This is a genomic window from Vibrio crassostreae (assembly GCF_024347415.1).
Lineage (GTDB): Bacteria > Pseudomonadota > Gammaproteobacteria > Enterobacterales > Vibrionaceae > Vibrio > Vibrio crassostreae.
Window position 1 is genome coordinate 1441786 of the sequence record NZ_AP025477.1, and the last position, 115343, is coordinate 1557128.

General features: G+C 45.1%; 94 protein-coding genes and 2 pseudogenes (1 of these 96 running past the window's edge). 40 read left to right on the top strand and 56 right to left on the bottom strand.

The genetic code is table 11. The features are described 5' to 3' along the window. The 3 genes from OC193_RS22160 to OC193_RS22170 all read right to left on the bottom strand — a co-directional run. Window positions 1-1127: the 5' portion of a dicarboxylate/amino acid:cation symporter gene (locus tag OC193_RS22160; protein WP_048662490.1), read on the bottom strand. Its footprint begins 154 nt before the window's first position; the window shows 1127 of its 1281 coding nt (coding positions 1-1127); the start codon lies at window positions 1125-1127; its stop codon lies beyond the left edge, outside the window. A 164-nt stretch (window positions 1128-1291) separates the two neighbouring features. Further along, window positions 1292-2440 carry an S-(hydroxymethyl)glutathione dehydrogenase/class III alcohol dehydrogenase gene (locus tag OC193_RS22165; RefSeq protein ID WP_048660922.1) on the bottom strand — a complete coding sequence of 383 codons (1149 nt, stop codon included), beginning with the start codon at window positions 2438-2440 and terminating at the stop codon, window positions 1292-1294. Window positions 2441-2611: 171 nt separating this feature from the next. Then, the gene (locus tag OC193_RS22170; protein WP_048660921.1) at window positions 2612-3493 is read right to left on the bottom strand and encodes a LysR family transcriptional regulator; all 882 of its coding nucleotides are present in this window, start codon (window positions 3491-3493) and stop codon (window positions 2612-2614) included. A 164-nt stretch (window positions 3494-3657) separates the two neighbouring features. Here OC193_RS22170 and OC193_RS22175 point away from each other — a divergent pair, with 164 nt between their 5' ends. After that, the gene (locus OC193_RS22175; protein ID WP_048660920.1) at window positions 3658-4845 is read left to right on the top strand and encodes an MFS transporter; all 1188 of its coding nucleotides are present in this window, start codon (window positions 3658-3660) and stop codon (window positions 4843-4845) included. Window positions 4846-4905: 60 nt separating this feature from the next. Here OC193_RS22175 and OC193_RS22180 read toward each other — a convergent pair whose 3' ends face one another. The 5 genes from OC193_RS22180 to OC193_RS22200 form a co-directional block, all read right to left on the bottom strand. Next, a complete protein-coding gene (locus OC193_RS22180) occupies window positions 4906-5466 on the bottom strand; it encodes a sugar O-acetyltransferase (RefSeq protein WP_048660919.1) in 561 nt (186 codons plus the stop codon). A gap of 249 nt (window positions 5467-5715) precedes the next feature. Further along, window positions 5716-6714: a LacI family DNA-binding transcriptional regulator gene (locus OC193_RS22185; RefSeq protein WP_048660918.1), complete on the bottom strand. Its 999-nt coding sequence runs from the start codon at window positions 6712-6714 to the stop codon at window positions 5716-5718. A 110-nt stretch (window positions 6715-6824) separates the two neighbouring features. Continuing rightward, the gene (locus OC193_RS22190) at window positions 6825-8264 is read right to left on the bottom strand and encodes a 6-phospho-beta-glucosidase (protein ID WP_048660917.1); all 1440 of its coding nucleotides are present in this window, start codon (window positions 8262-8264) and stop codon (window positions 6825-6827) included. A gap of 169 nt (window positions 8265-8433) precedes the next feature. Then, window positions 8434-8958 carry a hypothetical protein gene (locus OC193_RS22195; protein WP_048660916.1) on the bottom strand — a complete coding sequence of 175 codons (525 nt, stop codon included), beginning with the start codon at window positions 8956-8958 and terminating at the stop codon, window positions 8434-8436. A 51-nt stretch (window positions 8959-9009) separates the two neighbouring features. Beyond that, window positions 9010-9399, bottom strand: a complete 390-nt coding sequence (locus OC193_RS22200; RefSeq protein ID WP_048660915.1) for a VOC family protein — start codon at window positions 9397-9399, stop codon at window positions 9010-9012. 230 nt (window positions 9400-9629) lie between these two features. On the opposite strand from OC193_RS22200, the gene OC193_RS22205 reads away from it, so the two are divergent. After that, window positions 9630-10508 carry a DMT family transporter gene (locus tag OC193_RS22205; protein ID WP_080967429.1) on the top strand — a complete coding sequence of 293 codons (879 nt, stop codon included), beginning with the start codon at window positions 9630-9632 and terminating at the stop codon, window positions 10506-10508. Here the strand turns inward: OC193_RS22205 and OC193_RS22210 are convergent. After that, a complete protein-coding gene (locus OC193_RS22210; protein WP_048660913.1) occupies window positions 10505-11407 on the bottom strand; it encodes a LysR family transcriptional regulator in 903 nt (300 codons plus the stop codon). The two genes, OC193_RS22205 and OC193_RS22210, sit on opposite strands and share 4 nt — an antisense overlap. 188 nt (window positions 11408-11595) lie before the next feature. On the opposite strand from OC193_RS22210, the gene OC193_RS22215 reads away from it, so the two are divergent. Then, window positions 11596-13668 (top strand): alkyl/aryl-sulfatase, encoded by a 2073-nt coding sequence (locus OC193_RS22215; protein WP_048662491.1) that lies wholly within the window; start codon window positions 11596-11598, stop codon window positions 13666-13668. Window positions 13669-14283: 615 nt separating this feature from the next. After that, entirely contained in the window at window positions 14284-15108 is an 825-nt protein-coding gene (locus OC193_RS22220; RefSeq protein WP_048662492.1) for an SDR family NAD(P)-dependent oxidoreductase, read from the top strand. Window positions 15109-15127: 19 nt separating this feature from the next. Here the strand turns inward: OC193_RS22220 and OC193_RS22225 are convergent, their stop codons facing one another. After that, on the bottom strand, window positions 15128-15829 hold the full coding sequence (locus tag OC193_RS22225; RefSeq protein ID WP_048662493.1) for a lipoate--protein ligase family protein: 702 nt from the start codon (window positions 15827-15829) through the stop codon (window positions 15128-15130). Between the two features lie 241 nt (window positions 15830-16070). Here OC193_RS22225 and OC193_RS22230 point away from each other — a divergent pair, with 241 nt between their 5' ends. The 3 genes from OC193_RS22230 to OC193_RS22240 all read left to right on the top strand — a co-directional run bounded on the left by OC193_RS22230 (window position 16071) and on the right by OC193_RS22240 (window position 19611). Further along, window positions 16071-16970 carry a homocysteine S-methyltransferase family protein gene (locus OC193_RS22230; protein WP_048662494.1) on the top strand — a complete coding sequence of 300 codons (900 nt, stop codon included), beginning with the start codon at window positions 16071-16073 and terminating at the stop codon, window positions 16968-16970. Window positions 16971-17084: 114 nt separating this feature from the next. Continuing rightward, a complete protein-coding gene (locus OC193_RS22235; RefSeq protein WP_048662495.1) occupies window positions 17085-18095 on the top strand; it encodes a Gfo/Idh/MocA family protein in 1011 nt (336 codons plus the stop codon). Window positions 18096-18105: 10 nt separating this feature from the next. After that, entirely contained in the window at window positions 18106-19611 is a 1506-nt protein-coding gene (locus OC193_RS22240; RefSeq protein WP_048662496.1) for an SgrR family transcriptional regulator, read from the top strand. A 97-nt stretch (window positions 19612-19708) separates the two neighbouring features. On the opposite strand, the gene OC193_RS22245 is transcribed toward OC193_RS22240, so the two are convergent. Both OC193_RS22245 and OC193_RS22250 read right to left on the bottom strand, forming a co-directional pair. After that, window positions 19709-20803 (bottom strand): HDOD domain-containing protein, encoded by a 1095-nt coding sequence (locus OC193_RS22245; protein WP_048662497.1) that lies wholly within the window; start codon window positions 20801-20803, stop codon window positions 19709-19711. Window positions 20804-21223: 420 nt separating this feature from the next. Beyond that, the gene (locus OC193_RS22250) at window positions 21224-22345 is read right to left on the bottom strand and encodes a multidrug effflux MFS transporter (protein WP_048662498.1); all 1122 of its coding nucleotides are present in this window, start codon (window positions 22343-22345) and stop codon (window positions 21224-21226) included. Window positions 22346-22442: 97 nt separating this feature from the next. Here OC193_RS22250 and OC193_RS22255 point away from each other — a divergent pair, with 97 nt between their 5' ends. After that, window positions 22443-23216, top strand: coding sequence for an AraC family transcriptional regulator (locus OC193_RS22255; protein ID WP_048662499.1), 774 nt, complete (start codon window positions 22443-22445; stop codon window positions 23214-23216). A 101-nt stretch (window positions 23217-23317) separates the two neighbouring features. Here the strand turns inward: OC193_RS22255 and uxuA are convergent, their stop codons facing one another. From uxuA to OC193_RS22270, 3 genes are all read right to left on the bottom strand, one after another. Further along, window positions 23318-24505 (bottom strand): mannonate dehydratase, encoded by a 1188-nt coding sequence (gene uxuA / locus OC193_RS22260; protein ID WP_048662500.1) that lies wholly within the window; start codon window positions 24503-24505, stop codon window positions 23318-23320. 207 nt (window positions 24506-24712) lie between these two features. Then, window positions 24713-25495, bottom strand: coding sequence for an FCD domain-containing protein (locus OC193_RS22265; RefSeq protein ID WP_048660902.1), 783 nt, complete (start codon window positions 25493-25495; stop codon window positions 24713-24715). 107 nt (window positions 25496-25602) lie between these two features. Then, window positions 25603-26586, bottom strand: a complete 984-nt coding sequence (locus OC193_RS22270) for a TRAP transporter substrate-binding protein (RefSeq protein WP_048610341.1) — start codon at window positions 26584-26586, stop codon at window positions 25603-25605. A 299-nt stretch (window positions 26587-26885) separates the two neighbouring features. On the opposite strand from OC193_RS22270, the gene OC193_RS22275 reads away from it, so the two are divergent. The 7 genes from OC193_RS22275 to OC193_RS22305 all read left to right on the top strand — a co-directional run bounded on the left by OC193_RS22275 (window position 26886) and on the right by OC193_RS22305 (window position 33964). Further along, window positions 26886-27398 carry a TRAP transporter small permease gene (locus OC193_RS22275; protein WP_048609952.1) on the top strand — a complete coding sequence of 171 codons (513 nt, stop codon included), beginning with the start codon at window positions 26886-26888 and terminating at the stop codon, window positions 27396-27398. A gap of 15 nt (window positions 27399-27413) precedes the next feature. Beyond that, complete coding sequence (locus tag OC193_RS22280) at window positions 27414-28721, top strand: TRAP transporter large permease (RefSeq protein ID WP_048660901.1); 1308 nt, start codon at window positions 27414-27416, stop codon at window positions 28719-28721. A gap of 96 nt (window positions 28722-28817) precedes the next feature. Then, on the top strand, window positions 28818-30281 hold the full coding sequence (locus OC193_RS22285; protein ID WP_048660900.1) for a fructuronate reductase: 1464 nt from the start codon (window positions 28818-28820) through the stop codon (window positions 30279-30281). Window positions 30282-30293: 12 nt separating this feature from the next. Next, complete coding sequence (uxaC, locus tag OC193_RS22290) at window positions 30294-31706, top strand: glucuronate isomerase (protein ID WP_048662501.1); 1413 nt, start codon at window positions 30294-30296, stop codon at window positions 31704-31706. 3 nt (window positions 31707-31709) lie between these two features. Then, complete coding sequence (locus OC193_RS22295) at window positions 31710-32702, top strand: sugar kinase (protein WP_048662502.1); 993 nt, start codon at window positions 31710-31712, stop codon at window positions 32700-32702. Between the two features lie 9 nt (window positions 32703-32711). Further along, complete coding sequence (locus OC193_RS22300; protein WP_048660897.1) at window positions 32712-33341, top strand: bifunctional 4-hydroxy-2-oxoglutarate aldolase/2-dehydro-3-deoxy-phosphogluconate aldolase; 630 nt, start codon at window positions 32712-32714, stop codon at window positions 33339-33341. Window positions 33342-33454: 113 nt separating this feature from the next. Next, window positions 33455-33964, top strand: coding sequence for a YgjV family protein (locus tag OC193_RS22305; RefSeq protein ID WP_048662503.1), 510 nt, complete (start codon window positions 33455-33457; stop codon window positions 33962-33964). 121 nt (window positions 33965-34085) lie between these two features. On the opposite strand, the gene OC193_RS22310 is transcribed toward OC193_RS22305, so the two are convergent. Both OC193_RS22310 and OC193_RS22315 read right to left on the bottom strand, forming a co-directional pair. Further along, the gene (locus tag OC193_RS22310) at window positions 34086-35540 is read right to left on the bottom strand and encodes a glutathione synthase (RefSeq protein ID WP_048662504.1); all 1455 of its coding nucleotides are present in this window, start codon (window positions 35538-35540) and stop codon (window positions 34086-34088) included. A gap of 118 nt (window positions 35541-35658) precedes the next feature. Next, entirely contained in the window at window positions 35659-36606 is a 948-nt protein-coding gene (locus tag OC193_RS22315; protein ID WP_048662505.1) for a LysR family transcriptional regulator, read from the bottom strand. 126 nt (window positions 36607-36732) lie between these two features. Here OC193_RS22315 and add point away from each other — a divergent pair, with 126 nt between their 5' ends. Together add and OC193_RS22325 are read left to right on the top strand one after the other, a co-directional pair. After that, window positions 36733-37731 carry an adenosine deaminase gene (add, locus tag OC193_RS22320; RefSeq protein ID WP_048662506.1) on the top strand — a complete coding sequence of 333 codons (999 nt, stop codon included), beginning with the start codon at window positions 36733-36735 and terminating at the stop codon, window positions 37729-37731. A gap of 171 nt (window positions 37732-37902) precedes the next feature. Continuing rightward, the gene (locus OC193_RS22325; RefSeq protein WP_048609964.1) at window positions 37903-38496 is read left to right on the top strand and encodes a sugar O-acetyltransferase; all 594 of its coding nucleotides are present in this window, start codon (window positions 37903-37905) and stop codon (window positions 38494-38496) included. Window positions 38497-38560: 64 nt separating this feature from the next. Here the strand turns inward: OC193_RS22325 and OC193_RS22330 are convergent, their stop codons facing one another. From OC193_RS22330 to OC193_RS22340, 3 genes and pseudogenes are all read right to left on the bottom strand, one after another. Beyond that, the gene (locus tag OC193_RS22330; RefSeq protein ID WP_048662507.1) at window positions 38561-39400 is read right to left on the bottom strand and encodes a hypothetical protein; all 840 of its coding nucleotides are present in this window, start codon (window positions 39398-39400) and stop codon (window positions 38561-38563) included. A 37-nt stretch (window positions 39401-39437) separates the two neighbouring features. Next, window positions 39438-40061: an HAD family hydrolase gene (locus OC193_RS22335; RefSeq protein ID WP_048662508.1), complete on the bottom strand. Its 624-nt coding sequence runs from the start codon at window positions 40059-40061 to the stop codon at window positions 39438-39440. Window positions 40062-40284: 223 nt separating this feature from the next. Beyond that, window positions 40285-40455 (bottom strand): annotated as a pseudogene (locus OC193_RS22340) (helix-turn-helix domain-containing protein); the annotation flags it as partial. A gap of 678 nt (window positions 40456-41133) precedes the next feature. On the opposite strand from OC193_RS22340, the gene OC193_RS22345 reads away from it, so the two are divergent. The 3 genes from OC193_RS22345 to OC193_RS22355 all read left to right on the top strand — a co-directional run bounded on the left by OC193_RS22345 (window position 41134) and on the right by OC193_RS22355 (window position 45892). Further along, complete coding sequence (locus OC193_RS22345) at window positions 41134-41898, top strand: transcriptional regulator (RefSeq protein WP_048660889.1); 765 nt, start codon at window positions 41134-41136, stop codon at window positions 41896-41898. Window positions 41899-42159: 261 nt separating this feature from the next. Then, entirely contained in the window at window positions 42160-44850 is a 2691-nt protein-coding gene (gene ygjK / locus OC193_RS22350) for an alpha-glucosidase (protein WP_048662509.1), read from the top strand. Window positions 44851-45184: 334 nt separating this feature from the next. After that, the gene (locus OC193_RS22355) at window positions 45185-45892 is read left to right on the top strand and encodes a GntR family transcriptional regulator (protein WP_048662510.1); all 708 of its coding nucleotides are present in this window, start codon (window positions 45185-45187) and stop codon (window positions 45890-45892) included. A 201-nt stretch (window positions 45893-46093) separates the two neighbouring features. On the opposite strand, the gene OC193_RS22360 is transcribed toward OC193_RS22355, so the two are convergent. Next, window positions 46094-47293, bottom strand: a complete 1200-nt coding sequence (locus tag OC193_RS22360) for an enolase C-terminal domain-like protein (RefSeq protein ID WP_048662511.1) — start codon at window positions 47291-47293, stop codon at window positions 46094-46096. 261 nt (window positions 47294-47554) lie between these two features. On the opposite strand from OC193_RS22360, the gene OC193_RS22365 reads away from it, so the two are divergent. The 3 genes from OC193_RS22365 (at window position 47555) to OC193_RS22375 (ending at window position 50696) form a co-directional block, all read left to right on the top strand. After that, a complete protein-coding gene (locus OC193_RS22365; protein ID WP_048662512.1) occupies window positions 47555-48988 on the top strand; it encodes a PTS transporter subunit EIIC in 1434 nt (477 codons plus the stop codon). 106 nt (window positions 48989-49094) lie between these two features. Continuing rightward, entirely contained in the window at window positions 49095-50051 is a 957-nt protein-coding gene (locus OC193_RS22370) for a sugar kinase (protein ID WP_048662513.1), read from the top strand. Window positions 50052-50066: 15 nt separating this feature from the next. After that, window positions 50067-50696, top strand: coding sequence for a bifunctional 4-hydroxy-2-oxoglutarate aldolase/2-dehydro-3-deoxy-phosphogluconate aldolase (locus tag OC193_RS22375; RefSeq protein ID WP_048662514.1), 630 nt, complete (start codon window positions 50067-50069; stop codon window positions 50694-50696). Window positions 50697-50794: 98 nt separating this feature from the next. Here OC193_RS22375 and OC193_RS22380 read toward each other — a convergent pair whose 3' ends face one another. The 6 genes from OC193_RS22380 to OC193_RS22405 all read right to left on the bottom strand — a co-directional run bounded on the left by OC193_RS22380 (window position 50795) and on the right by OC193_RS22405 (window position 57031). Continuing rightward, window positions 50795-51946, bottom strand: a complete 1152-nt coding sequence (locus OC193_RS22380) for a M20 aminoacylase family protein (RefSeq protein ID WP_048662515.1) — start codon at window positions 51944-51946, stop codon at window positions 50795-50797. Between the two features lie 24 nt (window positions 51947-51970). Beyond that, a complete protein-coding gene (locus tag OC193_RS22385; protein ID WP_048662516.1) occupies window positions 51971-52933 on the bottom strand; it encodes a DMT family transporter in 963 nt (320 codons plus the stop codon). 3 nt (window positions 52934-52936) lie between these two features. Then, window positions 52937-53932 (bottom strand): DMT family transporter, encoded by a 996-nt coding sequence (locus OC193_RS22390; protein WP_048662517.1) that lies wholly within the window; start codon window positions 53930-53932, stop codon window positions 52937-52939. Window positions 53933-54012: 80 nt separating this feature from the next. Further along, a complete protein-coding gene (locus tag OC193_RS22395) occupies window positions 54013-54975 on the bottom strand; it encodes a DMT family transporter (protein ID WP_048662518.1) in 963 nt (320 codons plus the stop codon). Window positions 54976-55001: 26 nt separating this feature from the next. Further along, window positions 55002-55772 carry a maleate cis-trans isomerase family protein gene (locus tag OC193_RS22400; RefSeq protein ID WP_017068125.1) on the bottom strand — a complete coding sequence of 257 codons (771 nt, stop codon included), beginning with the start codon at window positions 55770-55772 and terminating at the stop codon, window positions 55002-55004. 95 nt (window positions 55773-55867) lie between these two features. Next, entirely contained in the window at window positions 55868-57031 is a 1164-nt protein-coding gene (locus OC193_RS22405) for a M24 family metallopeptidase (RefSeq protein ID WP_048662519.1), read from the bottom strand. A gap of 342 nt (window positions 57032-57373) precedes the next feature. Here OC193_RS22405 and OC193_RS22410 point away from each other — a divergent pair, with 342 nt between their 5' ends. The 3 genes from OC193_RS22410 (at window position 57374) to dpaL (ending at window position 59760) form a co-directional block, all read left to right on the top strand. Beyond that, entirely contained in the window at window positions 57374-58051 is a 678-nt protein-coding gene (locus tag OC193_RS22410) for a helix-turn-helix transcriptional regulator (RefSeq protein ID WP_017095787.1), read from the top strand. A gap of 22 nt (window positions 58052-58073) precedes the next feature. Further along, window positions 58074-58457: a RidA family protein gene (locus tag OC193_RS22415; RefSeq protein ID WP_048662520.1), complete on the top strand. Its 384-nt coding sequence runs from the start codon at window positions 58074-58076 to the stop codon at window positions 58455-58457. A gap of 124 nt (window positions 58458-58581) precedes the next feature. Further along, on the top strand, window positions 58582-59760 hold the full coding sequence (gene dpaL / locus OC193_RS22420; RefSeq protein WP_048662521.1) for a diaminopropionate ammonia-lyase: 1179 nt from the start codon (window positions 58582-58584) through the stop codon (window positions 59758-59760). Between the two features lie 79 nt (window positions 59761-59839). Here dpaL and melR read toward each other — a convergent pair whose 3' ends face one another. Beyond that, window positions 59840-60844: a transcriptional regulator MelR gene (gene melR / locus OC193_RS22425; RefSeq protein ID WP_048662523.1), complete on the bottom strand. Its 1005-nt coding sequence runs from the start codon at window positions 60842-60844 to the stop codon at window positions 59840-59842. Between the two features lie 327 nt (window positions 60845-61171). Between melR and melA the strand changes: the two genes are divergently transcribed. Both melA and melB read left to right on the top strand, forming a co-directional pair. Then, complete coding sequence (gene melA, locus OC193_RS22430) at window positions 61172-62524, top strand: alpha-glucosidase/alpha-galactosidase (RefSeq protein WP_048662524.1); 1353 nt, start codon at window positions 61172-61174, stop codon at window positions 62522-62524. Window positions 62525-62595: 71 nt separating this feature from the next. After that, window positions 62596-64023, top strand: coding sequence for a melibiose:sodium transporter MelB (melB, locus tag OC193_RS22435; RefSeq protein ID WP_048662526.1), 1428 nt, complete (start codon window positions 62596-62598; stop codon window positions 64021-64023). An 85-nt stretch (window positions 64024-64108) separates the two neighbouring features. Here melB and OC193_RS22440 read toward each other — a convergent pair whose 3' ends face one another. From OC193_RS22440 to OC193_RS22450, 3 genes are all read right to left on the bottom strand, one after another. Then, window positions 64109-64951 (bottom strand): IS3 family transposase, encoded by an 843-nt coding sequence (locus OC193_RS22440; protein WP_123961588.1) that lies wholly within the window; start codon window positions 64949-64951, stop codon window positions 64109-64111. Then, window positions 64948-65457 (bottom strand): helix-turn-helix domain-containing protein, encoded by a 510-nt coding sequence (locus OC193_RS22445; RefSeq protein ID WP_048661653.1) that lies wholly within the window; start codon window positions 65455-65457, stop codon window positions 64948-64950. The genes OC193_RS22440 and OC193_RS22445 overlap by 4 nt, the downstream gene beginning before the upstream one ends. Window positions 65458-65598: 141 nt before the next feature. After that, on the bottom strand, window positions 65599-65859 hold the full coding sequence (locus tag OC193_RS22450) for a DUF5062 family protein (RefSeq protein ID WP_048660454.1): 261 nt from the start codon (window positions 65857-65859) through the stop codon (window positions 65599-65601). 447 nt (window positions 65860-66306) lie between these two features. On the opposite strand from OC193_RS22450, the gene OC193_RS22455 reads away from it, so the two are divergent. Next, on the top strand, window positions 66307-66522 hold the full coding sequence (locus OC193_RS22455; protein WP_048660456.1) for a hypothetical protein: 216 nt from the start codon (window positions 66307-66309) through the stop codon (window positions 66520-66522). A 139-nt stretch (window positions 66523-66661) separates the two neighbouring features. On the opposite strand, the gene OC193_RS22460 is transcribed toward OC193_RS22455, so the two are convergent. Next, a complete protein-coding gene (locus tag OC193_RS22460) occupies window positions 66662-67318 on the bottom strand; it encodes a Qnr family pentapeptide repeat protein (protein WP_048664479.1) in 657 nt (218 codons plus the stop codon). Window positions 67319-67639: 321 nt separating this feature from the next. Between OC193_RS22460 and OC193_RS22465 the strand changes: the two genes are divergently transcribed. Further along, window positions 67640-68218: a TetR/AcrR family transcriptional regulator gene (locus OC193_RS22465; protein ID WP_048664478.1), complete on the top strand. Its 579-nt coding sequence runs from the start codon at window positions 67640-67642 to the stop codon at window positions 68216-68218. 110 nt (window positions 68219-68328) lie between these two features. Here OC193_RS22465 and OC193_RS22470 read toward each other — a convergent pair whose 3' ends face one another. From OC193_RS22470 to OC193_RS22545, 16 genes and pseudogenes are all read right to left on the bottom strand, one after another. After that, a complete protein-coding gene (locus OC193_RS22470; protein ID WP_048664477.1) occupies window positions 68329-69576 on the bottom strand; it encodes an anaerobic sulfatase maturase in 1248 nt (415 codons plus the stop codon). A gap of 119 nt (window positions 69577-69695) precedes the next feature. After that, on the bottom strand, window positions 69696-71441 hold the full coding sequence (locus OC193_RS22475) for an arylsulfatase (protein WP_048664476.1): 1746 nt from the start codon (window positions 71439-71441) through the stop codon (window positions 69696-69698). A 106-nt stretch (window positions 71442-71547) separates the two neighbouring features. Further along, window positions 71548-71964, bottom strand: coding sequence for a tetratricopeptide repeat protein (locus OC193_RS22480; RefSeq protein WP_048664475.1), 417 nt, complete (start codon window positions 71962-71964; stop codon window positions 71548-71550). Between the two features lie 160 nt (window positions 71965-72124). Continuing rightward, on the bottom strand, window positions 72125-73330 hold the full coding sequence (locus tag OC193_RS22485) for an iron-containing alcohol dehydrogenase (protein WP_048664474.1): 1206 nt from the start codon (window positions 73328-73330) through the stop codon (window positions 72125-72127). Window positions 73331-73508: 178 nt separating this feature from the next. Continuing rightward, window positions 73509-73952: a hypothetical protein gene (locus OC193_RS22490; protein ID WP_048664473.1), complete on the bottom strand. Its 444-nt coding sequence runs from the start codon at window positions 73950-73952 to the stop codon at window positions 73509-73511. 52 nt (window positions 73953-74004) lie between these two features. Further along, window positions 74005-75420, bottom strand: coding sequence for a coniferyl aldehyde dehydrogenase (locus tag OC193_RS22495; protein WP_048664472.1), 1416 nt, complete (start codon window positions 75418-75420; stop codon window positions 74005-74007). 292 nt (window positions 75421-75712) lie between these two features. Next, on the bottom strand, window positions 75713-76195 hold the full coding sequence (locus OC193_RS22500; RefSeq protein ID WP_017632044.1) for a MarR family winged helix-turn-helix transcriptional regulator: 483 nt from the start codon (window positions 76193-76195) through the stop codon (window positions 75713-75715). A gap of 361 nt (window positions 76196-76556) precedes the next feature. Further along, complete coding sequence (gene choV / locus OC193_RS22505; protein ID WP_048664471.1) at window positions 76557-77768, bottom strand: choline ABC transporter ATP-binding protein; 1212 nt, start codon at window positions 77766-77768, stop codon at window positions 76557-76559. 2 nt (window positions 77769-77770) lie between these two features. Continuing rightward, a complete protein-coding gene (choW, locus tag OC193_RS22510; protein WP_048610272.1) occupies window positions 77771-78613 on the bottom strand; it encodes a choline ABC transporter permease subunit in 843 nt (280 codons plus the stop codon). Window positions 78614-78720: 107 nt separating this feature from the next. Further along, complete coding sequence (locus OC193_RS22515) at window positions 78721-79692, bottom strand: choline ABC transporter substrate-binding protein (protein WP_048664470.1); 972 nt, start codon at window positions 79690-79692, stop codon at window positions 78721-78723. Between the two features lie 157 nt (window positions 79693-79849). Then, the gene (betA, locus tag OC193_RS22520) at window positions 79850-81562 is read right to left on the bottom strand and encodes a choline dehydrogenase (RefSeq protein WP_048664469.1); all 1713 of its coding nucleotides are present in this window, start codon (window positions 81560-81562) and stop codon (window positions 79850-79852) included. Between the two features lie 72 nt (window positions 81563-81634). Continuing rightward, complete coding sequence (gene betB, locus OC193_RS22525; RefSeq protein WP_048660470.1) at window positions 81635-83095, bottom strand: betaine-aldehyde dehydrogenase; 1461 nt, start codon at window positions 83093-83095, stop codon at window positions 81635-81637. Between the two features lie 101 nt (window positions 83096-83196). Continuing rightward, on the bottom strand, window positions 83197-83799 hold the full coding sequence (gene betI, locus OC193_RS22530) for a transcriptional regulator BetI (protein ID WP_004732441.1): 603 nt from the start codon (window positions 83797-83799) through the stop codon (window positions 83197-83199). Window positions 83800-84229: 430 nt separating this feature from the next. Continuing rightward, on the bottom strand, window positions 84230-84736 hold the full coding sequence (locus OC193_RS22535) for a hypothetical protein (RefSeq protein WP_048664468.1): 507 nt from the start codon (window positions 84734-84736) through the stop codon (window positions 84230-84232). A 9-nt stretch (window positions 84737-84745) separates the two neighbouring features. Then, window positions 84746-86427 (bottom strand): annotated as a pseudogene (locus OC193_RS22540) (LruC domain-containing protein). Between the two features lie 224 nt (window positions 86428-86651). Then, window positions 86652-87761, bottom strand: coding sequence for a hypothetical protein (locus OC193_RS22545; RefSeq protein ID WP_048664467.1), 1110 nt, complete (start codon window positions 87759-87761; stop codon window positions 86652-86654). A gap of 278 nt (window positions 87762-88039) precedes the next feature. On the opposite strand from OC193_RS22545, the gene OC193_RS22550 reads away from it, so the two are divergent. The 9 genes from OC193_RS22550 (at window position 88040) to OC193_RS22590 (ending at window position 100709) form a co-directional block, all read left to right on the top strand. After that, window positions 88040-88744 carry a response regulator transcription factor gene (locus tag OC193_RS22550; RefSeq protein WP_048664466.1) on the top strand — a complete coding sequence of 235 codons (705 nt, stop codon included), beginning with the start codon at window positions 88040-88042 and terminating at the stop codon, window positions 88742-88744. Between the two features lie 36 nt (window positions 88745-88780). Continuing rightward, window positions 88781-90100 carry a sensor histidine kinase gene (locus OC193_RS22555; protein ID WP_048664465.1) on the top strand — a complete coding sequence of 440 codons (1320 nt, stop codon included), beginning with the start codon at window positions 88781-88783 and terminating at the stop codon, window positions 90098-90100. Window positions 90101-90199: 99 nt separating this feature from the next. After that, on the top strand, window positions 90200-90475 hold the full coding sequence (locus tag OC193_RS22560) for a hypothetical protein (RefSeq protein WP_048664464.1): 276 nt from the start codon (window positions 90200-90202) through the stop codon (window positions 90473-90475). Window positions 90476-91039: 564 nt separating this feature from the next. Next, window positions 91040-93394, top strand: coding sequence for a M4 family metallopeptidase (locus OC193_RS22565; protein WP_048664463.1), 2355 nt, complete (start codon window positions 91040-91042; stop codon window positions 93392-93394). 143 nt (window positions 93395-93537) lie between these two features. Beyond that, window positions 93538-95094: a M28 family metallopeptidase gene (locus OC193_RS22570; RefSeq protein ID WP_048664462.1), complete on the top strand. Its 1557-nt coding sequence runs from the start codon at window positions 93538-93540 to the stop codon at window positions 95092-95094. A 705-nt stretch (window positions 95095-95799) separates the two neighbouring features. Beyond that, complete coding sequence (locus OC193_RS22575) at window positions 95800-96357, top strand: cache domain-containing protein (RefSeq protein WP_048664461.1); 558 nt, start codon at window positions 95800-95802, stop codon at window positions 96355-96357. A 203-nt stretch (window positions 96358-96560) separates the two neighbouring features. Then, window positions 96561-99158, top strand: a complete 2598-nt coding sequence (locus OC193_RS22580) for a hypothetical protein (protein WP_048664460.1) — start codon at window positions 96561-96563, stop codon at window positions 99156-99158. Window positions 99159-99170: 12 nt separating this feature from the next. Continuing rightward, the gene (locus OC193_RS22585; protein ID WP_048664459.1) at window positions 99171-99920 is read left to right on the top strand and encodes an ADP-ribosyltransferase; all 750 of its coding nucleotides are present in this window, start codon (window positions 99171-99173) and stop codon (window positions 99918-99920) included. Window positions 99921-99935: 15 nt separating this feature from the next. Further along, on the top strand, window positions 99936-100709 hold the full coding sequence (locus OC193_RS22590) for an ADP-ribosyltransferase (protein WP_048664458.1): 774 nt from the start codon (window positions 99936-99938) through the stop codon (window positions 100707-100709). A gap of 84 nt (window positions 100710-100793) precedes the next feature. Here OC193_RS22590 and lhgO read toward each other — a convergent pair whose 3' ends face one another. The 4 genes from lhgO to OC193_RS22610 form a co-directional block, all read right to left on the bottom strand. Next, complete coding sequence (gene lhgO / locus OC193_RS22595; protein WP_048664457.1) at window positions 100794-102011, bottom strand: L-2-hydroxyglutarate oxidase; 1218 nt, start codon at window positions 102009-102011, stop codon at window positions 100794-100796. Window positions 102012-102037: 26 nt separating this feature from the next. Next, window positions 102038-104215 (bottom strand): TRAP transporter permease, encoded by a 2178-nt coding sequence (locus OC193_RS22600; protein WP_048664456.1) that lies wholly within the window; start codon window positions 104213-104215, stop codon window positions 102038-102040. 143 nt (window positions 104216-104358) lie between these two features. Next, window positions 104359-105372 (bottom strand): TAXI family TRAP transporter solute-binding subunit, encoded by a 1014-nt coding sequence (locus OC193_RS22605; protein WP_048660487.1) that lies wholly within the window; start codon window positions 105370-105372, stop codon window positions 104359-104361. A gap of 321 nt (window positions 105373-105693) precedes the next feature. Beyond that, on the bottom strand, window positions 105694-107034 hold the full coding sequence (locus OC193_RS22610; RefSeq protein ID WP_048664455.1) for a sigma-54-dependent transcriptional regulator: 1341 nt from the start codon (window positions 107032-107034) through the stop codon (window positions 105694-105696). A gap of 208 nt (window positions 107035-107242) precedes the next feature. Here OC193_RS22610 and OC193_RS22615 point away from each other — a divergent pair, with 208 nt between their 5' ends. Then, complete coding sequence (locus OC193_RS22615) at window positions 107243-109306, top strand: ATP-binding protein (protein WP_048664454.1); 2064 nt, start codon at window positions 107243-107245, stop codon at window positions 109304-109306. A gap of 120 nt (window positions 109307-109426) precedes the next feature. On the opposite strand, the gene OC193_RS22620 is transcribed toward OC193_RS22615, so the two are convergent. From OC193_RS22620 to OC193_RS22635, 4 genes are all read right to left on the bottom strand, one after another. Further along, window positions 109427-111877: a family 20 glycosylhydrolase gene (locus tag OC193_RS22620; RefSeq protein WP_048664453.1), complete on the bottom strand. Its 2451-nt coding sequence runs from the start codon at window positions 111875-111877 to the stop codon at window positions 109427-109429. 141 nt (window positions 111878-112018) lie between these two features. Then, complete coding sequence (locus OC193_RS22625; RefSeq protein ID WP_048660493.1) at window positions 112019-112648, bottom strand: bifunctional 4-hydroxy-2-oxoglutarate aldolase/2-dehydro-3-deoxy-phosphogluconate aldolase; 630 nt, start codon at window positions 112646-112648, stop codon at window positions 112019-112021. A 20-nt stretch (window positions 112649-112668) separates the two neighbouring features. Continuing rightward, window positions 112669-113616, bottom strand: coding sequence for a sugar kinase (locus OC193_RS22630; RefSeq protein ID WP_048664452.1), 948 nt, complete (start codon window positions 113614-113616; stop codon window positions 112669-112671). A 91-nt stretch (window positions 113617-113707) separates the two neighbouring features. After that, window positions 113708-115222: a sodium:solute symporter family protein gene (locus OC193_RS22635; RefSeq protein ID WP_048664451.1), complete on the bottom strand. Its 1515-nt coding sequence runs from the start codon at window positions 115220-115222 to the stop codon at window positions 113708-113710. Between the last annotated feature and the right edge of the window lie 121 nt (window positions 115223-115343).

Here is a 115343-nt window from a genome sequence, read left to right on the forward strand (position 1 = left end):
GCTTCCAGTGGTATACCAGCAGCCAATAACACCAGCTGCATGCCAGACATAGACCCAGATGGCATGCCCGGAGCTCCCACAGAAGAGACCATCGCCATAATGAAGATCATCACCAAGCCAGAAGTAGTGAGATCCACACCAAACAGTTGAGCCAAGAAGATCGCAGCAACCCCTTCGAAGAGTGCCGTACCATCCATGTTCATCACTGCACCAAGTGGCAACACCATGCTACTTGTACTTTGCGATACGCCGAGCTTTTCTTCTGCGCTCTGCATCGCTAGTGGCAAAGTAGCAGAGCTTGATGACGTCGCGAACGCCATCGCCATTGGCGCGGAGATTCCTTTAAATAATGTGCTAAAGCGAATCCCAGTCATCACCTTCGCAATGGTCGGCAGTACAATCGCTCCGTGGATCAGAGTCAGCACAAACACGAGCAAAGCAAATAGTGCCAATTGCTCAAACAGTGACTCACCACCACGAACGGTAAAATCGAGAACAATGGCGAAAACCGCGAGCGGAGCTAAACGAATGATCCAACCAACAATGGTATTGATGCTCTTGTTCAAGCCATTAAGCACCTCAAAAATCGGGTGTTTTTCTGGCAATGAAGAAAGTAAAGCAATACCCAACATGAATGAGAACACGACAATCGCGAGCAAGTTACCATTGGCTAACGCCGCTACTGGGTTCACGAGCGCCATGCTAAACAACTTGCTGGCAATCGCAGCTCCTCCCGCCGCATCTTCACTTATAAGCTGAACATCGTCTCCAATCGTAGCAACGCTGGTTAAAGGCTCCCAAGCAGGCAACAGCAATGAAGCACCCAAGCCCAAAGAGATGGCTATCAGCGTCGTGAAGCTATAGAAAAGTACTGTATTACGGCCAATTTGCTTCAATCGAGTGATCGAGCCAATGCTTGTTATACCTTGCAACAACGAGAATAAAACCACTAAACCAACGACCATTTTTAGCAAGCCGATATAAGTAGTTTTACCAAGCATTAAGAACTGATACCACCCCGTTTGGGTAATGCCAAAGGTTGAAGCAATAAGTTGTGCAAAAAGCCATGCAAGCAAAGCAGCTAACATTAACTGAAGAGGTAAAGAGTGGCGAAGTTTAGTCAACATAAGGACAATTCCAGTAACCCTGTAGGACAATTCAGATACCTTTATTAAAGGGAACAACCTTTAATAAAAATATTCCTTGGTAAAGTGTGCCTAGGAAAAAATAAAGTCCGTTAGATTCAATCTAACGGACTTTATGAAAACCAGATGAGGTTTAAGATTTAAGGCTATTTATCCATGTGTAGAACAGTACGGATAGACTCGCCTTTGTGCATTAGTTCGAATGCTTCGTTTACGTCATCTAGACCCATAGTGTGAGTGATGAATTCTTGCAGTCCGAACTCACCCGCCATATAACGGTTTACGATTTCTGGAAGCTCAGAGCGGCCTTTAACACCACCGAAAGCAGAACCACGCCATACACGACCTGTTACTAGTTGGAACGGACGAGTTGAGATCTCTTGGCCTGCACCTGCAACACCAATTACAACTGATTCACCCCAACCTTTGTGACAACACTCAAGAGCTTGACGCATCACGTTTACGTTACCGATACACTCGAATGAGTAATCAACACCACCGTCTGTCATCTCAACGATAACGTCTTGGATTGGCTTGTCGTAGTTCATTGGGTTGATGCAGTCAGTCGCGCCAAGTTGTTTTGCTAGCTCGAATTTGCTCTCGTTAATATCAACACCGATGATTTTGCTTGCACCCGCCATACGAGCACCGATGATTGCAGAAAGACCGATACCGCCTAGGCCGAATACAGCAACTGTGTCGCCTTTTTCAACTTTAGCTGTGTTCAGTACCGCCCCCATACCAGTGGTTACGCCACAACCTAGAAGACAAACTTCCTCAAGAGGTGCTTCTTTGTTTACTTTCGCTAGTGAGATTTCTGGAAGTACAGTGTACTCAGAGAAAGTAGAACAACCCATGTAGTGGAAGATTGGCTCACCGTTGATAGAGAAACGGCTTGTGCCATCTGGCATTAGGCCTTTACCTTGAGTTTCACGAACCGCTTGGCAAAGGTTAGTTTTACCAGACTTACAGAATTTACATTCGCCACACTCAGCTGTGTAAAGTGGGATAACGTGGTCGCCAACTTCAACGCTTGTTACGCCTTCGCCAACCATTTCAACGATACCGCCACCTTCGTGACCAAGGATAGAAGGGAAGATGCCTTCTGGATCGTCACCTGAAAGAGTGAATGCGTCAGTGTGACAAACACCAGTAGCAACGATACGAACAAGTACTTCGCCAGCTTTTGGCAGTTCAACGTCAACCGTTTCACGCTTTAGCGGCTCGCCCGCTTTCCAAGCAACCATAGCTTTAGATTGGATATGAGTTTGACCAGGTTTGATTTCGATAGTCATGTGATATTTCCTATATTAGTCAGTCAACGTTGAGCTTGTTTGTTATCGCTCTCTCGTTTTGTTGGAGCTAGTATAGGTGTGACCATCCAATTTGATAATCCCATTTTTTTGAGAATGATTATTACATATTGGTAATAATAAATAGTGAGATTAACTTCGTCTAACGATCAATCAAAGGCTTAGCCTAGGCTGAATAAAATCGATAAACGCGGAGATACGTTTAGAGACGGAGGACGACTTGTAATAAACCGCATTGACTCGCTCTCGATCTGTGTCATTCAGTTTCAAATGTTCCAATAAAGGAATCAATCGCCCTTCAGCAATATCTTGCTGTACCATAAAGCCAGATAAACAAGCGATACCATTGCCTGCTAATACCAATTGGCGCACAGTCTCACCGTTGCTTGCTGTCATGGTTGGTTCTACGAAGTTTTGGTTTGGCAGTGGCCAGTGATTCAACACCTTCGCGCCAGTAAAGCCCACTGTCTGATGCATTGATAACTCATCTGCATTTTGTGGTATGCCGCGTTTAGCCAGATAATCAGGTGACGCCACCATATAGAGGAGGCTCTTACCTAATGGGCGGGCGTGGAGTGTGGAGTCCGTTAATTTTCCTATTCGTATGGCGACATCGGTTCGTTTCTCTATTAAATCCACAAACCCTTCATTTGAGGTCAGTTCAAGCTCAATATCAGGGTAAGCCTCATTAAACTCACCGACTATCGGCACTAACTGGTGGAACACAAATGGGCTAGCAGCATCGACTCGCAAACGTCCTTTTGGTAATTCACCGCGCGATACAATTTCCTCTTCAGCGCTTTGGATCATTTGCAGACCCAACCTAACAGAATCAACAAACTGTCGTCCCTCTTCCGTCAGTTCAACTCGACGAGTGGTCCTATTAAAGAGAGAAACGCCTAGCTGATTCTCAATTCGGCTGACGCTTCGTGATACACGAGCCACTTGAATATCGAGCGTCTGCGCCGCAGCAGAAAATCCACCGCTATCAACGACAGTAAGCATAATTTCTAAATCATCCGATCGCGTTAACACGGGAATCTCCTAAGCCAAGAACAACACAACTATTGCATTTATAACAAAAGTAATTTGTTAATCACACTATTTTTGGCAAAGGATATTTCTCTCATAATCCTCGCCAACAAAACGAGCCAAGAAATAAGCTCCACTTTTAAGAATCACCTTTGAGAGAAATAATTATGCCTCTAGCTTTACTTGCACTGACGCTCAGCGCCTTTGCCATAGGAACCACAGAATTTGTCATCGTCGGTTTAATTCCGACCATGGCAACCGACTTAAATGTATCACTGCCATCAGCAGGCCTGTTAGTTAGCCTTTACGCACTAGGTGTTGCTGTCGGTGCACCTGTCCTTACTGCGCTCACCGGTAAATGGAACCGCAAACTGGTACTGCTCAGCGTGATGTCTCTGTTTGTTGTCGGTAACTTACTGGCATGGCAGGCTCCGGGATACAACACTCTTATTGCTGCGCGTATATTAACGGGTTTGGCTCATGGTGTGTTCTTCTCGATCGGCTCAACCATCGCGACTGGATTGGTGGCCAAAGAGAAAGCCGCGAGTGCGATTGCGATTATGTTTACAGGACTTACAGTAGCGCTCGTGACTGGCGTACCACTAGGTACTTACATAGGTCAAACTTTTGGCTGGCAAGCGACCTTCTTGATCGTTGCTCTACTAGGCTTAATCGCTTTGATTGGTAGTGCACTGTTAGTACCTAACAACCTAAAACAACCACCAGCGGCTAAGTTATCAGCTCAACTAAAAGTTCTGACTCAACCAAGACTGTTATTGGTTTATGCAATCACAGCACTGGGATATGGCGGCACATTTACCGCGTTTACGTTCCTTGCTCCGATCCTAGAAAATGTGTCTGGTTTCGACTCAAGCGCAATCAGCCTAATCATGTTGGTCTACGGTGTTTCAGTCGCGGTAGGTAACATCTGGGGTGGTAAGATGGCCGACAAAATGGGGCCAATCAAAGCGCTGACGGTCATCTTCTCTGGTCTAGCCGCTATATTGGTAGTCTTCAACTTTACCGCAGTTAACCCATACGCATCAGTGGCTACCATTTTGGTGTGGGGTGCTTTTGCCTTCGGTAACGTTCCAGGCTTGCAAGTCTACGTGGTTAAGCTGGCAGAGAAATACACGCCAGATGCAGTCGACGTAGCATCAGGCTTAAACATTGCAGCCTTCAACGTAGGCATCGCACTTGGCTCTTGGGGCGGCGGTATTATTGTTGCAGAGTCAGGCTTAATGAACACACCTTGGATTGGCGCTGTGATCGTCTTAGTCGCACTAGCACTGACTCGATTCAGTGGTCTGCTAGACAAGAAACAGACTCCGCAAGTCGCTGCATCTAACGTCTAATATTTTAGAAGAGTTAGAAACAACAAAGCCCGAATCTAGGTTCAGGCTTTGTCTATTTCATTATTCGTTATCAATCGGCTTTAATACTCGACATGGGTTACCCACCGCAACCACATTGTCTGGAACATCTTTGGTCACAACACTACCCGCACCGATAACACTGTTCTTACCAATGTTCACACCTGGGCAAATGATCACGCCCGCACCAATCCAAGCATTGTCACCAATGGTAATTGGGGTACCGAACTCAACGCCTTCGTCGACACGACTCTTCACATCCAATGGGTGACCTGCCGTGAGCACTTGTACATTCGGAGCGAACAGCACATTGTCACCAATAGTTACTTCCGCGACATCCAAAATCACACAGTTAAAGTTGGCGTAAAAGTTCTTACCCGGTTTGATGTTTGAGCCGTAGTCACAACGAAATGGCGGCTCTAAATACGTGCCTTCAGAATCAGGGATCAAGGTGTCAATTGCAGAACGCCATTCGTCACTGTCTGGAATACTGTTGTTAAGCTTTTGAAGAACCTTACGACACTCGATTCGCTCCGCGTACAGTTCTTCATCCCAAGCAAGGTAAGGCTCACCTGCCAACATCTTCTGTTTTTCTGTTTTCACGTTATTTACCTATTTCCACACTACTTACCCAGTAATGGTCAATACATCGACCAAAAACGCAATATCGCATATCTTTCCCTCTCACAATAAGAGCGGTTTTAAGAGTCTTACGGAGATGCGCTTCCTGTCACGATTTGTAGTGAACGACCCATTAAAATTGATGTACAACAAACGAAACACATATATGACACCAATAAAAAAGCTTTTGTTATTTAGCAAAGGCCAGTATGAAATTGATGTGTTTTTCGTTTAGGTACGCTGAGCAACTGAATCCCGAATTACAAGGCTGCCGGTGGTGTTGATGGCACCTGCTTGTTCCCAGTCTCCAACGATTTGCAGAATCGCTTTTTGCGTCATCTGCTCCAGCGGTACGCTGACAGAGGTTAAGCTTGGTGTTAAAAACTCACCCACTTTGCTGTTATCAAAACCGACGATAGAGATATCTTGAGGTAATGAATACCCTAGCTCCGTTAACGCCTTAATCGCGCCAATCGCCATGTCATCGTTTTCCGACAGAATCGCAGTGAAGCTTGCCTTGCTTTCCACTAAAGCTTGCGCGGCACGGTAACCACTCTCCATCGTCCAATCGCCTTGAACCACACTAGACTCGTTCAGCTCAATGCCATGCTTAGTGAGCACATCTTGATAGGCTTGATAACGTTGCTCATCGGTCGACGACCCTGCTTTACCACGGATCACCGCAATCTCTGTATGTCCCTGCTCGATGATGTGTTCAACCATCAAACAAGCACTTTGATAATGATCGGTAGTGATAGCATGCTCAGGCTTCGAAGGCATTTTCCGGTTGAGTACCAAAATCGATGTATCCGTGCTTTCGATGATCTGAGCGATCTCGCTTTCCGTTAAACATTGCGGATAAATGATGATGCCGGCGCATTTCATATCGAGCAGGAAATTGATCGCCTTTCTTTCGTCTTCAGCACTGTGTTTGCCATCGGTGATCACCAATTGGTGATTCGATTTTTCACTGTAAGAAGCCGCGTGGTACATCAAAGAAGAGAAGTAAGGACCGTTGAACAGCTCATTGGTGATCACAAAGCCGATAAAGTTGGTCTTCTTGGTCGCCAATTGCTGAGCTAACAAGTTTGGTCGATAACCCGTTTCTTGAATCGCATCAAATACCTTTTTCACCACATCTGGGCGCACAATATTCTTGCCGTTTAAGACACGAGAAACCGTCGACTTAGATACCCCTGCGCGGTTCGCGACATCAAGCATTGTGACCATTTGCTTCTTTTCCTTATATAAAAAATTAGCCGACATAAGCCGACTAATTTAATGCTAGTTCATATTGCGCGTATCTTTATATTACGTAGAACGACGCAGTAAGAGGCATTCTAAATAGTGGCACCGTTAGATGCAATCACGCCTTTGTACCACTCAAAAGACTTCTTGCGCTTACGCTCAAGTGTGCCTGATTGGTCGTTGTGTTTGTCTACGTAAATAAAACCGTAACGCTTTTTCATCTCACCTGTGGTGAACGACACCAAATCGATACAGCCCCAAGGGGTATAACCCATGAGGTCAACGCCATCGACCACTACGGCTTTTTTCATCTCTTTGATATGGTCGCCAAGGTAAGCAATACGGTAGTCATCATTGATACTGCCATCTTCTTCGATGGTATCAACCGCGCCAAAACCATTCTCAACGATAAACAGTGGCACTTCATAGCGCTCATAAAGAGACGCCAAACAGTAACGCAAACCTGTTGGATCAATCGGCCAGCCCCAATCGCTCGACTTGATGAACGGGTTTTCTACCGAGTTTTCATGACCGCCGTCCATCGCTTCTTCAGTCGACTGATGCGAAGAAGAATCCAAGGTATTTGACATGTAATAGCTAAAGCCAAGGTAATCCGCTTTACCCTCTTTCAAGATTCGTTCATCTTCAGGCTGCATTTCGATATTGAAGCCTTTAATAGCCCAATCCCGTTTTGCGTAGCTTGGGTAATGACCGCGAACCATCACATCTGAGAAGAAGTAACGATCGCGCATCGCTTGCTGCGCCACCATGATATCTTCTGGCTTTGAAGAACGAGGATAGAAAGGCACCATCGCACACATTGCACCAATCTGAAGATCTGGGTTGATCTCGTGACCTTTCTTAACCACCAAGGCACTCGCAACAAACTGATGGTGAACCGCTTGATACATAGCCTCTTGTGGCTTTTCGCATTGTGGGAACTTCACGCCAGAGCATAACCAACCGAAGATGTCTGCCGAGGTGTTCATCTGGTTATTAATCTCGTTAAACGTCATCCAGTACTTCACTTTGTGCTGATAACGCTCCATCACTGTGGTTGAGTACTTAACAAAGAAATCGATCACTTTACGGTTCATCCAGCCACCATATTCTTTGGCTAGATGGTAAGGCATTTCAAAGTGGCTCAGTGTCACAACTGGCTGAATATCGTATTTCAGAAGCTCATCAAATAGGTCATCGTAAAACGCCAAACCCGCTTCACACGGTTCAGCTTCATCGCCGTTCGGGAAGATTCGTGTCCACGCAATGCTGGTGCGGAAGCACTTAAAGCCCATCTCAGCAAATAACTTAATGTCTTCTTTGTAGCGATGGTAGAAATCCACAGCAACTTGGTTTGGGTAGTTTTCGCCGTCGATCACGCCATCGGTGATTCGACGTTGTACACCATGAGCGCCCGCTGTTAATACATCAACAACACTGACACCTTTACCATTCGCATCCCAGCCGCCTTCTAACTGATGCGCTGCTACTGCACCGCCCCATAAAAAATCGTTCGGAAATTCGTTGTTCATACCATTACTCGCTACAAGTTATTCGTGAAAAAGATCGGAACTAGAACGCCAATCGCAGCTCTGAAACCGATTTCAATAAAAGAAATGATACAGATTGAAACCGGTTTCAGCAATGCCTTTTAGAGCTTTTTTGATCGAACTACAGACTAATCAAAAGTCAGCGTTACGATCAATGCTGCTCAAAATACTGGTCGTGTTGTGATTTAGCCGATTGGTCTTGAGTGCCAGGATAGAACTGTACGAGCGTTTGATCGGCTAAAGTGAGGTGAATCCAACCCTCTTTGACTTTCAGCCAATTAGTGCCGCTTGTCTCATAGACGATAGGAAAGCTACCCCAACCTGATTCTGATACCTGCAACTCTTGAAAACGGTCAATTGGAGTGAGTTTATTGCTGTTGAAATCAGCATTAGAGTAAACCAGCAGAGGCTCGATAGCATCGGTTGGCTTAAACGTATAACAACTGATAGAGGCTGAAGTGCGATCAAACCATTGGTAAGGCTGCGCGCCGGTTAAATCATAAACGGTGCAGTCATTGAACTTAATGGCCCACTCTTGGTGAGCTTTAAAGCCGAGATAGCCTATTGGCTGTAATGGTTCAGGCTGAAAGTCAGTCTCTGGCTCATAGACCGGTTCTGAGGTAGTACATCCCATAAGCCCAAGACTAAAAAGGAAAGTCACAGTACGCTTCATCATTGTAATACCTCAGTTCCGTTAATAGATAAGTAACCCAATTAAGTCTCTATATTAAACGGTAAGTTCTAAGCGATTACCATCAGGATCGAGCACACAACTCTCATAATAGCCATCACCTGTTCTTCTTGGGCCGTCTAAGCGCTCATAACCGTTTTCAACCAAACGCTGAGTCAGTTCATCAACCGCTTGTTCCGAGCCTAATGAAATCGCCATATGAATGAAGCCTGTGAACTGGTCATAAATGTCATCTTTCGATTCAGGCACAGAATCCATTTCCATGATCTCTAAACGACTTCCAGTTTCGAAAGACAGGAAGTATGAAGAGAAACCTTTGGTTGGGTTGTGATATTTTGAGTTTGATGTTGCGCCGAAATAGTCTTCATAAAATCGTTTCAGCACTTCGAGTTGTTTGGTCCAAATCGCGATATGTTCGATCTTCATTTTTATCACCTAATGTTTACGTATGACACTAGATTACTCGCCAAATAAGGAAGGATAAACAGAACAGAATTCATCAAAGATGTTCCTATTTAAGGATCGGTTGAATTATCAAAATAACAACAATTAGCTGCACAGTATTAACATCTAAGTTTGTGTAATACATAGCTTTGATCCATAGTCGGGTTTTTACACATTCTGAGATTTACACTGTGAGCTTTTTAAAACTGATCATGCTAGCTGCAATATGGGGAGGCTCGTTCCTTTTCATGAGAATTGCCGCGAATCCATTGGGCCCAGCGGTGTTGATTGAAGCTCGAGTGCTGTGCGCTGCCGTCACTCTACTCTTGGTTTCTTTTTACCTGAAAAGGAAGCTTTCTTTTAATGCCCATGCGAAGCACTTTTTCATTCTTGGCTTGTTCAATACAGCGCTTCCTTTTTTGTTTTTCGCTTATGCCGCACAGACACTGAACGCCTCGACACTTGCTATCTTGAACTCAACCGCGCCAATATGGGCGGCAATCATTGGTGCGATATGGACAAAAACAACACTCGAGGCGAGAGTTCTACTAGGACTTGGGATTGGAGTAACAGGAGTTGGCGTGTTAGTCGGCTGGGATGCGATGAATATTGGCCAAGAAGCTATACTTCCTATTTTTGCTGCGGTGATGGCGGCCTTTAGTTACGGAATAGCGTCAAACTATACCAAACAAGCACCTAAAGTTGAGGCATTCAATAATGCTCATGGCAGCATGTGGGCGGCTGTATTAATCGTATTACCATTTGTGTTCTTCATGCCAATGCAAGAAGCACCCAATCTCACCATTACCATGTCGGTCATCTTGTTGGGCGCTGTTTGTACTGGATTAGCGTACCTACTTTATTTCAACCTCATCAATGAACTTGGTGCGCCTTCGGCTCTATCCGTCACCTTCTTGATTCCTGTTTTTGGCATCTTATGGGGCAACCTTTTCTTAGATGAAGCGATTGGTATCAACACAGTGGTTGGTTCAATTCTTGTTATCACCGGCACTATGTTAGTAACCGGAATGACGCCGTCTAAGATGATAGAGGGCGCCAAACAGAAACGAGCAGCAAGAGCGGCTCGTTAGTCGGCCATGTATTGTTGAATCCTGTTTCTCAACCACTGATGAGCAGGATTCAAATCGGTTCTCTTATGCCAAATCATATACTGCTTCATGGGCAAGACCTCGAAAGGCTGGTCGAGCACTTGCAGTTGGAATCGCTCCGCAAACTGATTAGCAAAATCACGAGACGTGCTACCAACACAGTCGGAACCAGAGACCAACACACACATCGTCATCAATGAATCACATTCGGAACTGACTTTTCGTTGCTGTATCGGGCTTTTTGTAAAGTAATCCGCGGTATAAAGGCGAGAGCGACGCATTCTGAAGGTGATGTGCTTCTCATGATAGTACTGCTCTTCCGTTACCGAACCATCAATCCTTGGGTGCCCTTTCTTGGCGATCAATACGAGCTCATCTTCGATCACTTGCTGGTTCATATAACCATTCACTTGTGGGTAGTGGATATCGATCGCCAAGTCGGCTTGTTGCATGCTCAAACTCTGCAGAAGATCTTCTTCATTACTTGGCACCATATTGAATTCGATTGAGATATTTCCCAGCGTTTCATCTTGCTCGACAAGGGGCTGAAGCTTGGTTAAACCGATCTCATTCACTAGAAGTCTGAATACATGATGCTGCTGGTTATCGAATTGCTTTAAAGTACTGACTGCGCTGGTTATCCCCTCGAGTGCGGGTTCGACTCGGCTTGCCAGTTGCACCGCAGCGTTAGTCGGAATGATCCCTCGACCTTCACGAATAAACAGGTCAGTATCAAGCTGAGATTGGAGTCGCTTCAATGCACCACTCACTCCTGGCTGAGTCATACCCAGTGATTCCGATGCTAAGGTAATCGACTTTAATCGGTATACTTCCAAAAACACGCTCAGTAAATTCAGGTCTAACTTTTCAACATCACTCACAATCACTCTCCATGTTAGGTGTGGTCGCATCGAGCCTACGACGAGCTTTTGACTTCAAAATGTCACTCTTAAGCATACAACACATAACCATTCGTGATGTGTTAAATAAAGCTTACTTTATTTTTTGCTATATGTCTTATTCCTATAATCGCCTCAACGAAACAAAATTCTGAAATGAAGAGGCTCTTATGAAAACTTCTCGCACGTTCAAAAATGCATCATTGTTCCTAGCTATTTCTCTCGCATTCCCTGCGGTTGCAGCCAATCATGAGCATGCACACTTCAGCGAAATTGGCGACCAAGGTGGCAAAAGCGCAACCGAGATGACCACTAAAGCAAACCAAGAGTTCGCAAAAACACTTAACTTTGCCGACACTCGTGCTTTTGAGAATAACAACAAGGGACTGATTGCTAGCTTTGATCAAGAGACGGGCGACATCATCCGTAACAGCTTTAACTTCATCGATCCAAGTGTTAATAACGCAGACCAAGCACCTGATTCGGTAAACCCTTCACTTTGGCGCCAAGCGGTATTAAACCAAGCGGCTGAAGGTTTATATGAAGTTGTTCCGGGTAAAGTATACCAAGTTCGTGGTGCGGATTTAGCGTCTATCTCTTTCATTCGTAGTGACAGTGGTTGGATTGCTTACGACGTTCTTCTTACCAAAGAAGCAGCAGCTAAAGCTCTTAAATTTTTCCAGAAAAACGTACCTGATGGCGGTGAACTGCCAGTCGTTGCAATGGTTTACTCTCACTCTCACGCTGACCACTTTGGTGGCGCGAGAGCAATCAAAGATGCATACCCAGATGTAAAAGTGTACGGTTCGAAAAACATCACTAAAGAAATCGTAGATGAGAACGTATTGGCGGGTAATGCAATGTCTCGTCGTACCGCTTATCAGTACGGTGCAACGTTGAACCGACACAAGCACGGTATTGTAGATGCGGCGCTGTCTAAAGGTCTATCAACAGGTAGCATTACTTACGTACTGCCAGACTACGAGCTAAACCATAACGAAGAGATTGAAACTCTGGTTATTGATGGCCTAGAAATGCAATTCATGGATGCATCTGGGACGGAAGCAGCCTCTGAGATGGTGACTTATATCCCGAGTATGAAAGCACTTTGGACTGGTGAACTGACTTACCAAGGCATGCACAACCTGTACACACTGCGTGGTGCAAAAGTACGTGATGGCTTGAAGTGGTCGAAGAAGATCAACGAAATGTTGGTGACATGGGGCGAAGAAACTGAGGTGTTATTCGCCTCCCACTCAGCTCCAGTTTGGGGTGAAGAAGAGATTTCTGACTACTTAAAAATGCAACGTGATGCTTACGGTTTTACTCATAACCAAACGCTTCGCTTAGCGAATAACGGTGTGGTTCTGCAAGACATCGGTGATGCGATTTACGAAGTAATGCCAGACAGCATTCAGCAGACTTGGCACACAAACGGCTACCACGGTACTTATTCTCACAACGCTCGCGCTGTGTACAACATGTATCTTGGTTACTTCGATATGAACCCGGCGAACCTAAACCCATTACCAATCGAGCCAGAATCGGTGAAGTTTGTTGAGTACATGGGCGGCAGCGATGCTGTGATTGAAAAAGCGCAACAAGATTTCCAAGAAGGTGAATACCGCTTCGTTGCAACCGCATTGAATAAGGTGATTCAAGCAGAACCAGATAACAAAGTTGCACGTGGCCTATTGGCAGATACTTACGAGCAATTGGGTTATCAATCAGAAGGTGCAGGTTGGAGAAACATCTACCTAACGGGCGCTCAAGAGCTTCGCATTGGCACTCAGCCGGGCGCACCAAAAACGGCATCTCCGGACGTGTTAGCGAACATGACGATTGAAAACCTACTCGATTACTTAGCAGTAAAAGTGGATTCTCTAAAAGCACAAGAAACACCATTTACATTGAATATTCAGCTACCAGATGTGCAAGAGTTCTACTACGTTGAGATGTCTAACGGTAACCTGAATAACATTCAAGTAAGCGAGCTACAAGACGCTGAAACGACACTGATCATCAATAAGTCTGACGTGTCTGATATCGTGCTTAAGAAAACAAGCCTTGGAAAACTGTTAGAAGACGGACAAGCAGGCGTGAAAGGTGACAAATCATCTCTGAACAAACTGTTGTCTTCCCTGACTGAAGCTGACACCTCATTTGAGATTGTGCCGCGTCCAAACAAAGGTGAAGAAGTTGATGCAGAGCTATACCAAGATTCAGCGGTACACGCTCATTAAGCGATAAAAACTATAACAACGTCAAACAAAGCCTAAAAAGGCAAGATGGCTATTAACGATAAAGCCTCAACCGATTCGATTGGTTGAGGCTTATTTCGTTATTCAAAGTGAACAAGGTACGCCTAGAAAAGAAAAGCCGCTAAGTAGCGGCTTTAATAAGGAATGAAATACTTATCTGTAGACATGCTTGCAAATTGGCGCAACCAATCATTTACTTACTCTCAAGTATCGACACGCACAAATTGGTTTATAAGTATTTCTTCAGCTTCGCTTCACAGCGGTCTATCGCAGACAAACCAAGTCACCAAATCCTCTTTTATCCTCTAACAACCAATTAAATTTCCCCGCAAGGGAAACTTTCTACAGCTCAAGGTAACTCATTTGTAGGGTCATAGTTAATTCCCCCCTCAATCGTTAAGCCATAAATTAGTGGATAAGTGGCTAATTTAACACAATTAAGTGTATCTACGTTACATAATCCGACTACATAACCTGTTTATTTCAAATTTATCAATTATGAGTACACTTCTTGCGTTGATCCTGTGAACTACTAGAAACTTTGCGCAGTTAAACTTTGTTATAAAAGTGGCTAGGATTCTGTTTTAAGGAAGGGATATGCAAAAAATAATTCTGATCACAGGAGCCACAGATGGCATTGGTTTTGAGACAGCAAAGGCGCTGACTCAACAAGGACACCACCTTCTAATTCATGGCCGAAACCCAGCCAAGGTGAGTAAAGTCGTGACCGCTTTGTCTCGCCTGTCTAAGAGTGCAGTCATAGAAAGCTACATAGCAGATCTATCAACGCTCTCTGAAGTCGATGTGCTTGCGACCCAAATCAAAAACAATCACAAGCGGCTCGATATACTGATCAACAATGCTGGCGTATACAAAGTTTCAGAAGTCACCACCTCAGACAACCTTGATGTACGTTTTGTTGTAAATACCATTGCGCCTTATCTACTGACACAGGAGCTGCTCCCTCTTTTTGATGCGACAGGTCGTATCGTCAACCTATCTTCAGCAGCCCAATCAACCGTAGATTTAGAAGCGCTTACCAGTCCGAACGCAGGCAAATTAGATGGCCCAGTTTACGCGCAAAGTAAGCTCGCGCTGACAATGTGGTCTATCGAATTGGCCAACACTCTATTAGATAATGGACCTGCGGTGATCCCGGTGAACCCTGCTTCTTTCCTTGGCAGCAAATTGGTCAAAGAGGCTTATGGCGTGGACGGGAATGATCTGGCGATAGGAGCCGATATCCTTTGTCGCGCGGCACTCAGTGACGAGTTTGCCAGCGCTTCCGGTCAATATTTTGATAATGATTCTGGGTTATTCAAAGATCCCCATGCCGATGCATTGAATCCCGCTAAAAACCGTAAATTAGTGGAAACGCTTGACCGGTTGCTAAAAGAGAAATTGTGCATGGCACCCAGTTGATTCTGGTAGACACATAGCATCACGCATGCTTGATAAAGGCTTGGCTTAACTGCTGAAAGAGTGAGTCTATGTTGGGCAGGGGCGTCACATGCTCAGACAACGGAGTATGAACGTGCGGATCTACAACGGTCAGATTGTCGCAAATTTGATTATAAAAATTTACGGGTGCAACGATGTTCTCTAAGTCGACATCTAACAAGATACAGGCTTGTGAAAGTACTATTTGACCGCCCCCTCGTTTAAGTAAAACGCGCTGAGCAGTGCCCACTATTTTCTGTTTGTTGATATTGAGGTTGTAGTCGCCATCACAGTAAGAACCGGGAGTTGCATGCACATCCACATCGACACCTAGTTCTTTAAAAAACAGGGTTAAGACATTGCACAGATGTAGATACGCTTTTTGAATATTGTACGCTTCGTCACGAGGCCAATGATAAATGTGCGATAGGTTAATGATCCCCGGCAGTTGAGGAACGGGAGCACCACCTGTTTTACGCGAGGTGAGCTGCCAGCCTTGTGCCTCAAGTTGCTTTCTAGATTCTACCGTCACTCGCCACTTTTTACCTGCGGGCAAAACGAGTGTTGGCGTTTTTGCTTGCCATAGCATTAAGGCTTGTCCAATCTCTCCAGCCTGTATTTGCTGCAATAATTCAGCTTCTTTTTCAAACGCACGATCAACATCAATGTGCGGGTAACGTACGAGTTTATTCGTTAACTTCAATGCACTTTTCCTCAACAGATTGTGGTGACTTAGTATTTAACGTTCTGGGATGGTTGATGAGATAAACATATATCTTAAACCCAATGCAGCATAGCACCGATTACCTCTCCATCCTTTTTTCCTTTCGCTATTGAGATGCATTGATTTAGCTAAACCACTTCCACTTTGATGGCTTCAGTCTTACAAGGTTGTCTGATATGGTGGCGGCAGAACTTCAGCAATTGTTTAGATAGTATTGAATATGAAAACACTAACCATACTTGATGGCGGCATGGGCCGAGAACTCAAAGAAATTGGCGCGCCATTTTCTCAACCACTTTGGAGTGCTCAAGCGCTGATTGAAGCACCCGATTTTGTTAGCCAAGCGCATCAAAACTTTGTCGATGCAGGTGCTGAAATCCTGATCACTAATAGTTACGCCTGTGTGCCTTTTCATTTGGGTCAAGAGCTCTTTGAACAACGAGGCTTTGAACTAGCCGCACTTTCTGGCGAACTGGCTAAAGCAGTTGCTGACAATACTTCTCACACCGTGAAAGTTGCTGGTGCGATTCCGCCACCGTTTGGCAGCTACCGACCGGACTTGTTCAAAGTCGAAGAAGCGGCGCCAATCATTCAAACCCTTTACGATGCACAAGATCCCAACATCGACCTTTGGATCGCGGAAACTATCTGCAGCCTGCAAGAGTTCACCTCCATTCATGCGGTACTTAAGCAATCAGATAAGCCGTGCTACTACGCTTTTAGCTTGGAAGACACCAAGGGCGACTCTGCCAACATTCGTTCTGGTGAGAGCGTAACAGATGCCATCAAACTGGCCTGCCAATCTAACGCGACAGGCATTATGTTTAACTGCTCAGTGCCTGAAGTGATGGATCAAGCCATTATCGATGCTAAGAAAGTGATCGACGAGTTAGGCAGTGATTTGGAAATTGGTGTCTACGCCAATAACTTTGCACCTATCAGCAGTGAACATGAAGCCAATGACATGTTTCAGGAGATGCGAGAGCTGGATGGCCAAGGTTACTTAGCTTACGCAAAACGTTGGCACGCATTGGGTGCCAATATTGTCGGTGGTTGCTGTGGTATTGGGCCAAAACACATTCAAGCCTTAGCCGAGTGGAAACGCTCCATACAGAGCTGATACGGAGCTTCAACTAGAATAGAATTAAATAGAGAACAGGTTGAGAAATCTGTTCTCTATTTGTATGTGGCGTCTCTGATTACACTGATACAAAACAACGATTTGGAGCAACTGATGAGCGACACGCAACGCAAAATTAAATGGGGCATCGCAGGGCTAGGCAATATCGCTAATCGATTTGCAACCGCTGTAACAGAGCACTGTCTACATGGTGAATTGTATGCCGTTGCTGCGAGAGACCAGACACGCGCAGCCACGTTTGCCAACACGTTTGGTTACGACAAGGCTTATGGATCTTATGAAGCCATGGCGCAAGATCCAGATGTTGAAGCGGTATACATCGCCACGGTTCATCCTTATCACAAGCCTTTAGCTGAACTGTTTCTAAGTCATAAAAAACACGTACTGGTAGAAAAGCCCGCTTTCACCAACCTCAGTGATTGGCTAGAGATGAAAACTCTTGCCGAACAAAACGGTGTGATGTTGCTAGAAGCGATGAAGACCGTGGTGTTCCCTGCTTATCGTGAGCTCACGTCATTCTTAGCCAACAACAAGATTAAGATTGATTCGATAGAAGCCAGCTTTGGTAACCATCACGATTATGATCCTGATTTGTTTATCTTCAACCCGGACTTAGCAGGCGGGGCAACGCTCGATGTTGGCGTCTACGGACTGTGGTTTTTCTACGATTTGTGCCGCACGCTCGGAGTTACACCTTCCAGCCCTCAAGTAGAGATGTCGAGCCTTTATGAGGGTTCAAATGTCGATACCGATTCATGCTTTCAGTTTTCTGGCGAGATCAACGCCACCATATCAGCATCGACAGTGCACAACCTGCCCCGCTCAGCTCGATTAACTGGACCAGATATCACCATCACGATTCAAGAAAAATGGTGGAACCCGGCCTCCATTGAAGTCGAATATCAGAATGAAACCTTCACCATCGAGCACCCAATTCAAGGCAATGGGTTCGAATATCAAATCGAACACTTCTCACAGCTGGTGCTAGAGGGAAAAACGTACTCTGATATCCTAAGCTCAAATGTAAGTGCTCAGGTACTGGATACCATGGAACAAGCACTCATTGACTCTGGCTATCCACATTTAACTCAACCTCGTCGTTAGGAAAAGCATATTGGGCAACCTTAAGCGCAAGCTTGAACTGTATGAAAAGATATTTCAGGCTTTTGGGCCTGGAGTATCGCATTGTCAGGTCAATCAACTGGCCACACTGCTGCACGTGAGTGAACGTCACGTTCAGACCTTACTCAAAGCGATGACAGCGCAAGGTTGGATTGAGTGGCAAGCTAGTTCAGGCCGCAGCAAGAAGGCACAACTCACATGTATGGTTGAACCGATGGAAGCGTGCTACCAATATGCGCAAACCCAAGCAGATTCAGGCAATATTGAGCAGGTGTTTAACACCTTAAGCTTCAATGGCCGAAACGCTGGCGCTGAGTTACAAGCCTTTCTAAACCGCAACCATCGTTCAACGCAGAGTGTCGCCTATATCCCCTTTCACCGTGAGCTCGAAGCGCTTCACCCTCAGCGTGTACTAAGGCGTACTGAACGTTTCTTGGTGATGCAGGTTTGCCAACGCCTTACTGCAATTCAACAAGGCAAGCTGAGCGGTGACTTGGCTTATCAGTGGCAACCTAATGAAGATGCCACGGTTTGGCATTTCCAAGTTCGTAATAGTATTCAGTTCCATAACGGTCGATCGCTTGAAATCCAAGACATAGTGCGCTGTCTCTCCTCACTCTCTAGGAGCAAATTCTGGCGTCGTTGCTATCAACATATTGTTGACGTGTCGGCTGTCACTGGCGATGTGATCAAAGTGACTCTGAGTGAGCCTGATTGGCATTTGCCTCGATTACTGGCTAGACCTGAGGCTTCGATATTTGAGCACACACCAGACGATAAGCTAATTGGCTCAGGCGCTTTCGCGTTGGAGATTTTCTCAAGCAAGATGCTGAGGTTAAACCGCAATAATGCCTATTCACACAGCACACCGATTCTCAATCGAGTTGAGCTTTGGGTTTACCCTGACTGGTCGCAAACTAAGGCATGTGCGCAAAACCAAGTGTGCGTCAAAATGCCAGAGAAAACGGTCACAGTGAATGGAGCGAGCGATTCAGCTCTACAGAATTTCGGTTCAACCTTCTTCAAGGTTCAAAACCCGAAGTTGTCGAAAACCGCTCGTGAGTTCACCGTTGAAGACACCTCAGAATGCCAAGCGCTTTTCGAGCAATTATCAGTATCTGCCGATCAAAAAACCAATATCGAATATGGACACTACACAGCGACCAAAGACATCGCGCTGTGCAGCATTATTGATGAAAACGATACCTTCTCCTCATGGTTAAGTTTCTTGACTCGTTTCCCTTTTGAAGACTTATCGCTAGCCGCAAAGATGCTAAATAGGATTGAGCAAGGGATAGCCTCAATTCGACGCGAGCCAAACCTCGACCTGGCAATGAATAAGCTGTTAGAACTTAGACATTGGCTCGATGAAACTGGGATTGTGGTTGAGCTCAAGCAGGAAGCGTTCAACTTAGAGGTTTCTGAAAAGATACACGGCGCGCAAGTGAATGGCTTCGGTTGGTGTGAGCTCGACAAGCTATGGATTAGCCATTTGTAAGCGAATTTCGTAGCTGAACTGTATTTCACAACCTAGCCCAACCAAGCTGCAACCAATCATAATGTTCAGTCACAGCGTAGGTCGAATAGGCTAAGGGTTAGCTCACTAGCGATAACTCAGATTCTTTATAGATACGGTTAGCCACTTTGAATGCCGCTGGAGATAAGAGTGTCTCTTTACATCGAGTCTTAAACTGCTCTGCTTCAATCACCTGCTCTTCCAATAAGTATTTCAGCTCACTTAGGTAGTTAGCTTCAAACACAGCTTGACCAAGTGGTGTGCATTCGTATCGACTAGACTCTTGGTAACCAAGTGCAGTCAACACAGATTCTGGCAGTTCCCAGAACTTAGCAATGGTGTAAGTCAGGCGAATAGAGTAACTGTTCATCAGGCGCTTCAATGCTAACGAGTTTGGCGGAACAGAGGGATCTACATGCTTGAAGGCTTCTACCATCATTTGGAAAATAATCATCTTGCCTAAGTTGCGAATCAACCCAACAAAGTACGCCGCTGCCTGATCTTCTTGGGATGAAGAGTCTTTCATCAACTCCTTAGAAAAAGACGCGGTTTGAACACTGTGATTCCAAATTTTCTCACCGAAGTGACGCCAGTAAATATTGTTCCCCGGCGTGAAGTTCTTCATGTAGCTATTCACTACTCCTTCAACAAGCCCTTGAGAACCCATATTTAAGAATGCTGTTTTTAGGTCAGTAACCTGTTTTTCACCACGCTTGTAAAAAGCACTGTTAGCCAGTTTAATCACATCGGCAGCCATACTCGGCTCACGCTCAATCACTCTTAACAATGCATCGATATCAAACTCGTCGCTCTGCAATTCAGCCATTAACGTGGTCACAGAGGCTGGCATCACTGGCAGTTCATTAAGCAAAGCTTTTGGAGAGCGAATCAAACGTTCTATCTGACAAGCGACAAAATCGCTAAATGGATCTGACTCCGTTCGAAGGCGAGATTCTCCAAACAAATAATCAAGGAATTCACCATCGTGCAGGCTAAGTGTCTTATCGACGATTAATGATGATGGCTGAGCGGGCGACGGCGGAACAAAGATTGAAGGCTGAACAGAATCAGTAGCCACGGTTTGTTGTTGCTCCTGTTGGACAGGCTCTGCAGAGGGTTTGTTTTTTGAATCAACAAAAGGTGAGAATAGTGCCTGCAATACCCTTTTAAACATCAATACGGCTCCTAGATGAATACAACATAGATAGGGATATATAACGGCGGTGATTATCGCACAGGCAACTCATAAACCATACAGTGATAAATGAATCATTAATTTTTCTGCTGTACAGGATATGTTACTTAACCGTTTACTAGGCCAAGCCTCCGGTATTCGCCAGAAACAAAAAAGCGAGCAAATAACACTTGCTCGCTCTTCCATCAATCTGAATCCTGAAGCTGACTAAATTAGCGCTCTGCTACTTCTAACACAATCTTGCCCATAAACCTCAGTCAAACAAGGCTCAATCAGAACACGTTCGCCAATACGCTCAGCCGATACTTCGTTACCAACGGTTACGAATCAATAAAATGAAAAATTCCGCACCCAATAGAATGCGGAATTTATATATAGATGAGAGACTTACCGTTAAATCTAGAGTCGGCTGCGTATCGTCACCAACACAGATAACGCACCACAAAGCACCAACACCACACCTAAATCTTGAATCATTCCCGCTAAAGCTAGCCCAGAACCAATCAAGGTGTAATACATCAAACCAAACAGTGCACCTGCACTTCCTGCTTGAGATTGGTAGCGCACCAATGCTCGACTCAAAACATTAGGAATCGCAATACCGAATGCCATAACCACCAACATCATCGGAAGCAAGAACCAGATCGTGTGTTGTGAAAGGTACACACCCACTGCGCCTACCGTTTGAAGCCCTGCCGCCAAGCTAATCAAAGAGATAGATGACACTTGTCGCTTCAATAACGCTTTATTAACCAAGCTTCCCAACAAGGTTCCGAACCCAAGCACAATGCCGCTGTAGCCAAACTGCTCGACGCTAAATCCAAGTTGAATGAAGGCAAATGAACCCAATTGATAATAAGAAAACAGCGCAATATTGAACGACGCGACAAGCAACGCAGACATCCATATATCGCTATCTTTGACCATGTGAATACTGAGTGACTTTAACTGCAATGGCTGCTTAGACTGTTGCGTTTCAGGCAATGACAATAGGCTATGTGCCAACAGTGCTAACACCATAATAAACAAAGCAATAAACACATATTGATGCCCGCCTGCTTGGCTTAATTGACCACCAAGTAGCAACCCGATGATTGGGCTAATCGACAATCCCATCCCCATGTAACCAAATACCTTAGCTAGCTCAGTACCGCTAAAGGCATCTCGAAGCATGGTTTGAGTGACGACAGAGCCAACAGCAAGTCCGAAAGCCCCCATCGCTCTTGCAATCATCAACCACGTAAAACTGTCGGTTTGCATGGCAATAAGTGAAGAACAGGCGAATAACCCCATCCCCAATAACATGGTGGGGCGACGTCCCCATTTATCCGCTAACACGCCCCATATCACCACACCCACCGCAAATGCAGAGAAGTAAATCGATAGGGTTTGAGCGGCTTGTGTGTAACTGACATCAAAGGATTTCGATATTGAATCCAGAGTCGGGCTATAGATGGTTTCTGCGATTTGAGGGAACATCAGCAGCAGTACCATTTGCCATAAAGAAGGTTTTGTTTTCATCATTTTTCCAAGACCAGTGAACTTGACGCGAAGTCTAGAGGAAACTAACCTTGGCTCGTTAACAACATTAAAACCAAAAACAACAAGATTGGGACAAATGGCATTAATTAGTGAGACCATCGAGTTTGATGCAGACAGCTTACCCGCGCCTGTCATTGGCATTGCCGCAGAGCTAGGCAAACATGACTCGGGCATACATCACCACGTTAAGGGGCAACTTCTGTATGCTCCGCAAGGCTGCATCACCTTGACCTTAGAGAACGCCCTTTGCATTTTACCGCCGACCAAAGCCGTGTGGATCCCACCCTATACCAAGCATCGAGCGCAAATGACCAATGTGGTTGCCTATCGCTCGCTCTATTTCGATAGCAGTATTTACTCCTGCCCGGAGGCCATTGAGATAGTAGAAGTGAATGAGCTTCTGAAGGCGCTGATCAATAAGATGGCTTTCTGGGATTGGAACATTGCAAAAGAACAAACCACCAACACCGCCAACCTATTCTGGGAAGAATTTTACAACGCCAATCAGCATTCGTTTATCTTGCCGCTACCCACAGATCGCCGCTTTAAAAGCTTTTGTAAGCAAGTTCGAACCACCTCTTTTCTCGCCCCCGCCCTCTCGACATTAGCGAACTCAGTTGGCGCAAGCACCAAAACGATTACCCGATTATTCAAAGCAGAAACAGGCATGACCTATCAAGAATGGCGACAACAGTGGCGCTTGTTTAAAGCGATTGAACTGCTATCAGAGAACCGACAAGTCGGCGATGTGGCGCACCAATTAGAGTTTTCATCCAACAGCGCGTTTATTGCTTTTTTCAAACAACAAACCGGACAAACGCCACTGGCTTTTACCAAGTTGGGGGCGTGATTGTTGTTTAAGATTTACCGACATTTGGGCTGTTCACTGAGACAAAAAAACCAGAACATATGTTCTGGTTTTTAAAAGTATTTTAAAGCGAGATGCCGTTGTTACTTAGTGTAGAAAGCGCGTTTCAATGCCATCTCTAAACCACGAACTTCAGCCAAGCCTTTCAGTCGACCAATCGCTGAATAACCTGGATTAGTGGTTTTCTTCAAGTCATCCAACATTTGATGACCGTGGTCTGGACGCATTGGAATTAAACGGTGATCGCCCACTTCTGCACGACGATTCTCTTCATCCAAGATAGCCATTACAACGTTATACATATCCACATCACCATCTAGGTGCGCCGCTTCGTGGAATGTCATTGGGTTGCTCTCTTCACGCTTAGTAGAACGCAGGTGCGTAAAGTAGATTCGGTCACCGTGCTTTTTGATCATGTTAACCAAGTCATTGTCGCCACGCACACCGTATGACCCTGTACACATCGTCAAACCGTTCATTTTACTCGGCACATGTTCGGTCAACCAATCGATATCTTCGATCGTTGAAACGATACGAGGCAAGCCTAGAATTGGACGCGGTGGATCGTCTGGGTGAACCGCCATCTTCAAACCGCTCGCATCACAGATAGGCATCAGCTCCGCAAGGAAGTAAGACATGTGCTCACGTAATTTATCTTTGTCGATGCCCGCATAGCGATCTAGCTGTGCTTGAAAGGCTTCAAGCGTATAGCCTTCTTCTGCACCCGGCAGACCCGCGATGATGTTGTTGGTCAGCTGTTGGATTTGTTCTGGAGTCATATTGTTGAAGTAATCCAACGCCTGTACCTGCTCTGACTCTGAATAGTCCGATTCTGCACCCGGACGCTTCAAAATATGCAGCTCAAATGCCGCAAACGCTATTTGGTCAAAACGCAGTGCGCGAGAGCCATCTGGCATTTCAAATTCTAAATCAGTACGTGTCCAGTCCAGCACTGGCATGAAGTTATAACAAACCGTATCAATGCCACACTCTGCAAGGTTAGCCAGAGTTTGCTTATAGTTATCAATCCACTGCTGGTAGTTACCAGTTTGAGTTTTGATCTCTTCGTGCACCGGCACACTTTCTACTACCGACCACGTTAAGCCTTTCTCTTCGATAATGGCTTTGCGCTTCAGGATTTCTTCTTTTGTCCAAACTTCACCATTTGGAATATGGTGCAGTGCATTCACAATACCAGTTGCGCCCGCTTGACGAATGTCATCTAGCGAAACTTGATCATTAGGGCCGTACCAACGCCACGTTTGTTCCATGAGACTTACCTTTCTTTAAGACGCACTTAGCCGGCTCGAATTAATCAAGCTAAATGCAATAACGACTTCTTAATGGCTGCAATGAAAATTACTGCCCGAGATAGCACCGGTCTACGCCGGTCTAAAGACGATGACTTATTTACAACCTAGTGAATGAATCAGCTTCCCAAAGAGTCTTGAAGCTGAATTCAACGTTAGCTTTCAGAACTAACTTTCAGTGCTCAGCAGCACCACTGGGTTTGAGCTAAATAAGTAACCATCAAAGTTTGGGTCATCAATGTCTGACAGCGCTAATAAACGCTGTTTAACATTCTCAAGGTGTTGCCACATTGCATTCTTAGCAGCGACAGGGTCTTTGCGCTGTAAGGCGGCGAGGATACGAGCGTGATCATCTAACCATTCTTCACGGTAATCTTGACCACTGATGTGAGAGTGGAGTTTATTCCACATTGGACTCTTTTCGCGTCGATCCCAGGATTGTTTCAACATATCTACCAATACAGAGTTTTGAGTGGCCTCTGCAATACACATGTGAAATCTTTCATCTCCGCTGCAATCGGTAGTGCCGCTTGCAAGCTCTTCGCGCTCGAGTTCGAGTGCAGAGCGCATCTTAATAATGTCGCCCGGAGTGACCTGAGTTGCCGCAAACTCCGCGATATTACTTTCCAGTAATTGGCGGGCCTGCAGCATCTCGAATGGACCAGCGTCATCGCTGACCACATTCTCGCGAGAATGAGTTGGAATGTTCAGGACATAAACACCCGACCCTTTTTTCACCTCAACCAAGTTTTCAAGCTCCAGCATGATGATTGCTTCACGCACTACCGTGCGACTGACGTCTAAACGTTCAGCAATATCGCGTTCTGGTGGCAACCTATCTCCGACCTTATACAGACCTTCAATCAGTTCTCTTCTTAGTACTAACCCTATCTCCTGATAAGGTCTTTTCGGCTCGAAAGGCATCATGATGATATTGTCACTTCTTTCCATTGTATTTCTCTCGCCATCATAATGACCAAATATAATTGGTCAACCTCTATATCCTAAAATGCAGTAACACCTTGTTTTTGTATTACTATTTTTTCTATATTTGCTAGTTATTCAACAGCCTGAATGCGGTCAATCAATGCGCTCAATTCTGGGTCCGCTTTATCTAGCGCGTCATACATAGGTTGAACCGCTAGTGCGAACGCAGCCTTGTCTGGTTCCACAAAAGTCACGCCCATTTTCTCGGCTTTAGCACGCTCTTTTGCTTCCGATTCAGCCCACAATTTTTTCATCAATTCAGATGAATCACTTGCCGCTTTCATTAGCGCATCTTGTTGTTCTGTAGTCAGTTTATCGTATGCTTTGGTTGAGATAACCAACACATCCGGAACCATCGTGTGCTCATCTAAGCTGAAGTATTTAGACACTTCACTGTGACGGCTCAAGCTGAATGAAGGAATGTTATTTTCAGCCGCATCCACCACACCTTGCTGCAGTGCTGTGTACAACTCACCGTAAGCTAGTGGCGTTGGGTTACCGCCTAACGCTTTCACCATCGCAATTGCTGATGGGCTTGGTTGAACACGAACTTTCAAACCTTTCAGATCTTCTGGCGTGTTAATTGGCTTATTGGTATAGAAGCTACGCGCACCAGCGTCGTAGTAAGTAACACCAATAAAGCCGCTATCACGAGAAGAGTTAAGAATGTCACGGCCTACTTCACCATCAGTCACACTGTAGTAGTGTGCTTGATCGCGGAATAAGTAAGGCATGTTGAATGATGAATAAGCAGGAGAAAAAGCTTCTAGCTCAGCAGCATTACTTTTCACCATATCTAAAGCGCCGTTCTGCATGAGCTCCATAGATTCACGCTGTGTACCCAATTGAGCATCAGGGTAAATACGAATACGCACCTCACCGTCAGTCAATTCACGTACTTCTTTCGCCATAAACGTCATCGCTTCATGTACTGCATGGTCACGAGGGTGGTTATGGCTCAGTTTCAGTGTTGTCGCTGCATAAGCAGAAGCTGTTGCTCCAAAAGTGAAAGCAGCACCGACAACCGCACTAATCAAAGTTTTACGCGTCATCATCATTCTTATTCTCCGTGGATTGGTTATCCAAAATGTAGGGTGTTTTTTGTTATGGGCTCATATTGGGGTTCAAAAAAGGAACCGTCAAAGCTGAAATTAAAATTGATTGACCAATATCACAATAAAAACCCATAAATTGGTCAACCAAAATCATTTGTGAAGTTGCTCACGCCAACCAAAAAATGAATAGCTTATGATTCAGCCAGATTTTTGAACATCCCATCCCTACATAGAAACAGTTTCTTACATTGGTAAACCAATTGTTATGAGATACGCAATTTTGTTGAAAGGAAATAAACATGAATAAATTGGTCAGTTACATAAATAGAGGGTTGGCCGCCTTTACAGTGTCTCTATCGTCTTTCTTAGTACTGTGTGTGATATGGCAGGTTTTATCCCGCTATGTTATTGGCAAGCCAAGTACTGTTACCGACGAGCTCGCGCGTTATCTCTTTATGTGGGTAGCCTTAATTGGTGCTGCTTACACTACGGGTCTGAAACGCCACCTTGCCATCGACCTGCTTACGATGAAGCTGACTGGCAAACGCAAATTAATCAACGAAATCGTTATCCAAATAGCCATCGCCTCTTTCTCTTATATCGTTCTGGTACACGGTGGAAGCCAACTTGCAGCTAAAACACTTGCGATGGGACAACTGACTCCCGCTCTAGGTTTAGAAATGGGCTACATCTACTTCTGCTTACCGATTAGTGGCGCTTTGATGATTTTTTACTCCGTCGTATTTACCTACGAACGCGTTAAACAATTAATGTCAGGTGACGATTTGATCACCGACTCACAACTTGATTGATAGAAGGATTTCACAATGGAATGGCAAGTAATACTGACCTTATTCGGTAGTTTCGCTGTACTGCTTACAATCGGTGTACCGGTCTCTTTTGCGATTGGTTTATCGTCACTAGCAACCATCTTAATGAGCTTACCGCTTGAGCCTGCAATCGCTGTAGTTGCTCAACGTATGGCCGCTGGCCTTGATAACTTTGCACTATTGGCAATCCCGTTCTTCATTTTGGCGGGCAACATCATGAACCAAGGCGGCATCGCGCTGCGTCTGATCAACTTCGCGAAAGTGTTAGGTGGTCGTCTACCGGGTTCATTGGCACACGTAAACGTGATGGCAAACATGATGTTTGGTTCTATCTCAGGCTCAGCGGTTGCATCGGCGGCTGCAGTTGGTGGCACCATGTCTCCTCTGCAAAAGAAAGATGGCTACGACGAAAACTTCTCTGCTGCAGTAAACATTACTTCGTGTCCTACTGGTCTATTGATTCCGCCAAGTAATACGCTGATCGTTTTCTCATTGGTTTCGGGTGGTACTTCAATTGCGGCGCTGTTCTTAGCGGGCTACATCCCAGGTATTTTGATGGGGTTAAGTATCATGATTGTGGCGGGTATCATTGCGAAACGTCGCGGTTACCCAGTGGCAGCGCGTCCTTCATTATCAATGGTTTGGGATACCTTCTTAAAAGCGGCACCTTCTTTAGCACTGATCGGCATCATCATGGGCGGCATCATTGGCGGTATCTTTACTGCAACTGAGGCTTCTGCAATTGCTGTGGTATACACCTTCGTTCTCGCGGTACTTGTCTACCGTGAAGTGAAATGGGGTGATATTCCAAAGATCATCCTTGAGTCTGCAGTAACAACATCTATCGTTCTATTACTTGTTGGCGCATCAATGGGGATGTCTTGGGCAATGGCGAACGCCGATGTGCCTTACATGATTGCTGATGCATTATTGGCGGTTTCTGATAACCCGCTAATGATTCTACTGATTATCAACGTGATTCTGCTGATTGTGGGTATCTTCATGGATATGACACCAGCGGTACTGATCTTCACACCAATCTTCCTACCAATCGCGCTAGACCTAGGCATCGACCCTGTGCACTTCGGCATCATGATGACCTTCAACCTAGCTATCGGTATCTGTACGCCGCCAGTGGGTAGTGCTCTATTCATCGGTTGCTCGGTTGCCAACATTGCCATCGACAAAGTCATCAAACCTTTGTTGCCATTCTATGCTGCGCTGATTGCAGCCCTAATGGCCGTTACTTTTATCCCAGAGCTGAGCTTGTTCCTACCTGAATTAGTACTGGGCTACGGTTCGTAATTAGGTCGCAGATACATTCTAAGACTGCTAAACACTCAAACGCTTTATCAAATAATAAAATCCCGCTGGTTCGCTGGCGGGAAAAGGAACTGAATAATGAAGACTGTTGCTAACTCTACGCTGCCAAACACTGTATTACGACCTGACTACGACCGTTCAACACTCCAGAGCCGTATCGTGCACCTTGGTTTTGGTGCCTTTCATCGTGCGCACCAAGCGCTGTTCACCAATGAAATGCTCAGCAAGAGCAACACTGATTGGGGCATTTGTGAAATAAACCTATTCGGCGGCGAAGACTTGATTGAATCACTTCGCGCGCAAGACCACCTTTACACCGTTGCTGAAAAAGGCGCTGAGTCCACAGACGTGAAAGTGATCGGTTCAGTGACCGAATCTCTTCATCCAAGCTTAGACGGCATCGAAACCGTATTAGAAAAAATGGCTGAGCCTCAAGTGGCTATCGTTTCTATGACCATCACAGAGAAAGGCTACTGCGCTGATCCAGCGACAGGAAAGCTCGACAAAAATAACCCATTAGTCATCGCTGACCTAGCTAACCCAAGCGAACCTAAATCAGCATTAGGTTACATTGTCCAAGCCCTCAAAATTCGACGAGAACGTGGCTTAACACCATTCACGGTCATGTCTTGCGATAACGTGCAAGAAAACGGTCATGTAGCAAAAGCAGCGATCATTGAGTTTGCTCAACTGCTTGACCCAGAATTACGTGATTGGATTGAAACCAATGTCACTTTCCCATGCACCATGGTTGACCGCATCGTACCTGCAGCAACAGAAGAAACACTAACAGAAATTGCAGAACTGCTAGGTTGTGAAGACCCATGTGGCATCGCCTGTGAACCCTTCCGCCAATGGGTAATTGAAGATAATTTTGTTGCGGGTCGTCCAGACTGGAATGTTGCTGGTGCAGAGTTCGTAGAAGATGTAGTGCCTTACGAAGAAATGAAACTGCGCATGCTCAATGGCAGTCACTCTTTCCTTGCTTACCTTGGATATCTTGGTGGCTACGACCATATTTCCGACACCATGACAGATGCAGGCTACCGAAAAGCCGCTTTTGACATGATGATGAAATCACAAGCACCTTCGCTAACGATGCCTGAAGGGACTGATTTGGAAGGTTACGCGACCTTGCTGATCAACCGCTTCACCAACCCAAGCTTGAAACATAAAACCTGGCAAATCGCGATGGATGGCAGCCAGAAGATCCCTCAACGTATGGGTGGCAGCTTACGATTCCATTTAGAGCAAGGCTCAGATTTCTCGTGGCTTGCAACCGCCATCGCTGGCTGGATGCGTTATGTATCTGGCATTGATGAGCAAGGCAATGAGATCGATGTGCGCGACCCAATGGTAGATACACTTCGCCAGATCTGCGACCAGCATGGGCTCAATGTTTCCGTAGTTCCGGCATTGCTTGCTGTTGAAGCGATTTTCCCTGCCGAGCTAGGCCAAAACCCGCAAGTCATAGATACGGTAAGTTCAGCGTACCAATCATTAATTGAACACGGTGCCGTTGCTACCGTGGCTGCGTTATAAGGAGTACAAACAATGAAGAATTTCTTATGTGAAGACTTTTTACTGTCGAATGAGACTGCACGCCGTTTGTACCATAAACACGCAAGCCACCAGCCGATTTATGACTATCACTGCCACCTAAACCCGGCAGAAGTGGCTCAAGATCGTCAGTTCGAAAACATGTCTAAGATTTGGCTTGAAGGTGACCACTATAAGTGGCGTGGCATGCGTTCAGCGGGGATTGATGAACGTCTGATTACTGGAGGTGCTAGCGATTATGATAAGTTCATGGCATGGGCTAGAACCGTCCCTCAAACCTTAGGTAACCCACTCTACCACTGGACTCATTTAGAACTACGCCGCCCATTTGGTATTACTGGCACTCTATTTGGCCCAGAGACAGCCGACCAAATTTGGCATGAAGGCAACGAGCTATTAGCGACACCTGAATTTAGTGCTCGTGGCATCATGAAGCAAATGAATGTGGTGATGGCAGGTACGACAGACGATCCGGTTGATTCTCTTGAACACCATAAAACGATCGCTCAAGACAGTTCATTTGATGTGAAGGTTCTACCAAGCTGGCGCCCAGATAAAGCGTTCAAAATTGAACTTGATGGCTTTGCTGATTACCTACAAAAATTAAGCATGGTTGCTGACGTTGAAATCACTCGCTTCCATCATCTATTGAGTGCCTTAGACAGCCGCCTAGCGCATTTCAACGACCATGGTTGCCGTGCAGCAGACCATGGTATCGAAGTGGTTCGCTACGCGCCGATTCCATCAGAATCCGATTTAGATGATCTGTTAGCTCGACGCCTCAATGGCGAAACGCTCACCGATTTAGAATGTGCACAGTTCTCAACAGCGGTTCAAGTGTGGTTAGGCAAGCGTTACGCTGCAATGGGTTGGGTAATGCAGCTTCATATTGGTGCTCAGCGCAATAACAACACGCGTATGTTCCAACTGTTAGGCGCTGATGCAGGGTTTGACTCGATTAGCGACAAGACGTTTGCATTCGAATTAGCTCACCTATTAGACGAGATGGATCAAAGCAATGAGTTACCTCGCACCATCCTTTACTGCTTAAACCCTCGCGATAACGAGATGATGGCAACCATGATTGGTAACTTCCAAGGTGGCGGCATCGCGGGCAAAGTTCAGTTTGGTTCTGGTTGGTGGTTCAACGATCAGAAAGACGGCATGCAACGCCAAATGGAGCAACTTTCTCAGCTTGGTCTGCTTAGCCAGTTTGTCGGAATGCTGACTGACTCTCGCAGCTTCTTGTCTTACACACGCCACGAATACTTCCGCAGAATTCTGTGTGACATGCTTGGTCGTTGGGCTGAAAACGGCGAGGTGCCAAACGACATGTCACTGCTTGGCCCTATGGTCGAAGACATCTGCTTTGGTAACGCAAAACGCTACTTCGAAGAGAGGGCGTAACCCATGAAACATATCGCCATCATTGGTGAGTGCATGATCGAGCTTAACGGCAAACCGTTCGGCTCAATGCATCAAACGTTTGGCGGAGACACTCTCAATGCTGCGGTTTATTTAAGCCGCGGCTGTGAAGCCAACCTAAATCAAGATGACATCAAAGTGTCCTACGTCACGGCTTTAGGCGCAGACCCGATTAGCAAGGGAATGTTAGAGCGCTGGCAACAAGAAGGGGTATCGACGGACCTAGTTCTACAAGACAACCAACGTACGCCAGGCCTATACCTAATTCAGCTTGATGACGCAGGTGAACGTACCTTCCTGTATTGGAGAAATCAGTCGGCTGCACGCTACCTACTGCAGCACCCAGATTTCAATCAGATAAAGCAGGCACTGCGCAATGTCGATATGGTCTTTCTCAGCGGTATCACATTAGCGATTCTGCCTGAACAAGATCGTATCGAGCTATTAAACATCTTGGTTGAGTTGAAAACACAAGGTGTTGAGATCGCCTTCGATAGTAACTTCCGCCCTGCACTTTGGCCACAAGACGAAAACCAAACCGTCAAAAATAGCTACCAAGCCATGTATACATTGACAGATTTAGCCTTGGTTACATTCGATGATGAACAGTTAATTTGGGGAGATACTTCACCTGAACAAACCATTGAACGTCTAACTTCACTGGGTGTTAAACGATGCATCGTCAAATTGGGTGCAGATGGTTGTCTCATTCAAGATGCCACAATTCAAAGTGACATAAATTCAGATTCTGGTACCGCTTCGGCTCCACGGGCGGTGCCGACCCTACCTGTTGAACACGTCGTTGATACGACCTCAGCAGGAGACTCATTCAATGGCGGATTTTTATCTGCTTACCTAGCAGGCGAAGACTTAATTACGTCATGCCAGCGCGGTAACACCATGGCAGGCGTCGTTATCCAACATCGTGGTGCCATTATTGCAAAAGAACTAACTCAAGCGGCCATCACAGCCATTTAAGGAATACCAATGTCTAACATCAAACAACAACTGAAAACACTGAAAGTTATCCCTGTGATCGCTATCGACAACGCTGAAGACATCATCCCTCTGGGAAAAGTGTTAGCTGAAAATGGTTTACCTGCAGCAGAGATTACGTTCCGCTCTGAGGCTGCAGTGGAAGCTATTCGTCTACTTCGTGAATCACAACCTGAGATGTTGATCGGCGCCGGCACTGTGCTCAATCGTGAGCAAGCTATCGCGGCTAAAGAAGCGGGCGCAACGTTTGTGGTCTCTCCAGGCTTTAATCCAAATACTGTCCGAGCTTGTCAGGAGGTTGGTATTGATATCATTCCTGGGGTCAACAACCCAAGCACAGTAGAGGCTGCTCTAGAAATGGGACTAACCACATTGAAGTTTTTCCCAGCTGAAGCATCGGGTGGCATCAACATGGTTAAGTCACTTCTTGCGCCTTACACGGATATTGAGATCATGCCGACAGGTGGCATTAACCCAAATAACATTAAAGACTACCTAGCGATACCTCGAGTACTCGCATGTGGTGGTACTTGGATGGTGGATAAGAAGCTGATTGAAGAAGGTAATTGGGAAGAGCTGGCTCATTTAACTCGTGAAGCTGTTGCTATAGTGAATCGATAATCACATTCATCTAACAATAATAAGCTTTACGTAGTCAATTAAAGCAATAACCAGCCCTCTAATTAGAGGGCTGAATTTTTGTTCATAAACTTAAATTGACTGATGGAACGAGTATGGAAAACGTCATAGCACAAGGTATTGGTGGAATTGCATTCCTAGTTGGCGTGATGGCCTTTTGGCAAAAAGACGACATGCGATTTCGTTATCAGATGATGATGTTCTGTCTGATCATGGGAATTCACTTCACCTTAATGGGAGCTACAGTTGCTGCCATTGGCGTGATGATAAACGCACTTCGTAGTTATGCTTCCATCAAAACTCAATCACGCAAAGTGATGTGGTTTTTCATTGGTTTAATGTGGGTAATGACATTACCTAACATCACACACTTCTTTGAATTCATAACCGTTTTAGGTTCTTCAGTTGCCACTTGGGCCTTGTTTACCAAACAAGGTGTAACACTGAGATCCTTTATTCTGTTCAACTCACTGTGTTGGATTAGTCACAATATTTGGCTTGGTTCTATCGGCGGATCTTTGGTCGAAGGCGCATTTATTGCCACCAATCTATTCACAATCTACCGTTTACACCAACGCAGGTTGTTAATTGAAAATAGGACATAATCACTGGAATAAAATCTATGATTTAAACCTAGAACTAATTAATTCATTGCAGTTTAAAGACCAAGAAGGCCAACGTTCTCACGTTGGCCTTCTTTTATCTGCTATTTGTCGTAATCAGGAGTTAATCAATCAACACCAATGAATCTAAAATCCCTTTGCCGCTGTGGATCCCGCCTTCGTTTTCGCTGGCTGGCTTACTGCGGATTAAGTAGCCAGCATAACCGTCCAGTTCGGTTACTGGTTCACCTTTGAAGTAAGCGGTGAATAGGCCGACCTCGCTGACTAGATCTGTTACAAGTGTTTGCTGGGTGTCACGCACTGCAATAGTCGGTACGTCACGTTCATGAGGGTACAAGCGCTGCATCAGTGCCCACGCGTCGTACTCTTCTGGCTCAAGTTGGCTCAGCTGTTCACTGATATCGTCACCAAAGACGCAGTGGCCACCGCCCTCTCCTTGGTTTTTCAGCACCCATTCTTGCTTATCAGCTTGTGTATTAAACCATTCAATTGCTTCACTGCCGATGGGCTTCATGTCAGCTAATACACTCTTGACCAGTTCGGCTTCTTGTAACGTTAAACCCCAACGTGCGTATTCTGATGCAGGCATCATGGTCAGCAACATTTGCATGGTTTTACTGGTCGCTAATTGCTGGCTGATGGTCGCGTTCATTGCGACATGGTGTTGCTCCATAAACAAGCGAGTCTGACTTAGCGTGTGGCAACAAACCGATTCGTTGAGTTCTGGAGCCCAGTAATCTGAATACTGATAGCCAGCTCTTAGGTACACCACATCGACAACGCCGACATCTTTCAATAACAAGCGTTGATTATCGCCCGATGAAAGCTGGCAGCTCAATTGTTCAAAGGTACGACGAACCGTGCGAATGCCCTGTTTTTGCAGCTCAACTTCAAGCAAATGTTGGTCATATACGTTGTCTTCGTTCTTCTGCACCACCATCAAGAAAACCGGTTTATCTTGCTCGTTGAAGTCGGCTTTTACTTGCCTTGCAGCATTAGCGATACCATAAGCCAACTGGGTTAAACCTTGGTTTTCAGCCGGTGTTGCTGACGGGTCTTCCAACCAATTGTTATAAACGTTTGCCCATTGGTTTTGCATGAACGAGTGGAACTCTGTAGCGCGTTGACCAAACGGGGCCATCCCTGCCGCAATGCCATTAAACTCAATCACTTTTGCACCGTGTCGGCGATCGTCCATAAAATCAGTACGCATCAACAACAAAGGTTGTCGAGCTGGATTCAAGCGCTCATCGGCACTGCCATGAGCCTGTTGATGAAGCTCCATCAAGCGACCAAAAAACGGATCGGCTTTCGCCATATCGCTCAATGATGACTGTAAAAAGTCATGGTCTTCCGAAACATTGTTGATGAGCTTGGTGATAAGCGGTGTCACCCTCAACAGGTGTTCAAATACCTTACGCTCAATACTCATTGGAGCAAGGCTAAAAGGGCAATGTCTCGCGGTATTGTCAGACTGACGAAAAGCGACACCGTGCATAATGGCCCACTCACAAGCATCTTCAATGACTTGTTGCGGAATCGATGGCATTGGATTCATTTAGATATCTCATTCTTGGCGGGCATTTGGCACCCGTAGTAAGACGATGCTCATTCGAAAAAGACGAAATAAATTTTAAAAAAGTTATTTCGCCGTTTTGATCATCGTAGCTCGCAGTTTACAGCTGAGGTTCTTGGGTCTTATTGACGATTAGGTCGCGAAGCCATTTGTGACTTGGTTCAGAGTCAAAATAACGATGCCAAAGCAAAAACAAACCACCGGGAACCAACTCAATGGGAATCGGTTTCATCACCAGTTCGCCACTCTCAATATAGTCACAAACCGAGTTGTACGGATAACACATTAACAAATCGCTTTGCTTGCACAGCTTTACTGCGCTGGTGATGTCCGACACGTTGGCGGCTTTGTTAATTTGAAGCTGTTTGGCTTGCAAGATCTCCAGAAGCAACCAGTCGCCAACGCCACCAGTGACTAACTGAATATGACGGTATTTAAGGAAGGCTTGCAGGTTCCAATCTTCCTGAAGCACCGGGTGATCATTACGCATCAAACACACAGAGTAATCTTGCAGCAATTCGACATGGTTTAACTCAGCAGGGATATTTTGAATGTGAGTACTCGCTCTTTCATCGAGCTCAAAAATTCCAATCCCAAAATCGACCTCACGCTTTAGTAGGCGCTTAAAGGTTTCGCTACTCCAAGTAGTACTGTTTACCGTAATGTTCGGCGCATCTGCCAACGCGTTAGGCATAAATTTAGGGTAGATCGCGGTATAAGCGGTTTCAACAAGATCGATATTAAAAGTGCGCTCGCTGTCTTTCGGCTCAAAAATGTCCGGCACGGTTAGCTGTTCAACTTGCAAAAGGATCTGATGAATCTTAGGCGCTAAAGAAGTAGCTTTCGGGGTTGGAAACAGACCTTTAGATTCGCGCTCAAATAGCGGGTCATCAAACAAAGTTCGCAGCTTGGTGAGTTGCTTACTCACCGCGGACTGACTAAGGAATAATCGCTCTGCTGTTTTGCTCACACTGCGCTCTTCAAGCAAAACGTGTAAACACAGCAGTAAATTCATATCACATTTGAGTAAACTCTTAACATCTACCATGATATTCCTTAGATTCAGATTAATGATGACTTTATGTCACTTTAAATCATATCACAAACTTGTTAATTTAAGCCCATGTAACCTATGAGTTAATAACTCAAAAAATAATAGACCTAAGGAATACTCATGAATTTTCTAGCACTCCCTAAGATTGATCTGCACTGCCACCTTGACGGAAGTGTTCGTCCAGACACCATTATTGATTTGGCGAAACAGTACGGAATCGAACTGCCTGAAGATCGCGATGCGGTTGTTCAATCTCTAACTGTGCCAGAAGATTGTAAAAACCTAGATGAGTATTTGGCTTGTTTCAGCCTGCCGCTACAAGTGATGCAGACTGAGGAAGCAATTGAGCGTATCTCTTTTGAGCTTTACGAAGACGCTGCACTAGAAAACGTTAAGTACCTAGAAGTTCGTTTTGCACCGATTCTTCACGTAAACAAGGGCTTGTCTCTTGATGCGATCATCGCAAGTGCGGTGAAAGGCATGAAACGTGCGGAAGAGAAGTACGACATCAAAGGCAACTACATCATGTCTGTACTGCGTATGTTCCCGAAAGATTCAATCAAAGATGTTATCGACGCTGGTAAACCATACCTTGGTAAAGGTGTAGTTGCGTTTGATATCGCAGGTGGTGAAAAGCCGGGCTTCTGTGCTGAGTTCCCTGAATACACGCAATACGCGATCGAGCAAGGTTACCGTGTGACGGTTCATGCTGGTGAGCAATGGCATGGTCAGAACGTTTACGATGCAGTAACACTGCTTGACGCTGAACGTATCGGCCACGGTGTTCACATCCAAGGTAACGAAGACGCATACAACATCGTTAAAGAGAAGCAAGTTGCGCTTGAAACTTGCCCAACAAGTAACGTTCAAACTAAGTGTATTCACAAATTCGGCGACCACCCAATTGCTGAATTCAAAAAAGACGGCATCGTTGTAACGATCAACACAGATAACCGCACTGTGTCGAACACAACCATGACCAACGAAGTGAAACGTGTGTGTGAAACGTTCGGTCTAACAAAAGAAGATTACGCAGAGATCTACAAGTACTCTGTCGAAAGCGCTTTTGCTTCAGACGAGGTAAAACAGCACCTAATGGGTTTCGTGGAGCAAATCTAATTTGCCACCAAAGTAAGTCTTTTGCTGAATAGCTGGGCTCACTTAACGTCAGAGCTTAACGGTACAAAATAGGAAGAGAAAGGCTGAGGCTTTTCTCTTTTTTTATGTCCAAAAATCGCTAATCTTGCAGTATTCGTCATTTAGACCGAGACTCTCGGAAAGTAGGCAAGCATGAGTAATACAAACGATAAAACTGAACTAGAAAAGATGCTATCTGGGCAAGTGTATGATGGTGCAGACCAAGAAATTGATACTATGCGTTCCAATGCCAGAAAAGCGCTAATGGCTTTCAACAACCATCAAGACCCAGACCAGCAACACACATTGCAAGAGCAACTATTTGGGAAGGTCGGGAGTAGCAGCTTAATCCAGCCCCCTTTTCATTGTGAGTTTGGCAAAACCATCGAGATTGGCGACGACACCTTCATTAATATGAACGTAGTAATGCTAGACGGTGCGAGAATCAAAGTCGGCAAAAATGTTTTAATTGGACCAAGCGTTCAATTCTATACGCCATCACACTCCCTTGATTATCGTAGCCGCCGTAAATGGGAAACCTTCTGTTTACCCATAACAATCGAAGATGATGTGTGGGTTGGTGGCAACTCAGTGATCAACCAAGGTGTAACGATTGGCGCTCGCTCGGTTATCGCAGCGAACTCAGTAGTCAACAATGATGTACCACCAGATTGCCTATACGGTGGTACGCCGGCAAAATTGATTAGATATTTGAATACTGAACAGCCAACTGACGACAGCAAGTAAACGCGAACTAAAAGTAAATGACAAAAGAGGTGATATTTTTAATTAAACATCACCTCTTTTTTGATTAGTTTACCGTGTCTCTTCTATCGAATGGGCTTCGTTCCATGGCTTTTTCATACTCACTTTTCGGGCCACTCAAATACGTAGTTTTGACGAATTTTTCCCAATCATAAAACAGCGATTCTATTGGCTGATCGGTAAGCAGTGAGGGGTCACCATTGCTCTTAATAAGATCAACAAACGCCCCTTCTCCCCATGAACGTTCAATAAACTCACCGACCGTATACCCAAGCTCATAAACCGCCGAGCTACTGTTCGGCTTATTGTATAAGTCCTGAACAAGCCCATCAAAGCGGCCTTTGATGGCGCTCCTGTTATTCATGTGGAACCAATAATCTTCAGATTTATAGATGGCTACGGCTTCCCACAACCAACGAGGGTTGTTCGCGAAATTGGGGTTGATTTGAAGTGTCAGTAAATGCACAAATTCATGCAATGCCGTTCGTTGGATTTCACCACCAAAATAAAGTAGCCTGATTTCATTACTCTTAGGCTCGATGTAGCCTGTAGAAAACGCATATCGCTGTCCAATGCTACGCTCTTGCTCATCTAAGTACGCCTTTTGGCTTTGCCATACTCTCACCGTTATGACCGGTATTGAGTCCAGGCCGAAGCTCTTCATCAAAGGCGCCTGTTTAAGTAATAGCTCGTTATAAATACTGGGAATTATCGCAGGTGAAGTTCCATCATAAAGGACAAACTTGAACTGTCCTTTATCTGATTCATAGCAACTATCACATGCTTGCTCACCGCGAATTTGAAGCACGAAAGCCACGACTAAAACCAGCGCCGACATAGTCAAAAACAAGAATGTAACGATAGACTTAGGTGGGTATCTTTTCATTTTCTACATCCTCAAATTTAACTCATTCGCCAAGGTGTCAATCTATTAAATTAACGCCAAGCGCCTGCAAGCTGTTTTCACACTGAGCGGCATCGGTAAACTGAATACCAGCCATGCCTACAGCCTTTGCCCCTTCAACGTTATAGGGCATATCATCGATGAAGACGGTTTCTGAAGCTTCAAGCCCATTATTAGATAACAGCGCTTGGTAGATTTCAGGTTGTGGCTTAAGCATGCCCAATTCAGCAGATACTGCCGCACCACCAAACAACACCCAAAACTGATAGGTATTTTTTAAATATTCAACAATCTCGACCACATTGTCAGTAAGCGCGTACACACCATAGCCCGATCGCTTTACTCGCTCGATGAGTTCAACTGAACCGTACAGTAAGATCTGCGTTTGCTTAACGTAATAGAACAGGCGATCGCACTCTAACGGGGACAAGTCGAGTTCTTGTTGATAACGAAGCTTGGCCTCACTTTCGGTCAAGAACCCTTTGTTCAAATCCACCCAAATCGTACTTTGAAAAATAGAACGAGATCGAGACTCCAATTCTTCAGTATCACCAAAAGTAAGCCGGGCAATTTCCAGAGGTGCCCAACGCACAATGACATTGCCTACATCAAACACCACATTTTTGATTTCATTAGAACTCATACACACTCCCGTTATCACCATGTCATTGATGAAAAAGCGACACAAAGTGCCGCACATCAAGATTCATAGCGAACGTTTATAAATTAAAAGCCTTGGGTAGAATATACAATCAATAGAGTACAAAAAAGGCCATCATTACGACGGCCTTCTCAATATCAATAAACTAAGAAATAACTAACACAAATCGGCTTCTGAAGAGAATATGGTTGGTGCTTTAGAAGCGCTATACGCCTATACCTTTATTGATCTTTTTCCATTGAAGTGGTGTTATTCCGTTCGCTCGCTTAAACGCTCTTATAAATTGTGAGGCATCTGCGTATCCCAAGTGAAGCGCAATATCTGAGATCGAATAGTCTTGAATAGTCATAACGCGCTTAGCGAACTTAAAAGACAGGGCCATCTAAAAGCACTCACCAACTTAAGACATGAAAACTTAGCCATGTAGCTCGCAACTCAGAAATCTCAAGCACTCGAAGTACGTCCTATTGGATGTGCTTTTTTCCTGCCTGCTTACAGGTGATCTTATTCTTCGTCCTATCAAGCCAAGAGAGAAAGGTGAGATACCAAGTAAATTAAAGATCGAGTAATAAATAGGACAAATATATAGGAAGTTTAAGAAATAACTATATAATATGATTACGCTTCAATAATTACACTCCCCATTTAACTAACCTCCTTACTCCTTATAACAATATTTTCACTGGTCACCTCCTCAATAAAATACCAGTCAATCACGAATACTTTGTGATATCAATCTAGACTAAATTCCCAAGTACAACTTATTGATACTGCCCACCCAACAAATTAATCTCTCGTAAGAAAATTTTTACTAAAAACCACCATTAACTTAATTTTACGCATCAAAACAATTATACTCCCCCCATACTGATAATGAGTTAAACGTTAGTAACATTGAGTAAAACTTGTTCAATAAACAACAAGTAAAATTCTCAAATTTGCAAAACTCAACTCATAGTTAATATTGAAAATATTTGGAACCAAAATCACAAGAGTAGGATTCTCTTGAATTTATTATCAAGGATACTGACGAAAATAGAACAGGCATTGTTAGATGAATAATTCTGCAACGTATTTACTTGCTGCTTTACGAGAAAAAATCAAAGAGAAAGGGATTTGTTATTCCGATCTCTCTGCCGGGATGGGAATTCCTCTCTCAACCATTAAAAGACAACTACACAACACGTCTTTAGGGCTGGATAAAATACTCTCGTACGCAACTCATTTAGATACTGACTTAGTAGAATTATCTATGCGAGGCAAACAGTTACAGCAAGAGAACGAACAGTTTATTACGGATATAAATAGTGAAATATTCCATCAATATCCGTACTTGTTTGATTTTTTGTATCTATTGCGACGAAAAAAATGGTCACCACAAGATATTGCCAATAAATATCAACTGAGTCATACGTCAGTCGCCATATATTTTCGAGCATTAGAAATGATGGACTACGTTGAATTAAAAGGCGAAGACCAATACCGCTTCAAAGATCAAGGCCGTTTTATTTTTGAAGAAGGATCTAAGCTTGATACGTTGTTTGCTAAGCGCTTTAGAGATGAAGTATTCAGCCATGACGTGCGCCCTCCGATCTGTATAGGACGCATTGCTATTACTGAAGAACAAGAAGAGAAGCTGGCTAACGAAGTGTACAACAAACTGATTGAATTTGATGTACAAAACAAGAATGGAGAAGGCAGTGAACGACTCAGAAATGTGTTAATGACCTACACTCCAGGCAATCAGATATTTCTTTCTGATACGATCCCAAATATTGACGGTGAATTATTAAAATCCATATCGATGGCAAACGAATAATGATTAACACGCACTAATAATAATTTATATTTGATTGATAAGGAATCTAGTCGTAATCCATCAAGGCACAATATTATTCAATAATTAATAACTTGTTATTTAAACAAGTTGAATAAAGAAAGAATAGACGCAAATAGCGCTCTTTTCTCATACCAATAAGTGAAATAAATAAGGTTGAATCTTCTTCACGAAACTCGGCAGGGCATGTCTCGACCTTTTTTCGCCTGATCAGATTCAAAAATCAATAAAGAAGGATATAACATGCAGTTTAAAACGTCTTTATGTGCGATTGCTGTCGGGGTTGCTCTAACACTAAGCGGGTGCAACAGTAGTGATAATAGCTCGAATGTGGATGCTCCACTTAAAGCAACCGAATTCCACAACACCATCGATCGTGCAGGTGTACCTGTGGCATTGCGTGATTTACACGGCGGTCACCTGCGCTACATTCCAATGTTCGATAACGGCTCATGGCATGGCCACACGTTAGACACCAAAGGTGGTGAAATCACACTAGGTGGTACAGCGCTATTGACCGAAGAATACGTATCATTCATGGCTGCACGTTTCGACCGTTTGACTCTGGCTGTCGACGGCCAGCCAATGCCGCTAGAATTGACAAACGCATACTCACAACCAGGTGCGTTGATTCAAACGTATACAGGCAAGAACGGTATCGAAGCCGAGCTAGAAATGCGTTTTGTGACTAATCGTACTTCTCTTGTAAAAACCACCATCAAAAACCCCAATAAGCTAGATATTCAAGGTGAATGGGATGGTGAGTTGATGCAAAACTATCGTGCGGATGATGGCACGGCATACAAGAATGAAGACAGCACAGTCCGTAGTGTTGAAGAAGCTTACCCAACTTACTCCCGTGAAATTACAGCGACAGACAGTGGTGTAGAAGTCTCTTTTGGCGCAGTTCGTGATTCATGGTCATTGTTGACATCTGGCGATTCAAAGTTCGAAGTGACGCGTTCTATCAAACCAGAAACTTCTACCATCAATGATGACAAGAAAGGTTTCGTGCAAACGGCCTCTCTAGGTGATGGCGAAGAGATCACGTTATACACGGCTTACACTCACGTTCAAAACACCAAAGAACAAGCGTCTGAGTTTGCAAAACTAGATAAAGTAATGGCCGATCCAAAAGGTTACATGCACGATTCAGCAATGCGTTGGGAAGAGTACCTAGAAAACGGTCTCACCAACGATGCGGCTTCAAAAGAGCATGAGTTCGTTGCAGTAAAAGCAATGGAAACATTGAACGCGAACTGGCGTGGTGCTGCGGGGGCGATTGACCACGACACGGTAACCCCTTCCGTTACTGCTCCTTACTTCTCGGGCAACATGACATGGCCGTGGGATACATGGAAGCAAGCTTACGCAATGTCACACTTCAACCCAGATGTAGCGATGGAAAACATTCGTACTGTATTCCAATACCAAGTGCAGTCTGATGATCCAGTCCGTCCTTGGGATGAAGGCTACCTACTTGATGTCGTGACTTACAACCTACCAGCAGAACGTTGGGAAGGCATGTCTACGGAATACAAAAAAGTCTTCCCTCAAGCAACCGATGGCCTGAACTGGAATGAACGAAATACCAAACCATCACTAGCAGCATGGGCGGTATGGGAGGTTTATACGGCACTGAAAGACGAACATAATCGTCCAGAGGAAGCGCAAAAGTGGTTAGAAGAAATGTATCCGAAGCTAGTGGCATTCCACGATTGGTGGTTACGCGCTCGTGATACCAACAAGAACGGAATACCGGAATATGGCGCAGCGAAAGATCCAATCCATACCGTTTTCGAAGATGATGTGAATAACGGTTCTTGGGGACCAGACGCGTCTGTAGACGACATGAAGTTCCAATATAAAGACGAAGCGAATGGCGATACGTGGATCAAAGAAACGAGTATCGAGAAGTACAATGAATTGCTGACTTCTGGTGATTACACAGCAATGAGTATCCCAGCGAAAGTCGCAGCCGGTTGGGAATCCGGTCGTGATAACGCTGGTGTGTTTGGCTTTATCGACACTATCGATAACCTACAAGGATTAACTGAACAACCGACTCAAGAAAAAGCGGAAGTGATAGACCAAATGGGTCGTTACGCTCATGACACTAATGGTTTCGACAATACGTATGACATCGCTATGGACACAGACGGTTCAGTGGTGACTTACCTCGATGATTCAGTTGAGAACATGAACAAGCTGGCTCAGGCGAAGAAAGATTGGGAGGTGAAGTTCAACGAGAACACAGACGATTCAAACAACTTATCAGGTTATTCACTGATGCAAGAGTCGGTAGACCAAGCATCTTACTGGTACTCAGATAACCTATACCTATCGCAAATCGCCGACGTACTGGGTAAAGCAGACAAAGCGGCCGAGTTTGCAGAAAAAGCAGCGGACACCAAAGAGTACATCAACCGCTGTATGTACGATGAGTCAACGGGCTTCTATTATGATATCGAAGTCGTGCCAAATGGATTACCTAACCAATGTGCAGGTCCGGTACTGGTAAAGCGCGGTATGGGGCCTGAAGGTTGGTCACCGCTATTCAACAACGCAGCGACACAAGAACACGCGGATAAAGTCGTAGAGAACATGCTAAATACCAGCAAGTTTAACTCACCTAAGATTCCGCTAGGTACGGCATCAATGGACAACCCAGCTTACGGCCCTGACATTTACTGGCGTGGTCGCGTGTGGCTGGATCAATTCTACTTTGGTGTACGCGGTATGGACAACTATGGATACGGTGTGGAAGCGCGTCAAATGGTCGACAAGTTATTCCAAAATGCGCAAGGCCTAACAGAAGCTACCCCGATTCAGGAAAACTACAACCCAGAAACGGGTGAGGTTCAGGGTGCGAATAACTTCTCTTGGAGTGCAGCGCATCTTTACATGTTGTACAACGGTTTTGTAGGCAAATAGCAGCCATACTCATTAGATATTAGGCGTTGCAGATGCCCCCCCTAGCATCTGCAACCGCTTAAACCTCTTCAAGTTAGGTTCAAAAGTCACAGTGAATGCTGTGGCTTTTTTATTATCTGCTTGCATGTAACCTCGCCTTCACGCTTATCTAATCAAGAAAGAGAATAAAGTCCCCCCCCAGAAGTAACCCTCTAATTCGCCCTCCAAAACACCCTATTTCCCATCATCTAATTGGCCTTCTATGTTAGAATTACCGGCTAGCTCGGAATGCGCTGAGTATCTGATTTAGTTAACTATAATTTAATCACCATGAGTGCTTTTTTAAGTTTTTAGAATGAAAAAATATGAATTAGTTGTTCAAGATATTGTGAGCAAAATTTGCCAAAACAGTATCAGCCATAAGCTTCCTGCTGAAAGAGAACTGTCTGAAATATATGGATTATCTCGTTTCACGATTCGTAAAGCACTAGCCAAGCTAGAGGCTATTGGCATGGTGAAATCTAAAGTGGGTTCTGGTTACTTCGTCAACACTTCTCTCATTGGTACACCACTGGTGTACAACTCCATCACTGAAAACAGTTTTGAAGAGATCTCTTATAAAAAACTCCAGCTGAATAAAGCGCTACCCGATAACCACGAACAGCAGATTTTTTCTTTAGACGACAATGACTACATTTGGAAAATTAGACGGCTTCGATTGATTAACAACAAAGTAGTTCAGATTGAAGAAGCCAAGATCCCTGTCAGTGTCTTCCCAGAGATGAATGCCGAGATCATTGAAAGCTCAATCCAGAAGCATGCGCTAGCGAAAGGTCTTCAGATCGATAGCTACTTAACAACGTACCAAGCGATCAACGTATCTAAGGAAGATGCAGAGTTGCTCGGCTGCAAAAAAAATGCGGCAGCGATGAATATCACCAACCGAGGTTTCTTAGCATCGGGGGAACTGTTCATCGTCAGTAATATCATCGACATCAACTACCAATGCACCTACCACACGCCTTTTAACAGTGAGAGCATGAGCTTCCGAGATAAGAAGTAACCTTTAAATTCGATTTAATATGGTTAATTTTTATAGATATAAGTTAATTACGCTATAGATTAGCCACTAATACTATTTCACATCTAGTATCATTAATTTAGTGATACTAGAAATATAATTTTTGATAATACGTAATATCTGGTAAATATATTAAATAAAAAAATGGCCGCTATCTGCGGCCATTTTAGTTAACTCAATGAGTTATGGAGTGTGAATCGCGCCATCAGGAAGGCGACTTTGAGTCCACTCGTGGGGGCGATACATAACAGGGAACTCGGCTGCAACCTCTCGGTCGATTTCAACACCAATACCTGCGATTTCTGACGCGTATAAGTAGCCATTAATTGGCTCTGCAGCGTTCGGGAATACCTTGTTCGTATTCTCGTTGTACTCGACATGTTCTTGAATGGCGGCATTGTGTAAATGCACATTCAAATGCGTGTTTACCGCTGCGCCAATTGGCGTCATATCTGGTGGGCAATGCCATGCAATACGAACACCGAAGTTCTGACATAGATGACCTAGTTTCAGAGCTGGCGTAATACCACCGATTTGTGAAACATGACAACGGATGAAGTCGATTCGACGATTCGCGATTAGAGACTTCCACTCTTCAGGGTTATTAAATAACTCACCTAAGCCCAATGATACTGAGCTCTGGCTACGAATATTGTCTAGCCACTCTGTTTGATTTGGCGGCAGAATATCTTCAATAAAGTAAGGCTTATATTGCTCGACTTCTTTGGCAAATTGTATCGCTTGGTTCGGGAATAGGCGCTCATGAACATCATGAAGAATATGGAATTGGTTACCATATTTCTCTCTCAGCGACTTAAACATCGTTAGAGTATTGTCCATGTACTGATCTTGGTCGTAATACGAGCCTTCAGTCGGGTTTTGAGTGGTATGCAAATCGGTTGGAACGCCGCCATAGAAACCAAGCTGACAACGAATGTGCTTGTAGCCTTTGTCTAGGAAAGATTCCACCAGCTCATAAATACCTTCCATTGTGTCGCTAGTCGCGTGTGTGTATACAGGAATAGCATCACGAGACTTCCCACCAAATAACTGGTGTAACGGCATACCCGCCAATTTGGCTTTAATATCCCACAGTGCCATATCAACACCGGAAATTGCATTATTGATAACAGGGCCATTTCGCCAATAAGCGTTGACCATCATCATTTGCCATAAGTCTTCAATATTGTTGGCATTTTTACCAATAAGAATAGGTTTTAAATATTCATCGACCATTGTTTTTACAGCAAGCGGTCTTTGTTGGAATGTCGCACAGCCAAAGCCAGTCACACCTTCATTCGTTTCCACGACAACGGTAATGAGATTGTGCCTGTCTGGTTTAGTAATAATACAATGGATATCAGATATAATAGTTTCTTTCACAATTAAATAACCTAAACTTAAGTCAACTCCTATTATCTAACCGCTTTAAAAATCACATTTCAAGCGCTAATTTTCGCCTAAAAATAATTGGTACGTTAAGTGTTTTTTTTTGATAAACAAAACATACCAATTGGCCAAAAACGCTGAAAAATTAATTTTTCAGATTTTAAATGTGATTGAGATCTCTTTTTACTCCGTTGGATTTAAATTGGTTGTCGTTATGATTTCTCGAGTTAAATATATTCCAATAACAGGTGTAGTATGCAAATGGTAGAAAAGAGTGATGCCGTTATTAATAATTCGAAGTCATCATCGAAGAAGAAAAGTTTCAAAGAAAATATACAGTTATTAATCACTGCACTTGGTGGTGAAGACAATATCGTGAGTATCACGCACTGTATGACAAGGCTGAGATTCAAATTATCAGACGAGTCACTGGTAGACGAAGAAGCGATCAAGCAGATCGCAGATGTGAAAGGTGTGGTACTTCAACAAGGTCAAACTCAAGTCATCATCGGTGTTGAGGTAGAGAAGTGGTTCAACGCGCTATCAAACACTCAACAAGCTGACGCTAATCCGGCTGATGAGCTAGAGAAAGGCAAGCTGTTCCAAGGCGTGATGCGCATTGTCGCAGGCATCTTTGGTCCAGTTGTACCCGCAATCGCTGGCGCTGGTATGTTGATGGGCCTGTTGTCTGGCCTTATTGCAACCAATGTTATCTCTGAAACCTCAGACACGGTTTACTTCTTCCGTTCTATCTCTGTTGCTGTGTTCTTCTTCTTACCTATGTTGGTTTCTTTCTCTGCAGCCAAGGTCTTTAAAGTAAATGAGTACATAGCTCTTGCTGTTTCGTCTGCAATGCTAGCACCCAAGCTAGTAGATAAAGCGGCGATGCTAAAAGATGCTGGCGCTGCACCTGAGCTGACGGTTCTTGGCGTAGTTCCGATTGAACTGCTCAACTACGGCGGTGCTATCGTACCAGCTATTCTCGCTATCTGGTTATTGTCTAAAGTGACTCCGTTAGTTGACCGTCTAGTACCTTCTTCTGCAAAACCAGTATTTACGCCACTGCTTGCCTTTACGGTGACTTCAACCATCACACTTTCATTTGTTGGCCCTGCTGGTATCTGGCTAAGTAATGGCGCAGGTTGGGTAATGAGTTCACTACTGGAAATATCTCCGACGTTAACAGGCTTTGTTTTCGGTCTGACTCGCCCGATTACCATCGTATTTGGTATTCACCACAGCATGACACCAATCAGCCTGAACAACTTTGCACTGTATGGTAAGGATCTACTTATGCCGATCATGTGTTTGGGTAACATGGCAATTGCTGGTGCGACAATGGCAATCTGGCACAAGCAACGCAAGACAGTTTCTAAAGAGCAATCTTCAATCACGATGGGCTCAAGCGTTACCGCTATCTTAGGCATCACGGAACCAGCTCTATTTGGTGTCCTAACGAAATACACCAAAGCGATGATGACCGCGAGTCTAGCAGCAGGTGTGTTCGGTGCTATCTCGGTAACGATCGATACCCATTTAACCAGCTACATTCTTTCTTCTGTATTCAGCTTACCGGCTTACCTTGCAGGCGGTACGCAAAACTTCATTCAAGCACTAATGGGCGTGGTTGGTGTGTTCGCACTGTCTTATGTTCTAACGCTGTTGTTCGTGAAACTAGACAACAAGTAAGACCTCCTCTCAAGCTATTGGGAAAAGAATCAACGTGGCCACTTTCCTTGTAGCCACGTTCCATCATTTATACCTAGCAATACCAATCTTTCTGTAAGGGCACACTATGAGCCACATTGCGATTATCGGCGAGTGCATGATAGAACTGAACGGCGCTCCATTCGGTTCCATGCAACAGACCTATGGTGGGGATACGCTCAACGCCGCTGTTTATTTGAACCGAAGTGCCACCAGCTATTCCTGTTCGTCAGATACACCTATGATTCGTACCAGTTATGTCACAGCGCTAGGCTCAGACGCTATCAGTCAGCAGATGCTTAACCGATGGCAAGATGAAGGGCTATCAGCTGATTTCGTACTGATTGACGAGCAGCGCTCGCCAGGCCTGTACCTGATTCAATTAGACGACGTTGGTGAACGCACATTTCTGTATTGGCGTAATGACTCCGCTGCTCGCTACATGGTACAGCACCCAGATTTCGACAAAATAACCGCCCAACTTGAAGATGTCGATATGGTGTTTTTGAGTGGAATCTCTCTGGCGATCTTGCCTCATGGCGATCAGCTAAAGTTGCTCACTATCATTCAAGGCCTACGTGAACGTGGCGTGGCCATCGCCTTTGATAGTAACTACCGACCAAAGTTGTGGGACTCACAAGACGCAACCAAAGAAGCTTATCAGCTTGCCTATAAAGCGACAGATATCGCCTTGGTCACCTTCGACGATGAGCAACTTTTATGGCAAGACGCCCAGCCACAAGACACCATAAAAAGACTGCATGCACTCGGCGTCAAAACTGTTGTTGTAAAGCTTGGTGCTGAAGGCTGCTTGATCAGCGAAAACCCTGCAAATGAGCCAGTAAAAATCACAACGACACCTGTCGAAACTGTGGTTGATAGCACCTCTGCAGGCGACTCTTTTAACGGTGGTTTCTTATCTTGTTATCTCTCTGGAGGTTCTGTGTCAGAAGCTTGCCACCAAGGTAATGCATTAGCCAGATTGGTGATTCAACATCATGGCGCAATCATCCCAAAATACATCACCGACACTCTTTCAAACTGATATTAAGAAGTACACATGTCTACAATTAACGAACAGCTAAAAGCACTTAAAGTTATCCCTGTTATCGCCATTGATAACGCAGAGGATATTATCCCTCTAGGCAAAGTATTGGCTGAGAATGGGCTTCCAGCGGCTGAAATTACGTTCCGTTCAGACTCCGCTGTTGAAGCTATCCGACTTCTACGAGAAGCTCAGCCTAACATGCTGATTGGTGCCGGAACGATTTTGAACCGTGAGCAAGCACTCGCAGCAAAAGAAGCGGGCGCAACGTTTGTGGTATCACCAGGATTCAATCCAAACACAGTTAAAGCATGCCAGGAAATCGGTATCGATATCATTCCAGGTGTGAACAATCCAAGCACCGTTGAAGCGGCACTTGAGATGGGACTAACGACTCTCAAGTTTTTCCCTGCCGAAGCTTCAGGTGGAATCAGCATGGTTAAGTCACTCGTTGGTCCATACGGCGATATTCGGCTAATGCCTACAGGCGGTATCACGCCATCAAACATCGATAGCTACTTAGCAGTGTCTCAAGTATTAGCCTGCGGTGGTACGTGGATGGTCGACAAGAAACTCGTTGAAAATGGAGAATGGGACGAAATTGCCCGCCTAACACGCGAGATTGTTGAACAAGTGAATCGCTAAGCAAACTAATCCAAGCCAGCCAAACTGTTCACCAATTTGAGAACACCTTAGATACAAAAAGAGCGAGAAGTTAGCCTCTCGCTCTTTTTTTCATCAACTTACTGTGACAATTGTTGTTCTACCAAAGTCTTCCAGAATCCGACACCATGCTCCAGAATATTATCGTTGAAATCGTAGTGTGGGTTATGGAGCGCAGTGCCTCCACATTCACCAACACCATTCCCAACTAGCATATAGCACCCTTTTACTTCGCGTAACATGAACGAGAAATCCTCACTAATGGTGAAGCGTTCACAAGCTCCATTCACATTCTCTTCACCAACAACCGCTTGTGCTGCTTTCACTGCATGAGCCGTCTCTTCAGGCGTGTTAATCGTTGATAAGAAGCTGTTGTTGAAGTGGTATTGATAATCAACACCTGCCGACATGCACTGGCCAGCGACGACACGCTCAATCGCTTTCTCAATTTTATGCAATGCTTGATCGGTAAAGCTGCGAGTGTCACCAGAAATAGTCACTTGCGAAGGAATCACATTCACGGTGCCATTAGTAACAAAATTAGTCACCGAGATAACCGCCGTCTCATCAATGGCGCTCAAATTACGCGAAACGATGGTTTGCAGTGCTGTGACCACCTGAGATCCAACAACAATCGGGTCGGTTCCCATGTGTGGCATCGCCGCGTGACCGCCCGTCGCTTTGATCACAATCTCAAAACTGCTTTCACTTGCCATAAGCGAGCTTGGACGAGTCACAAATTTACCTTCTGGGATACCCGGTAAGTTATGCATCGCGTAAATCGCATCCATATTCCAACGAGTGAACAGGCCATCAGCGATCATCGCTTTCGCTCCTGTGCCTCGCTCTTCATCTGGTTGGAAAATGAAGTACACAGTGCCATCGAATTGCTTACTGGTTGCTAACTCTTGCGCCGCACCCAGTAGCATCGCGGTATGGCCATCATGTCCACAAGCGTGCATCGCTCCTTCATGTTTTGAAGCGTGACAAAAAGTGTTCTGTTCATGAATGCGCAGCGCATCCATATCCGCACGTAGACCAATCGAGCGATCGCTTGTGCCATTTTTCAGAATTCCAAGCACACCTGTTCCGCCAATACCACGGTGAACTTCAATGCCGAACTCTTCGAGCTTGTTCGCTACAAATTCAGATGTTATGAACTCTTCAGTACCGAACTCTGGGTACTGATGTAAATGGCGGCGCCATTCTGTAACGTTGGCAATGTTAGTCATGGAAACTCCAATAAATACTTAAAATTAATTTGTTAAAACTGTTTTAGATGTCATCTCGCGGGACTTGTTGGATGCAGCAAACAGCATCATTGCCACAATAATCAAGCCAACAGCCAGCGCCCTAAAAGGTGTGATGGGTTCTCCAAACACCAAAACAGCGATGAAAAATGCAGACATAGGGATCAGATTTAAAGCCATACTGCTGCCTTCAACACCAACACGCTCTATGCCGTATATGTATGCGATGTAGCCCAGCCCTGATACAAAGCCACCTAGCACGATAATGCAGAGTAACGACCAAGAAGGGCGAATTACCAGTAACAGGCTTGGTACATCAATGCCTGAAACCAGTAAATAAATGAAAAATCCAACCGCCGCAAAACCAAATTGATAATGCATGGTGCAAGTTGCACCGTATTTTTCTGCAAGCTGAGCGCGCAAATGAGTCACCGACGCAAAGCTCAGCACACTCAATAGACAAATCAGGTGCCCGATGTTTACTCCTCTATCTTGAGACGTAAACGGAGGAGCTAGCACTAACATGCTGACGCCAACCAAAGCGATTCCGCTAGAGACGATTTGCATACGAGTAAATCGAGCGCCGTAAAAAAGCTGACCTATCGCCAAGATAGCAATGGGAACAAGTCCCTGAATAACGCCATTTTCTGACAGTGAAATATAGTCCAACGAGAGAAACGAAAGAAAGCTAAACAAACCTTGGCCAACGACACCACATACCAACAACTTGAATAGATCGCTCCGATTATCCCAACTAAACGCCAACTTCGGTTTGCTTTGAGTTTTCTTGTGGATCATTGCTGAGAAAATCAGGACTAAAGATAAAACAAAGAATGCCATCATGTAGCGTAGCCACACCAACAATCGCGCATCAATGGTTTGTAATGGCAAGGTAGCTAATGCGCCCTCAGAGCCCCATAACAACCCCACGCCAATCGCTGCCATCCAACCTTTAGTCACTGATTTCATCACTTAGCTCGCTTCTGGTGTTGCTTTTTTATCGCACGCTAAATTTTCTGAAGATTGTTCTTCCTGCTTTGTCTCAAACTTCGTGAACACGTAAAGTGCGACCACAATTAATGAAACAACGATGGTTTTGCCCATTGCCATCTGTTCGCCAAGTGTTAAAACCGCCACTAAGTAGCCAACCAAAGGCATGAGATTTAATGCCATCGTTGCCTTTTCGACACCGATACGCTTGAAAGAATACAATTGAATCAAGTAGCTACCGCCAGAGATACCCGTACCTAAGAAAATAAGCAAAGCAATTAACAGCGGGCTAGAGAAGATAATGTAAATCTGAGATAGGTCTAAGCCCATGGTCAATACAACGATGATGCCCATTACTGCAACTGAGATGTATTGGTAAAGCATAGAAACAACTGAACCGTATTTGTCCGCTAAACTAGCTCGTAAGTGAGCTGTCCACGCTAACGCCAGCATTGAACACGTCACGTAAACGTAACCTAGTAGTGGCGTACCACCTTCAATGGAGTTTGTCGGACCAACACTCATTGCGTAAATACAAACCGCCGAAGCAATAAAAGCACCCCACTGAATCTTGTTCATGCGGAAGTTCATAAACATCATGCCAAAGAAAACCGTCGCGAACGGCTGCATGCCTTGAATAACACCGTTTTCAGTCGCACCAATGTGAGAAAGAGAAAGGAAGTTGAACAGTGAAAACACCCCTTGTCCAACGATGCCACAAAGCGCAATGCGACCAATATCTTTGGTATCGATCTTTAACGAAGAACCCAAGTCAGCGCTCAAGCTTTTACTACGTGATGTAAAAAAGAAAATGATGGAAAGGCCAATTACCGCAGTAACGTAGCGGAAAAATACCAATGTCATCGGGTCAACAGCCATAGAGAGCGGCTTAGATACCACCCCAGTTACGCCCCAGATACAGGCAACAGCAATGGCAGCAGTCCATCCTAAAAATGTGTCTCTGTTTGTTGTGTTCATCTGTCTATCTTCCATAATTTTTAGGTAACGGCGGTGCGCACACCGCCTTATTACTCATAATTTTATTTAGTGGTTTTTCGCTAGTTAACGTCTGTCGCCGTTTTCAGCTGAGGCGCTTTTTTCTTCGCCTTACCAAACTTCATGAACAACATCATTGAGCCAATAACGACTGCAATCGCTAGTAGTCGCATTGGCGTTACCGCTTCACCGAGAGCAAACACAGCCAGGACGAAAGAAGACAGAGGCATCAAGTTAAGTGCCATACCCGTTCCGTCTACGCCAACTCGTTCCATTGCATAGATGTAGATTAGGTAGCTGATACCTGAAATACCCACACCCAGAATTGCAATACAAGCAATACGAAGTGGAGAACTGAAAATACCGAGAGCTGAAGAGAAATCGGCGCCGACAACCAGTAGGTAAAGACCGAAGCCAATTGCCGCAAAAACAAACTGGTGATACATCGTCGCCACTGAACCATATTTCTCAGCAAGCTTGGCACGAGCGTAAGCCATCGTAGAGAAGCTCGCGGCACTACCCAGACAGATCAAGTGACCAATGTTAAACCCGCTGCCTTCAACAGAAGGGTCCATGACCAAAATAGCGACACCAACGAAGGCGCCAACAGCTGCCAAGATTTGTAGTGGTGTAAAACGCTCGCCGTGGCGAAGGAAACCAACACACAAAATGATGATTGGGATAAGGCCTTGGATCACGCCGTTTTCTGAAGCAGTAATGTAATCAAGAGATAGGAACGATAGAAAACTGAAAGCACCTTGACCAATAATTCCGCAACATGCCGCCCAGAAGATGTCGTGTCGGTTTGCCCAATTAAGTTTAAAATCGACTTTTTTCTGTGGTTTACCCATCGCATTGCTGACTTGGATAATCACAAACAGCGTAATGAAAGCGACGGTATAGCGAACCCATACCAAGACTTGTGCATCCATTACTTCTAAAATAGGTGTCCCTACGATCCACGGAATACCCCAAAGCATGCCAATGAAAATGGCAGCTAACCAACCTTTAGTTGTATTACTCATCTTAAAATTCCTTTATTCATTGGTTGCTATTGATTTAGCAATTGTCCGTAACCTGGACATTGAGCTTTGTTGCCGACTAAGTGCATGCAGTGCCAGAACATCGCAGAGTTGCTGCACACGACTGGGATACCAAATCGATCTTCAATCTCTTGAATGTGGTCAAGAACACGAAGGTTGGTGCAAGACATAAACACCACATCGGCACCAGAGCCCGGCAACATTTTGCTCAACGCTTCCATCATCGATTCCTTTGAAACCGTCGTGATGTCAGTGTCTTTCTCAATGCCAAGTGAACCTAAAACAGGAACTTCAAAGCCAGCGGCAGTCAGTTGTTGATAAAGAGGGAAATTCACTTCGGTTGGGTAAGGGGAAAACACGGCAACTTTTTTTGCACCCAAATGCTTGAATGCGGCTTGAGCAGCTGTCCATGGATTGGTTGCGGGAATATCACCGCGATTTTGAGTAAGAAGATTGGCGACTTTCTCTTCACCAATAATGATAGAGGCTGAAGTACAACCAAACGCCATGACATCCATCGGTAAACCCGTCGCTATCAGATCTGATGCTTCACTGATCCCAACCGCAATTTGGTCGAGCGCTTCTGGAGTCATTTCGCTGCTGTAATACACTCGGGAACTAAATACCCCTGCTTGTGTACCCAGTAATTTTGCCCAGTCCATCTCTAAAGAGTGATCAGTACTTAGTTGTACTAAACCGATATGAACTCGACCAATTCTTGGTGCCTGAACGTGCTGTAATGGGATTTCAAATTGTCGAAACTGTTCTATTGTTTGCATGAGAAACTCGTATTTTTATAGTTTTTATATGCTGACTCCAGAGTCCAGAGTCAGCTTTTGTAGGGTGTTAAATTTGTAAGGCGTTAAATTTTGAGCTAAATAATGATCAGTTCTGGTTCAGCTCGTTCGCTCAACCATTCAGCGCCGTCTTCAGTGATTACGATGTTCTCTTCGTGAACCATCGACTTACCCGGTGCGTAAACCATGCCCGGTTCTAGTGTCATCACCATGCCTGGCTTAAGTACTGTGTTGTCGGTAGCGGTGTTAGACGGGCGCTCTGTCAGCTCCATACCTAATCCATGGCCTAGACGACCAACGTCGTTACCCAATGCACCATTGGCTTCTAAGACTCCCCACATCGCGTTGTAGATGTCCGTCGTGGTTGCTCCCGGTTTCGCAGCCTCGAAACCTTTAGTTGTTGCTTCGTAAGTAGCGCGGTATGCCGCTTTGGTTTGCTCACTTGCATGACCAAATGCCCAGTTGCGGTCGAAATCAGAGAAGTAACCATCACGCACGGCGCCCGTATCGATGATCAACACATCTCCCGGTTCAATAATGCGATCGGTAGGACCCATGATGATGCTGTCATAACCATCAGGCCCTGAGCCTGCGATGATGTAAGGGCATTCGTCCGCACCTTCTAACAACATATCGATACGGAACTGTTTACAGATTTCACGCTCGGTCATGCCGGCTTTTGCGTAACCCGGAATCTTGCTAAACCCAACGTTAGTAATGCGACAGATTTCACGTGTTTTCTCGATTTCAGCTTGTGATTTGATCTGACGAAGCTCATGCATTGCTAAAGACACATCAACAAAGTCTTTCTTAACCATGGTGGTTAATTTCAAGTAGTTGTTCACCGGCATACGTAGGTGAGATTCAATGCCCAGCGTTGCGCCTACTCGGCCATGACGACAAGGCAGAGAGTTCAATGCGCTAGCTACTAAGCTAATGCCATCATCTTCAGGACGAGGAGAAGGCCAAGTAATAATGTTGTCGACCCATGTTCCCGCCATACCACTTGCTCCGATTTCAGGAACAATCGCAATCGGCTTTCCTTCTGCAGGAACGATGACAAACCATGGACGAGTTGGGCTATGCCAAAACTGAGTGTGGAAGCCAGTGAAGTAGCGAACGTTTGGCTCGGTTGTGAAAATCATCGCATCCAGATTCATCTCATGCATGACTTTTTGAGCGCGTGATGTTCTGTGTTCAAACTCAGCTTGTTCAAAGCCGCGGTTTAGGTAGTTAGTCATTGGAACCTCTAATTATTGTATTTAGGTCGGCACTTCTGCTGCTCTTCACAACCAGTAACCAACCCTATAGTTCAATTTTGTTTACGTTACGTTGAGCATCTTACTGACATTTCAGTTAAATAATGTGACCAAGATCTTAGGGTTAACTATAGTGACCAGAAACCATCTAAAACTGGAAATATTGTTGATTGCGATCAATTTTGGGTACTTATTTGTAACTTTAGGCTTGTGTAGGGAGCGGATATATAGTCTTATAGTTACATAAAGTTAATTGGCAACTTGAAATACATCGATTAACCAAAGATAATGAAAGGCAATTAAAGTTAACAACAGTGGTCTAAAATGAACGCATCAGCATATAAATCGTTTAACGTTGAATTCACCGACAATGATAGAGAGCATCTCGCACTGAACTTTCGCTTAGCCGAAACCATTGCCGACTTTATTGGTCCGCACTGTGAGGTTGTGATTCATTCATTTGAGAGCTTTGAAAAGTCGGTAGTGAAGATAGTGAACGGCCACCACACGGGTCGAGAAGTAGGGTCACCTATCACCGATCTAGGGCTGAAAATGCTGAGTGTGTTTGAGAGCACTGGTGAGGTCACGCCAAAGAGTTACTTCACCACCAGCAAAGATGGGTCACTGCTTAAATCTACGACCTGTGTGCTAGCTGGAGAAAATGGCAAACCGATTGGGCTGTTCTGTATCAATATGAACTTGTCTCACCCGTTTCCTGAGATCATAAAAACTTTAATGCCAGACATGGCTCATGCCCCTGTGGGTGTGCATGAGAACTTTGGAGCTTCAACAACAGAAGTGATTGAGCAAGCGCTTGAGCACGCTATTTTTGAAGTCGACAACGATGAGTCAGTCAACTTAAAAGGTCGAAACAAAGCCATTACCAAGCTATTGCTTGAGAACGGTATTTTCGAATTAAAAGAGGCGACAGCATTCGTATCTGAGCGTCTTGGTATTACTCGCCACGCTATTTACAAATACATCCGCGAGTTTAGAGCATAGAAATCCTATAAAGAGAAACAAAATGAAAACAAAAATCCATACAGATCTAGCACCAGCAGCAATCGGCCCTTACTCTCAAGGTATGGCATTCAAAGACCTAATCTACACTTCAGGTCAATTACCGCTTGATGCAAAAACAATGGCGTTTGTTGAAGGTGGCATCAAAGAGCAAGCTCGTATGTCACTAGAAAATCTAAAAGCAGTTTTGGAACAAAGTGGTGGTTCACTAGATACCGTTATTAAAACCACATGTTTCTTATCTGATATGGAAAACTTCGTTGCATTTAACGAGGTGTACACGGAAGTATTTGGTACAGAGAACGCACCTGCACGCTCTTGTGTTGAAGCGGCTCGTCTACCAAAAGACGCATTAGTTGAAGTAGAAGCGATCGCTTACATCAAGTAATCACGAACCGCTTTAATTGAAGACGTATAGCTTAATCCAATAACGTGAAGCTATAACGAAAAAACAAGGTCATTAAGCATCGTTGATGGCCTTTAATTCCTCTGCCTGTATCTAAGTGTGCCCTATGTTAAAACTATCAAAAAATTCATTCTACACTGGTCAAGTCTGCGAACTGTTTACCGCTTCTCAAGCGCAACAAGCGCGTGAGTTTCACCGCCAGATCGAAGGCTACCAACCCACTCCACTCGTGTCTCTTCCACATCTTGCTAAACAGCTTGGTGTTAAGGCGATCCTCGTTAAAGACGAATCAAAACGCTTCGGTTTGAATGCATTCAAGGTACTCGGCGGTTCTTACGCTCTGGGTCGCCAATTGGCAAAGCACCTTGGCATTGATATCTCTGAGATCAACCTTAAAACGGTCGCTTCAAAACTAGAAAAACCACTTGTTTTTACTACAGCAACCGCAGGCAACCATGGTACAGGTGTCGCTTGGGCTGCTCGTGAAATGGGCCAAAAAGCCGTGGTTTATATGCCAAAAGGTTCATCTCAAGCAAGCGTTAACCGTATTCAAGGCCTAGGCGCTGAATGTATCGTGACAGAAGTAAACTACGACGACACGGTACGCATGGCGAACCAAACCGCTCAAGACAACGGTTGGATGCTAGTTCAAGACACGGCATGGGATGGTTATGAAGAGATCCCAACGTGGATTTCTCAAGGCTACATGACAATGGCAGATGAAGTGATTGAGCAAGCTCAAGCATTGGAGTTCGGCGCTCCAACTCACGTTCTTCTGCAAGCCGGTGTAGGCGCAATGGCAGGTGGTGTGTTGGGTTACCTTGCAGATAAGCTGGGAGCTGACACCTTTGAAACCATCATTGCTGAACCAGCAGCGGCAGATTGTATTTTCCGCTCTGGCGAGAAAGGTGAAATGGTTAATGTAACGGGCGAGATGAACTCCATCATGGCAGGCCTTGCTTGCGGTGAACCAAACCCAGTAACGTGGCCTGTACTGCGCGATTGCAGCAATCACTTTGTTTCGGTTGACGACAATGTTTCAGCAACGGGTATGCGTATCCTTGGCAACCCACTTAGTGGTGATGATCAAGTGATCAGTGGCGAATCTGGTGCTATCACACTTGGTTTACTTTTCACGTTATGTCGTGAAGGTGCAGACCAAGCTGTACGTGATGAGCTAGGTTTAAACCAAGACGCAACCATCATGCTATTTAGCACTGAAGGTGATACCAACCAACCGCGATACCGCGACATTGTTTGGAACGGCTTACACCACTCTAGCTAACGAAAAAGACTCCACAACTCTAATCACAAAGCCACAGCACATGCTGTGGCTTTGCTTTTATCGGGTTGTATCAATATAGCTAACTGTCTGTCGTTGTTAACGGCCGCTTCCCATCACATGCCCCTTTCTCAAGGTCGTATAGAGGGCTAGCTCCATGACTGCTCCATCGGTGATCTTCTCTAGCTAATTTTCTATATTGAGTCGGCGTGACACCTATGTACGTTTGGAAGGTTTCATAGAATCGACTACTCGAATTAAAGCCCACCGTGAGTGAGATATCGAGAATAGTTCTGTCCGTATCACTCAGTAAAGCACGAGCATGATTGATGCGCATCGCAGTAATGTACTGCTTAATAGTCATCTGCATCGTTCGCTGAAATACGTTCATCGCATAGTTGCTGTGTAACCCGATATGTTCAGCGATATCTTTAACGGTCAATGGCTGATTATGGTGAGTCGCAATATATTCCAACATCTGGCTGACATAGAATTGCGAGTGTTTCGATACCCCTTTCTTAGTCGACTTATCCTGTCGATTTACCAACAGTTGTTGCCAGCCATCAAGGCAGATTCGTTTAAGCATTAGGCCAATTTCATCCATAGCCAACTGTTGACGACTTTCGGACGAATGCTTTATCTCCTCTGCCCAACGTGAGATTTCAAACTCACTGATCAGCGAACAAGAATTCGATTGCAACACACTGCCGTGAGTGATCTGGTTGACTAAATCCCGACTGAGAGCCCACGACATAAAATGGTGAATCGGTATGTTGATGATTCCCATATTATGGCATTGGCCTGGATTCGTCAGTCGATGCGGTACCGATGCCCAAAACAAGCCAATCGACCCACTTTTGACCACAACCGGGCTACCGTTAATGATGTACTCCACATCATCGCCAAAGGGTATATTCACCTCAATTTGACCATGCCAATGATAACCAGGCATGGAATGAGGGGCTCTGAGTTCAATATCGATTTTCTCATAGGAAGAATAGAGAGACAGTGGGCTTACCGACACGGTCTCGGATGAATACTTATCTAAAGTGATAATTCTCACCGTATCTGGGGCTGATTGCGGCATATCTCGCTCCTTAGGAAATCGTATAGCTGAGTTTTAACAGTTCCTCGATAATAAAACTCTGAAGGCGATCATAGAGACGCAGTACCCCAATTCATAAGATCATCACGATGTGATTAGAGTCAGTATCTTAAGTGCAAAACTAGCCTCATTGCATATCTTCTCTCCTTAAAAGCCAACAAGTTATCCCATTTCCTAAGATTTCTATTTAGTGATTTAAAAATATTAGAAAACAGGAGAGCTATTCGATTATCTGAGACGAATCGACATGGGTTCTAGGTGTAATTTATCTGCATCAACAAAGAACTCAGAGAAATAAAGGATCCCACTATGCAAAGCCCTAAAATCACATTCATCGGTGCAGGCTCAACCATTTTTGTTAAGAACATTCTTGGCGACGTTTTCCACCGTTCAGCACTACAAAATGCTCATGTCGCATTGATGGATATTGATGAGAATCGATTAGAAGAGTCTCACCTTGTCGTCAGTAAGTTGATGGAATCATCCGGTGCGACTGGCTCTATCTCATGCCATTTAGATCAAAAAGAGGCACTACAAGGTGCAGATTTTGTTGTCATAGCCTTTCAAATCGGTGGCTACGAGCCATGTACCGTCACAGATTTCGAAGTGTGTAAGCGCCATGGTCTGGAACAAACCATCGCAGACACACTAGGCCCAGGCGGTATTATGCGTTCGCTACGCACAGTCCCGCATCTTTGGAGTGTCTGTGAAGATATGACTGAGGTTTGCCCGAACGCGACCATGCTTAACTACGTCAACCCAATGGCAATGAACACATGGGCAATGTACGAGAAGTATCCACACATTAAACAAGTCGGTTTGTGTCACTCAGTACAAGGGACAGCTGAAGAACTAGCACGCGACCTAGACTTAGATTACGCAGATCTTCGCTATACCTGCGCAGGCATTAACCACATGGCTTACTACCTGACCCTCGAGAAGAAGACAGCAAGTGGAGAGTACGTCGACATTTATCCAGACCTACTTGAAGCCTTTGAGAGTGGCAAAGCGCCTAAGCCGGGTATTTATCACAATGGTCGCTGCACCAACTTAGTCCGCTATGAGATGTTTAAGAAGCTTGGCTACTTCGTGACAGAGTCTTCTGAACATTTTTCTGAATACACCCCCTACTTTATCAAGCCAAATCGTCCAGATTTAATCGAACGTTATAAAGTGCCACTTGATGAATACCCTAAACGTTGTGTCGAACAAATTGCCGATTGGAAAAAAGACCTTCAAGAGTTCAAAACGGCCGACAAGATCACCGTTGAGGAATCTCACGAATACGCTAGCACCATCATGAACTCCATCTGGACGGGTACACCTAGCGTCATCTATGGCAACGTTAAAAACGAAGCCTTAATCGATAACTTACCGCAAGGTTGCTGTGTTGAGGTCGCCTGTTTAGTGGATGCCAATGGTGTGCAACCGATCAAAGCTGGCCGCCTACCAAATCACTTGGCCGCATTGATGCAAACCAACATCAACGTCCAAACTCTATTAACCGAAGCCATTCTCACTGAAAACCGCGACCGTATTTATCATGCTGCGATGCTTGATCCTCATACAGCCGCTGTACTTGGAATAGAAGAGATATACGCGCTGGTTGATGACTTGATTGAAGCCCATCAGGGTTGGTTACCAGAGTGGGTTAACAAGTAACTTCATACTAATAACAAATACAATAACGTGAATATTAACGCCTTCTTACTAAGGAGGCGTAAGGAGTGGCAATGAGTATCTCAATGAATACCAAGCTCAGTTATGGCTTTGGCGCATTTGGTAAAGACTTCGCAATCACCATCGTCTACATGTACCTAATGTTTTACTACACGGATGTGGTCGGTATTTCTGCCGCTACAGTCGGCACCATTTTCCTCGTCGCACGCATCTGGGATGCCGTCAATGACCCTATTATGGGGTGGTTAGTCAACAATACCCGCACTCGATGGGGCAAGTTCAAACCTTGGATTTTAATTGGCACACTAGCTAACTCCGTGGTTCTTCTGATGGTGTTTAGTGCGCATTACATCGAAGGTCCTTGGTTAATCGCATACGCCGCTGTCACCTATATCTTGTGGGGAATGACTTACACACTAATGGATATCCCTTTTTGGTCACTGGTCCCAACACTCACCTTAGATAAGCGTGAACGTGAAGAGCTCGTCCCATACCCTCGCTTCTTTGCGAGCCTAGCTTGGATTGTAACTGCGGCTATCGCAATGCCTTTCGTGAACTACGTAGGTGGGGACGATAAAGGGTTCGGCTTCCAGATTTTTACTCTCTTGTTGATCGCTTGTTTCTTGGTATCAACTTTCATTACTTTACGTAATGTGAAAGAACGCTATTCAACGGCTAACCTAGACACAACACAACCCGAAGAAAAGGTTTCACTGAAAAAGCTTCTAGCGCTTATCTACAAAAACGACCAACTGACCAGTGTTCTGTGTATGGCGCTGTCTTATAACCTCGCGACCAACATCATTACAGCGTTCGCGGTTTACTACTTCACTTATGTGGTGGGTAATGAAGAACTTTTCCCTTACTACATGGCTTATGCAGGTATTGCTAACCTCATCACACTGGTGCTGTTCCCTAAACTTGCCCAGATGTTTTCACGCCGAGTTCTGTGGGCATGTGCGTCCTCTTTCCCTATTTTAGGCAGTGCAGTACTCATCTACGTTGGCATGTACGACAAACAGAGCATTCTACTGATATCAACAGCCGGCGTTTTTCTACAAATTGGTACAGCGCTATTCTGGGTACTTAACGTCATCATGGTGGCAGACACGGTCGATTACGGTGAGTTTAAACTGGGGTCTCGTTGCGAAAGTATCGCTTACTCGGTGCAAACTCTGGTTGTAAAAGCAGGCTCAGCATTTGCCGCTTTCTTTATCGGTATCGCACTCACCGCTGTTGATTATGTACCTAACGTAACGCAAAGCCCTGAAACCGTATTCGGCATGCAATGCATCATGGTCGGCCTACCTGCTTTCTTCTTTGCCATTGCGTTAATCATCTACTTCCGCTTTTACAAGCTGAACGGTGCCTATCACCAAAAGATTCAAGATCACTTAACAGAGAAATACGACCACATTACAAACGAAGGCTCAAGCACAGGAGAAGCTTCAAAGCCAACCAAACCAGTACAAGCAATTTAGACCTAAGCAATAAGTCAAAGAAAAAGGGAACAGAAAACTAAAAGCCTAGCGAGTTGAAGTGACCCCGTAAAGTTGGACATTTCTGTTAAGCGGCTTTCAAGGCCTGAGTTCGATATTCTATCGGAGTCAGGCCTTTTAGTTTCACTTTTATACGTTTGGTATTGTAGTACTCGATGTATTCTTTAATTTGCTCTATCAGAGCATCTGCATCTTCAAAGCTTTGGTTGTGATACATCTCTGTTTTGAGTAAAGCAAAAAAGTTTTCAGCAACCGCATTATCCAAGCAGTTACCTTTTCTCGACATGCTTTGCGTTAACCCACTCTCCGCTACCTTTTTCTGATACTGTCGATGGCGATATTGCCAACCTTGATCGCTGTGTATAATTGGCTTTGAGTTGGGTTTCAGCTTTGATATAGCCTCCGTCAGCATATCCGTGACAAGCGGCAAGCAGGCATTTTGGGCCACTCTATAAGCAACCACTTCCTGAGTAAACAAGTCGACAATGGGAGACAAGTATACTTTCTGCTCTTTGACTTTGAACTCCGTGACATCAGTTACCCACTTTTCGTCGGGTTGAGTCGCACTAAAATCTCTTTCAAGCACGTTGGGAGCTGCTGTTCCAGACTCTCCTCGGTATGAACGATACTTTTTAATCCTGACTGTCGATTTAAGGTTCAGCTGAGCCATAAGTCTTTGAACCGTTTTGTGATTAAGCACGACCCCCTGATTTTTTAGTTCCAAGTGAATACGGCGGTAGCCGTATCGACCCTTATGTTCATGATAAATTGACTTTATCAACCGCAGCTCACGTTCGTAGCTATTTGGGCGCTTGCTCGTTTGAGCCTGATAATAAAAGACACTTTTTGCCAGCTGTAGAGTGTGCAGTAAGTGCTTTAGTGGGTACTTGCCTTTAAGAGTTAGAGCTATGACCGCTTTTTCTTTGTTCGACGGTTTTTTTCCTGCTCCAACTCTTCCAACTTTTTTAGAACGGCATTCTCGGTTCGTAAGTAGACCAACTCCTCTTTTAGCTCCTCAAGCGTCATTTCATTATCAGGCTTAGTGGTACGTTGAGGTTGCTGTTTCATTGAGGGTCTTCCTTTCTGGCGCATTTTGAGCCCTTTGATACCCAGCTCATTAAATCGTTTGAGCCAGACAGAGAGTATCCCAGGGGATGAGAGGTTTAATACAGCGCTAGTGTGCGTGAGAGACCATTCATTCGTCCACATTAAATTCAATGCTTTTCGCTTTGTCTGAGCAGAAGCAGCATGCTTAGTTGGTAAAAATGAATCAGTACCATGGATGGCAAAGACTTGAGCCCAATACCGTATCTGTCTTGAAGAGATTGAATATTGTTTTGCTAAGTAGAGAGATGACGTGCCATCTAAATATTGCTTAGCAATGATACATTTTAGCTCTCGGCTATATTTGGACATAAAAAGACCCCCAATAATTGGTGTCCAACTATTGGGGGTCAGTTCAAGTCATTGCTAGGCTTTTATACATAAAAACAATAAGTGAGATTAGGGAAAAGATTGCCAATCATCAGGTGGACTGCACCAGTATTCACAACATCTTTATTTTAGTGGGTCATTGTCCGGCAGTGCTTTGTGAATCCATAACGCCAAACGTTTTTTAATATTTGCACCATCAAGCTTATCGTCAGGTAGCGGTGTGATCTGATTCACTTCAACAAGGAACAAATACACCGCTTTAACCTTTATCGGTTGGGATGAATTTGGCAAATCAAAACCTTGTAGTTTTGCCATCTTAAAACCGACTTCAACTGCTTTTTTTACCAGTTTATCTTCATTAATGATCTTCGCGGTTTTCGACATATCATCTCCATCACCTTCATCGAATGAACACTAAGTATATCAAACCAAAAACTTCACAAGATTACTTCGTTCTCAATTTGAGGAGTCGCTTTGATAAATAACATAAAACGAATAACAGGCTCTAAACTGATTCTAATTCGATTGATATTTACGCCATCAATACCTATACGCAAACGATCTCTTAACAGAACACTCAATAAATGAGATCCTCAGTCAATAACTGAAAATCAAACCATATTTAACTTACTATTCCAAAGAATACGGAATACTATGATTCTCATTACAATGGTGCACATTCTATAAAATATAAATAAACCACTGTTATTTAACCAGTTTTATACTAAAACGACTTGGATCATATTTACAGAAACCTGTAACAGAATATTATTTACAAAACACTCACTAAGAAAATAGAATAAAACCACTAATATTATACTGGTGTTAAAAATGCGTTACCTATGGGCTTCATTCTGTCATAAAAATCCGGTCATCGGACGAATCGTTCATATCTTTGTTATGTTGGTAGCGTTAGCTTCTATCGTTGTTCCATTGATATCAAAAGACGCAACAACCATCTTAGTTTCACTGTGCGTCGCTCTGGTATGTTTTGTACTATTTGTCTTCTTTGCTCTTGCCGACAAAATGCGCTCAGGTATGCACTAATAAGCTCAATATTCGCCAAGCATTCTCTTTTCTAAACTTCATTATAAAATGCATGCGACCAAGTACGGAAAAGCCCAAAGTTATTAGCTTTGGGCTTTTCTTCTAGCGACTGTGTTTGATTACAACCGAATGATAAGAATCAATCAGGCATTACAACAATACCCATACTTTCAAGCAGTTGCTCTTGCTGCCACGCGACGATTTTAATCCCCGATGTATCTACCTTGCGAGGATCTAACCCTTCTAATTCAGCATGGCATAAATTAGCACCTTGCATACTGAATTGCCCCCATACATCTTCCGAGAACACGCCTCGGCTGAGATCAGACTCTTTCAGTGACGCGCCGCCAAGGTAAGTCCCTATCCAACGGTTCTCAAACAGCTCGCACTTCTCTAAACAAGCTTGTTCAAAATTGGCGTATGACAGGTTGCAGCCCGTGATATACGCAGAGCAAAAATACATTCTATTGCTTACCTGATTGGCAAAGTTAGCACGAGTGAAGTTCGCCCCTTTTAAGTCGCAATCACGTAACTCAATACCGTAACAATTCGCGTTGCTAAAATTCGCCATCGCCAACTGGCAATTCTGGAAGCTTGCATCTCGTAAGTCGGCAATATCAAAGTGGCATCCCTCAAGATCGCCTTGCTCAATAAACTTACAGTTAATGAACGTTGCATCACGTAAGTTCGAACGTCTGAAATCACAACGGATAAACGTGCAGGCTGTAAATGTAAGCTCTGATAAATCTTGCTGAGCAAAACTGTGGTGATGATAAGTGCTGTTATTGGTGTCCATTTAGCCCCCTAAAGAAATTAAGCTAAGACTATCATTGCGATCTTAAGAAAACACTAAATTAAAATTCAACAAAAACAGCAACTTAAAGTACCCCGGATTAGCCATTTTAAGCCCCCTAACGGGCGATTTAAACAGGCTATTTTCTGTTATTAGAACGCGCTTATTTTGAAAAAAGTTTTGTTGCTTAGAAGGCTAAATAGAAGATAAAGCTATTTTGAAGAAACGAGGCAATTATAGACTGTAACCCTAACGCTCTAGACTGGACGGTTGGTATGCATATCGCTACACTAATCATCATTCTCGGCATAAAGAGTAAGACCAATGAAAGACATGCGACAAGCTATGCTCGATGCAGGGTTTAGCCTTATTAATGAACACGGATTTGCTGGCGTTGGCCTGATGAAAATCATCAACCAAGCCGAAGGGACTAAAGGTTCTTTTTACCACTACTTCAAATCCAAAGAGCACTTTGGTGAGATCCTTCTAGCCGACTACTTTGATGAGCACCTAGTTAAGCTTGATGACTTTCTGAGTGATGAAACTCTGTCTCGTCGTGACCGCGTTAAAACCTATTTCGAGTTTTGGTGTGCATCGAAATTGACTGAAGATTTCAATATTCAATGCCTTGTGGTCAAGCTAGCAGGTGAAGTGTCGGGGTCTGCCAATCCGTTGCAATCAACCATGGCAGAAGGTGCAGAAAAGATCATCCTACGTATGGCTAAGCTATTCGAAGAAGGCAATGAAGCGGGTGATTTCAATATCGCAGATCCTGAATCACTATCTCGCACGCTTTATGGCTTATGGCTAGGCTCAACGCTAATGGCAGCGATGCAGCGCAACCGTTCGATTCTGAACAATGCCATGGAAGAGACATTGCTAGCGATGAGTTCAAAAGATTAACCCGTTCCTACACGCTAAGAGGCTCGCTTTATTTTATATAGCGAGCCTTTTTGTTTTTCAGGCTTGTTCGTTTTCTACCTAGGCTTTTGCTTATCACGTCATTGGTTCACTTACCCCATCCGTGGCGCGATGTTGTTGGCTTTTAGCAAAGCATTAAGCACCGGATCGATATGATGAAAGAACTTGAGCCATCCTTCACACAAGTAATTTAGTCCGGCTTCGCCATCACGACTGTTGATAATTCGGTTCTTGGGGCACTCGCCATGACAAGCAAATTTAAACTCACAGGTTTGGCACTGTTTAGGTAGTGACTTTTGCTTCGCGAATCCAAAAGTTTGCTGAGCGTTTGAAAACGCCAGCGTCGATAGTGGCTTATCATGAATATTGCCCAACTGAAACTCAGGAAATACGTAATGGTCGCATGAGTACACATCGCCATTAGGTTCAACCGCTAACCCCTTTCCGCAGATCTCACTCAGCGTGCACATGGTGCTGTCTCTTCCCATCCACACACCGACGAAGTTCTCAAAGTAAGGCACAAGTACTCGACCAAAATCGCGTTCGAACCACTCGTCAAAAGCCGTCGAAAGAAACTCACCCCATTGCGTTGAACCGACACTCCAAGGCTCAACTTCACCAAAAACAGGAATGATCGCTTGTTGGTTTCTCAACCATTTATTGTTGGTATGAGCCTCGTGCTTATCCACCACAGGGATGAACTGCAACTGCTTTGAACCGACTTCGTCACGCAGAAAACGATAAACCTCTAATGGGTATTTGCCCGTCACATCATTCACACAAGTTAAGGTCGCAAACTCAACGTTATGTTTTTTTAGATAGCCGATTCCGCGCATGGTTTGGGAAAAAGTGCCTTTGCCTGCGCGGTTGGTGCGGTAGTGATTGTGTAAGTGTTCTGGGCCATCAATGCTCACACCGATGATAAAATCATTGTTCTTGAAGAACTCACACCAATCATCATTCAACAAGGTGCCATTGGTTTGTAGATCATTACTAATAGTGCTGTGGCTTGGGCAATATTTTTTCTGTAACGCCACGACCCTTTCAAAGTACTCAATGCCGAGCAGAGTTGGCTCACCACCATGCCAAGAAAAGATGATTTCCGGCGTATTCTGCCCCTCTATATACTGCTTGATATAGAGCTCTAGCCGCGCTTCATCCATCACATATTGAGATCCTTTGGGGTATTCAAGCAACTGCCGTTTATCTAAGTAATAACAGTAAGTACAACTGATATTACAGACCGCACCAATGGGTTTTGCCAACGCTTGGAGCTTGCTGTGCGCCTTGCCATTAAACTGCGGAACCGAACTCAGGTTTGATAGTGATAAGGTCGTCATGAAGAATTCCTCGATGTAAAAGTTATTGTATTAGCCGAAACAATTCGTAATTCCTTTACACGGTGCTCATCGGCCAACCAAGCTTGCTGGCATTAGGTTGGCCGAGTGGTTTGTTTCCTCTATTTCACGTTCTCAAACGGGTTCCACGCTTCATCAACTGGCACAATATTTTGCGATTTTTCGTACTCTTGATACTCAGCAACCATCTCTAGGAACAAGTCTGGCATTTGATTTCTTAAGTCATGCTGCTCAGCCGGATCCTGTTTGGTGTTGTACAGGTGCCATTCACTGTCACCGCCCATGCCTGTAGAGATTCGGATGATCTTGTAATCCCCTTTGAGCAAAATGCCGCTACCAAACAGCTCAAATGGAATCGCATTATCAGCATTGTGCACCTCTGTAGTTTCGCCCTTAAAGTAAGGAAGCAAGCTCACACCACTCATCGGTGCTACTTCTCGGCCTTGGTATTCCGTTCCTGGATGTTCTACATCGGCAATTTCAAGAATGGTGGCTGCGATGTCTTTTACTTGTGATAAGTCATCAGTTTGAGTACCAGGTTGCAGCGCTTGATCACCTTCTAAGAGGGCTTTCGCAGGCTTAACGATAAACGGCACACGAATACCACCCTCAGCTGTGTAAGCTTTATACCAAGACAATCCACCGGTTGATGCACTTGCCCACTCAGGGCCTAATGACACGCTGGAGTTGGCTTTACCTAGGTTTTCCGTCGAGTTGTCAAAGTGATGCGCCGTCCATGTGCGAATCAAATCACTGATGTTTTCACCGGTAATGTCCGCGGCTTCAGGGCCATTGTCTGCCAGATACATAATGTAGGTATTGTCGTATTCCCCAATCTCTTTTAGGTAATCGACAACCTGACCGACTTGTTGGTCTTGCATCTCCATCATGCCCATCGCGACTGCCATCTTCTTGCCATACCACTCTTGTTCTTTATCAGACAAAGAGTCCCAAGGGCGACTTAGTGCATTACGACTTGAGATATCGGCATCTTTAGGAATAACGCCCATCTCCTTCATGCGTTCAAAGCGGTCTTCACGAATCGAATCCCAACCATGCTCGACGTAGTAATCAACCTTGTCTTGATACGCTGATTCTGGCGCTTGCAGCGGAAGGTGTATCGCAGTGAAAGGAAGATAAGCGAAGAAAGGCTTACCGTCGTCTTTCTTGCCATCGATCATCTTGATGAGTTCGTTAGTGTAGACTTGGTCTGAGTACTCGCCTTTGTATTTGTCCTCAACCACTTCACCGTTTCTGTAGGTAGGCTCAACTTCAACGCCGGGAATGTCGCCTTTTTGCAGCGCATCTGCTGTCGCCGCGTTTTTGGCAGGGAACATCATGTCGCGGTTAAAGTGATTCGAACCACCCGCTAAAATACCGTAACTTTCCGAAAAGCCGCGGTCATCGGGCAGGAACCCATCATCATGACCTAAATGCCATTTGCCCGATAAATACGTGTTGTAGCCATTTTCCTTGAGCAACGTAGCCACGGTTACGCCCTTCTTGGTCAGGTAACCTTCATAGCCCGGCTTACCAATCGCGCCCGGATAGACAGCATAATCAAAGGTACCTAGCCCAACCTCGTGGCTGTTCGCTCCAGTTAACATCATTGAACGAGTCACTGATGAGGTCGGTGATGCATGAAAGTTGGTGAATTTCACCCCCTCTTCAGCCAACGCCATCAAGTTCGGTGTTTCGACTTCTGAACCATAAGGCTGGGTATCAGCAAAGCCAACATCATCACCGACAATAACAACGATGTTCGGCTTATCTGATTCGGCGGCAAAGGCGGCGCTACTTGCGGCGGCCATCGCGGTGAATAATAAGGATTTCTTGAATGTCTGCATAAGATGTCTCCAATAGCTGTGAATAATTTTTCTGTGATTAGCTTTTTCTGTGACTAACCTTTCTGTGATTAACCTTTTCTGTGACTAACTTGGATTAGAATCTGAATTAGTGCGCGGCTTGGGACATCCAATGTAATAAGTCGAGCGCAGGGTCATACTCTTGAGCGGCTGCCAAACCGATCCAGGTGACAGCTTCCGCTTGGCTAACCTGAACGCCACTTCCGGAGAAGTACATTAGGCCAAGCTGTGTTTGAGCTTCAGGGCTACCGGCACTGGCTGCAGTTTCAAACCACTCCGCCGCTTTCTCGTCATTCTGCTCAACACCGTCACCGCTCAAATACCGATAAGCGAGAGCAAGTTGTGCTTCAGACTGTCCTTCATAGGCTTCATCCAACACCTGAACGACATCTCGGTGCTGTTCAGATAAGGCCACAGAGCTTTCGCTGCCAACGCTTGCCTTGGCAAAAAGCAGAACCGCCACAACACCAGTCAGAATCACGTTAGTTAAACGCTTATTGAACATTTATTTCCTCCTCAGGAATAAAGGTCACAACGTCCCTGTCGCTTCAATTAGGTGAAAAATAGGAATGGCGCGATGATGCACAAGCTCGATAGCAATACGTTTTCAATCTTCATAATTAGTCCTCGATTTACAGTGAGTTTTTGGATGCTTAATCAGACGACTAAATTGATTTTTCAATAATCTGTTCAATCGTTTGTTTTGAGATTGGGTAGAACTGGAAGCAGATATCTTTTTCAATCGCTTGAGCAATATTGCGCTTCTCTTGGTCATCAAATTCCCAGCTACTGAAACGCTTCATCGCACCAACTTGGGTTTGGAAGTTGTGTAAGAAATCCAACACTCGTTGGTAAATCATCTCGTCCGTTCCAGTGCTCTCTAGCGAGAATGCTTGAGCCAATTTAATTGCGTTCGGCATATAGAACTCGGGCAGCGCCTCAATCACAACAGGCATCAGTACCGTGTTGGCATCGCCGTGCGGGATATGGCTAATCGCACCAAAGGCATGAGCACAGTTATGGATAGGGATGCCACCTAACGATGAATAAAATGCAGAAATCGCCATGGTGCTTGCCTGAAGTAGATTGCCACGTGCGGTTAGGTTTTCAGGCTCCTCAAGTGCCACGGGTAAGTTTTCAACAATCAGTTTTGCAGCTTGAATGCCGTAAGCGTCGGTAAAGGCATTGCTCATTGGAGAAACAATGGCCTCAACGGCGTGCGTTAATGCATCCATCGCGGTTGAGCGAGTCAGGTGAGCAGGAAGTTTGGTGGTGACAGTCGGATCAAGAATCGCAATGTCAGCCTCTAAACCAGACGCCACTAAACTTGCCTTGATGTTTTCATGCTCGTTGTAAAAAACCGCAATCGGAGAAGCTTCAGCGCCAGTACCCGCCGTTGTTGGTACGGCAATATGAGGCACTCGAATGTCTTCATTGTTTGGCCAAACTTCCATAAAGCCACCGCCAGCAATCACGGTACGGATATCATCAATCTGCTTATGGAGTGCGTATTTCACGCCCTTAGAAGCATCAATCACGCTGCCTCCACCGACAGACAAAATAGCGTCTGCATCCAAGTTATTAGCAAACTCAATCGCAGCGTTGATGTTGTCGCAAGTCGCGTCTGGCGCAATATCGGTGTACACACCAACGAGCTGAGTCGTTGGTTGATCTGCTTCTTGATTCATCGTCTGGTTTGCAAACAACGCAGAGAACTGCTCAACAAAGCCCAAAGACTCCAAACCTTTGTCAGAAAAAAGCACGACTCTTTTTGCACCTAAGCGAGCAAAGAAAGAAGGGATATTTTCGATGCCGTTCTCTTGAGCATGAACAATGGTTTTCAGTTGAAAGTTAAAGTTATTGGTAGTCATGGTGTTTACCTCGTTTATGTTTGATGACTAAACAATAACCAATACAAACCGGTCGGTCTAGAGTGTTAATGTCAAAGATATGTCAATTAAGATCATTGAGGATCATTTGCCGAAAACGAAAAAAAGCCCGCAAATGCGGGCTTAGGAATATTAGATTCAACGAGTTGAACGACAGAGGTTAACGCAAGTGAGCGGGTACCTTTGTTTTGTCTCGATTGAGATAGTAGTAGAGATAAACCAAAGAGTAGACGGTCACAAACGCATCAAGCGCAAACACACCACTCCAACCATAAAACCACTCATAGTCATTAATGCAGACGTTGTATAAGAAGATGCCAACAAACATCGACTTCTCAAATGCGCTGTAAATCATGGTCGAAGTACGCAGCGATTTGTACTTGGCCGAGAACATCAGCAACACACCAATACAGCCAACCATCACACCCCAGTGCTGGTAAGTACCCAACAGATACTCTTTATTTTCCATCATCGTATCGTTGTAAGAGAACAGGGTCTGCATACTCCAATCCGGTGCCAAAAAGGTGGAAAAAGCAGTGGCGGTTAAGAATCCGGTGATCATCAAATACGACTTCATGGTTCTTTCAAAAAAACGTTCCAACATAAATAACCTCTTGAATAGTTTCTAAAATAAATAGCTGAATGTCAGGTGTGATTTACTTGCCTAGCATGCTCATCACAGCTGTCTTTAATTCGTTGTCCTCTTTTGCAAACAGATGCTTAACTCGATGATCTAAGCCCGTTTCCAATACGGTTTTGGCATGAGAGAAGGTGATAAATCCTTCTTTTCCGTGATAGCTGCCCTGCCCTGATTCACCAATGCCACCAAATGGCGCGTCGTCAACGGCTAAATGGAAAACACAGTCATTGATACACATTCCACCGGAGTGAACTTGGTGCTTAACCTGAGACTGTAGACTCAAATCAAAACTCATCAAATACAGCGCCAACGGCCTTGGTTTGCTATTGATGATTTGGAATGCGTCTTCGATATTGCGATACGTAATCAATGGTAATAGCGGGCCGAAAATCTCTTCGTTCATCACCTTGGATGACAGGCTTGGTTCTACAATCAGATGCGTCACCAGTCGTTGGCAATCTAAGTCCATTGCGTCGTCATGGCAGGCCACAGTTCGAGTTCCCGTTTGTTGTTCTTCATTCAACAAACCCACGATGCGGTCGCATTGGCGAGGGTTAATCAGGGACGTCAAATTCTCGGAATAAACCCCTTCATCAAACAACAGTTGGTACTGTTTTTTGTACTCAAAAATGAAAGCCTCGAGTTTGTCTTCAGGAAGTAACACGTAGTCTGGAGCAACACACACTTGGCCGTTATTGAGGCTCTTGCCGTAAATGATTCGCTCGACCGCAATATCGATCGGTATGTCTTCTGCCACGATAATTGGCGACTTGCCACCAAGTTCAAGAGTGACGGGAGTTAACGTGTCAGCCGCTGATTTCATCACTTGACGACCCACTTGGGTTGAACCCGTAAACAGAAGATGATCAAACGGCAACGCGGAAAACGCCGCGGCAATTTCAACCTCACCTTCAACCAAGCTCACTTCATCGGCATTGAAAACTTCATCCAATAACTGTCTTAAAACGTCATTGGTTGCTGGCGTAAATTCACTCATCTTGATCATTGCGCGATTACCTGCGGCCAAAGCTGAAATGAGCGGGCCAACCGACAACATGATAGGAAAGTTCCACGGGGCAATGATCCCCACTACGCCTTTAGGCTGATAAACCACTTCAACACGCGAAGTTGAAAGCAAAGGTCCTGAGTGGCGAATGGAAGATGTCGACCAATGCGGCAAACACTCTATGGTGTGATCGATATTGCCTAAACAAGGAAGTATGTCGGCCATCAAAGTATCTTGTCGGCTACGGTGACCATAGTCCTCACTTACCGCGACACACAAACGGTCTGTGTAATCGATAAGAGCAGATTTCAGCGCAAGCAACTGTTCTATTCTCACCGGCACAGTGGGCATCGGATCATCTGCAAAAGCTTCCTGCATACTCTTCAACGTCGCTGTCATTTGTGTAGCCGTCAATTCATGTTTCATACATCACCTCGTGGTTAAGAGATGCACACAATAATACACAACAAACCGGTCGGTCTAGTTTTATTTTGTCAGAGAATCGTCAATGCTGTCTGAAAGAAGTGGCTAGATATTGAATAAATAACAGGTAGTAAATTTGAAAAAGTGGGAAGAAGAAAAGGATAAAGAAAAGACAAATCAGGCTGATATAACCAGAGAAATGGGGAGTAGCAGGATCAAAAATGGCCGCTTAAAGCGACCACTAAAAACTTTATTAACATACTGTTTTTTTTAAACAATAAGCCCAGCTGACTAATTAGCTCTTAGCAACGTTGGCAATGCCTTCAAGCTGTAGAACTGGGGCTGCGTCGATGTCTTCTGCATTCATCATCGACGACACGCGTTGCATCGAAGAAAGCAGTAGGCTTTGCTCCCACGGTTCTAGGTTTTGGAATTTTTTAACGAAGTTATCTTGCAGCGGTGGTGGCGCATTATTTAGCAGCTCTTGGCCTTTTTCCGTCAAGTTCGCATGCACTTTACGGCGGTCAGCAACACTACGGATACGTTGTACGTAACCATTCAACTCTAGGCGATCGATGATCGTCGTGGTTGTGGCTTGGCTTACATTGGTATGATTCGACAATTCTTTGATCGTCACATTACCCATTTCTTGGATTGCTCTCATTAGAATTAATTGAGGGCCAGTCAAACCATACTCTTTACTCAGCTTCTTCGAGTGTAAATCGATAGCGCGAATAATTTGTCGAATAGCGACCAGGATTTCGTCATGTTTGTCCAAGATGCAGACCTTTGTACTAATATACTGTGAGTGATTTTACAGCGTCGAAGCGAAGAGCTCTCATGAAATCGGAGTCAGGACCGCTCGAATTACACTGTAAATTGATAAATTACGTCATTAATTTTTCCGCATTGTACTGATGTTCATACTATTCTCAATCTTTTCTATGCCTCTGAATTTGCGCAGGGCAACACTTTTGCTCAATGAGTCACGATTTTCGCTCTTATATCGGCTAACAAGATAACAAAAAGCCAGAAGTCGTTAACAAATAAAATAGCAGAGCAGTCAAATAGGTAGAGAGATTGTGATGGCCTCACTACCTATTAAATATTTCGATCTCTGACTATTTTAGTTCTAAAGATTAAGCAGCACTGTTTAGTTGAAAATTACCTGTCAGCGCGTTGTAGAACTCGCTGTTATCCAAGATCCCAACCAATTGATTATCTTCAACCAGCAAAATCGGATGGTTACTGAGCTGCTTGAGCTTAATCGCATCACGCATACCAATTTCAGGGCTTGCCACTACGACACTCGATGCGTTGATAGCCGTTAAGTCGTCAGACTCATTCCACTCAACAAGCGCTAACGTCGGTTCACCTTTGACCGATAAAGCACCTTCACTCTGTTCAATCCAGAGGTCTTTAGAATCGCAGATCTTCCAGCTTTCATTCTCTTGTGTCAGTGAATCAAGAGGCTGCATTAAAGAACGACCTTTAAGCACATTCAATGGGTTGGTGTGAGCAACAAAGTCCTTCACATATTCCGTTTTCGGCGTCAGTACGATCTCTTCCGGCTTACCGTGTTGGATCAGTTTGCCAGACTCCATGATCGCAATGTTGTTACCAATCTTCAGTGCTTCATCTAGGTCGTGACTCACGAACAGAATCGTTTTGTTTAGTTTGTTTTGCAACGTGATCAGTTCATCCTGCAGTTGAGCACGAATCAATGGGTCAAGCGCCGAGAACGGTTCATCCATCAATAGAATGTCAGTATCCATTGCAAACGCACGTGCCAAACCAACACGTTGCTGCATGCCGCCAGAAAGCTCATGCGGGAATTTCGTTTCCCATTCGGCTAGGCCGACCATTTCTAATTGTTCACGCGCCTTAGCACGACGAACATCTTTGGCGACACCCTGCATTTCAAGACCAAATGCCACGTTGTCTAATACGTTAAGCCATGGCATCAAAGCAAACTTTTGGAACACCATAGATACGCGGTGAGTACGAAGGTGACGCAGAGTCGCTTCATCACATTGCGCTAAATCGACTTGCTGGTCACCGTCTTTGATTGTTAGTGAACCACGGCTGGTCTCATTCAAACCGTTAACTGCGCGAAGCAAAGATGATTTACCAGAACCAGACAAACCCATCAATACACAGATCTCGCCTTCTTCCACCGTCAGCGACACATTATCCACACCAACAACTTGCCCAGTTTCATCGATGATCTCTTGGCGAGTTTTACCTTGGTCGAGTAGATCAAGCGCTTGATTGGCTTTGTTACCGAACACAACATCAAGGTTTTTAATGGTAATCGCGTCCATTGGCTTTTGTTCTTGAGAGATAGACATGATTAAGCTTCCTTCTGGTTTGGTGTTTTGCACAAGCGGTCAAGGATGATTGCGACTAAAACAATCGCTAATCCGGCTTCAAAACCTTGTGAGATATTCACTGTGTTCAATGCACGAACAACAGGTTTACCAAGTCCGTCAGCACCGACAAGAGCGGCGATAACCACCATCGAAAGCGACAACATAATACATTGGGTTACACCCGCCATGATGCTTGGCAGAGCGGCAGGTAATTCAACTTTAAGCAGTAACTTCATGCGACTTGCACCAAAGGCTTTACCTGCTTCAATCAACTCTTCAGGGACTTTCGTTACCCCTAAGTAGGTCAAACGAATCGGAGCAGCTATCGCGAAAATAATGGTCGAGATTAAGCCAGGAACGATGCCCAAGCCAAATAGAACCAGAGTTGGAATCAGATAAACGAAAGTTGGGACTGTCTGCATCAAATCAAGGATTGGGCGCAAAACTGTATAGAGCCAAGGACGGTGAGCAGCCATGATGCCAACCGGTACGCCAATTAATACGGAAATCGTTGTCGCCGCAAAGACGAGAACAAAGGTTTCCAGCATTTCTTGCCAGTAGCCGAGGTTAAGAATAGTCAGCAGTGCCGCGACCACGAAAATCACAAGCGAGGGTTTACGGTGTAAATACCATGCAATCGCCGCAGTCATCACGATTGGTAAAGCCGGTGGCATCCACTTAAATACATCGACTAAAAACATAATGACGGTTTCTAGAAAAATCGAAATAGCGTCAAAGAATCCTGCTGCATTGATTGTTAGCCAATCAACACCCGCTTCCATCCATTGACCAACAGGGATTTTGTTTTCCGTAATAAAATTCACAATATTGCCTTTTATTATGGGTGGGCTACTTCAAACCAATAGACAATTGGCAAGCCCACCTTTTTTATTTATAGAGCTTTGATAAATAGATCGATAGGTAGGTAAAACTAAGCTTTAACTTGCTTTAGGTATTCAGTAACCGCTTGAGTCGCTGATTCACCTTTATGCGTTTTTACGTTGTCTAACCAAGCTTCAACTTGTTGAGGGTTGTTGTTCAACCATTGTTGAGCCGCTTTTTCTGGCTTCACTTTTTGGTTAAGAATCTCTTCCATCAACTGGTTTTCCATCTCTAGAGTGAATTCTAGGTTTTGTAGAAGTTGACCGACGTTTGCACACTCAGACAGGTAGTTTGAACGAACGTTAGTGTAAACATTCGCACCACCGTAGTTAGGGCCGAAGAAGTCGTCACCGCCTGAAAGGTATTCCATCTCAACATTGCTGTTCATCGGGTGCGGAGCCCAACCAAGGTAAACGATCCACTGGCTACGACGAGCAGCGCGAGATACTTGCGATACCATGCCCGCTTCACTTGATTCAACTAGGCTGAAATCTTTTAGACCGAATGCGTCAGAGTCGATCATCGATTGGATTAGGCGGTTACCGTCGTTACCCGGCTCGATGCCGTAGATGCGGTCTTTAAATTTGTCGGCATGTTTTGCTAAGTCTGCGAAACTTTTCACGCCAGAGTCGTACACGTATTTTGGTACGGCTAGCGTGTATTTTGCGCCTTCAAGGTTGGCACGAACGGTTTCAACCGTGCCCTCTTCACGGTACTTAGCAATATCGCCTTCCATGGTTGGCATCCAGTTGCCTAGGAATACGTCAATATCGCCGTTCGCCATTGAAGAGTATGCCACCGGTACTGAAAGTAGGTCGGTTTTGGTTTTGTAACCAAGGCCTTTTAATAGTTCAGAAGTAACGGCGGTTGTTGCGGTAATGTCAGTCCAGCCTACATCAGCGAAGCGAACGTTTTCACATTGCTGTGGTTCTACTGAAGCGTTAACACCAAATGCAAATGAGCTGATGGCTAGTGCTGTTAACGTTTTTGTCGTCACGTTCTGAATATTTAGAGTCGTCATAATGGTTCCTTTTTATCTTTCCTTTTGCTGCTCGATATCAACGCCGATAGAGAGCAGTTCTTCTGACTTTTGACTAATTAGTTTTGTTATTTTTTGCTTGTTACTTGTTGTTTTTATTCTTTACTACTTTTGCTATTTTTTAACCAATAACAGACGCTTACGCTTCTCGTACTGGCTTATTGATTCTTTGTGTCTCTTCCCATTCCGGTGCTATCCATACCGGAACGTTTTGCTCTTTTAGAACGGGCTTGCCCAGAATCAAATCCGAGGCACGCTCAGCCACCATGATGGTGGGCGCGTTCAAGTTTCCGTTTGGAATAGTTGGGAATACAGACGAATCAACAACACGCAGATTATCAATGCCGCGAACACGACACTCTTCATCAAGCACCGCCATTGGGTCGTTATCAGCACCCATTTTGCAACCACATGAAGGGTGATACGCACTTTCTACGTTCTGCTTAACCCATTCATCGATTGCTTCATCGGAAGTAATGTTTAGACCCGGCTGAATCTCTTCACCACGGTAAACATCCATCGCAGGTTGCGACAAAATCTCACGCGTCAGACGAATACAATCGCGCCAATCTTGGCGGTCTTGTTCGGTTGAGATGTAGTTGAAAATGATCTCTGGCTTGGCATGCGGATCAGCAGAGGTGATCGCAACCGTACCGCGACTCTCTGGCTTGTTAGGCCCTACGTGTACTTGGAAACCGTGACCATCAAAGGCCGCTTGTCCGTCGTAACGCATCGCTGCTGGCAGGAAATGATATTGAATGTTTGGCCACTTCAATCCTTTACGAGAGCGAATGAACGCACACGATTCAAAGTGGTTAGTGGCACCAAGGCCTTTACGAGTCAGAATCCATTCCGCGCCAATCATGCCCTTACTGACCAAGCCAAGCTTGCTGTTGAGCGTGATCGGTTCGTTGCAGTGATATTGGAAGTACACTTCTAAGTGATCTTGAAGGTTTTCACCGACGCCATTCAGTTCGTGTTTCAGCTCAACGCCGGCCTTTTCAAGCACGGCTTTCGGGCCGATACCAGAAAGCTGAAGCAGTTGAACAGAACCGATAGAACCCGCAGAAGAGATCACTTCTTTGTTCGCTACCGCCACTTGGGTATTGCCTGACTTTTCAAACTCGACACCAACCGCTTTCAAGCCCGATAGACCTTCTGAGTCTTGTGCTTCAAGTAAGAAACGACGCGCCACGATGCCCTTCTTCAAGGTCAGGTTTGAACGCTTCAATGCTCGACGTAGATAAGCGTTAGAGGTTGAGGCTCTAACCCCTTTGTCCACTGTCATATGCATAGTGCCGAAGCCTTCTTGCTGGTAGCCGTTGTAATCGTTGGTTTCTGGATAACCTGCGTCTTTACCTGCATCGATAAACGCTTGGTAAAGCGGGTTGAGTTCCATATCGTTACCATTACAAGTGCCGACAGGGCCATTGTCGCCACGGTATTCATCACCGCCTTTGTTCCATGATTCAGCACGGCGGAAGTAAGGCAGACATGCTTGGTAGTTCCAACCTGCCGCGCCCTCTTCTTCCCATTGGTCAAAATCACACGCGTGACCACGAACATAAACCATCCCGTTGATCGATGAGCTGCCGCCTAACACTTTGCCACGTGGGCAGTGCAGTTCACGTCCATCAAGACCCGGTTCCTGCTCTGTTTCAAATTGCCAAGCGTACTTTTCAGTATTCATTGGGTAAGAAAGCGCGGTTGGCATCTGGATAAAAATGCTCTTATCCGTACCACCAGCTTCCAGTAATAAAACGCTATGTTCACCGCTTTCCGTTAGCCTATCCGCTAACACACAGCCGGCCGAACCCGCGCCGACGATAATATAATCGTAGCGTTGTTCCATGTTTTGATTTCCCTGAGATGAGTCAGTAGGGCTAGCTCTGTTAAGCTAACCCATTAAATTGAGTGTTACGCTTTAGGCATAAGGGCTGGCGTAGTCGCCAAGTTCAATAAGAATGCTCTTAGTCTGCGTATAATGAAGTAGGGTTTCTGGTCCATTTTCACGGCCAATCCCCGAAAGCTTGTAACCACCAACAGGCATTTCTGCCGGTGAGTCGCCCCACGTGTTCACCCAACAAATACCTGCCTGCATTTGATGAATAACACGATGCGCACGAGAAAGGTTTTGCGTGAACACACCAGCCGCAAGGCCGTATTTGGTGTCGTTGGCGCGGCGAATCACATCGTCTTCATCCGTAAACTTCAACACTGACATTACAGGACCGAAGATCTCTTGTTGAACATGAGGCATGTTGTCTTCGCAATCCACAAACACCGTTGGAATAACAAAGTTGCCGTTTTCGAGACCGTTGTCTGTCACTTGATAGCCGCCCGTCAACAGGGTTGCACCCGACTGCTTAGCTAGCTCAATTGCTTCAAGGACTTTTGACAGGTGTTCTTTAGAAATCAACGCGCCGATCTGAGTCTCCATGTCCATTGGGTTACCAATGATCAGCTTCTCAGTGCGTGTTTTAAGTTGATCGATGAATGCGTTGTAGATGTTTTCGTGTACATAAACACGAGTACCGTTGGTGCACACTTCGCCTTGGGTGTAGAAGTTAGCAACCATCGAAGCGGAAACCGCATCATCCAATTTCGCATCATCAAACACGATCATTGGTGACTTGCCGCCAAGTTCCATGGTGACTGATTTCAGCGTCTTAGCGCTATCTGCCATTACCGCTTTACCGGTACCGGTTTCGCCCGTGAACGACACTTTCGCGACGTCTGGGTGCGCCGTTAGCATTTGACCAACACGGTAATCGCCCTGAACCACGTTGAACACGCCATCAGGAAGACCAGCCTCGGTAAAGATCTCTGCAAGCTTGAGCGCTGTGAGCGGCGTTTCTTCTGAAGGTTTGAAAATCATCGCGTTACCCGCAGCCAATGCCGGAGCCGATTTCCACATCGCGATTTGAATGGGGTAGTTCCATGCGCCAATGCCCGCACAGATGCCTAGCGGTTCGCGGCGAGTGTAGAAGAATTGAGATTCGCTGAGCGGCTGTTGGTCACCTTGTAGCGTTGGAGCCAAGCCAGCAAAGTATTCAATAACATCAGCGCCAGACGCCACATCCACTTCAATTGCTTCTTGCAGCGGCTTGCCCGTATCAACAACCTCAAGGTTTGCAAGGTCATCATTTCGAGCTCTAAGTATTTCCACTGCCTTCAACAGAATGCGGCTGCGTTCTACAGCGGTCATTGCAGACCATACCGCAAATCCGCGCTTCGCAGATTCAATAGCACTGTCGACATCTGCTGAAGATGCTTGGCCTAAAGTCGCGATAGGTTCACCGTTGGCAGGGTTAATGCTATCAAAGGTTTCACCAGAGGTTGCTTTAACCGCTGCGCCATCGATGTATAACGAGTTCATTTCCATTTGAGATTCTGACTTAATTATTGTTATTAGACTCTACTGGTCTATATGTGAGTATTGGGTGTAAATAGTAGTCGTTCTAGGTCTAGCGCTGCCACTGCGATCTATTTGCTGTGACACGAGTAGAACGTAAGTTGTTTATCTAGATAATCATTGATGATAGCTCGCGCCTTTTGAGCATCGATACCATCTGGGTTTAGTGTGCCTCTCAGCCACAAACCATCAATCAGAGACGCAATCCCGTGAGCAACGAGATCCGCTTGTTCATGATTCAAAATACCTTTCAACTCAAGACGTAAGTGTGAAATCAAACGTTTTTCATTCACACGCTGCAGTCTTTTCAGCTGCTCGTCATGCATTGAATATGACCAAAATGCCAACCACGCCTTCGCGACCTTATTTTCTGCTTGGTAACCTTCGAAGTTACCATCGATGATTGCGTTAATTCTCTGTTGGTGAGCATCAACAGGAAGCGCTTTTAGTGAAGTCGTGATGGTGTTGGAGAGTTGGCGAAGGATTTCACGCATGGTCTCTTCGAGCAGGCCGTGCTTACCACCAAAATAGTGATTAATGATGCCGGTAGAGACTCCCGCTTCTTTGCTGATCAACGCAATACTCGCAGCATGCAAACCGACTCGATCAATCACCGTCATGGTCGCTTGAACAAGCTGTGGTTTACGTATGTCAGGCATCCCAACCTTCGGCATTTCTTAATCCTTTTATTTTTTATTGAACGTTCAGTTAAATATAAAATGACAGAAATTTAGTTAGGGTTCAAATGATTATTTAAAACAAACTCGTAACAATACAGCATTCAAAAGCAAAAAAATCATTATAAAACAATAAATTAAATATCATTTAGAGCACTAACGAAAAGAATTAAAGATTTGAGGTGTGATAGTTAATGGTCAAATGTTTTTACTCAATAAGAACAAAACTTAACCACTTATCTTCTGGGCCGAAATGGGTGATATGCAAAGAATAGGCATCGTTATTTGTGGTTAAGAAGGGAGAAGCGATGGCGTAATTGATCGAGAGCAAGAATGAAAATCAGATACGACGAGAGCACCTTTATCAAGTTAGGTGCTCTCATTTTTTTATCACCAATATCGAGTTAATAAAGCGTGGTTAGTTCAACTAAAAAGCTAAGTGGTAACTATTGCTCGACTGATCCAGTGAAATCACCCAACTTTGCTCTTTCTCACTGCTGCTCATTGGCACCCAACGGGCATAGATCTGCTCCCAGTTACCATTGATTTCCAGCTCTACGACATCGGTGTGTGTTGGATAAACGGTTGTGATTCGAGAAGTAGGCTCCGCAACAACATCACCATTACTCATCACAAATGCCGACTCGGAATACAAATGCAGCGCTCCCGAAGTCGTTCCCGTGTAATCCATCGACAAGCTGATCTTCTCCCCAATATCAAATGAGAAACCGACAGGCGCCACGATATCAGACGTACTGATCGCTGCTGGCTGGATTACTAACGCAGGCAATTGAGCGGGCGTCGGTGTTGGTGTCGCAGCTGGAGTCTGCGCAGGTGATGCACTGGTGTTACCACCGCCACCTCCTCCACCGCCACAAGCACTTATTATGAGAGAGAAGGATGTCATGGTAATTAATTTGCTTATCTTATTCATGGTGCTCTCCTACTCATCCGTAGCTGATATAACTTTGTTCGTGGTCGATGCTTTGTACCATTCACCATCGGTTTCACCGCTGCTGGTTACCCATGTAGGGAATGACGTATACGCATCACTGATATCAACCAGTTCTACAGGGTGATCCCATTCGTCTCGAATGTTGATGACCCACGCATATTATTACTGGTTTTGAACGACTCAGAGCCTGAAGAGCTGTCATCATGACTATTTAACAAGGCGTTATTCATATCACTGGTACCTGTAAACTCTTTTAAGTGAGTTTGCCACGTCATACCCGGAGGGGTCGCGACGAAGTCACCGTGATAAGTACCATCAGCCCCAAAGATAAATGAGTCATAAGGTGGGTACCCTATGTCATCACGTGATACTGCTGTAGTAAATTCCACGTACAGTTGGTAGTTAAGTACGTCAGCGTTTTGTACCCCAGAACATGCACTTTGGGTTCGGTAGAAAACACAGCTTTCCGATAGTTCACCAATATTCTCTAGGTCTACTCTCAAATCCTCAGAGACCATCAATATCGTTTCACTATCACCTGCTTGCAAAATCGTATGACCGACGGCAACACCGTTACGAGTTAATGTTGTCGACGCTACGTTAGCAGGTAAAACGTTAGGTAGCTTCACAGCATAACCATTTGAGTAGCCCGCTCCCATTGCTTGAAGGGTGTAATCTACGGTCAAGTTCTTGAGTTCTCGTTGACCATTAAGCTGCTCTGTCACTTTGTAGCGCCACACCACGTCATTGAAGTCGTAGTCACCTTTCAATGGCCAATTATCTTCGAATGCGATCGTTGCGTAGCTGTTCGAGCTCGGGTACACCGTTGTTACGGTCACATCTTCATTATTCTCTTGAACAAGCACTTCATATTTGGAATCTGTCGTGCCATCTTCATTAACCCCATCAACGGCGGTAAATGGCGTCACTTCGACCGTGAAAATCAGATCATTAAAGTCGTTGTCTCCAGTTGGACGATAAATATCCTCAAAGCCAAGTACCAAAAACTCATTCTCTGTATCTAGAAAGGCAACATTGTGTCTTCTATTTTCAGCTGACGCCTCAGGGTTAAGTAATGGATAGCTGTAGAAAGGTGTGCCCCAGCCACCAAGCCACGGGATGTTGTTATAAGATCCTTCCCAGCCCCAACCATTCGAGATGATAAAAAAGGCTAATGTTTGACCTGCCGTAAGTTGGACACTGAGATCAATAGAGTCCCCTTCTTGCATTTCCCCAACATCAGCAACCGACGTATTAGGAAACACCACGACATGTGCGTTGATATCGTCTTTAGTTGCTGGAGGGTTATCAGTATCAAAAACGAAGTAGCCAAGGGTGTTGCGGTAACCCGCCCCTTCGTTCAGGAAAGTGATTGTGGCTGTGGCGTACTCTGCACCGTCCAACTCATCATCAATATCAATACTCGAATAACGCTCAGGTGCAATAAAGGCACTGTTGACGGTAGTGCCTTCTGGCAACATCGAATAGACGTTAGTTAAAACATCTTGAGGAAGTGACCCCGCGATCGAATAAGTATTATTGGGTTTACCTTTTGCAGAATAGTTAGAAGCATCCGAGCCTGATTCAAATGTAAGGTCTGCGGTTGTCAACGCCATCGCGACACATGGCACCAAGCAACTCGGCAATATGACTGAATTCCAATTTCTCATTCTGTTCCCTCTTTCACTAGCCTTAAACGTGTAAAGAGATATAGAGCAAAGATAGTGCCGGGAATTAATCTTTTATTTAACAATAATTTAGATATAAAGACTTCGTTATTCTCATTTTGAGAATGAAGTTGAAGTGAAAAAGAAAACACAAAAAAAGTTGATAATGACGGAGTCACTATCAACCTTGCTAAGAGTTAGAACTATCGAGAACTATGCTTTAGAACTTACTCAATACGTGTAATGAAGCCGTATTTATCTGAGTCGGCCTTTGTCACCCAGTGTTCACCAGAAGCCGGAGCAGAATCTAAAGTGAAGATATAAAAATCGATTCCTTTGTCTCCCATCACCTTTTTAAAGTAGGTCGCTTGTTTACGATGACTCTCGTTGGTGTACGGGAATTCTTTGGCCGTTTTATCCCCCTCGGCCCAACTATGGACACCCACCTGCTTATTCAGCTCAATAGCCTTGGTGGTATCAGCGCGTTGCAAAACTCGTGGATTACCTGCAGCAAACAAGTCCGTGCCGCCAGAGAACACCGAACCCGTAGGCGTTACGATCGTCGTCATCTTGTTATTGTGGATCATGCGACCGGTGTACATATTGATATCATCGTCGGCACTTCCACCAATATGGTTGGTAAACTTCAACGTCATCTCACTGCCTTGATACAATTTCACGATATCAAAAAGCTGAGAATAGGTTGATGCGCCTAGAGTGGAAGTAATACGATCAACAGCCCCAGTCTCGTGGAGCACATCGCGGTAAAAGGCATTGAAAGCAAATAAAGTGGTGATGGTGACCTTATTACCATTTTTGGTGTTACTCAGAATCGTCGAACCCAAGCTCGTCACGTATTGCGACAACTCATTTTGGTACTCAAGCTCAACTGCTTTTGCACTGTTCGCTGTTGTTTGAATTAACGTGGTCTCATTAGAAACAGAGCGGAGCGGGGCGCCGCAATCAAACACGTCCAAACCCTTGCTCTCTGTGTAGATACCGCAGCTATCAAACCCTGCATCAGGAAAATACAGATCAACACTTTGACCTAAACGGCTCGCAAGCCTTACTACTTTTTGCTTATCACTAATATCTTCAGCAAATTGAATTTGGTCATACTGCACTCCGTCATAGGTCAGTTTCATTGACTCTTGAAGCTCTTCTCGTTCTTGATACAACTTGCCTAATTTCACTGACGAAAATACGTAATCCGCCTTAGGTTTCACTTGTGCTTTAGTCGCTGCGTTACCAGAACTTGAACCTGAGTTAGAACTTGAATTACACCCAGCTAAAATAATCAAAGGCAGTGCCAGTAACGTTTTTCTATACTTATTCATGCGTCATTCCCAAAGTGTTTAATGAGAAAATTCTATTGTTTAGCGCTTAATTTATCTGTCGTAAGAATGTATGAGAATGTCGAGCCTATTTGAACAATGTTTTTTATTTTCCTATAAATGCCAATTCATCATTGAACTAACTTATAAAGTGTTTAATCATTTGCATTAGGTATTTTACGTAAGGCCTGTAAATTGGGTGTACCACAATTACTAGCTACTCAAAAAGACTCCCTCACGTAATCTCGATAAATGAAACGCACGATAAGGCTGATAATGGAATGACAAAACCTAAAATGATCATCGTAGAAGACGATTTGAAACTTCAGCGAATGCTAAAGGATTACTTTGTTACGCAGGACTTTGAAGTCTCCACACTAGATGATGGCAGTGACGCCGTGCAAACCATTCTTGCCGCACAGCCTGATATCGTACTGCTGGATTTGATGCTTCCTGTAACTGATGGACTTACAATCTGCCGACAGACGCGTACGCACTATAAAGGTAAAATCTTGATGCTCACCGCTAGCGATGATGATTTCGACCACGTTGCTGGTTTAGAGACAGGGGCTGATGACTATGTCACTAAGCCAATCAAACCAAGAGTTCTGCTGGCAAGGGTTCGTTCGCTGTTACGCCGCCAAGACACCAGTACCGCTTCAGTCGATGACTCAGACACCCTTCAGTTTGATCAACTCGTTCTGAAAAACACTTATAAGAAGTGTGAGCTTTCAGGTGCGGTTTTATCACTCACTGACAGCGAGTTTGACCTACTTTGGCTATTGGCGAGTAACCCTGACACACCGCTATCGCGTGACTACTTGACGCAAACATTGCGCGGTATTGAGTATGATGGCATTGATCGAACTATTGATAACAAGGTTGTACGTCTAAGGAAGATTTTGGGCGACGACCACACACCAGCAGAGAAAATTCAGACCATTCGCGGTAAGGGCTACTTGTTTGTTTCAACCGCCTGGCATTAACTTCGCTCACTACGAGCGTAATGAAAGAGAACGATTATGCGACGTATCTTTTTGGAGTCCTTAATAGGGCTGTTAGTTTGTTTTATGGCAGGCATTATCGCCTATGAAATCTGTGTCTATCAGCTCAATACTGACTACGAATATGTTCTGCAAGATTATGAAGCCACAGCCCACCAGCAACTCATAGAGAACATCGCAAAAAATCAGGGGCTTGAGGCGGCTCAACAAGCCATGAATCAGTTTGTTGAAACCACTCGAAATAAACTGATTACGTTCAATCCAAAAGATGAAATACCAAGCCCTGTCTCAGAGTTCTTCTCGACCAACCCAAATACCTTTATCTTTCACGATGATGAGCGTGACCTTTGGTTTCGCTTAGCAAGCAGTGACAATACCTATCATTACCTACCCAACAGTGAAGCGTTCGTTAGGCAAAAAATAGAATTAGAAGATGACCTCATTTGGTTGTTCTTCCTAGCAAGCTTTATCCTGTATGGCGTATGCCACCTATTTATCATCTTCCGCCGAGTTAAAAAGCTTGAATCGGCGACGCTCGCCTTTGCAGAAGGCGATCTCTCATCGCGAGCCGAGACCTCAAGCGGCATTGCAATCGGCTCACTCAATAAGTCTTTCAACCTAATGGCAGACCGTATTCACCGACTGATTGAAAGTAATCGCTCACTCACCAATGCAGTCGCCCATGAGCTGCGCACGCCGATATTCCGTATCCAATGGCAAGCTGAAATGCTGAAAGACACACCGCTCAACGAATCTCAGCAAGAGACTGTAGAGAGTATTGTGGAAGATACGGAAGAGATGGAGAAGATGGTCGACGAGCTATTGTGTTACGCCAAGCTGGATAGCTGCGACCTCGAAAATTTGCAGCAGCCTGTCGAGATAAATGACTTTCTCGATAACGCGATGACACGCTGGAACAAGGACACAGAGCTCGACATCAACCTATCACTGCCAGAGCAACCATACGAGATTCTTGCGGATGAAATACTGCTGAACCGCGCTCTAGATAACCTCGTACGCAACGCCATGAAATTCGCACGCTCTCAAGTGTTAATTGAAGCCAGCGCACATCAAGAACAACTGCAGATAGCTGTACATGATGATGGTGATGGTGTGACTCAAGAACATCAGGCTCGCTTGTTTGAACCATTTTACGTTGGCGATAAAGCGCGTAACAAAGCCAAGAGTGGCCATGGTTTAGGGTTGTCTATCGTCGAGAAGATCTGCGCTCAACACAACGCAACCGTGGAGGTAGGTCAAAGCCAAACCTTAAAGGGTGCGGTATTCACCATAACCATTCAGCTATGTAATGGTTCGACTGACAAACCCATACAGTAACTACGAAACACCTCTGGAATAATGTTCAACATCGGTCGGGAGATACTGTCTCCCATGAACCTATTGAATCTAAACTCCAATCATTCTTAAGGTGTGTTCATGAAAAAGTTATTAGTTATTTTGGGTATTGTCTCTCTTGCAGGCTGTTCAGGTATTAGCCACAACGATGAAGTTTACACAGCGCACGCTGAGAGCTTTAACATTGTCGGTTTCCAAGTTCCAGGTAATACTCAAGACCGCGCAATGGAATTAGTGCCTGAAGGTGCAACTGTTGATACGATTCGCTCAACAAACTCTGATACGAGCTCTGTTCTGGGTATCATCAACCGTATTATCGGTATCGACTACGTTCAAGTTGGCGGTAAAAAGCAGTAATTAGCTTTAGTTACAAACCATAGTTAAGTGTCTTCGTTACGTACCTTTAATCAGTAGCCTGTACAAACTAAGTTAATCTAAGCCAGTGACCCGTCGCTGGCTTTTTTCATCCAGCAGATTTTGTGCTCTGTGCCAAAGAAGTGCCCAATCCCCCTTCCCTCTTGTAACTAACAATTCGAAAAATAAGCCTAAAAATCTTCAAATTCTTATCAAAACTGCCCTTAAAATCGCTTAACAGCCTTCAGGTTAAAATGACACTTTCAAATCGTTGATCCTTCTATCAGCTCGGAACACCTTAACTGAGGCACAGATCAATTTACTTAAGAATCTTAATTTCCAATAGAAATTAACACTTAATAAAAGTGTCATAATTTTATAAATAAAACATATAGGTGCGTTCAAAAATAAACAGAAACGATAACTATCTGTAAATACGAAAAATATAAGTTTCATGAATAAAAGAGATCATTGCCATGCTACTAATTAATCGGATCGAATGATGTAAATTCGTTGTGATAATTTTGTTACGTTTTCATGGATTTTACATGGAAAGAGAAAATAACAATGAAAATGAAAAAACGTTTAGTTGCCGTTGCTATAGCGAGTGCGATGTCTTTATCAGTACATGCAAGTGAATCAGTTAGCATCGATCAACCGATCAACTTTACTAGCTTTTCTGGGTTGAACACTCAGTTAGGCGTCAGTAACGCCTCTAGCTTTAAGATGGTAAAGGAAGTTAACCTCAAAAAGCGTGGCATCTACAAAGTTAAGATCCAACAGAACATCTGGGGAACGCCAGTATGGGGACATTACCTAAATGCCACCCAAAGTGTACAAGGTGGCGCACTTAAGTCTGTTCAAGGCAACTACCTTAAAACGACGACCCTAGAGCGATCGTTTGTTAAACCATCGATCAACAGCTCTCAAGCCGTTGAGCTTGCGAGTAAAGATCTCAAGGTTCAGGGCTTAACAAGCAAATCTTTAGATAACGTCCAGCATGAACTGTTTATTTATCAAGGTTCAGGAAAACAAGGACATGACAAAACACGCCTTGTGTACATTGTCTCTTACCTTGTCGAAGGCAGCGAACAGCCAACTCGACCATTCACCATGCTCGATGCACATACGGGCGAAGTCATCGACCGCTGGGAAGGTATTGCACACGCTCAGATCGGCACAGGCCCAGGTGGTAACGAAAAAACAGGCATGTACGAGTACGGTACCGACTACCACTACCTTGATGTCCAAGAAAATGGCACAGAGTGTGTTATGGAGTCGGAAAATGTTGTCACTGTTAACCTAAATGGCGCGACAGACGGCGACACCGTTTACAGCTATGAATGTCCTCGTAACGAATACAAGTCTGTGAACGGCGCATTCTCGCCACTGAACGACGCACACTACTTCGGTAACATTGTGTTCGACATGTATAAAAACTGGTTCGACACCGCACCACTCTCTTTCAAACTCATGATGCGTGTTCACTACGGTGAAAACTACGAGAATGCATTTTGGGACGGCAAGGCAATGACCTTTGGCGATGGTGAAAGCTTCTTCTACCCACTTGTAAGCCTAGATGTATCAGCGCACGAAGTGAGCCACGGTTTCACAGAGCAAAACTCAGGTTTGATCTACGCAAACCAATCGGGCGGCATGAACGAGGCTTTCTCTGACATGGCTGGTGAAGCGGCTGAATACTACATGAAGGGCACCAACGACTGGATGGTCGGACGCAATATATTCAAAGGCGAAGGCGCTCTGCGTTACATGGACGATCCATCACGCGATGGCTCTTCAATCAACAACGCATCTGAATACTACGATGGCTTGAACGTGCACTACAGCTCAGGCGTATTCAACAAAGCGTTCTACCATCTAGCAACTACACAAGGTTGGGACACCAAGAAAGCGTTCGAACTGTTCGTGTTAGCCAACCAAATCTACTGGTCTGAAAACAGTGATTTCTGGCAGGGCGCTTGTGGCGTGAAGAACTCAGCAACCGATCTTGGCTACAGTGCCGATGATGTTGTTTCTGCGTTCAACTTAGTGGGCGTATCCCCTTGTGGCCAACCACCACTTCCGCCAGAGCCGGAATACCAACGTCTTGAGAATGGTGTTGAAGCCGCAGTTGCTGGCGAAACAGGCTCAAAAACTTACTTCGATATCGAAGTTCCAGAAGGCCAAGACAAGCTGACGATTGATCTTGCTGTTTCCACGGGTGACCCAGATATGTATGTCGGCCTAGATTACGCACCAAGCCCTCAAGACAACATCTGTAAGAGTGAAAGCGTGACTGACGAAGTGTGTGTGATTGAGAACCCAGCCTCAGGTCGCTACACAGTGAACATTCTAGGCTACTCAGATTACGCAGGTGCAAACCTAAAAGCATCGTACGAATCAGGCAACGCTAACGTACCGCCAGTTTCTTCTTTCGAACACACCATTGTAGGTAAAGAAGTAGAGCTGCGTAGCACAAGTTCGGACAGCGATGGTCAGATCGTCTCTTACCAATGGAACCTTGGCGATGGCAGCACACAAACCGGTGAAGTGACTCGTTATACCTACGCTGAAGCTGGCGACTACGTGGTTACCCTAACCGTGACTGACGATGCAGGTGTTGCGACTTCATCAAGCAAGTCGATCACGATTGAAGGTGATTCAGCGGAAGGCTTCCCACTAAAACTGAAGTTTGGTAACAAAAACCCGAACGGCAAGGCTCGCGTTAAGCTGGCATGGGATTACGACACCAACGACTACTTCGTGATTAAGCGTAATGGCAAGAATGTTGGTGCGACAGACTTCAACTCATACGTCGACAAGTTCCGTCACAACGGCACAGTAGATGTGGAGTACCAAGTGTGTACCTCAAGCGACATCTGTTCAGAAACCAAGCACTACCGTTTCATTAAAGCGCAGTAATCAATAGCAAATTCAGGGCTCCGAAAGGAGCCCTTTTCGCGGTTATCTGTTCAGAAAATGAAACATCTACACAAAAACATCCACGTGTTACACAAAAATCACCCCCATCAACATAACAATACTCACCATAAAAAGGACGACAAATGGCTATTCAAAAAAGCATGCTAGCTTTGGCTGTACTCGGAGGCTCTTTAGCCTTAATCAACAGTACTTCGGCTTACGCATCCCTAGGCATCACACCACCAGCGAACGAAGAAGTCTGGATTACCACCGATGCTGACGCACAGCATATAATGACTCAACATGGCGCAACGGTTTATCCAAGCGTGACTGGGAACAAGCACTCCATCGTAGCTAAAATCAACCAGAAAGAGCTGGCGAAACTATCCAGCCACATGCATGAAGAAACTCACCGTTGTGGTGGCTACATGGTGCACGAAGACAAAGCAAGTGCACTCAAAGCCGCAGCGATGCCACTGACAATGAACACCTTCGAAAAACCGGTGATCAGCCATCAAGACACAGTGAACGATCTGCTATCTCAGGTCGAGCCGAACAACATGGTCACGACCATCGAAAATCTAACCAACTTCACCAACCGTTTTTATACTACTTCTACTGGTGTCGCTGCTTCAGATTGGCTTTTAGAACGTTGGGAGACGGAAATTAAAGATGTGCCTTATGCGTCTGCACGCCAGATCACGCATGCCGAATATCCGCAAAAATCCGTTGAAGTGACACTGCTTGGCGCTAAATATCCTGAAGAGATCGTCGTTGTTGGTGGACACCTTGATTCGACCGTTGGATCTTGGACAAGCGAAGGCACCATCTCACCGGGAGCCGATGATGATGCGTCTGGTATTGCGACCGTAACTGAGTCGCTTCGCCTGATGATCGCCAGTGGCATTCAGCCAGACAAGACCATTAAGTTCTATGGTTATGCTGCAGAAGAAGTCGGGCTACGCGGCTCACAAGATGTCGCCAACGCTTTAAGAGATGAGCAAGCAAACGTTGTATCGGTACTGCAATTAGACATGACCAACTACAACGGTTCAGCGCACGATATCACCTTCATCACCGACTACACCGACAGCAACCTAACGGCTTACCTGATCGAGTTGATTGATACCTACGCGAGCGACATCAGTTACAGTTTCGACCGTTGTGGCTATGCCTGTTCCGATCACGCATCATGGCACAACGTTGGCTACCCAGCAGCTATGCCGTTCGAGAGCATGTTCAACGATTACAACCCTAGCATCCACACGCAGCATGATACGATTGAGAACTCAGATCCAACTGCAACCCATGCCTCGAAATTCGCTAAATTGGCGATTGCTTATCTCGTTGAAACTAGTCTGGATTCACCTGTTGCAGGTCCAACAGAACTTCAATATGACGTCCCTGTTGAAGGACTATCCGCAGGTTACGGTGAAGAGCAATTTTTTACCCTAACAACGGAAAACGCAGGGCAATTAACCGTAACCATGACAGGCCCTCGCAGTGGCGATGCCGACTTATACGTCAAATATAACGGTGTGGTATCAAAAGCAAACTTTGACTGCCGTCCATATCAGAACAGCAGCAATGAACAATGTGTATTGAACAAACCTGCGGGTGAATTCAGCATCATGGTGCGCGGCTATCGCAACTTCAGCGATGTCTCTATCGTCGCTAACTTTATCCCTGATCTTCTCTAGGGCTGACTAGCTAAACTCAAGAATGACATGGCTCACTGCCAAAATAACAAAAAAAACGCAGCTGAACTGGCTGCGTTTTTTGTTAGGGAGACTGAGGAACTTGAGAGCCAATACTATTTTACGAAAATGAGTTAATTTAAGTGTAAATAGAGAGATTCTTTTCACCTAATAATGACCACAAATATATTGCGCTTATTTCAATCAGTGAAAACCACTCCCACATATTAACTTAAATAAAAGCTAAAATAGAAAAACCTTAATTAGATACTTCTTTATTAACTCTATTCTCTCCTCTCTATTATGGGAATCAACAACTCAGACCAGTAAGAAAGTTTAAATAAAATTAAACAAACTTTCATTTTATGATTTATTTAAAGTAAACAAATGCCATAACCTTATTTTAATTAAGGGCAATAATCAACAAGCAACCCCATACACACCAAGGCATAAGCAATAAAATCAGCAAGTAAGACCAGTTTAATTCTGGGATATTGGTTCAATAAAAATAAGCACTCGATACACCAAGTAAATAAGTAATCAATGCATTTAATAAATATTGCATATATTAATTAAATGTATATTATTCACAAATAAACCAAGCTTATACGTGAATTTTATAAGTGTTATATTATTTAAAGTTCGGACATTCGCCTGAATTATAAGAAATCTTAAAAATAATCAACACTGCTTATATTGGAACAAGTTATGAGTGCTAAACTAAAAATATTGCTTTCTATTATGGGGCTAACAGTCATGTTAATCATGACGACAAGCTTTTTAAGCTGGAAGAATTTCGAGACTTCGTCGACCGTAAGTTATAAAAAACAGTTGGGATATAAATCTCAACTTATCGCAGATACTATCGGACAGAAAATTAATCGCTACTTTGATATTTTGAAAGTAGTGAGCAATGAGCTGTCTTTCGATGAGCGTGGTCAAGTCGACACATCACGAGCAATCACAACGCTCCATAGTGCCATGAGCTCAACCAAAGTTACTAACATCTACTTTTCTCTAGCGGATGGCACTTCCTACTCGTCAAAAACCAATGGCATCATCGAAAACTTTAATGCCAAAACCAAACAACGCGAATGGTTTTTGAAAGCAATCAGAGTATCGTTGACGTCAATGACAAAGCCCGCGAGACACACAACTTGTCGGCATCAAACCAAGAGAAAGCTTCGGAACTTATTGCACTGTCTGAAAAGCTCACGCAAGCAGTCAGTACCTTTAAGCTCAGCCGTTAACCTCAACAGCATTTAATAGAAACTGATTAGGGGGAGGCAATTCCCCTAATCACAACGCCAAGGCGAAAACCTCATCTCACTGCCCGGGTGATTTGAGTAAACGATTTCTCGAAGTACCCCTACACACAACCTCTAGCTGTCTCTTTTCCATCTCGGCAAGGAGAGGCTTTTTGCTTTCTAAATTAAGCATATAACTTCACTAACAATAAGGGTAAACCTATGAAGTTAAAAAAAATAGCACTTATTACTGCTATGATTTCATCCAACGTTAATGCCTTTCAGGTCTGTAACATCGGCGACGAATATAACGTCTTGGACAGCGAAAGCTTTCATCAGATCCGACAGAAAAACTATGATGCCTTCGGTGAAGGCATTACTCCTGAAAACCTTTTCCCATCGGCGCCGGAACACATTATCGACTTAAAACCATCTCTATCCGAAGCCAGTGATATTTTGCCAGAAACCGCCACATTACTGGAGACAGGGCCAGCCCCGGCGATTGCGATTGAACCGGTAGAAGCGACACGATTAATGGAAACCTTGGGACGCTCGACCAGTGGCATGGCAAAAGGCGCGTTAGAAGCTTTGGGGCCAATTGGTGATGCGGTTGCTGTCGGCCTTTGGGCAAAAAGCGTTGCCAATAGCTTTCAAGACGAATCGCGCACCTCTTATGATAGGTTTGCCACCGTTATGGAGTTAGTCGATTGGTTTGGCGTATTAAAGCTTCCAGCCAGAGAAATGGATCGTCAAATATTGAGTAGCCGTTGGGATAGGATTGCGGCGGGTGACCATTATAGTTATCGCGTTCATGATGACCTGATTACACAGCAAGATCTAAGAGACAAAAACCATTGGGCTGAACTCGCATCCAAACAGCAGACCATGTTAAACGCAGTAGCACAAGGCTTCGCGACCGATCTTGCACTCAAATACCAACAGCATTATCAAGAAGTCGTTCAAGCTCAAACCATCATGGCAGAAGAGCTGATTACAGGTGTCGAGCATGAACTGCGCAAAACCCTCTTTAGCCAGCTTGCAATCGACCATCAAGGCTCTCGCCTTTTCGCATCAGACATTGCCTTGAGCTGTAATGAAGAAACCCAAGCATTGGCAGAGCTTTACCCTCAACAAGATGTTGAAGAAAACAATAACCGCCCACCAGCGGTGCCATCAAAGCGCCAAGCCAATCGAGCTCTTGCCAAACTCCAACACTGCCAGCAACAACTACTGGATGAAGCTATTGCCAAACTTGATGCCTTACGAGCGGGACAAATTCCAGGGCTTGACCAAGCCGCAGTGGAACAACTTTATACCCGAACGCTAGCAGCAAAGACGCAGATCATTGAAACCGCGGACAACCATGTCAATTTGCTCAAGAGTAAGTTGCAAAAAGAGATGTTTACACAAGGCGAAATCGCCGTTGAACGACTATTCCGTTCAGGCTCTGTAGAGACCATGCATAACTTCTTTAAGGCGCAAGCTGAGCGCAATGCCATTGACGAAATGACACGCAGTATTCTAGGACGCCCAGCAACGTCACAAGAAATACGCAACAAAGAAATTGTTCTCCAAAGCGGTTACAGAAAGTGCGTTCGTATTGGTATTCTCGGAGGAGACCCGAATTTTCGTGGCTGTGTCGAATATGCTTGGATACCAGCGGAAACTCGCCCGTTTAATCCATCTGAAGATACGGTTATTGCGCAAATCTATCCGCCGAATAAAGAAGCGGTGAAGCGAGTTCTTTTCGATACGTTAAGCACCTTAATAGCCGATGGCTGGAACTCAGAAGACGAGGAGCATTGGTTAGAGCAACAGATCTTGAACTTTTCTGCGCAGCAGCGCCTAAAACAACAAGCCGAATTCGATAAACAGCAGGTTTATCACTGGTTACTGGACTCCAGCGCAATGCTTGAAGGTGAATGTGGTGGCGGTAGCGCGTGTGCTGGGTGGAGCTTGTCTTACCTTCAAAAAGAGAATCTTTCACGACAAGCGTCGCTGCATTACATCAATAATTGGCACGCTAACTACTCCGGCAAAAGCGCCTATGTGCACTCAAAGCGTTATCAAAAACTTGAAAGCCTCATCGCTATCGCGCTGGTCAGTGAATGGCAGGCTAAGCAAGCGGTAGAGTTTTTTAGTTTTACTTATCCAGGCAGTGCCGATCTCGAAACTAACGCGCCATTAATTTACTCAGCACTCAAGTCTTCATCGCTAGACATTACTAACCTGCAAGGTAATACGCTACAGCTAGCGAAAGGGATCGTAAAAACTCGACTTGCGGAAGCGATAAGCGTTTCAGACAGCAACGGTGTTGAGTGGCTACATTCACAAGTGGGCCAATTCCAGCGCTACACGTCTATCATCCATTCTCAGCATATCTCTACTGGGCACTACGCCTCTGGGGAAGGTGAAGTCACCGCTCTGTTTTCAGAGATGCTGCCTGCGCACCTGATGCGCTACCTGATTTCAGACATCATCCCTGATAGCTATGATGCCCGTATCGAGCGCTCTATTGACGCCATCTTTAACCCAACGTCTGAACTCAATCAACAGCTCGATAAATTAAGTAACACCAACGAAAACTTTACCAATCAACCCGGCCGTAGCTGCATGATCTACTATCCGCACCTTAAGAGCGCACTACTTGATGTTGCGGCAGATGAGGACCTGTACTGGCTTTCACCGCTCTCTGAATGGTACGACGCCGTCACTCGACAACAACTCAATATGTTTGGTGCTCTGAAGTATGCCGTGATCAATCAGAACACTTTCGGCATTCCATGTGATTTAAGCCCTAACAGCTACCAATACCAATAAAGGGCGGACACTATGAATACTCGATTTTTCTTACTGCTCTGTTGTCTGAGCTTTACTGCCTTCTCTCAGCCGTTTGATGCGATCAAACAGCCAAACCGTTCTGAGGAAGAGGTCACCCAGCTAGCAGAAGACTTCAAAGACTGGTCAAAGGCTTCCAATGGTTGGCGCTACTCCTTCATAACTGCCAATGAAAAGGAAGCAGTAGAAGACTTTTCCATTTCCGGCTATCAGACCGCTAATGACTACCTAAGAGCAACTGACACCTCAACATGGGGTGTCGCGGGGGCGGATGCGAGGCAGTACATTCGCACGGTTAAATCGGCTCTCAACAAGCTGCCAAAATACAAAGGGACCGCATACCGAGGGACTTGGGTAAAACTATCTCTGCTTAACAAGCTCGAAGAGGGGGACGTGTTGGTCGAGTCAGCATTTACTTCAACCTCTACTCTCCCAGAAGTCGCTAAACGCTTTTCGGTAGTGCATCCCAACTCCCCACAAAGGCTCAAGCGAGTGCTGTTTGAAGTAAAGATCAATCAAGGGGGTCACACCATTGCAGGGCTTTCGGAATACAGCAAAGAAGCAGAGGTTCTGTTTGCGCCAAATGCACACTTTAGAATCACCCAGATAGAGCGAACCTCTACCCATACCTACATCGGCGTGGAAACGGTGAAGGCATCTGCCGTCAAAAACACTCAGAAATATAACCTCTATTCAGGCGAAGAAGTAGAAGCATCATTTTGGCACTCTCTCGTTTGTACATAAGCTAAGGATCAAGCAATGAAAAAATTTATTGGAGTGCTTTGCCTCTCTTTAATGACAAGTTTTTCGGCACAGAGTGAGGAGTTTCCTGAGTTTAAAGGGCGTTCACTCTCCTATCAGGCGCAACAACAAATTGCGGATGACCTGATGGATTGGGCAACGACGCACCATGTAAAAGCTGAAAAAAAGATGGTGCCTGAAGAATATTCCGCAATCAAAAACTATGGCCGAGTGGATCACGACGTGGTCAATGAATACATGCGGGCGGGAGAACCAGAAGGATATTTGTCTGAAATGTTTGGTCGCACATTAAAGTCGCGAGTCTTTCATATGCGAAATGTCATGAATAAACTTCCTAACTACAAAGGTACGGTTTATCGTGGATCATCCATCAAGAACGCACTACTCGATAAGCTCAACGTGGGTGATATTCTGCATGAGAAAGCATTTTTATCGACATCGACTCTACCAAGTGTCGCCAAGAACTTTTCTTCAGCCGGTGTTTATGAAGGTGCTTCTGCTGCTCAGTTCAAAATTGAACTCAAGTCGGCAGGTCGCGCCATTAACGCGTATACGTTCAAACCAGATGAAGCAGAAATACTCGCGAAGCCAAACACCTACTTTCGAGTAGAAGCAATTGAGCGAGTCTCACCGAACAAAAACTACATCAAGATGCGTGAAGTAAAGAACCCTGCTCGATACCTAAAAGCGGAGCCTGATATCCACATCTATGACAGTTACAGCGGTGAAGAAGTAGCACTTCGAAGTCGTAGCTCACTCTATTGCCTGTAGTGTATCGTGCACACGATTTTGTAGGCGGCTGATAAAAAAGACCATCATCAAGATGGTCTTTTTTATTACTGAGGCTAGGGCTATTTAACTGGCTGTTTTACGCATTATCTTGCCACAAATGTATTCGCCAATCGGCATTGCCGAAGTCGCTGCAGGCGATGGTGCATTACACACATGCAAGCTTCTTGGGCTTTCAGCAAACAGAAAATCATGAACCAAGGTGCCATCCTTCAGTACCGCTTGAGCACGAATGCCTGCTGGGTATGGTTTGAAATCTGACACCGTAATACTTGGGCAGTACTTATTAACCAACTTTAGATAACCCGGTTTCCACCACGAGTTCTTAAACTCAACCAAACCAGTTTTCAGGTGATTCGCAGTCACCTTCCAAAAACCCGCAAAGCTCAGCATTTGCCAAGTGTCCTTGAAACTAAAGTTAAGCTTGCCATAACCTTCTCGCTTCCAACCTTGAACCGCGTTTGGCCCTACCGTTACCGAGCCATCAATCATGCGTGTTAAATGCACGCCCAAGAAAGGCAACTCTGGGTCTGGGATTGGATAGATAAGGTGATTCACCACTTGGTTGTGTTTGGCATCAAGCTGATAGTATTCACCGCGATAAGGCACGATTTGGAAGTCGGTTTCAATGCCAAGCATGCTGGTCATTCTATCCGCCATCAAACCAGAACAAGTGATCAAAAATCGACTGTTGAGCTGTAGAGTCTGCCCATCCACTTTGCACGTTAACTGCACCTCATCTTCTTGCTCATCCGCCATAATCACTTCCGTGCCGAGGCTGAGCTTACCACCCGCTTCAACAAACTTTTGAGCCATCACTTCGGTGACTTTTTTGTAGTCGACGATACTGGTGGTTTTGACATAAATCGCGCCCAAGCCCGTGATGTTCGGCTCTGCAAGTTTCAACTGCGCTTGATCCAAGAGGTCGACATCAATGTCGTTATCGTGGCAACGCTGATAGAGCGCGTTCATGCGCTTCACTTCCTGCTCATTAGTCGCGACCAACAACTTACCGCAGTTTTCAACGGGAATATCGTGTTGGCTACAAAAGGCGATGGTGCGCTCGACGCCACGCTTACAGAAATCCGCCTTTAAACTGCCTGGAGCGTAGTAAACGCCTGCGTGAATCACACCACTGTTGTGGCCAGTTTGGTGCTGCGCAAAGCCGCGCTCCTTCTCGACTAAAAGGATACTTTTATCAGGGTGAGCTTGTTGTAATTGCCATGCGGTCGATACGCCAACAATGCCACCACCAACGATAATATAGTCGTATATTGAGTTCATAATATTCCTACACTCAGTCCTTTTAGTTATAGGGAAGCCGCGACAGCGTTAGACCCGGTTTGAGGCAATTTTGACTCCTCACGTTCTTGTTCCTTTTTCACTTGATTAGAATCGTATTTGCGGCCGCTGTAGACAAAAATGCCAACAAACAGCGCCACACATACCAAGCGGATCACGATCGACACATCAGGCCAAACCAAAGCGACCCCCAATGCAATCAATACAACACGAAGAACGAGATTGATTTCACTTTCTAGGTAACCCTCAATCGCTGCGATAAACGCGTACGTACCGATAATAGCAAAGCCACCGGTAACCAAAACCGAGGTCACATCCCAACTTACCAAGTTGGTGTAAGCGATAAGCAGTGGCACCAAATACAAACCTTTGGCGATCTTCCATGCCATTAAGCCCGTTCTCATTGGCGGCGTTTTAGCAATCGTCGCTGCCGCAAAGGCGGTTAAACAAACCGGTGGCGTCACGTTACTATCTTGCGATAACCAGAATATAATCAGGTGTGCAGAGAGCAGAGCAAGGCTGATCGCTTCCAAGCCTAAGCTTTGTTCAAGCAGCGTTTCCACAAAATCAGCGGGCACTAACGCAATCAGTTCTTTTGCGGTTTCCAAAGCCATAGGTGCATTAAGCAGTTCCAGCTTTTCTGGCGCTGCCAACATGAAGATCGCTTTCGCCTGTTCAGGTAACTGACCCGAAACCAACAGGTCAAGTAATTGGCTTTCAGCAATCAACTTGTACAAAGCGGGAGCAGATAGAGTACCCAACACGATATAAGCCGCAGTTACGGGCAGGCCCATACCGAGAATCAAAGATGCCAGCGCGATCAAGGCAATCATCACCAACAAGTCACCATTGGCCCAACTATTGATCATCAACGAGAAGGTGTTACCAATACCAGTCGTGCTGATCACGTTGATAACGAGGCCAATACCTACCAACAACACCGCCGTAGTCGCCATGTTTTTCGCGCCTTGAGAAAGCGCTTCGATGATCGCCTTTGGTCCCATTTTATGATTTTTGGAGAACCACGAAGCAACAACTACCGAAATGATTGAGATACCCGCAGCGTACGTCGGCGTAAAGCCCTTCACTAACAGAGTCACTAACACTGCTAACGGGATCAGGTTGTGCCAACCTGACAGTAATACCTTCAACAGCGGTTCACAGCCAGAAGTGACCTTTTGGACACCACTACGCTTTGCTTCAATACGCACGAAAAAGGCCACCGACAAAAAGTAGATAAGCGCAGGAACGAAGGAAACCGCAATGATATCGACATAAGGGATCTGCGTGTAAGACGCCATGATAAACGCACCTGCGCCCATCACAGGTGGCATCAACTGCCCACCCGTCGATGCAGCTGCTTCCACACCCGCGGCAAAGCGCGAAGGGAAACCCGCTTTTTGCATCAAGGGAATACTGATTACGCCAGTAGAAACCGTATTTGCCACACTCGAACCGGACACTGAGCCCATCAAGCCAGAACCAATCACCGCAATAAAGCCAGGGCCACCAATCACTTTGCCCGCGGCGGCGCGAGACACATCAATAATGTAATCACCAACGCCCGATCGCACTAAGAATGCGCCAAATAGGATAAACATGAACACGAAGGTCCAGCTGATTCTTGAGATAGAACCGAACATCCCTTCTGATGAGTAAAAGCTTCGGTAAAGCAGTGTTTCAAGGCTCAAGCCCGGAAAATGGAAGATGCCGCTGGTCCATTGTCCCCACAGTACTACGTAGCTCAAACACACTAAGATAAGCACCGGAATAAACCAGCCCATGGTGCGTCGAATCAGCTCAATAACGATGGTAATGGCCAAGATAGAAAAGAACCAATCACTGGCGATAAACTTCACGCCTCGCTCATACAAAGCATCTTCTGCAAAGGGGATGTAGATAAGACAAGCCAGAGCTGCCAAAGCGATTCCGATATCGACCGCCAGAGCGATCTTGCTCTTTTTCAGCGAGATATGGGCGGGATACCAAAGTGCACAAATGATCGCAAAGCCAGCAAAGTGGGTCGCCGAGATCCAAAGCTCTGGCAAAGTAGATAAGGTGTTAAACCAAATGTGTAATAGGGAGAGGACTACTCCCATTGTCGTTATCGCTTTGCCCACCCACGGAAAATCCGTTCGGGTCGGCAGTTCAAATTTTTTCAGTTCCTGCTGCAGCGAATCGCTCATAGAAAACTCCTGCTCTCCACAGCCAAACGCGCAGAGAAAATCCATAAAGTGAGGTGGTGCACGAACGCGTTCTCTAGCGAACGAGCACCAAGCAATTAAGTCACGAAGGGTCAGTGGACAACCAATAACTTGTCGGGAACTAGCTAGTTGACGATCAACTCAGAAGGGATATCGATACCCATTTCTTTATAGTAACGAGCCGCGCCCGGGTGAAGCGGAACAGGAAGGCCTGCAATCCCTTTATCGAGTGCCATTGCTTTGGTTGCTTTGTGGATACCTTGTAGGAAAGGTAGGTTTTCATAGATAGCCTTGGTTAGCTGGTACACGTCTTCTTCAGAGATGTCTTCACGAACCGCTAGGAAGTTAGGTTGAGCGATGGTGGTGATTGGCTTATCTACACCCGGGTAAGTATTTGCAGGGATTTCATATTTTGTCCAAATATTGTAATCACCGTTCGCTTGTTTAATTTGAGTATCGGTAAACGACAGGATTTGAATGTCTTCACCCAAGGCTGCAAACGCTTGAGTCACCGCGCCAACAGGTACGCCTGCAGGCGTGTTCATGCCATCAATCGTGCCATTCTGTAGTGCGCTCGCACTGCCGCCGTACCCCATAAAGGCAAGTTTAAATTGTTCTGGGTCTACGGACAGGCCTTGCATGATCTGACGGCCCGAGTTCTCGGTACCTGAGTTTTTCTTACCAATAGAGAATTTCTTACCGTTCAGGTTCTCTAAGTCGCTCACAGTGCCTGTTTTGGCTAAGTCAGAGCGCACAATGAAGTGTTCTACGTTTTGCCATAACATGGACACCGAACGAAGCTGTGTTTGTTGACCTGATTTCTTATATGGACCTAGCCCTTGCCACGCCCACGCGCCATACAAACCTTGTAAAATGGCAAACTGTGCTTCGTTCTCATTCAGCAGTTTTACGTTTTCACCCGATCCCGCAGAGCTGATCGCGGCCAAAGAGAAGTGCTGCTTGGGTGCAAGCTTAACTTTACTCAATGTTGCCAAAGCGACGCCCACTGGATAGTAAGTCCCCCCCGTTGAGGCCGTCGCTAAAATGTAGCTGCGATCCTCTTGAGCTGAGGCATTGCTGATAAGGCCGATAGAGGCCATTGCGATTGCTAAAGTTTTAACTAGCTTGTTGTATTTCATTATTACTCTCCATGTAGAGTTATTCACGTTATATTTTTGTTAACAACGATTGCTAGAAAGCAAGCACAATGCCAAAATTCAAGCTATTGATTTAATTGAGTTTAAATAAAAAGATCAATAACAGTAGGCGGATTACTGCTTATTCAGTGCAGATAGCATGAGCCATTTTTTGCTCATTAAAAACAGGTAGTAACATCTATATAAAGTTAGCCACATCACACTTTACGTGAGAAATGTGACCAACAGTTATAAAATCACAAATACAGTGTGAGCCATTTATTGCTCATTAATTTTCAATAAACACTACAGTCTTGTTGCTCACTAAGATTCGACATAGTCGCTTCGATTCAGCGCATAGCGCACCATTTTTTGGTTCAATGTTCGACGAGGTAGATCCAAGTCTTGCATCACATCATTAATACGCCCTTGATAACGCACTAACGCATCGTGAATCACCTTGCGTTCAAAGCTCTGCACCTGCACCGCCAACGGAATTCCCGCTGTGGCAGACTCCGTTACCGAGTTGGGACGACACGCCAAGATATCCCCAACTGTTAGGCTCTCATCTAACGCAAAACGAATCGCGACATTGCGCAGCTCACGCACATTACCCGGCCACGCATAAGACAATAAAGCGTAACGATCAGCCTCACTGGCTATTCGTGTTTCGGGATTGGCTTCTTGGGTGAAGTGTTCAAACAAAAGTAAGGCATCTTCTTCGCGATCACTGAGTGGAGGTAAGTGCAGCTGTGCGACGTTCAAACGATAGAAAAGATCTTGGCGAAAATCAGGGTGATTGAGTAGATCGCTTTTCGAAGCAGACACCACTCGCAGGTCAACGTTTTGTTGCTGATTACCACCGACACGCTCAACAACATTGTCTTGTAGAGTTCGTAGAACCTTAACCTGCATCGACAATGGCATGCTCTCTATTTCATCAAGGAACACCGTGCCTTTGTCGGCAAATTCAAGCTTGCCAATACGTCGCTTGGCCGCACCAGTAAATGCTCCGGCTTCGTGTCCAAACAGCTCGCTTTCAAAGAGGTTTTCTGGAATCGCGCCACAGTTTAGCGGCACAAACGGATGAGGTTTTCGCTGGCTAAACTCATGCAGACAAGAGGCGACCAGCTCTTTACCGCAGCCGGTTTCACCATAAATGATCACATTGGTATCAATCGAGGCGACTTTTTGTATTTGCTCTCGTAATTCACACATCACTTTACTGCGGCCAATCAGAACCTGTTCAATACCCTTCAGGTTATCCAGATAGTTCTGACGACTGTTTCTGTCTTGGCCACTTTGATGTTTGTCGACCGCTTCAGATACCGTTTGAGAGAGGCGCTCTGGGTCGAATGGCTTTTCAATGAAATCATACGCCCCTTGTTGTAACGCTTTCACGGCCATATCGACATCACCGTGACCAGTGATCAAGATGACAGGTACCTCAGGTACTAACTGCTTAAATCGCGCAAGCAACTCAACGCCGTCTATATCAGGTAAACGAACGTCGGTGATGATGGTTTGGAAATCACCCTGCTCTACCGCGTTTAACGCATCTTGCCCAACCTCAAATGCGGTGACATCGAAGCACGCTAATTGTAACCATTGGCTGGTTGCTTGACGCACAATTGCATCATCTTCAATCAAAGCTATACGCTGCATGGTTTGGTTCCGCCACTTACCTCTGAATAATGTCGCCTACGGTATGTAAAAAATCCGCAGACGAAAAGGAGCTAGCTCCCACTTTGAATAACACTCCTTTAACAGTTTTATAATGTTTGCTAGCTTCAACTTGTCTCACTCTCCATTCGCTTAAAAAGCAAACAGAAAACCTTCTCAAGTCACTAGTTTTAAAAGGATTTGATCAGCAATGATGAATAACAATCGATATTGGTTATTCCTATGTGCCTGTTTATTAATTGGTTTGGTTCAGGTAACCACCAAAAGTGGTATAAGCCAATGGAAGCTCGAACAAGCCCAACGCTATGCAGAACAGCGCTTCCTCGGATACATTGCCGAAGCCAGACGTACCCTGAAACGCTTCTATTATCTGCCCTACCTAGTGACGAACGATGAAACCAGTGTACGTTTCATTGATGGTGAAGCCCGCCTTGAAAAACGCATTAAGAAACAGCTGATTCAACTGGATAAAGCGGCCAACACCAAGGGCTGGTATCTGCTTTCTGGCGAAGGTGATTTGTTGGTATCGAGTGTAGAAAGAAGCAAGCTGAGTAAAAAGAATGCCAGTACGATAGTGTCTAAGATCCACCAACAAGGTGGAGCTATCTCTGTAGTGACAAAAAATAAAGGCGTGACGCCCGATTACTTCATTGCCGCGCCCGTTTATCGAGCGTCAGATGTGGTCGGCATTGTCGCAGTGCAGATCGATCTATCGCTACTGACCGACCAATGGTTTACCGATGGGGAAGCGATACTGTTCCAAAACCCTCGTGACCAGTTCTTTCTTTCCAGTGATCACCGATTGAGTGCCGATTGGTTCAATGAAAATTTTACTTCACAACCGCTCGCCACAAAGCGTGAACTGTACGATCAAACCCACATTCAAGTATGGCGACTAAAAAATAAAGATTACCTTATTCAGTCGATCAAGTTAGACGATCTCAATTGGCGTTTGACCTACCTAACGCCGTTAACCAGCCTCAACCAGACCACTAACTGGATAAGCTGGAGCGTCGCGGTTGGCTGCCTTTTCATTCTGCTGTTGCTGGTTATTCTTTATCAAAGACGTCAGAAAAAACTCAGTAATCTGCGAATCCAAAAGCTCATCGAAGAGTCAGAAAAACGACTGTCTGGAATGATCAATAAAACCCACGTTGGGCTGGTGCTGATCGATAAACATGGTCATATCCACGATATTAACCTGATGGCGAAGAACTACTTTTGCCTTTCTGATTCGATGATCAGCAACATCAAGGCGTGGCAGCTGTTTGAGGCAGGTAATCCGAATTCGACCACATTGCAGCTACTCAAGAACTTGGAACAACACCAAGAACTGGCTGAAATCACCAGTGTTGAAACCATGGCAAGACGCAGCGATGGCAGCTACTTCCCGGTGTTGTTCTCTATTAGCCCCTTTCCTTGGCATGCCACAACCTATTACCTGTGTACTGTGATTGATATCAGTAAACGTAAAAAAGCGGAGATCGCGGTTCAGGAAGCCAATAAAACACTTCAATTGAGGGTAGAAGAGCGAACGCAAGACCTCAAAGATGCACAACAAGAGTTGGTTGAATCAAGCAAACTTGCCGCATTAGGGCGGATGTCGAGTGCGATCACTCATGAGCTTAATCAACCGCTTACCGGTCTAAAAACTCTGCTTTCGAGTAACCAGTTACTGATGGAAAGAGGCGAGACTAAGATGTTGAAAGCGAACATGGACTTGGTCATGAGCCTAATCGACAGAATGGCTAACATGACCAGCCAATTGAAGTCGTTCGCCTTTCAAAGACTTGAAAAGCCCTACCCAGTTTCACTGACTGACGCATTGCAAGAAATCCTACGTATTCATCAAGCCGAATTGGAAAACGTCGATATTCGCGTGCGTGTAGCTTCCAATATTTCGATGGTAATGGGAGAAGAGGCGCGGCTTCGTCAAGTGCTTGGCAACCTACTTAGAAATGCCGTCGATGCCACGAAAAATCAGAAACCAGCAACCATTGTTATCAGCGCTCATACCGAACAGCAGCGAGTTATCATCAAGGTTCAAGACAATGGCTGTGGCGTATCCGAAGACCAACTAGAAACCATTTTCGAACCCTTCCACACCAACAAAAAAATGGGCGAAGGGCTCGGGCTCGGACTCGCCATCACCGCTAACAATGTGCGCGATATGCAAGGTACCTTGATAGCGAAGAACAACCCAGATCAAGGCATGACATTCACGTTAACGCTACAAAACATTGATAGTGAGTAATCGCTTTCATTGGCTGAGGAATCGCACCCGATTGAGAAGCTAAAACTAAAAAACCGCCCACAGAGGGCGGTTTTGATTCAATTATTGGCGTGTGACTTACTTCGTTAATCCTTTAACGGCTTACTCCGCTAACTGCTTCAACAAGAGCTCTGTCGGACGAACAATCGCGATGATCGATTCATCGTAGATTTTCGCTGATTCAGACAGTATCGCTTGGTAGGCATTCGCATCTGATGCTCTAACTTTTTCACCCGCTTGTGCTTTAGCAATCAAGGTTAACGCCAAGTCTGCGACTTCCGCGGTTTTCTCTGCGACAACCACAGTCTCCACCGAAGACACATTACCTGCGAAGACAGTTTTAGCAGCCAGTGCAGCCGCTTTTGCTTGCTGATAATGCTGAACAAGTTGATCCAGCGCTTGTTGATTACCCGTCGCAACTTCGTTGACCAAATCTTGCATCTCGTACACAGCGTAGCTTTCCACTGGCAGCGCATCAACGAAGCGGTTTAAGCGCTCGTATTGGCTGTATAAAATGCCCTTAGGTTCAGTTGAGTTCCACTTCTCCCAGTTGCGAGCATAATATTGTGCTGGCTCGGTGTACTTGGCAAGCACGCGCAGGTCGTGAATATCTTGGCCTTTTGCAATGCGCTTCAACAACATGTCAGCATCCGCATGATGACGTAAGCCAACCGATACTTCAGACCATGTATCCATCGCTTTCATACGCTTGTACATGCTGCGTTCGTCCGTCAGTTCTGCATCAGACCAGAAGCGCTCTGCAATCGCATAGCTGCGCGGCCATAGGTAGTTTTCAACGGTGAGGCTGTCTTTATTTTCTAGCCACATAGTGATCTCGCCGCCCAAGATAAGCTCTTTTTCTTTGTCGGTTAATTCTGCAGGGTAACCACCGTTTGGTTCAGGGAGCACGCTGCCTTCAACATCACTGCTTGCAATCACTTCACCTGTGGTTGGCCAACGCACGTTACCCACCAGTTGGTAACTGCCTTCTGCAAAACCCTTTGCATTCAGGTTTAGGTTGAATTCGGTGTACGACATGAAGTTATCAAAGTGGCCAACAAAGGTTTTGCCCGGCACATAATCAAGGATGAAGATCTCTTCACGAGACTTACCGTTGTAATCACTGAATGCGCGGAAAGTGCCGTCTTTCGCTTCAATGATAGTCAGTGTTCCCTTACGTGGGCCGCCTTTTGAACGAGGCTTCTGCCATTGATACGTCACGAACTTTTCGCCACTGTGCAGCTTATCGTCAACCGTGATGCCGCTTGGCATTGGATCATTACGATAGTGGTAGCTAGTCGGCTGAGGTTGGTCTAGGTAGTAACCGGTAGACAGAATACCTGGGTAACCCTCTTTCGCTGCACGACCAATGCTGTCGTGCCCTTGCCAGCTTTGAATCACGATAGAGGTTGGCAGATCTTTATGCCAAATCTCATCCCAACCCGTCATCTTCTTGCCGCGCTCTTCCAGCATCTTTTCAACTTTTACGTTGAGGTAAGACTGTAAGCCGCGCTCACCATCGATATTGTTCTCTTCAATGAACTGTTGGTGCTTTTCGCTGTTTTTCCACTGCTCATAGTTCGGCTCATCTCCACCAATGTGGAAGTACTCATCTGGGAATAGTTCTGTCACTTCGTCGAACACGTCACCCAGCATTTCATAGAGCTCTGGGTTAAGTGGATCCATCAATGGCTCAAATACGCCCCAGCCACGTTCTTGGTCGTAGCTTTGACCTTCACCACCTGACATCAAGCGTGGGTAAGCGTGCGCCACAGCAGAAGAGTGGCCCGGCAAGGAGACTTCAGGAATCACACGAATACCAAGGTTACGAGCATACTCAACTAGGTAACGAACTTGGTCTTTGGTGTAGTAGTTGCCATCGGCGGTTTCAGACCACAGACGCGGCCAAGATTCCGTTTGAATGCGAATGCCTTGATCGTCCCAGAAGTGCCAATGGAACACGTTCATCTTCGCCGACGCCATCGCATCTAGCTGACGAATCAACACATCAAATTCAATGAAGTGACGCGAAGTATCGTAAGAGACACCACGCCAGCGGAAACGGGGCTCATCAACAATCGTGACAGCAGGAATGTGGTAGCCAGTCGCTGTCGTTTCAACGAGCTGTAAAAGGGTTTCGATGCCGTGAATTGTGCCGTATGGGCTTGGAGAGCTCAGCGTGATTTGTTCACCCTGAGTGGTAATTTTGTAGGACTCTACAGAGTCGATATTTTGTATTTCAGACTTTGGTGCTGCGTCGATATCTATGATCAGGTTTGCTTCGTCTTCGCTATCAACCTGCCAGTTTAAAATCGGTACGCCAGTTTGGCGCTCTAGGCGATCGATAAAGCGTTTCGCAGTGTATTCAACGCGATCAGAGTTAAAGCCTTTGATGTAAACCTTGAAGTTACCGTCGACCGTAACTTGCCCGGCTTGCAGCTCGACTGTCTGTGGATACGGCATTAAATTTAGATCGGTATTCGGAGCCATTGCTAACGCCATTGGGGACACTACTGAACCTGAAATCAATAGAGACAATATAGTTTTTTTCATTATTAGTTTTCCTATATAACGGGGGTTCTGTTTTGTTTATCGGAGGCAATTCACAAAACAGAACCATCAGCCACTGCTGTTGTTTATCGTGAGCTCAAAGCCTATCGCTTGTTAAAAACGAATGAGCTCACAATCTGATGACTAGCTAACCAACTCAACCGCTTCACGAACCAACACCGCGATCTCATCCCACTGCTCGTTCTCAATCATCTTCGGAGAAACCATCCACGTGCCACCACAACACACCACGCGATCCACCGCTAAGTATTCATTGACGTTGTGTTTACTAATACCACCTGTAGGCATTAGCGACACATCAACGTAAGGCGCTAGCAAAGATTTCACCATATTGATGCCACCAGACGCTTCAGCAGGGAAGAACTTCAAGAAGTTAAGACCTAGCTCCAACGCTTGCTCTACTTGGCTTGGGTTGTTTACGCCAGGAACGATTGGCATACCGATCTCTTGGCAACGTTTTACTGTGTTTGGATTCAAGCCCGGTGCTACGATGAATTCGCTGCCCGCCTCTTTCGCAAGGTCGATCTGCGCTGGCGTTAATACTGTACCAGCACCGATACACATCTCTGGGTAGGCATCACGCATCGCACGAATCGAATCCGCTGCTGCTTCGGTACGGAACGTCACTTCTGCTACTGGCAGGCCGTTTTCTACTAACACTTTTGCTAGTGGAATCGCATGTTCCACCTTGTTGATTTGGATAACAGGGATAACTTTGAACTGCTTAAGTGTGTTGATCATTTCTTGAGACATAATAAATTCGCTTTGTTTTTCTATTTTTTAATTAAGTGATTCATAGCGCTCACGGGGATGATCGCGCCAGAGTATTGAATAACGGTAGAAGCCAGTTGGTGACCTAGTTCAGCTGCATCGGTGGTGCTCTCACCTGTAAGGCGCGCCGCCAGATAACCCGCGGCAAAGGAGTCACCCGCCGCGCAAGTGTCAACCACGTTCGCAACAGCTGTCGCTGATACGTAGCTTTCTACTACCTTGCCGCTTTCTACCTGAACGATTTTGCATGGCTCACAGCCACGTTTGATGACGATCTCTTGGCAGCCTAAGCGAAGGCAGCGTTGTTGAACGCTCTCGCCATTGCCCCAAACCAGCAGGTCGTCGTCTTCGGTAATCAGTGCAATGTCGACCAATGGTAGTAACTTGGCGTACCAATGCTGAGCTTGTTCAGTCGCCCAAAGTTGCGGGCGATAGTTGTTATCAAAAATCAGCTTGCCGCCTTGATTTGAGAACACGCCAATGGCTTTCAACAGGCGCTCACGAGAGGCGTCATCTAAAATCGCGATACTGATACCGCTAATGTAAACCGCATCGACTTGTTTCTCGGTCAGGGCGATTTCAAGCTTATTCAGCTCACTAGATTGAAAGTAAGATTTGACTGCCGCGTCGTTGCGCCAGTAATGAAAGTGTCGCTCGCCTGTCTCGTCGGTTTCAACCATGTAGAGTCCAGGAAGCTTGTTCGCAATGCGTTCGACGAAATTGGTTTGAATGCCTTCTAGCTGCCAGCTATCAATCATATTTTGAGACAGCTCATCACTGCCAAGCCCTGTCGCATAGTGCACAGAGATGTTTTGATGTTGAGTTAAGCGAGAAAGGTAAAGTGCGGTATTAAGTGTATCACCGCCAAACTTTTTGGTTAATGGAGAGCCGCTGATTTCGACCATACATTCGCCAAAGAAAGCAATATTGAAATGAGAAGATGCAGGCATAGCCGATCCTAAAATAGAGAGATACATGGGGGGAAAAGGCCCTGCCACTAAGCAGGGCCTGAATTAAGCAAACCAGTTGTGGAGACTAGGTTTAGCTTGTTTGATTTGCAGGACGTTGAGGTGCCGCTTCTTCTTCAAGTACGCCAGTCTCAGACATTTCCATCTCCATCAGAGCACGCTCGTCATCAAGAATCGCTTTTGCCATTTCAGGTGTTACTTGGTTAGCCGGAGTCACGAGGCTCACAACCACACCTGCCGTTAGAGCAAACAGACATGAAGGAATCACAGGGTTACCCCAGAAGGCGGTGTAGTCAGCGTTTAGCATTACTACGAATGAAGCTACAGAAGCACCCGCTAGCGTTGCAAGCGCACCTTGCCAGTTGTAGCGTTTCCAGAATTTACCCAACATACCGCACACAAACATGCCCGACATAACCGTTGAAATCATCTTAGTGATGTAGCCAATGATGTCGTTTGACGTCAGTGCGAACAGCAGTGCGAAGCCAATCACCACAACCAAAGCTAGACGAGAGTAGTTCAACATTGATTCTTTGTTTGGTACGCGGCCTGTGAACATCACGTACACGTCACGCAGTAAGATAGATACACCGGCAATCGCATCTGAGCTTGCGCTCGACATAGTTGCAGATAGACCTGCGATAAGAACAATCATGCCTACGCCAACAGGAAGAACCGTTGCAGCTACGTAAGGGAACGAGTAGTTCGGGTTATCCAATGATGGGTCGATTGCGTGTGCAGCCATACCAATGATTGCTGGAATGATAGAGAAGAAAAGATACAACACACCAGAAGCAACGAACGAGCGACGGATAGTTGAAACATCTTTACCAGAGTAGATACGCTGACGGAATGAAGGTGTTGCAAGTACACCCACACCGATAACCACAGCCAGAGAAACAGCAGGCAGAATGCCCAGTTTATCGATTGCTAAAAAGCTTGTAGCAGCAGGGTCCATCGCAGCGTAAAGGTTGTCCATGCCACCAATGTGATCAACAGACATTACCGCCATTAGGATGAAGCCAGCAAAAAGGATGATTGCTTGAATCGTATCGGTCCATACAACTGCTGTGTAGCCACCGATAACAACATAGATAGTGAATGCCGCTGCAATAATGATTTTCGCAAGGTTAAGGTCGATGTCTGCAATCCACGCTAGGTACATGCCACCACCTAGAATGTGCGCACCTAACCAACCGATTGACGCGACAAAGATAAGTAGGCCAACCACGTTTTTCACGATTCGGTTAGCGCCTACGTAGTAAGCCAGCTCTTCACTCATGGTCATGAAGTTCAGTTTACGAACCGGAGCAAACCAAAGTGCAAGCAATAGGATGCCTACAGCACCGCCAATTCCGTACAGTGCACCTGCCCAGCCATTTGCGTAGCCGAAGCCAACCGCGCCCATACTTGAACCCGTGCCGACCATAGTCGCAACTGTGGTACCAAGTACTAAGAATAATGGCAGGCCACGGCCGCCTAATAAGAAATCTTCGCCAGATTTTTGATTACGCGAGACAAACCAGCCTAACCAAATTAAAAAACATACGTACACGCCGAAGCCTGTAAGAAAAAGTGTGCTGTTCATTTGACACCTCTCAGTGAAATATTGAGTTCATTCTTGAACTTTATTTATGATTCATTCATTTTTATATTTCATATAATTACTTTATTGATTTTATCTATTTTAATTAAAGTAATTTTTATAA

Excerpts from the sequence above, each read along its gene's own strand:
- OC193_RS22165 (WP_048660922.1), bottom strand. The coding sequence starts at position 2,440 with ATGACTATCGAAATCAAACCTGGTCAAACTCATATCCAATCTAAAGCT.
- OC193_RS22175 (WP_048660920.1), top strand. The coding sequence starts at position 3,658 with ATGCCTCTAGCTTTACTTGCACTGACGCTCAGCGCCTTTGCCATAGGA.
- OC193_RS22185 (WP_048660918.1), bottom strand. The coding sequence starts at position 6,714 with ATGGTCACAATGCTTGATGTCGCGAACCGCGCAGGGGTATCTAAGTCG.
- OC193_RS22190 (WP_048660917.1), bottom strand. The coding sequence starts at position 8,264 with ATGAACAACGAATTTCCGAACGATTTTTTATGGGGCGGTGCAGTAGCA.
- OC193_RS22195 (WP_048660916.1), bottom strand. The coding sequence starts at position 8,958 with ATGATGAAGCGTACTGTGACTTTCCTTTTTAGTCTTGGGCTTATGGGA.
- OC193_RS22200 (WP_048660915.1), bottom strand. The coding sequence starts at position 9,399 with ATGAAGATCGAACATATCGCGATTTGGACCAAACAACTCGAAGTGCTG.
- OC193_RS22205 (WP_080967429.1), top strand. The coding sequence starts at position 9,630 with ATGCTAGCTGCAATATGGGGAGGCTCGTTCCTTTTCATGAGAATTGCC.
- OC193_RS22215 (WP_048662491.1), top strand. The coding sequence starts at position 11,596 with ATGAAAACTTCTCGCACGTTCAAAAATGCATCATTGTTCCTAGCTATT.
- OC193_RS22220 (WP_048662492.1), top strand. The coding sequence starts at position 14,284 with ATGCAAAAAATAATTCTGATCACAGGAGCCACAGATGGCATTGGTTTT.
- OC193_RS22230 (WP_048662494.1), top strand. The coding sequence starts at position 16,071 with ATGAAAACACTAACCATACTTGATGGCGGCATGGGCCGAGAACTCAAA.
- OC193_RS22235 (WP_048662495.1), top strand. The coding sequence starts at position 17,085 with ATGAGCGACACGCAACGCAAAATTAAATGGGGCATCGCAGGGCTAGGC.
- OC193_RS22245 (WP_048662497.1), bottom strand. The coding sequence starts at position 20,803 with ATGTTTAAAAGGGTATTGCAGGCACTATTCTCACCTTTTGTTGATTCA.
- OC193_RS22250 (WP_048662498.1), bottom strand. The coding sequence starts at position 22,345 with ATGAAAACAAAACCTTCTTTATGGCAAATGGTACTGCTGCTGATGTTC.
- OC193_RS22255 (WP_048662499.1), top strand. The coding sequence starts at position 22,443 with ATGGCATTAATTAGTGAGACCATCGAGTTTGATGCAGACAGCTTACCC.
- uxuA (WP_048662500.1), bottom strand. The coding sequence starts at position 24,505 with ATGGAACAAACGTGGCGTTGGTACGGCCCTAATGATCAAGTTTCGCTA.
- OC193_RS22265 (WP_048660902.1), bottom strand. The coding sequence starts at position 25,495 with ATGGAAAGAAGTGACAATATCATCATGATGCCTTTCGAGCCGAAAAGA.
- OC193_RS22270 (WP_048610341.1), bottom strand. The coding sequence starts at position 26,586 with ATGATGACGCGTAAAACTTTGATTAGTGCGGTTGTCGGTGCTGCTTTC.
- OC193_RS22275 (WP_048609952.1), top strand. The coding sequence starts at position 26,886 with ATGAATAAATTGGTCAGTTACATAAATAGAGGGTTGGCCGCCTTTACA.
- OC193_RS22280 (WP_048660901.1), top strand. The coding sequence starts at position 27,414 with ATGGAATGGCAAGTAATACTGACCTTATTCGGTAGTTTCGCTGTACTG.
- OC193_RS22285 (WP_048660900.1), top strand. The coding sequence starts at position 28,818 with ATGAAGACTGTTGCTAACTCTACGCTGCCAAACACTGTATTACGACCT.
- uxaC (WP_048662501.1), top strand. The coding sequence starts at position 30,294 with ATGAAGAATTTCTTATGTGAAGACTTTTTACTGTCGAATGAGACTGCA.
- OC193_RS22295 (WP_048662502.1), top strand. The coding sequence starts at position 31,710 with ATGAAACATATCGCCATCATTGGTGAGTGCATGATCGAGCTTAACGGC.
- OC193_RS22300 (WP_048660897.1), top strand. The coding sequence starts at position 32,712 with ATGTCTAACATCAAACAACAACTGAAAACACTGAAAGTTATCCCTGTG.
- OC193_RS22305 (WP_048662503.1), top strand. The coding sequence starts at position 33,455 with ATGGAAAACGTCATAGCACAAGGTATTGGTGGAATTGCATTCCTAGTT.
- OC193_RS22310 (WP_048662504.1), bottom strand. The coding sequence starts at position 35,540 with ATGAATCCAATGCCATCGATTCCGCAACAAGTCATTGAAGATGCTTGT.
- OC193_RS22315 (WP_048662505.1), bottom strand. The coding sequence starts at position 36,606 with ATGGTAGATGTTAAGAGTTTACTCAAATGTGATATGAATTTACTGCTG.
- add (WP_048662506.1), top strand. The coding sequence starts at position 36,733 with ATGAATTTTCTAGCACTCCCTAAGATTGATCTGCACTGCCACCTTGAC.
- OC193_RS22325 (WP_048609964.1), top strand. The coding sequence starts at position 37,903 with ATGAGTAATACAAACGATAAAACTGAACTAGAAAAGATGCTATCTGGG.
- OC193_RS22330 (WP_048662507.1), bottom strand. The coding sequence starts at position 39,400 with ATGAAAAGATACCCACCTAAGTCTATCGTTACATTCTTGTTTTTGACT.
- OC193_RS22335 (WP_048662508.1), bottom strand. The coding sequence starts at position 40,061 with ATGAGTTCTAATGAAATCAAAAATGTGGTGTTTGATGTAGGCAATGTC.
- OC193_RS22345 (WP_048660889.1), top strand. The coding sequence starts at position 41,134 with ATGAATAATTCTGCAACGTATTTACTTGCTGCTTTACGAGAAAAAATC.
- ygjK (WP_048662509.1), top strand. The coding sequence starts at position 42,160 with ATGCAGTTTAAAACGTCTTTATGTGCGATTGCTGTCGGGGTTGCTCTA.
- OC193_RS22355 (WP_048662510.1), top strand. The coding sequence starts at position 45,185 with ATGAAAAAATATGAATTAGTTGTTCAAGATATTGTGAGCAAAATTTGC.
- OC193_RS22365 (WP_048662512.1), top strand. The coding sequence starts at position 47,555 with ATGCAAATGGTAGAAAAGAGTGATGCCGTTATTAATAATTCGAAGTCA.
- OC193_RS22370 (WP_048662513.1), top strand. The coding sequence starts at position 49,095 with ATGAGCCACATTGCGATTATCGGCGAGTGCATGATAGAACTGAACGGC.
- OC193_RS22375 (WP_048662514.1), top strand. The coding sequence starts at position 50,067 with ATGTCTACAATTAACGAACAGCTAAAAGCACTTAAAGTTATCCCTGTT.
- OC193_RS22380 (WP_048662515.1), bottom strand. The coding sequence starts at position 51,946 with ATGACTAACATTGCCAACGTTACAGAATGGCGCCGCCATTTACATCAG.
- OC193_RS22385 (WP_048662516.1), bottom strand. The coding sequence starts at position 52,933 with ATGAAATCAGTGACTAAAGGTTGGATGGCAGCGATTGGCGTGGGGTTG.
- OC193_RS22390 (WP_048662517.1), bottom strand. The coding sequence starts at position 53,932 with ATGAACACAACAAACAGAGACACATTTTTAGGATGGACTGCTGCCATT.
- OC193_RS22395 (WP_048662518.1), bottom strand. The coding sequence starts at position 54,975 with ATGAGTAATACAACTAAAGGTTGGTTAGCTGCCATTTTCATTGGCATG.
- OC193_RS22400 (WP_017068125.1), bottom strand. The coding sequence starts at position 55,772 with ATGCAAACAATAGAACAGTTTCGACAATTTGAAATCCCATTACAGCAC.
- OC193_RS22405 (WP_048662519.1), bottom strand. The coding sequence starts at position 57,031 with ATGACTAACTACCTAAACCGCGGCTTTGAACAAGCTGAGTTTGAACAC.
- OC193_RS22410 (WP_017095787.1), top strand. The coding sequence starts at position 57,374 with ATGAACGCATCAGCATATAAATCGTTTAACGTTGAATTCACCGACAAT.
- OC193_RS22415 (WP_048662520.1), top strand. The coding sequence starts at position 58,074 with ATGAAAACAAAAATCCATACAGATCTAGCACCAGCAGCAATCGGCCCT.
- dpaL (WP_048662521.1), top strand. The coding sequence starts at position 58,582 with ATGTTAAAACTATCAAAAAATTCATTCTACACTGGTCAAGTCTGCGAA.
- melR (WP_048662523.1), bottom strand. The coding sequence starts at position 60,844 with ATGCCGCAATCAGCCCCAGATACGGTGAGAATTATCACTTTAGATAAG.
- melA (WP_048662524.1), top strand. The coding sequence starts at position 61,172 with ATGCAAAGCCCTAAAATCACATTCATCGGTGCAGGCTCAACCATTTTT.
- melB (WP_048662526.1), top strand. The coding sequence starts at position 62,596 with ATGAGTATCTCAATGAATACCAAGCTCAGTTATGGCTTTGGCGCATTT.
- OC193_RS22445 (WP_048661653.1), bottom strand. The coding sequence starts at position 65,457 with ATGTCCAAATATAGCCGAGAGCTAAAATGTATCATTGCTAAGCAATAT.
- OC193_RS22450 (WP_048660454.1), bottom strand. The coding sequence starts at position 65,859 with ATGTCGAAAACCGCGAAGATCATTAATGAAGATAAACTGGTAAAAAAA.
- OC193_RS22455 (WP_048660456.1), top strand. The coding sequence starts at position 66,307 with ATGCGTTACCTATGGGCTTCATTCTGTCATAAAAATCCGGTCATCGGA.
- OC193_RS22460 (WP_048664479.1), bottom strand. The coding sequence starts at position 67,318 with ATGGACACCAATAACAGCACTTATCATCACCACAGTTTTGCTCAGCAA.
- OC193_RS22465 (WP_048664478.1), top strand. The coding sequence starts at position 67,640 with ATGAAAGACATGCGACAAGCTATGCTCGATGCAGGGTTTAGCCTTATT.
- OC193_RS22470 (WP_048664477.1), bottom strand. The coding sequence starts at position 69,576 with ATGACGACCTTATCACTATCAAACCTGAGTTCGGTTCCGCAGTTTAAT.
- OC193_RS22475 (WP_048664476.1), bottom strand. The coding sequence starts at position 71,441 with ATGCAGACATTCAAGAAATCCTTATTATTCACCGCGATGGCCGCCGCA.
- OC193_RS22480 (WP_048664475.1), bottom strand. The coding sequence starts at position 71,964 with ATGTTCAATAAGCGTTTAACTAACGTGATTCTGACTGGTGTTGTGGCG.
- OC193_RS22485 (WP_048664474.1), bottom strand. The coding sequence starts at position 73,330 with ATGACTACCAATAACTTTAACTTTCAACTGAAAACCATTGTTCATGCT.
- OC193_RS22490 (WP_048664473.1), bottom strand. The coding sequence starts at position 73,952 with ATGTTGGAACGTTTTTTTGAAAGAACCATGAAGTCGTATTTGATGATC.
- OC193_RS22495 (WP_048664472.1), bottom strand. The coding sequence starts at position 75,420 with ATGAAACATGAATTGACGGCTACACAAATGACAGCGACGTTGAAGAGT.
- choV (WP_048664471.1), bottom strand. The coding sequence starts at position 77,768 with ATGTCTATCTCTCAAGAACAAAAGCCAATGGACGCGATTACCATTAAA.
- OC193_RS22515 (WP_048664470.1), bottom strand. The coding sequence starts at position 79,692 with ATGACGACTCTAAATATTCAGAACGTGACGACAAAAACGTTAACAGCA.
- betA (WP_048664469.1), bottom strand. The coding sequence starts at position 81,562 with ATGGAACAACGCTACGATTATATTATCGTCGGCGCGGGTTCGGCCGGC.
- betB (WP_048660470.1), bottom strand. The coding sequence starts at position 83,095 with ATGGAAATGAACTCGTTATACATCGATGGCGCAGCGGTTAAAGCAACC.
- betI (WP_004732441.1), bottom strand. The coding sequence starts at position 83,799 with ATGCCGAAGGTTGGGATGCCTGACATACGTAAACCACAGCTTGTTCAA.
- OC193_RS22535 (WP_048664468.1), bottom strand. The coding sequence starts at position 84,736 with ATGAATAAGATAAGCAAATTAATTACCATGACATCCTTCTCTCTCATA.
- OC193_RS22545 (WP_048664467.1), bottom strand. The coding sequence starts at position 87,761 with ATGAATAAGTATAGAAAAACGTTACTGGCACTGCCTTTGATTATTTTA.
- OC193_RS22550 (WP_048664466.1), top strand. The coding sequence starts at position 88,040 with ATGACAAAACCTAAAATGATCATCGTAGAAGACGATTTGAAACTTCAG.
- OC193_RS22555 (WP_048664465.1), top strand. The coding sequence starts at position 88,781 with ATGCGACGTATCTTTTTGGAGTCCTTAATAGGGCTGTTAGTTTGTTTT.
- OC193_RS22560 (WP_048664464.1), top strand. The coding sequence starts at position 90,200 with ATGAAAAAGTTATTAGTTATTTTGGGTATTGTCTCTCTTGCAGGCTGT.
- OC193_RS22565 (WP_048664463.1), top strand. The coding sequence starts at position 91,040 with ATGAAAATGAAAAAACGTTTAGTTGCCGTTGCTATAGCGAGTGCGATG.
- OC193_RS22570 (WP_048664462.1), top strand. The coding sequence starts at position 93,538 with ATGGCTATTCAAAAAAGCATGCTAGCTTTGGCTGTACTCGGAGGCTCT.
- OC193_RS22575 (WP_048664461.1), top strand. The coding sequence starts at position 95,800 with ATGAGTGCTAAACTAAAAATATTGCTTTCTATTATGGGGCTAACAGTC.
- OC193_RS22580 (WP_048664460.1), top strand. The coding sequence starts at position 96,561 with ATGAAGTTAAAAAAAATAGCACTTATTACTGCTATGATTTCATCCAAC.
- OC193_RS22585 (WP_048664459.1), top strand. The coding sequence starts at position 99,171 with ATGAATACTCGATTTTTCTTACTGCTCTGTTGTCTGAGCTTTACTGCC.
- OC193_RS22590 (WP_048664458.1), top strand. The coding sequence starts at position 99,936 with ATGAAAAAATTTATTGGAGTGCTTTGCCTCTCTTTAATGACAAGTTTT.
- lhgO (WP_048664457.1), bottom strand. The coding sequence starts at position 102,011 with ATGAACTCAATATACGACTATATTATCGTTGGTGGTGGCATTGTTGGC.
- OC193_RS22600 (WP_048664456.1), bottom strand. The coding sequence starts at position 104,215 with ATGAGCGATTCGCTGCAGCAGGAACTGAAAAAATTTGAACTGCCGACC.
- OC193_RS22605 (WP_048660487.1), bottom strand. The coding sequence starts at position 105,372 with ATGAAATACAACAAGCTAGTTAAAACTTTAGCAATCGCAATGGCCTCT.
- OC193_RS22610 (WP_048664455.1), bottom strand. The coding sequence starts at position 107,034 with ATGCAGCGTATAGCTTTGATTGAAGATGATGCAATTGTGCGTCAAGCA.
- OC193_RS22615 (WP_048664454.1), top strand. The coding sequence starts at position 107,243 with ATGATGAATAACAATCGATATTGGTTATTCCTATGTGCCTGTTTATTA.
- OC193_RS22620 (WP_048664453.1), bottom strand. The coding sequence starts at position 111,877 with ATGAAAAAAACTATATTGTCTCTATTGATTTCAGGTTCAGTAGTGTCC.
- OC193_RS22625 (WP_048660493.1), bottom strand. The coding sequence starts at position 112,648 with ATGTCTCAAGAAATGATCAACACACTTAAGCAGTTCAAAGTTATCCCT.
- OC193_RS22630 (WP_048664452.1), bottom strand. The coding sequence starts at position 113,616 with ATGCCTGCATCTTCTCATTTCAATATTGCTTTCTTTGGCGAATGTATG.
- OC193_RS22635 (WP_048664451.1), bottom strand. The coding sequence starts at position 115,222 with ATGAACAGCACACTTTTTCTTACAGGCTTCGGCGTGTACGTATGTTTT.